Origin of the sequence: Pseudomonas sp. GOM7 (assembly GCF_026723825.1) — a bacterium.
In the GTDB taxonomy this organism is placed as follows: domain Bacteria; phylum Pseudomonadota; class Gammaproteobacteria; order Pseudomonadales; family Pseudomonadaceae; genus Aquipseudomonas.
Window position 1 is genome coordinate 3,641,593 of the sequence record NZ_CP113519.1, and the last position, 115,343, is coordinate 3,756,935.

Genomic DNA, 115,343 nt, shown 5'->3' on the forward strand with positions numbered 1-115,343 from the left:
AGCGCCAGGTATTGCTCGAGCATGGCCTGGGCGGTCTGCTCGCGGAACAGCTCGCTGCTGTACTGCAGGCTAAGGGCGATGCCATGTTCGCTGTCGCGTACGTCCAGATGCAGGTCACACAGGGCGCTGTCCGGGCGATTGTCGAGGGGCTCGGCGATCAGCTCGGTCAGCTCGAAACGCTCCAGGGCATGCCCCGGGAAGTAGTTGAACATGGCCTGGAACAGCGGGTTGTAGCTGACCTGGCGGGCCACGCCGAGCTGTTCGATCAGGTAGTCGAAGGGCAGATCCTGGTGCGACTGCACTGCCACGGACAGCGCCTGCAAGGCGTTCATGTGCTGCAACAGGCTGGCCGTGCCGGAAAGCTTCTGGCGATACACCAGGGTGTTGACGAAGCAGCCCACCAGCGGCTGCAAGGCCGCGTGATGGCGGTTGGCGGCCGGCACCCCGACGAGGATGTCGTGCTCGCCGCTGCGGCTGCGCAGCAGCAACTGGAAGGCGCAGAGCATGGGGATGAAGTTGCTCCAGCCGTGGCTCGCGCTGAATGCCCGCAGGCGCGCCACCAGGGCATCCGGCAGGCGCTGCTCGACGCGCCCGCCAGCCTGGCGGGCATGGGCCGGACGGGGGAAGTCCGCCGCCAGTTCGAGCACCGGCAGTTCGCCGGACAACTGCTCGCGCCAGTAGGCCAGCTCGCTCTGGCAGGCGGCGCTGTCCATCCACTGGCGTTGCCACAGGGCATAGTCGGCGTACTGCATCGGCGTCTCGGCCAATGCCAGCTGACGCCCCTGACGCAGCGCGCGGTAATGGGCGCAGAGGCCGTCGATGATCAGTTGCAGCGACCAGCCGTCGGCGACGATATGGTGGCAATTGAGCGCCAGCACGTGGGCCTGCGGCCCCAGGCGATACAGGCAGGCACGCAGTAGCGGCGCGCTGTCCAGGGCGAACGGGGTCATCGCGTCCTGGCGCAGCAGCTCGTGCAACTGCGCCTCGCTGGCCACCTCGATCAACGGCAAGGCCAGCTCGGCCTTGGCGAGGATGACCTGCGTCGGCTCGCCGCCGTCGCTGACGAAACGAGTACGCAAAACTTCGTGTTGATCGACCAGGGCCTGTAGCGCTGCCTGCAGGTCAGCCACATGCAGGTCGCCGCTCAGGCGCACCGCGCCGGCCAGGTTGTAGGCCGGGCTTTCAGGCTGCAGTTGCTGCAAGAACCACAGGCGCTGCTGAGCGAACGACAGCGGCAAGCTCTGCGGACGCGGCAGGCGCTTCGGCGTATTGCTCTCGCCAGCTTCCTGCTGCTCCAGCCACTCGGCCATGGCGGCGATGGTCGGGCGCTCGAAGACCACCCGCAGGGGCAGTTCCTTGCCGCTGAGCTTGCCGATCTGGCCGATCAGTTGCGTGGCCAGCAGCGAATGCCCGCCCAGCTCGAAGAAGTGATCCTGGATGCCGACCCGCGCCAGCCCCAGCACGCCCTGCCAGGCTTCGGCCAATTGCACTTCCAGCTCGCTGCGTGGCGCCACATAGCGCGCCTCGCTCTGCGCTGCGAAATCGGGCGCCGGCAGCGCCTTGCGGTCGATCTTGCCGTTGGCGTTGAGCGGCATGCGTTCGAGCAGCATGAAAGCGCTGGGCAGCATGTAGGGTGGCAGGTTGGCGGCGACGAACTCGCGCAGCGCCTCGATGGAGGGCTGCGGCTCGGCCACCACGTAGGCCACCAGCACCTTGGCGCGCTGCTGGTCGTCACGGGCCAGCAGCACCGCCTCACGCACACCGGGGTAACGGGTCAGACAGGCTTCGATCTCGTCCAGCTCGATACGGTGGCCGCGAATCTTCACCTGGTGGTCGGTACGCCCGACGTACTCCAGTTCGCCATTGGCCAGGAAGCGCGCCAGGTCGCCGGTGCGATACAGGCGGCTGCCGTCGTTGGCGATGGGGTCAGGCAGGAACACCGCCGCCGTGCGCGCCGGGTCGGCCATATAGCCACGGCCAACGCCGACACCAGCGACGAAGATTTCCCCCACCGCACCGCGTGGCACCGGCTGCAGTTCGGCATCCAGCAGGTACAGGCGGTTGTTCAGGGTGGCGCGGCCAATCGGCACGCTGCTGCGTGATTCCGGCAGGCACTCGATGAGCGGATGGAAGGCCACGTCATCGGAGCATTCGGCCGGGCCGTAGGCGTTCATCAGCGGGATACCCGGGTAGCGCTCGAACCAGCGCCGCGCCAGCGCCGGTGGCAGCGCCTCGCCAGTGGCCAGTACCCAGCGCAGCGCGGTGCGCTCCAGACCGGCGTCGAGCAGGCTCTGCATCAGCGATGGCACCGCTTCGAGAATGCTCACGCCATGGCGCGCGATGGCCTCGGCCAGGGCCTCGGGGTTCTGCATCACGCAGTCGCCGAGAATCACCGTGCGTGCCCCCAGCACCAGGCCGGCGAGGGTCTGCCAGACGGAGATGTCGAAGCACTGCGGCGCGCTCTGGGCGATCACGTCATCTTCATTCAGGCCCAGGCCCGGCAACTTGCCGAGAATGTTGTTGAGCATGCCGGCGTGGGCCACCATGGCGCCCTTGGGCGTGCCAGTGGAGCCCGAGGTGAAGATGCAGTAGGCCAGCGACAGATCGTGCACGGGAATGTCCAGGTCGGCATCGCTGTAGCCGCTCAGATCCGCCGGCTCGTAGCGGATCGCCGCCGGCGGCTGGGCCATCTGCTGCAGCGCCTGCTGGGCCAGCTCGCTCTGCTCCGCGCTATGCAGCAGCAGCGGCGAACGGCTCTGGGTAAGCACCTGAGCCAGGCGCTGCGGCGGGTTGCGTGGGTCCAGCGGCAGCCAGCCGGCACCCGCCTTGAGCACGGCGAGGATCATCACCACCAGGTCGAGGCCACGCTCATCGAGCAACGCCAGCAGGTCGCCGTCCTGCACGCCGTTGGCGCGCAGATGACGGGCCAGGCGGTTGGCCGCCCGGTTTAGCTGATCGAAGCTCAGGCTGCGCTCGCCATGCACCACGGCAATGCGCTCGGGGGTGCGGCGCACCTGCTGTTGCACACGCTCGACGTAGAGCGGCTGCAACTGCGCTTGATCCGCCGCCAGGTCGCCAGCGGCCCAGGCATGCTGTTGGGCGATCTCCGCCGCATCGAGCATGGCCAGGCGTTGCAGCGGCATGTCCGTATCGCGCGCCAGGGCCTCGCCCATGTTCAGCAGCAACGTGCGGAAGTGGCGCAGCATCTGCTCGACTTCCTCACGCAGGAACCAGTCGGTCTGGTAGGTCAACTGCAGGTGCAGGCGCTCGCCGGGCACGATCACCACGGTGATCGGGTAGTTGGTGTGGGTGCGGTTGGCCATGTCGCTGATCAGGTAGTCCAACTGGCCCTGACGCAGGCTGGCGGAGATCGGCGCGTTCTCGAAGACGAACAGGCTCTGGAACAGATCCTGGCGCTGCACTTCGCTCCAGCCCTGGATCTGCGCCAGCGACACGCTTTCATGCTCGCGCAGGCTGAGGTTCTCCGCCTGCAGCGCCTTGAGCCAGGCACCGAGGGACTGCTGAGGCTGCCAGCTCCAGCGCAGCGGCAGGCTGTTGATGAACAGCCCGACGATGCTCTCCATGCCCTGCATGTGCACCGGGCGCCCGGCCACGGTGACGCCGAACAGCAGGTCGCGATTGCCGCTGTAGCGCCCCAGCAGCAAGGCCCAGGCACCCTGCACCAGGGTGTTGAGGGTGATACCCAGGCGGCTGGCAGCCTGCTGCAGGCCCTGGGTCTGCTCCAGGCTCAGGTGTTCGACGCAATCCTCCACCGGCTCCGGCGCATCGAGCACGCGGCCAGCATGGCCGAAACCAAAAGTGGTGGGCGTGTCGAAACCGGCCAGGCGTTGCTGCCAGAAGGCCTGATGATCCTCGGGCTTCTGCTGTTCCAGCCAGCGGATGAAATCGCGGTACGGGCGTGGCTTGGGCAGTTCCAGGCGCCGACCCTCACGCGCGGCGCGGTAGCCGTCGAGGAAGTCCATCATGATGATGGAGAAGCACCAGGCATCCATGAGGATGTGGTGATAGCTGCGCACGAACTGGTAGGTGTCCGGCGCCAGCTTGAACAGACGCACGCGCATCAGCGGCGCCTGGGTGAAATCCAGTCCCTCGCGACGCTCCTCGGCCAGCAGATGCTCCAGGCGCGCCTGCTGCTCGGCCTCGTCGATAGCCGACCAGTCCTCGTAGGTGATCGGCAATTCGACCTGCTTGTGCACCACCTGCATCGGCCGCTTCTGCTGCTTCCAGACGAAGGAGGTGCGCAGCAGCTCGTGGCGCTCCACCACCTGTGCCCAGGCCTGGCGGAAGGCGTCCAGGTCGAGCTGCGGCAGCACCATCACATGGCGGTACTGCAGCAGGTACATGCCCTTACCCGGGTGCATCAGGCTGTGGAACAGCAGTCCTTGCTGCATGGGCGCCAGTGGGTAGATGGCCTCGATATTGCGGGAAAGTGCCTTGACCTTGTCGTTCATGCCGAGGGTCTCCTTGCCGTGGGCTGGGGATGTGGGGGCGCCAGGTGTGGTCATTGCAGTTGCTCGAGCAGGCCGAGGAATTCGTCGTCGGAAAGCCCCGAGTCGGCGAAGTCGGCAGCGGTGGCGCGACCGGCCTCGGGATCCAGGCAGTGTTCGAGCAGGGCTTCGATACGCTGCTGGAACTGCTGCGCCAGTGCGCCGATCAGGGTCTGCTCATGCACCTGCGGGGCGTAGCGCCATTCGATGTGCAACTGACCCTGGTCGACCAGGGCGGTGACGTCGAGCAGATGGGTGCGGCGGGTGTCGGGGGCACGCATGGCCGGGCACAGCGTCTGCGCCAGGCGCCACAGGCGCGAGCCACCCAGCCACTGGTCGACCCGCCCCAGATAGTTGAAGGTGAGCAGCGAAGCGGCGCCGAGCCCGTGCTGGGGATCGAGGCGCAGCAGGCCGTAGCCGATGCCCTGTTCCGGTACGCGGCGCAGTGCTTCCTTGGCGGCGATGATCGCCTCCTCCGGCTGTTCGGCGGCCCGCACGGCCAAGGGGTAGCGGCTGGTGTGCCAACCCACCGAGCGCGACAGATCCGGGCCCTGCTCCCAGCCACTGCGACCGTGGCTTTCCATCTCCAGGGTGACCTGCTCGCGCCCCAGCCATTGGCCGATCACGCCGGCCAGTACCGCAACCAGCAGATCCTGCACCTGGGTGCCGTAGGCCCCATGGCAGTCGCCCAGCAACAGTTCGGTTTTCTCGACGGACAGCTTGGTTTCCAGCGTGCGGCTTTCGCCGTACAGACTGACGTCACGGGCGACCTCGCCCTCCTCGGCCAACTGCGCTTGCCAGTAGTCACGCTGGGCCAGCACCTCTGCGCTCTGGCGATGTCGCTGCAAGGCCTCGCTCCAGCCATGGAAACTGGTGGAAACCGCCGGCAGCGAAGCCTGCGGGTCGAGGTAGAGGCTTTCCAGTTCTTCCAGCAGCACCTGCCAGGACACGGCGTCGACCAGCAGATGATGCGCCGTGCACAGCAGATGCCCACTGCCGGTGAAGTACACCCAGCGGATCAAGGGCGCGCGATCCAGTTGCCAGCCTTGTTGCCACTGCTCCAGCAGCGCGTCGTCCAGCGGTTGTTCGACCACCTGCAGCAGCTTGCCGGCCATGTCCGCCGACAGCGGCTGATAGCGTTGCTGCCAGCCCTGCGCGCTCTGCTCGAAGATCAGCCGCAGGCTGCTGTGACGCTGCAGCAAGGTGGCCAGTGCCTGGGCCAGGCGCGCCGGCTCCAGCGGTTGCTGAACGGCCAGCAGCAGGGACTGGTTCCAGTACTGCGGGGTGTTCTGCTGCTGATCGAAGAACCAGGCCTGGATCGGCGTCAGGGCGAAAGCGGCGCTTGGCTCGGCGTTATCGACCTTGGCCGGCTCGGCCACACTGGCGAGCTCCACGGCCTGCTCGGCCCAGCCGCTGACCGATGGGAACTCGAAGATCTGCTTGGGCTTGAGCTGCAGGCCCTGCTGCTTGGCGCGAGCGATGATCTGCAGGCTGAGAATGGAGTCGCCACCGACCGCGAAGAAGTTGTCGTCGGCTTGCAGGTCGGGCTTTTCCAGAATCTCCCGGGCAATCGCCAGCAGGCGTTCGACCCTGGCCCGCTGCGGCGTCTGCGCCACCCGCGCCAGCGCCCGCACGCTGGGCTCGGCGAACAGTTGCTTGGGCGTGAGGGTGATCTGCTGCTGGCGCGCACGGGCGATGATCTGCAGGCCGAGAATCGAGTCGCCGCCCTGAGCGAAGAAGTTGTCGTCCGGGCCGATGTCCGGGTTGCCCAGCAGTTCGCGCCAGATGGCCAGCAGGGTGCTTTCCACGGCATTCAGCGGCTGCTCGGCACGTGCCTCGACGCTGCGTGGCGCTTGCTCGGCCAGGTTCAACAACGCCTGACGGTCGACCTTGCCGTTGGCCAGCAGCGGCATGGCCTCCAGGCAATGCCACTGCGCCGGTTGCATATAGTCCGGCAGGCGTGCCTGCAACGCGGCCTGGATACCCGCCAGGTCGCCATTGGCAGCGACCAGGAAGGCTACCAGGCGGTTACCAGTCAGCGGCGTCGGCGCGTTGAGCACGCACACGTCCGCCACCTGGGGCAGCGCACGCAATTGCGCTGCCACTTCCGAAGGCTCGACGCGGTAGCCGCGAATCTTCACCTGCTCGTCCAGGCGCCCGAGGAACAGCACCCGCCCCAGATGATCGAGGCGAACGCGGTCGCCCGTGCGGTAACCCTGCTTACCGAAACGCGCCTGATCGACCTCGCTGGCACTCAGGTAACCACGCGCCACGGTGGCGCCCTCGATATACAGCTCGCCGCTGACGCCAGCCGGCAATACGGCGCCATCCGGCCCACGCACGCTGATGCGCACGTTGCCCAGGGGCCGGCCGAGCGGTGCGTCACCCTCGCCTTCGACTTCGTGGGTCAGCACGCCCACCGTGGTTTCGCTGGGCCCGTAGTGGTTGACGATACGCAGGTGCGGGCTCAGGGCACGCACCCGCGCCAGCAGGTCGGCGCCCAGGGCTTCGCCACCGAGCACCAGGCACTGGCGCGGCAACAGGCGCTGCGGCTCGCTGGCCACCAGCAGGGCGTTGAGGTGCGAAGGCACGATCTTCAGCATGTCCACGGGTTGCTGGCCGAGCAACGCCGCCAGTTCCTCGGCATCGAAGGCCAGCGCCTCGTCCAGCAGGCGCAAGCGTCGGCCGCTGAGCAGCGCGCCGAACAAGGCAGTGTGGCCCAGATCCGTGGCACAACTGGCCAGGCTCGTCAGGCTGGCATCGCTGCTCAGGTGCAGTCGCGCCAGGCAGGCGCTGACGTAGTGGATGAGGTTGCCCTGGGTCACCTCCACGCCCTTGGGTCGCCCACTGGAACCGGAGGTGTAGACCACGTAGGCCGGCAAGTCCGCCGGCACGCTGGTGCGCAGCGGTGCATCGCTAAATGCCGCCTCGCCCGGCACGGCCAGCCACTGCACCTGCTCTGGCAACCAGTCTGGCCGCTCGCCCTCACCCACGCAGACCCTGGGTGTGGCATCCAGGCAGATGTCCTGCAGACGCGACTCGGGCCACTGCGGGTCGAGGGCCAGATAGGTGGCGCCGCACTGCCAGGCGGCGAGCATATGCATCACCAGTTCACGGCTGCGCGGCAGGCACAGGGCAACCCGATCGCCCAGGGCGCTCAGCGAGCCTTGCAGGCGCTCGCCACGGGCGACCACGGCTCCGACCAGCTCGGCATAGGTCAGTTGACCCTGCCGATCCTCCAGGGCGATGGCCTGGGGTTTTTCCAAACAGTGCTTGGTGAAGGCCTGCCAGGCGCCCTCCTCCGACACCGACAAGGTTTCGCCAGACAACTGCGAACGTTGTTCTGGAGCCAGCCAGTCCAGTTCAGCGAAAGGCACGTCCGGCTGCTCCATGGCCGCCATGACCAGGGCCAGGAACTGCGCCTGGAAGCGCTCGACGCTCTCGCGGCGATACAACGCCTTGCTGTAGCGCCAGCGCCCGATGAACTCGGGCAGGTCATCGATGATCACCAGGTTCAGCTCGTGGGCCGCGCCACGCTGCTCGCCGATCATGCGCTCGATATAGCGCTCGAAGGGTACGTCACGCTCCTTGTTCAGGGTGAACATATGCTGGAACACCGGCGCCCGACCCATCTGCCGCGGCAGATCCAGGTGCTTGGCCAGGCGCGCGAAGGGATAGTGACGGTGGCGCAGCGCCTGTTTGACATTGGCCGCCACCTGCCTTGCCCACTCAGCACTGGACAGGTCGCGACGCACCCGGCAGCGCACCGGCAAGGGGTTGACCAGGTAGCCCGGCAATTCGGCCTGCTCGCGCTTCAGACGCCAGCCACTGGGGGTACCGAGGACGAAATCATCCTGCCCGGAGAGCATGCCGAGAAACTGCTGGAACAGTGAGAACCAGTAAACGTAGGGCGTAACGCCCAGGCTTTTGGCCACCGTGCGCAGCCGCTCGCTGTTGTCCGCGCCAAAATGGAACGACAGCTCGCCGCCCTCGAAGCCCTGGGTGCTGCCATGGGCGAAGTCGGTGGGCAGTTCCAGCGTTGGTGCATCGGCCAGTTGCGCCTGCCACCAGGTCAGCTCCTCGGCCTCGATCGCCTCGCTGCGGATATGCAGGGCGCTGCACCAGTTGCGATAGGCCTGGGGGTCGACATCGGCAAGCACTTCGCCATCGACCAGGGCGAACAGTTCGCTGAACAGCACATCGAAGGTGGTCAGGTCGGAGACGATATGGTGAATGCCCAGCAGCACCGTGTGCTCGACGCGGTCATCCAACTGGTTGCTCAACAGCACCAGCCGGCTGACTTCACCGGCAGCCAGATCGAAGGGCTTGTCGGCCAGTTCGATCACGCGTTGCTGCACGCTGGCTGCATCCGCGCCCTGCCAGGTCTCGCATTGCAGCGAGTTGGGCTGTGGGCGGCTGTCCCACTGCAGCAACTGGCCGTCACGCTCGACATAGGCACTGCACAGGTGCGGATAACGCCGCTGTACGACCTGCCAGGCCCGCTCCAGACGCTGTGGCAGATCCGCCCAGAGGTATTGCGGCCTGACTCGCCCAGCCAGGGCGATGTTGTAGGCGCAACTGTTCGGTTCCATGCGCTGCAGGAACCACAGGGCTTGCTCGTTATCGCTGAGCGGACGCGCCTCGAAGTAATCCGGATGACGCTGCAGCCACGGCAGAATCTCGCCTGCGCGTGCCTGCAGCTCCTGCTCCAAGGGCGAATTCAACGCCTCTGGCAAGCCAGCGGAAATCATCAGGCGGCCTTCACTGGCGGACAGGCGAATACCGCGCAGCCAGCAATCACGCATCAGGCGATCGAGCATATGTCGTCCTTCATCTTGCAGAGTCGAGTTCTGCCGCCTTCGCGGCGGCATCGAGAGTGAGGGGCGTCAGCCCAATGGCGCAGGCTCGGCCATGGCCACCACCACCTTGCGCGCCCCCTGGAAGGTGGAGCGGCCATGGGCAACCAACATGTTGTCGAGCATCAGCGCATCGCCCGCCTGCCAGGGGAAAATGACCTGGGTGCGCTGCAGTACATCGCGTACATGCTCCAGCGCCTCCAGTTCAATGGCCGAGCCATCGCCGTAGAAGACGTTACGCGGCACGCCCTCCTCGCCAACGATGGACACCAGCGTCTCGCGTAGTGCCGCCGGCAGGTTGGAGATGTGGAACAGGTGCGCCTGGTTGAACCAGACCCACTCGCCGGTGACCGGGTGCTGCGCCACGGCCTGGCAGACCTGGCGCGTGCGCAGCTCGCCGTCGTCCTTCCACTCGAAGTCGATATGACTGAGCCGGCAGAAACGCTCGACCTCATTGCGATCCTCGGTACTGAACGCCTGCTGCCAGGTGAGATCCAGACCGTTGCCGTAATTGCGCACGTACATCAGGCGCTTGTCGGCAAAACGCTGGCGGATGACGGGATTGATGCGCTGGTAGACCAGGCGGCTGTCGGCGATGGGTGTTTCGCCGCCGACCGGCGCGGCCTGGATGCAGTGAAACCAGATCTTCATCGGCCAGTTCAGCGAGTAGGACTGCTCGTTGTGCAGCGGAATGACCTGGTGAGCGGGGTACTCGGTGGAGGTGTAGACGCGGCTGTTGAGCTTGGTGCGCGGCGTGGAGGCGTAGTCGTAGGTCAGCAGCTCGTGACCGAAGCTGCGAGCGAAATCCTCGAAATCGCTGGCATCACGGAAGGCGAAATCGCGAAAGAGGATACCGCCGGTGGTGTGCAACTCTCGGTCGACGGTTCCCTTGATCAGCTCCGCATGATCGCGCCAGGAGTCACCTGACACAGGGGCGCGCAACACGAAGGGCAGCGATCCCTCGATACCCACCTGAACCGGTGACTGGTCTGCACGACTGAGCAAATCGGTAAGCATCTGGATTCCTTGGCGCTACTGATGAGGCCCACCAAGTTATCGCAAAACACACTCACTATCAAACAGGAATTAATATTATTTGATAATAAACCATGAATCACTCACACCTTTGCGAAAAGCCCGAGATAGAAGGCTCCATGGCCATTATTTGGCCACCCCACAAGCTGCTATCTACGGCCAGCCCCTTACTTGTCCTGCAGGTTGTAGGCACGCTCACCGATATGCGACAGCAGCAGGTAGGCCGAGCCGATCATGCCCTGCATGGTGTCGGCGAAGCGGCTGCGGTTGAAGTAGAGGAACTGATGGTTCTTCACCGCGAACAGGTTCTGCCACTGCGGCGAACGGCGGAAAGCCTCGGTGTCAGCTTCCGATCCGAGCATTTCCTCATAGGTGTCGATGATGAAATCACTGTCGAAGTCGCCGATACGCTCCAGGCTGTACGGCACGTTCTGCCGCGCCTCCTTGTAGGCCGCCACACGCCCGAGGCCGAAGTCGGCGATCACGTCATCCATGCCGGACCGGCCGATTAGCTGGAAACCATCCGGGTAGACCTCCAAAGTAGTCACGGTAATGCGCCCTGGATCCTTCACCCGCTTGGCGAACTCGCCGACGATCCACTGGTACTCCTTGAGCATCTCCTCATAGCGCTGCTGCTTGCCCACCAGGTCGGCCAGCTCCCTGGCATAGGTCTTGATATCGGCCTCGCGCGCTGGCAACAACACGACCGGAGCGATCTTGCTGAGCCGCTCCTTCAGTTCCTCGTGATAGGAGAGCCCGACGATCAGATCAGGCTTGAGCGCGGCGATGGCCTCGAGATCGGGCGACTGGTGCGAACCGACATAACTGATGCCGGAGACATCGAAGCGTTGCTGCGCACCGCGAAACAAGGCATCGGAAAACAGCTTCTTGCGCCCGGTGGAGCCGCAAGGCTTCACGCCCAGTTCGAGCAGTTGCGTGGTCAGGCTGAGGTCATGCAGAGACACAACGCAGCGTGGCGCCACCGGTACCTCGACACGGCCGAAGCGGTTCTCGAACACACGGGTATCAGCGGCGACAGCCTGCATCGAGGCCAGGCCGAGCAGCACGCAGGCCATTGGCAAAAGGGCTTTGAGCTTCAGCATCATTTTCCTCATGAGCTTGTATGGGGGCGCGTCAGCGGTTGCGTTGTCGCGCCAGCAAAACCAACAGATAAGGCGCACCGATGAGCGCCACCACCAGGCCGGCCGGCAGTTGCAGCGGCGGCAGCAAGGCACGGCCCAGGGTGTCACCGAGCAGCACCAGCACGGCCCCGAACAGCGCCGACAGCGGCAACAGCGCGCCGTGTCGTTCACCACAAAGTTGCCGCGCCAGATGCGGCGCGACCAGGCCAACGAAGGTCATCACGCCGATATTGGCCACCGTCGCCGCGGTCAGCATCACGCTGCACAGCAACAGCAAAAGCATCAGCCAGGTCAGGTTCAGGCCTCGGCTGAGCGCCACGCCCTCGCCCAGTTGCATGAGATTGAGCTGGCGATGGCAGAACAACAGCGGCAGACCAGCGATCAGCAACCACAGCGCCAGACTCTGCACCTGCGGCCAATCACCACGATGCAGGCTGCCGCCGAGCCACATCAGCGCCGACTCGACGCGATCGATATTGCCGTAGGTGATCAACAGATCGGCGACGGCACCAAGCATGGCCGTCAGGCCCACGCCCACCAGAATCAGACGCAGCGGTGCAATGGCACCACGCCAGGAAAGGCCGACGATTAACAGCGCCACCGCCAGACCACCGAGCAACGCTGCCAGGGGATAGAGCGGCAGCGGCAAGGCCTGCGGCCAGAGCACCAGGATCAGCAACATGGTGACGCTGGCGCCCGCCTCCACCCCGACCAATCCCGGCGCAGCCAGTGGGTTGCGCGTCAGCGACTGCATCAGCACGCCAGCCAGGGCCATCGCCGCCCCGCCGAGAATTGCCAGCAGGATGCGCGGCAGGCGTAGCTCCCACAGCACATTGGCCTGCGCTGCGCTGGCGTCACCGGAGAACAGGCTCCGCCAGAGCTGCGCCATGTCCATCGAATAGCTGCCCACGCTGGCGGCATACAGTGCCAGCCCCAGCAGCAGCGCAATCAGCAGCAAAGCCGATAACAGGTCGATCGGCCGCCCGATCCAGGGCAGCCCGGCCAAACGCCTCGGGGTCGTCAGCCAACGGCTCATTTCATCTTCCTCAATACCAGCACGACGAACACCGGACCGCCGATCAGGGCAGTGACGATGCCGGTGTTGAGCTCGTAGGGGCTGACCAGGGTGCGTGCGACCACATCGGCCAGGATCAGCAGCAAGCCACCGAGCAGCGGCGCCGCCAGCAGCAGACGGCGCAGATCGTGCCCGAGCAGCAGCCGCGCCGCATGCGGCACCACCAGCCCGACGAAACCGATGGGCCCGGCCAGCGCCACCGCGCAACCGGACAGCAGCACCACGGCGGCCAGGCTGAGCAAGCGCATGCGCAGCAGATTGACCCCCATGCTGGAGGCCACCTGCGCACCGAGGCGATAGGCATTCAATGCCCGCACATTCACCAGACACAGCAGCAGGCCGGCAGCGACATAGGGCCAGAGCCAGGTCGGCAGGTTCGCACCGGTGATGCCGAGCGAGCCGGTCAGCCAACGGCGCAGGCTGTCGAGCCCCTGCTGATCGAGCAGCAGCAGGATCGCGGTGATGGCGCCGAACAACGCGGCCATCATCGCCCCGGACAGCGTCAAGCGCACCGGATTGGGCGTGCGCCCGGCCAGCAGCATAACGCCGACGGCGGCCACCAGGGCGCCGCTGAAGGCGAACAGAGGAATCATGCTCATATCGTTGCCAGGCAATACCAACAGCCCGACCACCACGAACAAGGCCGCACCGCTGTTGATGCCGAGAATGCCCGGGTCGGCCAAGGGGTTGTCACCCACCGCCTGCATCACGGTGCCCGCCAGGCCCAGGCAGGCTCCCACCACCATCGCAATCCACAGGCGTGGCAGGCGCGAGCCGCGGATGACACTGTGATCGGCATTGCTCGGGTCGTAGGCCACCAGTGCCTGCCAGACATCCGCCCAGGGAATCGACTTGGCCCCCACCGCCAGGTGCAGCATCGACGCCAGACCGATCGCCAGCAGGATCGACAGCCACAGTGGCCAGCTCCACGCCCGGCTCATGAACAGACCTTGGCTTCGACTGCTCGTAATCGAGCGGGCGCCACCGGCACGCACAAGAGATCGCCCGAATGCGGGTCGCTGATGATGTGCGCATCCAGGTCGAACACGGCCTTGAGATTGCTCGCCGTGAACACCTCGGCAGGCGCGCCCTGCGCATGCACCTTGCCCTGGCACAACATCACCAGGTTATCGGCGTAACGTGCCGCCTGGTTCAGGTCGTGCAGCACCGCGACTATGGTGCGGCCCTGGTCACGCAGCACAGCCAGCAACTCGAGCAGGGCGATCTGATGGGCGATATCGAGAAAGGTGGTGGGCTCGTCGAGCAGGATAATGGGCGTGTCCTGCGCCAGGGTCATGGCGATCCAGCAACGCTGGAGCTGCCCGCCGGAAAGGGTGGACAGGGTGCGATCCAGCAGCATGGCGATATCGGCCAGCTCCACCGCTCGATCCACCGCCTGCTGATCCTGCTCGCTCCACTGCTGCCACCAGTTCTGCCAGGGGTAGCGCCCCTGCATGACCAGCTCGCGCACGGTGAGGCCTGCCGGCGAGGCGGTGCGCTGCGGCAGCAGGGCAACGCGCCTGGCCAACTCACGTCGTGAGAACTGCGCATGGGGCTTACCCTCGAGCAACACCTCACCACTGGCCGGGCGCTGCATGCGTGCCAGCACGTTGAGCAAGGTGGTCTTGCCGCAGCCATTGGCGCCAATCAGCGCGGTAAAGCAGCCCTCGGGAATCGTCAGGCTGATGTCATCCAGCACCTTCAGCTCGTCGAACTGCAGCCGAAGTCGCGTCGCTTTCAACATGCACACACACTCAATTCGGATCGCATCGCCACCTGCCCAACGCGCATGGCGTGCAGGCTCGGAGGCATACGGGATTCACCAGGAAAAATCTTGCTCGGCTCCCTCGCGAACGTCGCGTTCTTCGAGCCAGCGTCCGAGCCATGAACATCCGCGCGTAGCTTGCAGCAATAGCTGGGTGATGACAATAAATTGTGAGCTAGTACAAATCTTTCTCATTTAGATGTACAGTCCACACCGCCAGAGCAATCTGCCACCTGCGCGACGGCATGCAGGATCACCAGAAAATCCTCAGCCTTGCACCGACACCTAACCAGACGACAACAGGACTCGTTCGCCATGCGCCATTTCATGCAGAACCGCCCGAAACAGGATGCTCGCCGTCCCGCCTTCAGTCTCTCCGCTCTGGCTCTGGCCATGGCCAGCCTGAGCTCAGGCAACCTGGCCGCCGCAGAAGCTACTCTGGCAAACCCAGCAGATCCCGTGGAAATCGGCAGCATCAATGTCACCGGCCAAGTCGTGGAGCAACCCACCGAGCATGTGACGGGCTATGTTGCCAAGCGCAACATGAGTGCCACCAAGACCAACACGCCGATCACCGAAACGCCGCAGTCGCTGTCGGTGGTGACCAGCGACGAGATTCGCGACCGCCAGTCGGAAACGTTGGCCCAGGCACTGAGCTACACGCCAGGGTTCACCGCCAGTTCGACCGCTTTCAACCGCACTGCGGACCGCTTCCGCCTCCGCGGTTTCTCGGTCGAATCCGCCACCGGCGGCTCGCTGCGCGACGGCCTGCGCCTGCAGAACAACTCCTACGACGGCATTCAGGAACCTTATGGCCTGGAGCGCGTCGAGGTCATTCGCGGCGCTGCCTCGGTGCTCTATGGCCAGCTCTCGCCCGGCGGCATGATCAATGGCGTCAGCAAGCGCCCGACCGAAACGCCCTTCCATGAGCTGAACCTGCAAGTAGGCTCCCACGACCGCAAGCAACTCTCTGCGGACTTCAGCGGCCCGCTGGCTGGCAGCGACACCCTGAGCTATCGCCTGACCCTGCTCGGCCGCAACAGCGACACCCAGCAGGATCATATCAACGACGACAAGTTCTACATCGCCCCGGCACTGACCTGGCGCCCCAACGAAGATACCTCGCTGACCCTGCTGTCCTTCTATCAGAAGACCGATACGCGTTTCCTCGCGCCCCTGCCCTATCAGATGGTGAAAGGCGTGGGCGATGGTGCTTTCAAGATTGGTCGCCATGATTTCGTCGGCGAGCCGGACTATGACGACATGAACGGCGAGATGTCGGCGCTCGGCTACGAGTTCACGCACAGCTTCAACGAAAACATCACGCTCAATCACAAGCTGCGCTATTCCGAGTCCGACGTGAAGTGGAATTACCTGCAGATTCAACCCTCGACCGCCGCCATCAACTTCTCCGCACGTACCGGCACCCTGCTGCGTCGCTACAGTGATCGCCACGAACGTGCTCGAACCTGGGCCAGCGATACCAATATCGAGTCGAAGTGGCAGCTTGGCAGCGTCGAGCACACCGTACTGGTCGGTTTCGACGGCTACGACAGCTCTTATGACTCGCATAACTTCCGTGGTAACGCCCCCAGCCTGGATCTGAGAACTTACAACTATGGCCAGCCGGTGGTGGTCAACAAGAACCCCGCAGCGGATCGCGGCTCGCAGCTCGACACCCTGCAAAAAGGTATCTATCTGCAGGATCAGATCAAATTCGACGACAAGTGGATTCTGCTTCTGGGTGGTCGCCATGACTGGGCCGATCAACAGCAAACAGCGCATCGCAATGGCGACAAGGCCAGCCAAAGCGATGAAGCCACCACCTACCGTGCTGGCCTGGTCTACCTCGCAGATAACGGCCTGGCGCCCTATATCAGCTACAGCGAGTCGTTCTTCCCGGTTTCGGTTGCGTCAGTCACCGGCCAGACTTTCGACCCCACCGAAGGCAAGCAGTATGAAGTCGGGGTGCGCTATCAGCCCAAGGACAGCAACATGCTGCTCAGCGCAGCAGTCTACGAGCTGACCCAGACCAACGTGCTCAAGCAGGATCCAATTACCGACCAATACCGCCAAACCGGCGAGGTACGCTCCCGCGGTCTGGAGTTGGAAGCCAAGGCGGATGTCACCCAAGCACTCAGCGTGATCGCCACCTACGCCTATACCGATTCGCGCACCACCAAGAGCAGCATTGCCTCCGAAGTGGATCAACGCACCGACGAAACGCCCTACCACCAGGCCGCCCTGTGGGCCAGCTACGACTTCGTCAACTGGGGCATGCCGCAACTGACCGTAGGCGCCGGCGCTCGCTACATGGGTACCACGCAGGCCTCGGAAATGGACTCGCCCATGCCAGCCTATACCCTGTTCGACGCCATGGCGCGCTACCAGATCGACGACAACTGGGCCGTGACCCTGAACGCCAGCAACCTGACCAACAAGCACTACACGCAGTGCAGCTTCTCCACCTGTGCCTACGGTGACGAGCGCACCCTGCTGACCTCGGTGAACTTCAACTGGTAAGTGAGTGAGAGGGGCACTTCGATCGAGGTGGCCCTCGACCTGCTCCACACCCAAAACGAAAAAGCCGGCTGCGATAGCCGGCTTTTTCGTTGCTGAATCGATGGCGTCCCCTGCTGGAATCGAACCAGCATCTAGCCCTTAGGAGGGGCTTATTCTATCCGTTGAACTAAGGGGACAGGGCCGTATTTGCAACGGCCGGGCGGCATCTTAGCGGCGTTGATGCGGTTTGTCATGCCGCCTACCCCTCCTCTTGTTCAGGCTGCCGGCTCGAACAGGCTCACGGCGTGGATCTCGCTGACCAGCATGCGCGCCTTGAGCTGCTCGGCCTGTTCGCGAGCCTGGCGCGCCGCCGCTTCGCGTACATGGCCGTAGCCACGGACATGCTCGGGCAGCTCGGCCAGCGCCAGCGCCGTGCGGTAGTTGTCGGGCTTGAGTTCAGCCAACAGGTAGGCCACGTTGGCCTCGTACTCTTCGATCAGCTCGCGATCCTGGCGTCGCTCGGCACTGTAGCCGAACAGGTCAAACGGCGTACCGCGCAGGAAGCGCAGGCTCGCCAGCAGGCCGAAAGCCTTGAGCATCCAGGGCCCGAAGCTGCGTTTGATGGGTTCGCCGGTGACCGCATCGGGCTTGCTCAGCCAGCTAGGTGCCAGGTGGAACTGCAGGCGGTAATCCCCCTCGAACTGCGCTTCGAGCTGCTGGCGGAAGCTGCCATCGCTGTACAGGCGCGCCACTTCGTACTCGTCCTTGTAGGCCAGCAACTTGTAGTAGTAGCGCGCCACGGCCTTGCTCAGGCGCTGCTCGGCATCGCTGTCGGCCTGGCGCACGCGCGCGACCAGTTCGCGGTAGCGTTCGGCATAGGCGGCGTTCTGGTAGGCGGCCAGACGCTGAGCACGATCCTCGACGATCTCGTCGAGCGTGCTGCAATGCGGCGCCTCGACCACCTGGGGGGCGACGAGTTTTTCCACCGCTGCCCGGTCGTGGGCGGTGCGCCGCCCCCAGAGGAAGGCCTGCTGGTTGAAGGCCACGGCCACGCCATTGAGTTCGATGGCCTTGTCGATGGCCTCGGCCGATACGGGCACCAATCCTTTCTGGTACGCGAAACCGAGCATAAACAGGTTGCTGGCGATGCTGTCGCCAAGCAGCCGGGTGGCCAGGCGGGTGGCGTCGACGAAGTGGGTCTTGCCTTCGCCCACCGCCTCGCTGATCGCCTCGCGCATGGCGGCGCCGGGCACCTGGGCATCGGGGTTACGGGTGAATTCGGCGGTCGGGGTTTCATGGCTGTTGATCACCGCATGGGCGATCTTGTCGTTGAGCTTGGCCAGGGCATCTTCGCTGGCGGCCACCACCAGGTCGCAGCCCAGCAGCAGGTCGGCTTCGCCGGCGGCGATGCGCACGGCGTAGATGTCCTGCTGCCGCTCGGCGATGCGGATATGGCTGATCACCGGGCCGAATTTCTGCGCCAGGCCGGCCTGGTCGAGCACGGTGCAGCCCTTGCCTTCGATATGCGCGGCCATGCCCAGCAGCGCGCCGACCGTAGTCACGCCGCTGCCACCGACACCGGGCAGGAGGATGTTCCATGGCCGAGCCAGAGCTGGGCGACGAGGCTCGGGCAGCGTCACGAAGAGTGCCTTGGCGCCCACCGCCTCAGGCTTGCGCAGGCTGCCGCCATGCACGGTGACGAAGCTCGGGCAGAAGCCTTCCAGGCAACTGAAGTCCTTGTTGCAGGCGCTCTGGTCGATCTCGCGTTTGCGCCCCAGCTCGGTTTCCAGCGGCAGCACCGAGAGGCAGTTGGATTTCACGCTGCAATCGCCACAGCCTTCGCACACCGCCGGGTTGATGAACACCCGCTTGGCCGGGTCGACCAACTTGCCGCGCTTGCGTCGGCGGCGCTTCTCGGTGGCGCAGGTCTGGTCGTAGAGGATCACCGACACGCCCTTGAACTCGCGCAACTCGCGTTGCACGGCATCCAGTTCACGGCGGTGATGGAAGGTCACGCCTGGGGCAAAGGTGGCGCGACTCGGGTATTTGTCCGGCTCGTCACTGACCAGGGCGATGCGTTTCACCCCCTCGGCATGCACCTGCTGACTGAGCTGATCGATGCGCAGCTCGCCGTCGATGGGCTGGCCGCCGGTCATGGCCACGGCGTCGTTGTAGAGGATCTTGTAGGTGATGTTGACCCCGGCGGCCACGGCCGCACGCAGCGCCAGATGACCGGAGTGGAAGTAGGTGCCGTCACCCAGGTTCTGGAACACGTGCGGGGTGTCGGTGAACGGCGCCTGGCCGATCCAGGTGGCGCCCTCGCCGCCCATCTGGGTGAAGGTGTCGGTGCTGCGATCCATCCACTGGGTCATGTAGTGGCAACCGATGCCGCCGAGAGCGCGGCTGCCTTCCGGCACCTTGGTCGAGCTGTTGTGCGGGCAGCCGGAGCAGAAATGCGGGGTGCGCAGGGTCTTGTGCTTGGGCGCGGCCAGGGCCTGCTCCTTGGCATCGAGGAAGGCCAGGCGCTCTTCGATGGTGGCGCTGCTGTAGATCGGCGCCAGGCGCTTGGCGATCACCCGGGCGATCATCGCCGGGGTCAGCTCGCCCAGGTTGGGCAACAGCGAATTGCCCTGCTCGTCGAATTCGCCGACCACGCGCGGACGCTTGCCTACCGGCCAGTTGTAGAGCTGGCCGGTGAGCTGGTCTTCGATGATGCTGCGCTTTTCTTCCACCACCAGGATTTCATCCAGACCTTCGGCGAACTGGTGCACCGACACTGGTTCCAGCGGCCAGCTCATGCCGACCTTGAGCACGCGCAAGCCGACCTTGGCGCACAGTGCCTCGTCCAGGCCGAGGTCATCCAAAGCCTGGCGCACGTCGAGGTAGGACTTGCCGGTGGTGATGATGCCCAGACGCGGGTTGGGCGAATCGAGCTTGACCTGGTTGAGGTTGTTGGCCAGGGCAAAGGCGCGGGCGGCGTAGATCTTGTAGACGTTGAGGCGCTTTTCCTGGGCCAGGGGCGGATCGGGCCAGCGGATATGCACGCCGTCTTCCGGTAGCTGGAAGTCCTCGGGAATCTTCACCTGGATACGCAGCGGGTCGACATCCACCACGGCCGAGGAGTCGACGTTCTCGGCGATGGTCTTCAGCGCCACCCAGCAGCCGCTGTAGCGCGACAGCTCCCAGCCGATGATGCCATAGTCCAGCACCTCTTGGACGTTGGCCGGATTGAGCACCGGGATCGACGCGGCGATGAACGCATGCTCGCTCTGGTGGGCGATGGTCGAGGACTTGCAGCCGTGGTCGTCACCCGCCAGCAGCAGCACGCCACCGTGCTTGGAAACACCAGCCGAGTTGCCGTGCTTGAACACATCACCACTGCGGTCGACGCCCGGCCCCTTGCCATACCACATGGCGAACACGCCGTCGTAGCGCGCCCCAGGAAACAGGTTGGCCTGCTGGCTGCCCCACACGGCGGTAGCCCCCAGCTCTTCGTTGACGCCGGGCTGGAAGTGGATGTGGTTTTCCTTGAGATACTCGCGCGCGTCCCACAGGCTTTTGTCCAGGCCGCCCAGGGGCGAGCCGCGATAGCCGGAGATGAAGCAGGCGGTATTGAGTCCGAAGGCGGCGTCACGCTGTTTCTGCAGCATGGGCAGGCGGGTCAGCGCCTGGGTGCCGGTCAGATAGAGGTGACCTGTGGCGAGGCGGTATTTGTCATCCAGGCGGATTTCGGCCAGTGACATGGAGCGCTCCTTTTATTCTTATGCGAGCACAAGGAGCGCGACGGTAGACACGCTCCGCTGGAAGCCGTCACAGGATCACTGCGACAGATTTTGTCTAAATCATGACCGCGAGGTTCGGCTTTTTTCTTTCTATTTTCGGGCTTACGCGACGATACTGCGCATGAACCTTCCAACAATCACAAGAAAATGGAAACAATCATGCAGGACAAGCTCAGCCCCATCGACCGCCGCATTCTCCGCCTGCTGCAGCACAATGCGGATCTTTCCGCCGCCGAGGTGGCGGAAAAGGTCGAGCTGTCGCAGTCGCCCTGCTGGCGGCGCATCCATCGCATGCAGGAAGAGGGGTTGATCGAGCGCAAGGTCGCCCTGCTCAATCCCAAGCGCCTGGGCTTCGGCATCACGGTGTTCGTCGACATCAAGCTGTCGGCCCACGGGCGCGGCAATCTGGAGGAGTTCGAGCAGGCGGTGGTGGGTTATCCGCAGGTGCTGGAGTGCTACAGCATGGCCGGCGGCTCGGATTACCTGCTCAAGGTGGTGGCCAAGGACATCGGCGACTACGAGCGCTTCCTGCGTGACCACCTGCTGCAGCGCCCGCACGTGCAGGAGGCGCACTCGCACATCGCCATGAGCGAGGTCAAACGCACCACCGAGCTACCGCTGGATTGAAGCAGCCTGCGCCCTGGCCAGGCGCCGCGCCTGGCGCGCCCGCACACTGGCCAGCAACGAGGGGCCGAGTGCCGTCAGAGAGGAGCCCAGCACGACGATCACCGCGCCGGCATACGCCAGCCCGTTGGCCTGCTCGGGCTGCACGTGCGTAGGCCACCAGCTCGCCGCCAGCGCCACCGAGACGAAGGTCACCAACGGCGTCAGCGCCAGGGTCGCGCTGACCCGCGAAGCCTCCCAGTGCGCCAGCGCCTCGGCGAAGGCACCGTAGGCCACCAGGGTGTTCAGGCAACAGGCCAGCAACAGCCACCCCTGCAAAGGGCTCAACTGCAGCACCTGCAACGGCTGCGCCCAGGGCGTGAGCAACAGGGCGCAGGCCAGGTAGATCACCATCATCACCTGCACCGAATTCCACAGGCTCAGCAACTGCTTCTGCGCCAGGCCGTAGAAGGTCCAGACGAAGGCTGCAGCCAGTACGATCAACACGCCGGTGGTGTAGGTGGTCAGCGAGCCGAGCAGTTCATCCAGGCGCTGGTTGAAGAACAGGCCGAAGCCCAGCAGCATCACCAGCAGGCCGATGTCCTGGCCCAGACTGAAGGACTCGCGAAAGACGAATACGCTGCTGATCAGCAGCAGGATAGGCGCCACCTGGATCACCAACTGTGTGGTGCCAGGGCTGAGCAGGTTCAGGCCCATCAGGTACAGCACGTAGTTGGCGGTGAGCCCGCCGACTGCCAACAGCAGCAGCCAGGCGCCCTTGCGCCCCAACGGACGAAAGCGTGGCAAGCGTCGGGCAGCGGCGAGATAAGCGAGCAGCAGGGAACCGGCCACCGCCAGGCGATACCAGGTGACCGTGATCGGATCCATTACCTGCAGCACTTCCTTGAGCTTGATCGGCAGGATGCCCCAGAGCAGCGATGTGCTCAGGGCGAGCGCCAGGCCGTAAAGCCAACGGCCGGAGGAGATATGCATGACGACCTCGAACAGGCAGCCAGGCCTGATGCCAGGGCTGCGGGCACCATTGTAGTGCAGTGCCCGGGACCACCACAGTAACAGTTCGTCGAGGCCTGCTGCCGCAACTGTACCGATCGACGCGCCAGCAGTGTCATCTTTCAGGCGCCAAAATTCATTAAAAACCCTGAAAAAGTAGGTAAAAAGCAGAAAACGGCAACCATCTATCGCTTCGCTTGATGCTGTGAACTGACGCACATTAGACTCATCGCTCAGACCTTCCCTTTCTCGGGAGTCCACCATGCATATCCAGCGCAGTGTCGATCAGCAGCCTGGCACCTACTTCCGTAGCGCCCGCGTCAGCTCGGTCAATGGTCGGTATTTCTTCTCAACCCGGGAAGGCACTCTGGAAGGCCCCTTTCGCTCGCTACAGGACGCCGAGCGCGGCATCGCCGATTACATCGAGCGGGTATTGCTCGCCGAGAAGCTGTTCAAGCACTGCAGCGAGCATATCGACAGTCTCTATCGCAAGGCGCCGCGCAAGCCCGAGTGAACGCCCGTCACAGGTGCGCCAACTGCGCCCCGTCGCCACGATGCCCGGCCAGATAGGGCAACACCGCCGCCAGCAACGGCTCCTTGAAAGCATCCTGGAAGCGATGCGCCAAACCGGGAATCAGCTTCAGTTCCGAACCCTTGATATGCGCCGCCACGTGCACGCCATGCATCACTGGCAGCAGGGGGTCGGCCGTACCATGCACCACCAGGGTCGGTACACGCAGACGGTTGAGCAGTTCCACACGGCTGGGCTCGGCGAGAATGGCCAGCAGTTGGCGCTGCACCCCCTCCGGGTTGAAGGCGCGGTCATAAGCCACCTGCGCCTGCTTGAGCAGCGCCTGGCGATCATCCCTGACTTCCGGGCTACCCAGCGCGGCCAGGAGATCGGCCTGCTGCTGCAGGGCCTGCTCTCGGGTGCTGGCCTCGCGGCGGGCCAGCAACTTGAGCAGCGAGTCACTGGGCGCTGGCAGGCCCTCGGCACCGGAGCTGGTCATCACCAGGGTCAGGCTGAGCACACGCTGCGGCGCCATGTCTGCCAGGTGCTGGGCGATCATGCCACCCATGCTCGCACCCAGCACGTGGAAATCGGCGATACCCAGGTCGTCCATCAGGCCCAGGGCGTCGCCGGCCATGTCCCGCAGGTGATAAGGCGCACCCAGCGACAGGCCCAGGCGATAGCGCACCACCTCGTAGCCCAGGTTGATGCTCGGCACCGGGCGCAACCAACTGCTCAGGCCGACATCGCGATTGTCGAAACGGATGACCCGGAACCCCTGCTGGCACAGACGCGCCACGACTTCGTTCGGCCAGTGGATCAGTTGCCCGCCCAGGCCCATGATCAGCAGCAACGTCGGATCGCGTTCGCTCCCGACGCTCTGATAGGCCAGGCGCACGTCGCCGACATCGGCATACCGGGTTGGCTCACTCAGGTCACAACGATTGGCCGCAAAGGACGGCAGGCCGCACAGTAGCGCGGCGAGAAAGATCAATGCACGCATGGAAAACACCAGAAACGCAGAACCCCACTGAAATGCGAGTCTGATGAAAGTCATTCGACGGCGCTGCCACATAAGCATGACAATTTGATGAAGCAGGACGAACGGTTGCTCAGATGGTGACCAAAGGCGCCATCCAGAGCGTCGCGCCAGAGTCTCGCCCCCCACGGAGGGATGCAGCTTCCGGGGACGCTCGAAACCCCGCCGAAAAATTCAGGTTGAACCACCCGCCCTGGCCACTGCCGGATTCTTTAAAGCAGTCAGCGGATGGTGCTCCCCATGTACACGAATCTCTATACCCTGCTCACCCGTCCCGATCAGGCCTGGACGCGCATTCGCCAGGACGAGGAACGCAACAGCGCGAACTACCTGCCGTACCTGCTGCTGATCAGCCTGCTGCCGGCGCTCTGCCTGTTCATCGGCACCCATTGGGTCGGCTGGAGCCTGGTCGAACGCGAACGCATTCGCCTCGACGCCTCTAGCGCCTTGCAACTGAGCGTGCTGCTGTATCTGTCGATCCTGCTGGGCGTGGCCATCATGGGTTACTTCATGCGCTACATGTCACGCACGTTCGAGGCCAGGCCGACCTTCAACCAATGCGTCGGTTTCATCGCCTACACCTGCACGCCCTTGTTCCTCGCCGGTATCGCCGCGCTGTATCCAACACGCTGGCTGGCGCTCACCGTGCTGCTGATCGCCGGTGCCCATGCCAGCTACCTGCTGTATGTCGGCCTGCCGCGCTTCATGCGCATCGACGAGCAGCAGAGCATGCTCTATGCCGCCTCGGCCTGGGGCGTGGCGCTGCTGGTGCTGGTCACCATCCTGGTCAGCATGATCCTGTTCTGGAGCTACAGCCTGGAGCCGGCCTACCAGCGCAGCGTGCAGCAGGATCAGAGCTACGGCACCCAGGAGGAACGCGCGCAGCCCCCCGGCGACGAATGAGGCCTGCGCCAGGCCGCAGCTTGCGGCATAATCGGCCGACCGCAATACCTCGGCAGCGATCATGCCCGAACAGCTCCACGCCCGCGTCGAAGCCTGCTACCAACTGGCCGAGGCCTTCTTCAAGCAACGCTTCGCCCGCCCCGAGATCAGCTTCAAGCTGCGTGGGCAGAAGGCCGGCGTCGCTCACCTGACGGAAAACAAGCTGCGCTTCAACCTGCAGCTCTATCGTGACAACCGCGAGGATTTCCTGCGCCAGACCGTGGCCCACGAAGTGGCCCACCTGGTCGCTCATCAGTTGTTCGGCCCGCGCATCCAGCCCCATGGCGAAGAGTGGCAACTGATCATGCGTGGCGTCTACGAATTGCCAGCGCACCGCTGCCACAACTATGAGGTGGAGCGGCGCAAGGTCAGCCGCTTCATCTATCGCTGCAGTTGCGCCGATGGCGAATTTCCCTTCTCCGCCCAGCGCCATGCGCTGGTGGCCAAGGGCCGACGCTACTACTGCCGGCGCTGCAAGGCGACGCTGCAGTTCACCGGCCAGCAGCGCCGGGAGTAGCTGTCAGCCGGCGCGCAGGCTCAAACGCGCCACCACAAGGTTGTCTTCGGCGCGATCGAAACCGGCTTCCTCAACGCTCACGCCCTGGGCCTCCAGCGTCTCGACCCAGCGCAGCAGTTGCTCGAAGGGCACCGGCTGCAGACCGACCTGCACGGCACCCTGGCTTTCGGCATCCAGGCGCTCGATGACCAGCCCCTGCTCCGCCGCCGAGGCGGTCACCAGACCTTGCAGGCGGGCCGGGTCAAGGCTGGCGCGGGCCTGCAGGTCACGGCCGCGCAGCTCGGGAGCGCGGCTCTGCAAGTAGCCATACAGCGCCAGTTGCTCCTCGAAGGCGGCACGCGCTTCGCGCGCCTGGCGCTGCGCCGGCTGCCACAGCAGCAGGTAAAGCAGCACCAGCAGCAGGAAGGCGCCGAGCAGCAACAGCGCCAGACGATCACGCGGCGGCAGGGTCTGCAGGCGTTGCGCCAAGGTCGAGCGCTGCCACTGCTGGTGCAGCGTCTGATTGAGGTCACGCCAGGTCGCCATGCTCATCCTCCTATCACCATGCGCGCGCTGACGCCGTCGTCCTCGCGGCTGGCCGAGCCCATCTGCACCGCGCGGCCAGTCTGTTCCAGGCGCTCACGCAGGCCCTCCAGTTCGGCGAACCCCGGCGCCTGCAGTTGCAACGCCAGGTCGCCGCGGGTGGCGCTGTAGTCCACCTGCCTGACCTGTACCTGAGCCGCCCCACCCGCCTGCAAGGCGCTGGCGACGTCGCCGAGCACGCCGAGCAGCGGGCTGTCACGCCCCTGCGCTTCGGCCAGGTGCTGATCGAACTGCGCACGCAGGTTGATCAGCTTGCTGTCCTGCGGGAACAGCTCGCGGTACAACGCTTCGCTGGCCTCGGCATAGGCACCGGCCTCACGCTGCAGATACCAACCCTGGGCCAGGTTGAAGCCCCACTGCAATAGCAGACACAAGGCCACCACGCTGCCCAGCGACTGCCAACGGCGCCAGCCGCTACCGGCCTCGCGCACGGTGAACTCACCCTGGGCCAGATCGACGCCCTGCCCCACCTGAGCCAGCCATTGAAAGGGATGCGCCAGGCGCCGCAGTTCGTCCACCGGGCCCGGAGCGCTCATGCCCTCGGGCAAATGCGCCACCTGGGGCGTCGGGCAGCGTGCGGCCAGCAGCGGCCAGTCCTCGGCCTGCAACGCCAAGCGTACCGCCGATTCGCCGCCGAGCAGCCAGCGTTCGTGCAACCAGAGCAACTGGCTGCCCTCATGCGGCAGCATATCGGCATCCATGCGAATCGCTTCGGGCGGCCGTGCGGCGCAGAGCGCCAGGCATTCGCGCAGCCAGGCGGCACGCAGGGCATAGACCCGATAACGACCATCGGCCAGGGCCTCGCCCAGCGCCAGGTGCATCGCCTCCACCTCCTCGGCCAGCAGTTCCTCCACGGCGAACGGCAGGGCCTGGCGCAACCAGCGCGCCTTCTGCGTCGGCAACTGCACCGCGCAGCAGGTCACGGCCTCCACCGGCAGCACCAGTTGCCACGGCCCGTCCAATGCCTGCAACGCGGCCTGCAGGCTCAACGCCCGGCTGCTGTCGGCGGTCACCAGTTGCACCGGCAACTCGAGGTCGAGCCCCTGACAGGCCTGGGGCGGCAGAAAGATCCATCGTTGATTCATGGTTGCGGTTCCTCGACGGGCGGCGGCGCGGCGCCGCCCTGCCCCAGATCACGGGCCAGTACGCTGACCTGGCCATCATTGCTGCGCTGCAGCAGGCTGCGCAATACCACGCGACGCTCACCGAGGCTGACCTCGCTGATCACCTCGAAATGATTGCTGCCCACCGCCACACCCTGGCCGATGCCCGTGCCCAGACCAGCCAGCATGGGCTGCGCGGTGAACGCCGCCAGGCTGGCAAAGCCCTCGCGGCCACGCGCCGCGACCAAGGCCGTCGCTGCGTTGCCATCGAGGCCATCGGCCAGGCTGGAAAGCACCAGCGCGCTGGCGGTGTTGACGTTGAGGGCCACCTCGCTCGGCAGGGCCGTGACGAAGGGCAGCAGGCGGCGATAGTCAGCCTCGTCCATCTCCAGCAGCAGTCGCAGTTCGGAGGCGTCGGTCAGGGAGCGGTTGGCGGCCCGATAAGGCGGCGTGGCCAGCAGGTATTGGTTGTCTTCGGCGCCCTGGCTGCCGAGCGGTTCGCTGTCGGCATCGAGCCAGTCGGCCAGGCGCTCGGCATAGGGTTTGTCGATCTGCAGGCGCAGCAGCAGGCGACGAAAGCGTTGCAGCGCCAGTTGATTGACCTGGCCTCGGCGCACCAGGCCATTGAGGTTGAAACGGCCACTGGGGTCGAGGATGCGCACGCGCAGTTCGCCGCCTTCGTCCAGCGGGAAGCTCATGGGCTGTGCCCAGGGCTCGCCGAGGTGATCCACCGGCAGGCGCGGATCGCCCCGGCGCAGGTCGCGTTGCAGAATCGCCTTGGCCAGGGTCTCGCCGCCCAGGGCGTACTGCCAGGCCTGGTTGACGTGCAACTGGTTGGCGCTGCTGCGGATCGATAGCTGCTGACGGGCGATCAGGCCGGCGCACACCACCGTGACCACGGCCACCACCAGCAGCACGGTGATCAGGGCCACGCCGCGCTGAAGCCTCATGGCTGCACCTGCGTGCCGGCGGGCGCCGTTTCCGGGGGCAGATCCGGCAGGCGTATCAGCCGGCGCAGCTCACCGTAGCGACGATGCTCCAGGCGCAGCTCCAGCGCGCGCGGCAGCTCGACGAGCCGCGCCTCTCCGCTGCGCTCGGGCAGCGGCCAGTCGCTCTGCCACTGCCCGTCCTTGTCGAGGTAGCGCAGGCTCAGGCTGGTCACGCCATCGAGTGCACGCTGCACCTGCGGCAGGCTGTCCTGGGCGCGGTCGAGCACGCGCCAGTAACGCCGCTGCCATTGCTCGCCGCTCAGTTGCCAGCGCACCCGCTGCAGCTCGGCGCGTGGCTGGCCGAGCGGGTTGCGCCAGCCGGCGCGGGTCAGCTCCAGCGCCGAGGCATCGTTCAGATCACTGTGCAGGGCCGGTTGTGCATCGCCGAAGCCGTCGCGAACGGGGCGCACCGCCACTTGCCGCACATCGCGCTCGAAAGCGGAGATGGCGCGGGTCAGTTCGCGCAACTGGCGTTCGTGCTCACGGGTGACGGCATCGGCGCTGAGCACGCTGTCGAGCATGCGGTAAGTGGCCAGCCCCAGCAGGGCGAAGATGGCAATGGCGATCAGCAACTCCAGCAGGGTGAAGCCTCGTTGCAGTGAAACCGTAGGGAGACGGATCACTGCGGCGTCTCCAGGAAGCCGCTAAGGCTGACCACCGCGCGCTCGCGCAGGTCGCCGCTGGCGCTGCGCTGCTCGGGCGCCACCCACAGGGTCACGCGGCGCATGGCCGGCTCGCTGGTGGCCTCGATCTCGCTCTGCCACACCCAACGGCGCCCGGCGAACTCCACCTGGCCCTGATCACGACCATCGGCGGGCGGTGTGTCGGCCAGTTGCAGCTCGGTCAAGCGGTTGTCGGCCACCCACATGGCCAGGGTCTTGTCCTCCAGTTGGCCAGCGGTGCGCACGCTGCGGGCGCTGGCCGTCAGCACGCTGGCGGCGACCAGGGCGAAGATGGCCAGGGCCACCAGCACTTCGAGCAGGGTAAAGCCGCGTGCTGATTTCATCCGCTGCGCCCCGTGCCCAGCTCCTCGACACGCGGCAGGCCGAAGCCATCGCTGGACAGTTGCAGGCGCAGGCCATCACGCCGGCGTTCGCCCAGGCGCAGCCGGAAAGGGGTCAGCTCGCCGCTGGAGAGAATCAGCAGTTGCGGGTTATCGGCGCTGGCCTTGGCCGGCAGGCTCGCGGCCTGGTCGGCATCTTCGCCCTCCACCTCGAGCGTCAGCTCGGCCCAGCCAGGCAGACGATGGGCCTGCTCATCCAACGCCTGCCACTCGGCACGTTGCGGGTCGTAGCGCAGCACCCGGTAGCTTTCGCGGGTGAAACTCAGCCCGTACTCACGGTTGTCCAGCACCGCTTCGTCGGTCAGTACGCCGATCAGCCCGCTGAGGCGCTCGGCCTCGCTACGCAGCTCGCGTGCCGGGCCGGCAATGCCGGTACTGAGCACCGCCAGGCCGATCAAGCAACCGAGGATGACCAGCACCACCAGCAGCTCGATCAGGGTGAAGCCGCGCTGGCCAAAATGTGTAGGGGCGAGCGACGGCATGATCGGGTCAGAGATCCCAGTTGCCGATGTCGGCGTTCAGGTCGCTACCGCCCTGCTTGCCGTCGGCGCCGAGGGAATAGAGGTCGAAGGCGCCGCCCTTGGTACCGGGTGCCAGGTACTGGTAGGGGTTGCCCCAGGGGTCGATGGGCAGGCGCTTGAGGTAGCCGTCCTTGTTCCAGTTCTTCGCCAGCGGGTTGCCACCCGGCTTGCTTACCAGCGCCTCCAGGCCCTGCTGGGTACTGGGGTAGTTGTGGTTGTCGAGCTTGTACATGTCCAGCGCCGCGCCGATGGCGCGGATATCGTTCTGCGCGGCGGTGACCTTGGCCTGATCCGGCCGGCTCATCACCTGCGGCACCACCAGGGCAGCGAGGATCCCGAGGATCACCACCACCACCATGATTTCGATAAGCGTGAAACCTGCTTGTCTGCTTTTCACCTAGTTACCCCACCATTTGGTTCAAGGAAAGAATCGGCAGCAGGATGGCCAGTACGATCACCAGCACCACTGCGCCCATGAAGACCAGCATGAACGGCTCGAACAATCCGACCAGCAAGGCGATCTGTGCGCTCAGGTCGTTTTCCTGGTTCTTCGCCGTGCGCGCCAGCATCTGATCCAGCTCGCCGGAGCGCTCGCCGCTGGCGATCATATGCAGCATCATCGGCGGAAACTGCCCGGTGGCCTCCAGCGAACGGGTCAGGCTGCCGCCCTCGCGCACCTTCTGCGCCGCTACCTGCACCTCGCCACGGATCACTCGGTTGGCGATCACCTCGCCGGCAATTGCCAAAGCTTCCACCAATGGCACGCCACTGCGGGTGAGGATGGCCAATGTCGAGGCGAAGCGCGCGCAATCGGTGGCGCGCCCCAGCCGCCCGATCAGCGGCAGACGCAGCAAAAAACCATGCCAGCGCAGGCGCAGCGCTTCGTCGCGCAAGGCCATGCGCAAGGCCACCACGCCGAGGCCCAGCACCAGTACCGCAAGCAGGCCCCAGGCCTTGACCCAGTCGCTCAGGGCGATCAGCCCACGGGTCAGCAGCGGCAGGGTTTGCCCGGAATCGACGAACACCTTAACCACGTCCGGCACCACGTAGCCAAGCAGAAAACCCACGATCAGCAGGGAGGCACACATCAGGATCACCGGATAGAGCAGCGCCAGTTGCACCTTCTGCCGCGACTGCTGGCGCTGTTCGGTGTAGTCGGCCAGTTGCTCCAGCACCGGGCCGAGGTGCCCGGCATGCTCGCCCGCGGCCACCGTGGCGCGGTACAGCTCGGGGAAGGCGGCGGGAAACTCCTTGAGGCTGGCGGCCAGGCTGTGGCCCTCCAGCACACGGGCGCGCACCGCCAGCAACATGCCCTGGATACGTGCATGGGTGGCTTGCGCCGCCGCGGCGCGCAGGGCTTCTTCGATGGGCAGCGCCGCCTGGATCAGGGTCGCCAGTTGCCGCGTGACCAGAGCCAGGTCGCGTGCCGACAGGCCACGGGCAAAGCCCAGGCGCGTGCCGCCACTGCTCTGCTCGCGGCTGCGCGTGGCCTTGACCTCCAGCGGTGCCAACTGCCGCTCACGCAAAAGCTGACGCACCTGGCGCGCACTGTCGGCCTCCAGCACGCCCTTCTGCTGGCGACCACGACCGTCGAGGGCGATGTACTCGAAGGCGGCCATTTATTCTTCTCGCGTCACGCGCAACACTTCCTCCACCGTGGTCACCCCTTCCAGCACCTTGCGCCGACCATCGTCGCGGATGCTCGGGCCCAGGGTGCGGGCGTGGCGGGTCATGTCCTGCTCGGAGGCCCGGCTGTGCACCAGGGTGCGCATGGTTTCGTCGAACACCACCAGTTCGTAGATGCCGGTACGCCCGCGATAGCCCTGCTGATGGCACTGGGCGCAACCGCGCGCATGGTACAGGGTCGGCGGCGAGTTGGCCGGCACGCCGAGCAGCACGCATTCGGTGGCATCGGCGGTATAGGCCTCCTTGCACGCCGGGCACAGCACCCGCACCAGGCGCTGGGCCAACACGCCGAGCAGGGATGACGACAGCAAAAAGGGCTCCACGCCCATGTCCACCAGGCGGGTGATGGCACCGATGGCGCTGTTGGTGTGCAGGGTCGAGAGCACCAGGTGACCAGTGAGCGAGGCCTGCACGGCGATTTCGGCGGTTTCCTTGTCGCGGATCTCGCCGACCATCACCACGTCCGGATCCTGGCGCAGGATGGCGCGCAGGCCACGGGCAAAGGTCATGTCCACCTTGGCGTTGACCTGGGTCTGGCCGATGCCTTCGAGGTGGTACTCGATGGGGTCTTCGACGGTGAGGATGTTGCGCGTATGGTCATTAAGGCTGACCAGGCTGGCGTAGAGGGTGGTGGTCTTGCCCGAGCCGGTGGGGCCGGTGACCAGCAGGATGCCGTGCGGCTTGCGCACGGTTTCTTCCATCAGCGCGCGGTCTTCACTGCGCATGCCCAGGTGTTGCAGCGACAGGCGCCCGGCCTGCTTGTCGAGCAGACGCAGCACCACCCGCTCGCCATTGGCCGAAGGCAGCGTGGACACACGGATGTCCACCTCGCGCCCGCCCACCTTGAGAGAAATGCGCCCGTCTTGCGGCACGCGCTTCTCAGCGATGTCCAGGCGCGCCATCACCTTCACCCGCGACACCAGCAAGGCGGCCAGCTCACGCTTGGGTTCGAGCACTTCACGCAGGATGCCGTCGACGCGAAAGCGCACCACCAGGCGTTTCTCGAAGGTTTCCAGGTGGATGTCGGAAGCGTTTTCCTTGATCGCCTCGCCGAGGATGGCGTTGATCAGGCGGATGATCGGCGCGTCGTCTTCCTGCTCCAGCAGGTCTTCGGTTTCCGGCACCTGCTCGGCCAGCGAGGCCAGGTCGAAACTGCCGCCGATGTCCTCGGCCAGTTGCATGGAGGCCGAGTCATGCTGGTAGGCAGCGCCCAGTGCCTGGGCGAACTCGCTGGCCCCGAGCGCCTGCAAAGGCAGGCTACGCCCGGCGAAGCGCTGCGCCTCGGCCAGGGCTGCCAGCTCGCAGTCGGCGCGGTGGATCAGGCAGACGCGCCCCTCGTGCAGGCCGAATACCACGCCATGGCGTTTGGCAAAACTGAAGGGCAAGCGGCGCAATGGCGTTTCCGGCAGCGAAGCATTCATGCAGCGAACCTTGAATCTGAACCTGATGCCTGGAGTCTCGCAGCCTAATGCGACAACTGATACACAGAGTTGTCACCCAAGTCCGGCAGCATCGAAGGGTTCAACGCGCCGCACATGTGCTGGCCAGGGTTTCTTGTGGTAATGATGCAGCCATCTTTAACACATTGCCGAGAGCCATTCACCCATCTAATTCAGGGGATACCAAGCGGGTTCAGGCTGCTATGATCGGCCCGCGCCGTCTCCAAGAAGAACTAGAACGCCGTTTCCGGAGTGATGCATTTGCCCGTTCACCTGCGCTTGAAGGACAGAGCCCCAACCCTGATTGGCGCCTCGCTGCTGATCATCATGAGTCTCGCCCTCGCCTGGCAGAGCGCCGACCTGCTGCGCCTGGTGCGTGGCCCGTTGCCCACTGCCAGCAGCGCCAGCAACAGCGCCCCGACACCGACCACCAGCGCCCCCATCGCCCAGCTCTTCGGCACGGCGCAACGGCCCGAGAGTGGCCCGCCGCCAGCCACCAACCTGCAACTGACCCTGCTCGGCAGCTTCGTGCACAGCGACCCGCAACGCTCCAGCGCGCTGATCCAGCGCCAGGGCCAGCCGGCGCAGCTTTATCGCCTGGGCAGCGAAGTGGACAACGGCGTACGCCTCGACGCGGTCTACGCCGACCATGTTGAGCTGCTGCGCAACGGCCGCCGCGAAAGCCTAGGTTTCCCTCGTCCCAGCAGCAGCTCGTACAGTGTTCCGGCCATGCCCGACGCGACCACCGACAGCACCCTCGACCAGCTCGAGCAACTGCAGCAGGACAACAGCGAAGAACTGCGCCAGCGCATGCAGGCGTTGCGTGAACAAATGGAAGCCGGTGCCGTCGAGCCGGAAAACCCCACCGATCAGCCCCAGGAAAGCGACTGAACCGATGCATGCCCTCCGTAGCCGATTGACCTTCGCCCTGCTCCTGGCCAGTCTCGCCAGCGCCCCTCTGCCGCTGTACGCCGAAATAACCCCGGCCGCCGGTGGCAACCAGCAGCAAGAAAGCTGGACCATCAACCTCAAGGGCGCGGACATCCGCGAGTTCATCGACCAGATCGCCGCCATCACCGGGCAGACCTTCGTCGTCGACCCCCGGGTCAAGGGCCAGGTCACCGTGGTATCCAGCACGCCGCTGGGGCTGTCCGAGGTCTACCAGCTCTTCCTCTCGGTGATGGCCACCCATGGCTTCAGCGTGATGACCCAGGGCGACCAGGCGCGCATCGTGCCCAATGCCGAGGCCAAGGCCGAAGCCGACAGCAGCCGCCCCGCCCCGGATCGCCTGGAGACCCGCCTGATCCAGGCGCAGCAGACGCCGGTGGCCGAACTCATACCGCTGATTCGCCCGCTGGTGCCGCAGTACGGCCACCTGGCCGCCGTCACCTCGGCCAACGCCCTGATCATCAGCGACCGCAGCGCCAACATTGCGCGCATCGAAGAGCTGGTGCGCCAGCTCGACCACAGCGGCGCCCAGGACTTCACCGTGGTCACCCTGCAGAACGCCTGGGTGATGGACGCCGCCGAGGTGCTCAACAACAGCATCGCCCGCGGTCAGGCCAAGGGCACCAGCGCCACCCAGGTGGTGGCCGACGCCCGCACCAATCGCCTGATCCTGCTCGGCCCACCGGAAGCCCGCGCCAAGCTGGCCGACCTGGCCCGCTCGCTGGACGGCCCCAGCAGCCGCTCGGCCAATACCCGAGTCATCCGCCTGCGCCACAACGACGCCAAATCCCTGGCCGAAACCCTCGGGGAAATCTCCGAAGGCCTGAAGAACCAACAAGGCAGCGATGCCACCAGCAAACCGGCGAATATCCTCATCCGCGCCGACGAGAGCCTCAACGCCCTGGTGCTGCTGGCCGAACCGGACATGGTGGCCACCCTCGAAGACATCGTGCGCCAGCTCGACGTACCCCGCGCCCAGGTGATGGTCGAGGCGGCCATCGTCGAGATTTCCGGCGACATCACCGACGCCCTCGGCGTGCAGTGGGCGGTGGATGGTCGCAGCGGCAGCGGCGGCCGTGGCAGCCTCGGCGGCGTCAACTTCGGCGGCACCGGGCTGTCGGTCGGCACCGTGCTGCAAATCCTGCAGAGCGGCGAAATCCCCGACAACACCAGCCTGCCCGATGGCGCCATCATCGGCGTCGGCAGCGACCGCTTCGGCGCGCTGATCACCGCGCTGTCGGCCAACAGCAAGAGCAACCTGCTGTCCACGCCGAGCCTGCTGACCCTGGACAACCAGAAGGCGGAAATCCTCGTGGGGCAGAACGTGCCCTTCCAGACCGGCTCCTACACCACCGATGCCGCCGGCTCCAGCAACCCCTTCACCACCATCGAGCGCAAGGATATCGGCGTCACCCTCAAGGTCACCCCGCACATCAACGAAGGCGCCACCCTGCGCCTGGAAATCGAGCAGGAAATCTCCTCCATCGCCCCCAGCACCGGGCTCAACGCCCAGGCGGTGGATCTGGTGACCAACAAGCGCTCGATCAAGAGCACCATCCTCGCCGACGATGGCCAGGTGATCGTGCTCGGCGGGCTGATCCAGGACGACGTCACCCAGGCTGTGTCCAAGGTGCCTCTGCTGGGTGACATTCCCCTGATCGGTGGGCTGTTCCGCTCTACCCGCGACTCGCACATCAAACGCAACCTGATGGTCTTCCTGCGGCCCACCGTGGTGCGCGACGGCGCCGGCCTGGCGGCGCTTTCCGGCAAGAAATACGGCGACATCCGCATTCTCGGCAATGGCGGCGGGCAAGGCAGCCCGAGCATCCTGCCGAGCACCCCGACGCAACTCTTCGACGGCCAGGGCACACCGGCGGTGGATTTGCGCCAGTGAGGGCAAACGGCTTGCGAGTGCGCCAGCACGACCTGCAAAGCGTGTTTGCGTGAGCCGGCGCAGCAACGCCAGTGACTGGGTGCGGCACAGCAACCTGCCAGGCAGGATAGAGCGTATCGAGGCCTACTTCAGCGGCCACGGCTACGATCCGCACCGACATGACACCTACGCCATAGGCCGCACCCTCTCCGGCGTGCAGAGCTTTCGCTACTGCCGCTCGATGCGCCACAGCCTGCCCGGCAGCACACTGGTGCTGCACCCCGATGAATTGCATGACGGCATGGCCGGCACCGACGCAGGCTTTCGCTATCGCATGCTGTACATCGATCCGGCATTGATTCAGCAGGTGCTCGGCGGCAAACCATTGCCTTTCGTCGAGGGCGGCATCAGCGATGACATACGCCTGCGCCAGGCCACGGAAGCCTTCATGCAAGCGATGGAGCACAGGCTCGACCCACTGGAAGAAGACGACGCCATCTACGACCTGGCCCAGGCGCTGCAGGCCGTGGCCAACTGGCGGCGTGGACGCCGGACGCCGGACTACCACGCCGCCAGCCGTGCTCGCGACTACATCCACGCGCACCTCGACAGCACCATTTCGCTGGATGATCTGGAGCATGCCTGTGGCCAGGAGCGCTGGAGCCTGTCGCGAGACTTTCGTGCGCTGTTCGGGACCAGTCCCTATCGCTATGTGACCCTGCGTCGCCTCGACCACTGCCGAACGCTCATGCGCTCTGGAGTGAGCCTGGCCGATGCCGCCCTGATTGCCGGCTTCTTCGACCAGAGCCATATGACGCGCCACTTCATGCGCAGCTTCGGCCTACCTCCGGCACGCTGGCTAGCCATGCTGAAGCGGTAGGATCGTACAAGACGCCGCCATCGCACCTCGTTAGTCTGAAGAAAACCACAACGAGGATCCCCCGATGTCTCACCCCGTCGATAACCGTGCTACTGGCGCGATCAACCTTCAGCAGAAGCTCTCACTCATCCGCGAACACTGGTCGCCTCGGGTGGTAGCGGAAATGAACGACTACCAGTTCAAGGTGGTGCGCGTCGAAGGCGACTTCGTCTGGCATTCCCATGCCGACACCGACGAAGCCTTTCTGGTGCTCGAAGGACAACTACGTATCGATTTTCGCGACGGCCATGTCGTTCTGCAGGCTGGCGAACTCTACGTGGTGCCCAAGGGAGTCGAGCACAAACCTTATGCGGCCGAGGAAGTGAAGATGATGCTCATCGAACCCCGTGGGGTTCTGAATACGGGCAACGAAGGCGGCGAACTTACGGCGGAAAATGACCGTTGGATCTGAACGAGCCGCCCTGGGCCATCCCTGCTGCATTCCGCACTGTGCCCAAACGGCCAGATAGCCACTCCATTCCGGGCGCCTTACGGCGCCCTGCTCTCATCCGGCCCGACGCTCAGGGCCGCACTGCGTAGCGATTCTCCTGAGCGACTTGCGCCAGCCCCCGCTCGACCCTTTCCAAGCCTTCGCTGGCCTGGCTGGCGCCGAGTGCCTGAGCGTGCAGAAACCAGCTATGGGCATACTCCAGGGCCACGATGCGCTGCGTATTGTCACTGGCCTGGGCCAGGTAGCAGTTGCCTGCAGCGAGCGCAATCTGTGCCGTGATCGAGCCGGGCTCCAGCTCATTGGTGAGGCAGGTTTGCAAAGGGGCGGCATGGGCCGTCGTTACAACGATGAAGGCCGTTACGGCCAGAAAATGCTTGATCATGAGCGGAACCTCGGTCGGACTGGATTTAAAGGTTCTATAAAAGAACCATGCAAGCCAGACATTAGGTGCTATCATGGAACCTGTCAACCGCTTTCTCGCCAGGCACTGAAAAGGCCTGCATACCCGGAGACCTTCACAGTGGAACGAGTCACCTTCGAGGATCGCAATTGCTCTATCGCCCGCTCGGTGGACGTGCTGGGCGACTGGTGGAATCTGATGATCGTGCGCGAGCTGTTCTGGGGGACGAACAAGTTCGATGACTTCCAGCGCAACCTGGATATCTCCAAAGGCATCCTGTCCAAGCGCCTCAAGTCGCTGCAGGAGTACGGCATCGTCGTGAAGAACGCCGTCGGTGCCGGCACCGAATACGCCTTGACCGACAAGGGCCGGGCCCTGCACGTCATCATCATTGCCATGCTGCAGTGGGGCGATGAGTGGAACCCGCTGCCCGAAGGATCGCCGGTGCTTCTCGTCAATCGCCGCACGGGGGCACCACTCGCTCCCGTGCAACTGCGTGATGTCGACGACCGGCCGGTCGGCCTGAAGGATCTCGGGCTGCTGCCCGGGCCAGGTGCGGACGCGACGACCCGCGCGCGCCTGGATCAGCTACGCCAAGCTTCGCCAGCCAAGGCAGACACTTGAAACACTAGGGCGCTGCATGATCGCTACCCTGCGCCGGCAGATAGCGCTGCACGATGCGCTCCAGCTCGCCCGAGCGGCGCAGTTGGTTCAGCGCGTCGGCCCAGGCAGCGACCAGGGCGTCGTCGCTGTCGTGGCTGAAGGCGATGTACAGGGGGGCGCGAAACAGTTCGAGGGGGATGCGCCGCAGCGTACCGGGCGCGATGCCCAGCTCTCGGCTGTAGTAAGCCACCCCGGCAGGGGTGTCGCCGATGATGATATCGGTGCGTCCGGCCAGCAACATGAGATAGAGCTGCATGCTGCTCGTGGCGCTCTTGTCCAGATTGCGAAACCCCAGCTCCTGCAGCAGTGCAGGCACCAAGCCGGCGTGCCGGGTGCTGATTCGCGGGGCATGCATCAATTGCTCCAGGGAGTTGATCGGCTGCGCGGTAGCGGCCAGTTGGTAAGGGTAGATGGACTCCTCCACGATGGGGCCCACCCATTTGTAGAGTTCCTCGCGCTCGGGCGTGCGGAACAGGGAATACATAATGGTGCGTGGCCGGTTACGCAGGGTGAGCGTGGCACGCATGGAGGGCATTAGCTGAATCTCGAAATCATCCCCGGTCAGCGCCATGATGGCACGCACGATATCCGTGGAAATACCGGTGAGCCGGCCGTTCTCCTGATAGTTGTAGGGTGCCCACTCATCCATGACGACCCGATAGGGCTCGGCAGCGAAAGCGGAGCCGAGAGCTAGGTAGAGCAACGCTGTGGTGATGATCCTGTGCTTCACATGGTCAGCCTGGAGCCTTGAGGAGGGCGAAGAGCTCGACTAAGCATAGCCGTTGCTTGGCCACCAGCCTGACCCAATGCAGCGAATCTGCCAAGGGATCAAGGCTCTGGCCTGGGTTTCGTGCGCGCTGCCGCAAAAGACAGTAGCCTGGCGCGCTCGCCCGCATCGTCATAGAGGCCAACCTTGGACACTCCGGTATTTCTCGCCGTCATCGCCGCAGCCGCCCTGCATGCCGGCTGGAACGCCCTGCTCAAGATCGGCCTGGATCGTTTCCTCACGGCTACCCTGATCCAGATCGGTGCCGGCCTGGTGGCACTCTGCGCCCTGCCATGGGTAGCAGTGCCACAGGGCTCGGCCTGGTTCTGGATCGGGCTTTCGGCGCTGCTGCACATCGGCTACAACGTCTTTCTTGCCCGCGCCTACCAGTATGGCGACCTCGGCCAGGTCTACCCTATCGCACGCGGCAGCTCGCCCTTGATGGTCGCCCTGCTCTCGCTGCTGTTGCTGCATGACGACCTCAGCCCCTGGCAACTGTGCGGTTTGCTGATACTGGTGATGGGCATCTGGCTGATGGCGTTGCGCGGCGGGCAACACAAGGCGCCACAAGCGGCGATGCTGTTCTGCACCCTGATGACGGCACTGTTCATCGCCGGTTACACCCTGAGCGACGCCATGGGCGCCCGCGCCAATGGCGATGCGCTGAGCTATTCGCTGTGGCTGTTCGCCGTCAACGGCGTGGTAATGGCGCTGGTGTTGGCCATCAGCCGCGGGCCGCGTGCCTTTCTGCAACTGGGACCACACTGGCGCGGCGGGTTGGCCGGTGGGGCGATGTCGATGACGGCCTACAGCATCGTCATCTGGGCCATGACCCAGGCGCCGGTGGCACTGGTCTCCGCCTTGCGCGAAACCAGCGTACTGTTCGCCGTGCTGCTGGGGGTGGTGCTGCTCAAGGAAACCCTACGCCCCATTCGCCTGCTGGCCTGCGCGGTGATCATCGTTGGGGTGGTGGTGATGAAACTGGCGTAAGGCCGCCGCCTTCCCCGGATTACATCCAGGCTACGGACAGGCAGGGGCAATCACCCGGTCAGGCGGCGATTCGTTGCATCGGGTCGGCCTGATTCGGCATTCGGTTCGGGAACCCAACACCTAGTTTGCCGTTCTGTTGATCAATGGGTGCTGAGCCATCGCGCGTTTTTCCGTCATCTGTCTTGTGTATGCTGGCCAGGCTGAACGCACGGACGCGAGCATTTTTGGTGACTTGCCAAAATCGTTCCCGACGATTTTTTGCCCGTCTGCCGTGGCTTGCGGCACACTAGCGCCCTTCCCGAGCATGCGCTCGTTTAATCGTTCAAGAGCCCGTATGACCCGTTCCCCCTTCCGCCGCATGGCCTTCAGCGCGTTGCGCCGCCTGCTGTACCTCTGGGTACGCTCGGAAACCATCAACCAGTCCGCCTTCACCCTCAAGCTCGACCGCAGCAAGCCGGTGTTCTACGTGCTGCAGCAGCCCTCGGTGAGCGACCTGGCGGTGCTCGATCGCGAATGCACCAAGGCTGGCCTGCCACGCCCGGTGCTGCCGCTGGCGGTGGGGGAACACATCGAGCCGGCGGCCTTCTTCTACCTGACCCCGGAGCCGGACTGGTTCGGCCGCCAGGACAAGCGCGGCATCTCGCCGACCCTGGCACGGGTGGTCGCCGCCCTCGCCCGACATGACGTGGATGACGCGCAGATCGTGCCGGTCAGTGTGTTCTGGGGGCAGTCGCCGGATCGCGAAACCAGCGCCTGGAAGCTGCTGTTCGCCGATAGCTGGGCCGTCACCGGGCGCCTGCGCCGCCTGGTGAGCATTCTGATTCTCGGGCGCAAGACCCGCGTGCAGTTCTCCAGCCCCATCCACCTGCGTGAACTGGTCGAGCAGGACAAGGGCCACGAGCGCACCCTGCGCATGGTGCACCGCATCCTGCGCGTGCACTTTCGCAACCAGAAGGCCGCGGTAATCGGCCCGGACGTGTCGCACCGGCGCAACCTAGTCAAAGGCCTGGTGCACGACCCGATGGTGCGCCAGGCGATTGCCGAGGAAGCCGAACGCGAGAAGATCAGCCTGGAGAAGGCCGAAGCCCAGGCACTGCGCTATGGCAACGAGATCGCCTCGGACTACACCTACACGGTAATCCGCTTCCTTGAACTGGTGCTTTCCTGGTTCTGGAACAAGATCTACGACGGCATCAAGGTGCACAACGTCGAAGGCGTGCGTGACATCGCCCAGGGCCACGAAGTGATCTACGTGCCCTGCCATCGCAGCCACATCGACTACCTGCTGCTGTCCTACCTGCTGTTCCGCAACGGCCTGACGCCACCGCACATCGCCGCCGGCATCAACCTCAACATGCCGGTGATCGGTGGCCTGCTGCGCCGTGGCGGTGCCTTCTTCATGCGCCGCACCTTCAAGGGCAACCCGCTGTATACGGCGGTGTTCAACGAATACCTGCACACCCTGTTCAGCAAGGGCTTCCCGGTGGAGTACTTCGTCGAGGGTGGCCGCTCGCGCACCGGGCGCATGCTGCAGCCGAAGACCGGCATGCTGGCCATCACCCTGCGCAGCTTCCTGCGCAGCCACCGCCTGCCCATCGTCTTCGTGCCGGTGTACATCGGCTACGAGCGCGTGCTGGAAGGCCGTACCTACCTGGGCGAGCTGCGCGGCGCGAGCAAGAAGAAGGAGTCGATCTTCGACCTGTTCAAGGTGCTCGGCGCGCTCAAGCAGCGCTTCGGCCAGGTCTCGGTGAACTTCGGCGAGCCGATCAAGCTGGCCGAGTTCCTCGACCAGCAGCAGCCCGGTTGGCGCCAGCAGGAGCTGGGCCCGCAGTATCGCCCAGCCTGGCTCAACGACACCACCAACCGTCTGGGTGAGCGCGTGGCGCGTCACCTCAACGAAGCGGCGTCGATCAACCCGGTCAACCTGGTGGCCTTGGCCCTGCTGTCCACCAGCAAGCTGGCCCTGGACGACCGCGCCCTGGCCCGTGTGCTCGACCTGTACCTGGCGCTGCTGCGTGCCGTGCCCTACTCGCCGCACACCACCCTGCCTGAGGATGACGGCGCGGCGCTGATCGAGCACGTCAAGGACATGGACCTGCTGGCCGAGCAGAAGGACGCGCTGGGCAAGATTCTCTATCTGGACGAGCAGAATGCCGTCCTGATGACCTACTACCGCAACAACGTGCTGCATATCTTCGCCCTGCCGGCGCTGCTGGCCAGTTTCTTCCAGAGCAGCGCACGGATCAGCCGCGAACAGATCCTGCGCTACGCCGGCGCGTTGTACCCCTATCTGCAGTCCGAGTTGTTCATCCGTTGGGAGCAGAGCGAGCTGGAAGGCGTGATCGACCAGTGGCTGGCGGCCTTCGTCGAACAGGGTCTGCTCAAGGTCGAGGGCGACGTGTACGTGCGCCCGGCGCCCAGCTCGCGCCAGTTCGTGCTGCTGACCCTGCTGTCGCGTTCGGTGGCGCAGACCCTGCAGCGCTTCTACATGGCCATCGCCCTGCTGCTCAACGCCGGGCAGAACGCGATCAGCGCCGAAGAGCTGGAAGACCTGTGTACGGTCATGGCTCAGCGCCTGTCCATTCTGCATGGCCTGAACGCGCCGGAGTTCTTCGACAAGAGCCTGTTCCGCCACTTCATCCAGAGCCTGCTGGATCAGGGCGTGCTGCGTCAGGACGAAGCCGGCAAGCTCAGCCATCATCCGCTGCTCAGCGAACTGGCCGAAGGCGCCGCCAAACGCGTGTTGCCGGCGGAGATTCGCCTGTCGATCCGCCAGGTGGCGCTGGATCGCAACGAGGACGAGCCGACACCACCGTAATGTGTGTAGGGTGTGCTGTGCGCACCTTCAAATCACCGTAGCCCCGGTGCGCACGGCGCACCTTACCGAACTACTGGCCAAGGTGCGCGCAGCGCACCCTACGGAACGAACCCCTGCCATGTTTGGCGGTCAGCCATTAAGCCACTCCCGGCAGGAGGCCATTGCCCATGATCGACTCACTGATGCTCAGCGCGGCGCGTATCACCACCCTGGCGGGTGGGCAGGTCCTGACCAACGCCAGTGGCTTCTTCTTCCAGCGCGATGGCCGCCTGTACCTGGTGACCAGTCGCCATGTCGTGCTCGATGAGCCTAGCGGCCACCACCCGGACAGCCTGTGCATCGAGTTGCATACCGATGCCGACAACCTGGCCAGCACCGCCGATTTCGGCATCCCCCTGTACAACGGCGATCAGCGCCAATGGCGCCAGGCCATCGATAGCGCCGGGGAGATCGATGTGGCGGTGATTGAGCTGCAGCAACCCGCCCTGCCGCCGGGCAGCCTGTACCAGGCCTTCACCCCGCAGCATCTGTTGCAGGCCGATGAGTCCGTGGAGATTGGCTCGACGCTGCTGGTGGTGGGCTTCCCCCTGGGTTTCCAGGACACTCTGCACCGCATGCCGGTGGCGCGCCACGCCGGGTTGGCCTCATCGTTCGGCCTGCGCTTTCATGGCCTTGGCTACTTCCTCACCGATGGCCGCACCCATCGTGGCCTCAGCGGCGCCCCGGTGGTCAAGCGCGCCAGCGTCGATGGCGAACTGCCCTGGCATCTGCTGGGTATCCACTCCACCCGCCTGCTGGGCAATCGTGACGAGGAACAAGACGAAGCCCTGGGCCTGAACTGCACCTGGTACGCCGATATTCTGATGACCCTGACCGAGTGAATGCCTGGGGCGATCCCCCGTCCTGGCCCGGATGCGGCGCCCAAAAAACCCGCCATGCGCATAACGCAGGGCGGGTTCTTGCAAAGCACTTTATGCCTTACAGGGTCACGGGCGTCGGCTCAGGCTCGATGGCCATGTCCTTGTCCGGGGCCACTTCGACATGCAGCAGGCCAAGACGCTCGCTGCTCCACTGGCGGATGCGGTTGGTCAGTTCCAGGTCATCGTTGAGCTTCTGCCCATAGGACGGAATGATCTCCTTCAAGCGCGCCTGCCACTCGGGGGTGGCGACCTTGTCGGCGAAGGCCTTCTCGATCAGGTGCAGCATGATCGGTGCGGCGGTGGAGGCACCCGGCGAAGCGCCCAGCAGCGCGCTGATGCTGCCGTCGGCGGAGGTCACCACCTCGGTGCCGAACTGCAGCACGCCACCCTTCTCGGCGTCTTTCTTGATGATCTGCACGCGCTGGCCGGCATTGATCAGTTCCCAATCCTCGTCACGCGCCTGCGGGAAGTATTCGCGCAGGGAGGCCATGCGCTCTTCCTGGCTCAGCATCAACTGGCCCATCAGGTAGGTGCTCAGCGACCAGTTGTCCATGCCGGCGTTGACCATCGGCAGGAAGTTGTCGGTGGTCATGGCGCTGAACATGTCCAGCAGCGAGCCGTTCTTGAGGAACTTGGTGGAGAAGGTGGCGAAGGGGCCGAACAGCAGCACGGTCTCGCCATCGATCACACGGGTGTCCAGGTGCGGCACGGACATGGGCGGCGAGCCCACCGAGGCCTTGCCGTAGACCTTGGCCAGGTGCTGGGCGACCACGTCCTGGTTGCGGGTCATGAGGAACTGGCCACCCACCGGGAAGCCGGCGTAGCCCTCGGCTTCTTCGATGCCGGACTTCTGCAGCAGCTTGAGTGCGCCACCACCGGCGCCAATGAAGACGAAGCGCGCATTGACGCTCTGCTCGACGCCACCCTTGGCCAGGTCGGCCACGGTCACGCGCCAGGTGCCATCGGCGTTGCGCTGCAGGTCACGCACCTCGTGCTCCAGGTGCAGGCTGGCCTTGTCCTTGCCGATCAGCGAGTCGATCAACTGGCGAGTGATCTCGCCGAAGTTGACGTCGGTGCCGATGGCCATGCGCGTTGCCGCGACCTTCTGCTGCGGATCACGACCTTGCATGATCAGCGGCACCCATTGGGCGATCTGCGCGTGATCCTCGCTGAACTCCATGCCACGGAACAGGTTGCTGTGCTGCAGGGCGGCGTGGCGCTTGCGCAGGTATTCGACGTTCTCGTCGCCCCAGACGAAGCTCATGTGCGGGGCGTTGTTGATGAAGGTCTTGGGCTTGCTCAGCACGTCGCGCTCGACCTGGGTGGCCCAGAACTGCTTGGAGATCTCGAACGACTCGTTGATGGCGATGGCCTTGCTGATGTCGATACCGCCGTCGGCGGTTTCCGGCGTGTAGTTCAGCTCGCAGAACGCCGAGTGGCCGGTGCCGGCGTTGTTCCAGGCATTGGAGCTCTCACCGGCGACGCGGTCGAGACGCTCATAGATGTCGATGCTCCAGTCGGGCTGCAGCTCGTTGAGGTAAGTGCCGAGGGTGGCGCTCATGACGCCAGCACCAATCAGTACGACGTCGACGGTTTTCTCGGGCTCCTGGGTTTTGGAGCAACCGATCACGCTGAGGCAGAGTAGCGCCAGCAGAGTTCTTTTCATGAGACAGTCCAGTGTTGACGCACGACAGTTAGCCGTGCGCGCAAGGTTTCAGGTTGTGGCGGGTAAGCCGAACAGGGCGATAGCCGTATCGCTACGGCGCGGCGGAATGTTTCCGGACCTCTTGGCGGGCCTGTTCCGATCGCGTCGCCGACTAGAGCAAATTGCGTGCCGCTGAAAGGATTTAGCTGTAACTGCGCGGCTTTCTGTCGCATACCAGGCTCAAGATCTGGCGAGAACTCGCCAGATGCCTGAGCGGCAGCCGTGACAGATGGCGGGATTCCGCCCGCTCAAGCCAGCAGTAACGGCAGGAGCAACGCCGTGGCGATGCCCAGCAGGCTCATGCCCAATGCGGCGAAGGCGCCGCACTCTTCGCCTTCCTGCAGGGCGTGGGCGGTGCCGATGGCATGAGCGTTGATGCCGTAGCTCAGGCCACGCGCCGCCGGATGCTCGACCCCAGCCCAGCGCAACAACAGCGGCCCCATGGCCGTGCCAATCACCCCGGTGAGCATCACCATCACCGCCGCCAGCGAGGCCACACCGCCGATCTGCTCGGCCACCGGCATGGCAATCGGCATGGTCACGAACTTGGGCGCCAGGCTCATCACCACGCTCCAGTCGGCGCCCAGTGCCCAGCCAATGGCCAGGGTCAGCACCACCGACAGCACGCCACCGGCACAGAGGGTGATCAGCACCGGCCAGAACAACTGGCGAATGCGCGCGATATTGTGCTGCAGCGGCACGGCCAGGACGATGGTGGCCGGCCCCAGCAGCCAGGCGATGGGCTCGGCGCCGGCGCGGTAGGTGGCGTAGTCGACGCCGCAAGCCAACAAGGTGCTGACGATCAGCACCACGGACACCAGCACCGGCTGCAACAGCAGCCAACCGCTGCGCCGATAGAGCCAGGCAGCGATCAAAAAGGCCGCCAGGGTCAGGGCGACGGCGAACAGCGGATGCTGAGTCAGCACGCTCATCGCTTGCGCTCCTGGCGGCGGATCAGGGTTTGCAGCAACCAGCCGCAGAACGGCACGGTGATCAGCAGCGACAGCACCAGCGCCGTGGCGATCACCGGCAGTTCGGCGAGCAGCAGATCACCGCTGGTCATGATCCCCGAGGCCGGCACGGCCAGCAGCAGCGGCAGAAATGGCAGCAAGCCCCCTGCGGCCTGCTGCAGCGGCTCGGGCACGCTGCCGCGCCACATCAGCCACACCGACAGCAGCAACAGACCAATGATCGCCGCTGGCAGCATGGGCAACAGCCAGTGATTGAGCACGACACCGGCGAGCTGCAGCAGCACCAGCCAGAACAGGCCGCGCAGCAGCGTCATAACGACTCCTCCTTGAGCCGTCCGCGCCGGAACAAGGGGCGCGGTTCGATTGCCGAGCGACCGTAGAGCACGCTCAGGCCTGCCAACCCCTTGAGTGCATCCTCCACCGATTTGTCGGCGCGCACGGCAAAGGCATCGAAGCCGCACTGGCGCATGTGCGCCAACTGGTCACGCAGCACGTCACCCACCGCGCGCAACTCGCCGCGCCAGCCCAGGCGGGTGCGCAGCAGGTAAGCCTGGCTGTAGCCACGGCCGTCGCGGAAGCTGGGAAAGTCGATGGCGATCAGCGGCAGGCTGGCGAGAAACGGCTGCAGCGCTTCCGGCTCGTCATCCACCTGCAGCAGCAGGCCGTCGGAGCTCATCGCCCTGCCCTCCAGCACCTCGGCCGATTGCCGTTCGCGCCAGGCGGCCAGCGGCAGGATCAGCGACGCGCCGCTCTCTTCGCCCAGCAGTTTCCAGGGGTCGTCGCTGACGATGCAGGCCTGGCCGTCGATCAGGCGTATCAGGTTGTTCATGCCACCTCCTCGCGGCTGTACACGCGCTCCTTGAACGGCTCCAGGCCGATGCGCTGGAAGGTGTCGAGAAAGCCCTCGCCCACCTCGCGATAGTCCACGTACGTACCCACGATGCGCTCGATCACCTCGGGCACCTGCTCGGCGGCGAACGACGGGCCGATTACCTTGCCCAGCGCCGCCTGCTGGCCCTGGCTGCCGCCGAGGGTGAGTTGGTACCACTCGCTGCCGTTCTTGTCGACGCCGAGGATGCCGATGTTGCCGATATGGTGATGGCCGCAGGCATTCATGCAGCCGGAGATGTTCAGGCTCAGCTCGCCCAGATCATGCAGGTAGTCGAGGTCGTCGAAACGCTGCTGAATGGCCTGGGCAATGGGGATCGACTTGGCATTGGCCAACGAGCAGAAATCACCACCGGGGCAGGCGATGATATCGGTCAACAGGCCAGCGTTGGCCGCGCCCAGCCCGGCCGCCTGGGCCTCCAGCCACAGCGCATGCAGATCGGCCTTGCGTACGTCGGGCAGCACCAGGTTCTGCTCGTGGGCGATGCGAATCTCGCCGAAACCGTAGCGCTCGCTCCACTCGGCCACGGCCTGCATCTGCTCGGCGGTGACGTCACCGGGCGGCGCGCTGATACCGGGCTTGGTCGACAGCACCACGCTGACGTAACCCGGTACCTGATGCGCCATGACATTGCGCGCGACCCAACGGGCAAAGCCGGCGTCGCGCGCCAGATGGGTGCCGAAGTCCAGATCGGTCTGCGCCAGCGATGCGTAGGCAGGACGACGGAAGGACGCGGCGACACGCTGATACTCGTCCTCGGTCAACTGCGCCGGGCCGTCCTTGATCATCTGCCACTCACGCTCCACTTCGGCGGCGAAGGCCTCGATGCCCAGGGCCTTGACCAGGATCTTGATCCGCGCCTTGTACTTGTTGTCGCGCCGGCCGTGGCGGTTGTACACGCGCAGGATGGCCTCGACGTACGACAGCAGGTCGCGCCAGGACAGGCCCTCACGCAGTTGCTGAGCGATGATCGGCGTACGTCCCAGACCGCCGCCGACCAAGACGCGCAGCAGCAGCTCGCCGGCAGCGTCGCGATAGACCTGCAAGCCGATATCGTGCACCTGCACCGCTGCGCGATCCTGCTCGGCGGCGCACAAGGCGATCTTGAACTTGCGTGGCAGGAAGAGGAATTCCGGGTTGACCGTCGACCACTGGCGCAGAATCTCGGCCAGCGGGCGCGGGTCGAGGTACTCGTCTGCGGCGACGCCGGCGAAGGCCTCGGTGGTGATGTTGCGCACGCAGTTGCCAGAAGTCTGAATGGCGTGCATGTCGTGGTCGGCCAGCCAGTCGAGGATGTCCGGCACGCGCTCCAGCTCAATCCAGTTGAACTGGATGTTCTGCCGCGTGGTGAAGTGGCCGTAACCGCGGTCGTATTCACGGGCGATATGCGCCAGCGCACGCATCTGCTTGGCCGACAGGGTGCCGTAGGGGATGGCCACGCGCAGCATGTAGGCATGCTTTTGCAGGTACAGGCCGTTCTGCAGGCGCAGCGGCAGGAACTCCTCCTCGCTCAGCTCGTCAGCCAGGCGCCGCTGTACCTGGTCGCGGAACTGGGCCACGCGCTCGCGCACCAGCGCGCGGTCATAATCGTCGTATTGGTACATGCAGGCATGCCTCCTGATCACGGGGCGTCGACTATGCCTGCCAGGCGTGCACTGAAAACAGCGCCAGAAAAGCCTTAAAAAAGCGGATCAGATGGGTGCGGTAGTGACCAGCACAGGTCACTGATTGGCGTGGCGCGATGTCGCAGGGCGACCTCTGTATTGTCAGCCAGCAAAGCTGCAGACGCCAGAAATGGCGCGGGCTGGTGACCTGCCAGGCACTTTTCCCTGCTTTCGACGCCAGCATCTGATCCGCTTTTTTATCGAAAACCTGAGTCTGTTTTGCGAACAGCCCCACTCGGATCATGCTGCCAGCCTGAATAAACGCCTGATGAGGGCAACGACATGACCGATCTGATCCCCGTGCGCAGCGTCGAGACCATCGACCCGAACAAACCCATCCGCCTGACACCAGCCCAGGCCGGCGGCCCGATCCACACCCGCAGCTTCACCGGGCGCTTTCGCAACCTGCGCCTGCTCGGCGCCGGCCTGCTGTTCCTGCTGTTCTTCGGCACCGCCTGGATCGACTGGAACGGTCGCCAGGCGGTGCTCTGGGATCTGCAGAACCGTCAGTTCCATATCTTCGGCGCCACCTTCTGGCCGCAGGATTTCATCCTGCTGTCGGCCATTCTGATCATCGCCGCCTTCGGCCTGTTCTTCATCACCGTGCTGGCCGGCCGCGTCTGGTGCGGCTACGCCTGCCCACAGAGCGTATGGACCTGGATCTTCATGCGCGTGGAGCAGATCACCGAAGGCGACCGCGGCCAGCGCATCAAGCTCGATGCCGCGCCCTGGTCAGTGCACAAGCTGGCCCGGCGCTGTGCCAAGCACGGCCTGTGGTTGGCGGTGAGCCTGGTTACCGCGCTGGGCTTCATCGGCTACTTCACCCCGGTGCGCCAATTGACCCTGGACCTGGCGACCTTCGAGGTCGGCGCCACCACGGCCTTCTGGGTGCTGTTCTTCACCGCCGCCACCTATATAAACGCCGGCTGGCTGCGTGAGAAGGTGTGCCGCGACATGTGCCCCTACTCGCGCTTTCAGAGCGTGATGTTCGACAGCGATACGCTGGTAATCTCCTACGACGCCGCCCGTGGCGAGAACCGTGGCCCACGGCGCAAGGACGCCGACTACAAGGCCGAAGGCCTGGGCGATTGCATTGACTGCACGATGTGCGTACAGGTCTGCCCCACCGGCATCGACATTCGTGACGGCCTGCAACTGGAGTGCATCGGCTGCGGCGCCTGCATCGACGCCTGTGACAGCATCATGGACAAGCTCGGCTATGCCCGTGGTCTGGTGCGCTACAGCTCGGAGAACGAGCTGGCCGGCGGCAAGACCCACTGGTTGCGCCCACGCCTGGTCGGCTACGCGGCGATGCTGGCGGTGATGATTGGCGCCTTCGTCTGGGCACTGGCCGAACGCCCGCTGATTTCCCTGGACGTGACCCGCGACCGTGGCCTGTTCCGCGAGAACGCCCAGGGTCAGATCGAGAACATCTACAGCCTGAAGATCATCAACAAGACCCAGCAGCCACGCAGCTATGCCATCGCACTGGTCGAGCCCGGTGACTTCGAGCTGCACGGCCCGCGCACGTTGAACCTGGCGCCGGGGGAGATTCGCGATTTGCCGGTAAGCGTCGCGCTGACGGCCACGAGCAATGGCGCTGGGCCACAAACCGTCCGCTTCGAGGTGCGTGACCAGGCCGACTCGCAAAGCCATGTGAGCACCAAGAGCACCTTCTTGGCGCCGCTGCGTTGAATCTGTAGCCCGGATGCAATCCGGGGTGGCTCGATATCCGCTCCCCGGATTGCATCCGGGCTACATCCGCCATAACCCTCCTGAACGATTCACGAGGCACTGCCATGTCTGCCGCTCACCCCGTAAAGTGTCCGCCCATACCCTTTGCGGCGGTGAACCAGGACAGGATGAAACGCTACGAAAAATTCGCCGACGAGATCGCCGAGCTGATCCGCACCGGCGTACTCGGCCCCGGCGAGAAAGTGCCCTCGGTGCGCCACGCCAGCCGCACCTATGGCGTCAGCCCGTCCACCGTGTTCCAGGCTTACTACCTGCTGGAAGATCGCGGGCTGATCCAGGCGCGGGCACGCTCCGGCTACTTCGTCCGTGAGCACGCAAAGCGCCCACTGCACGAACCCGAGCTGACCGCCCATGCCGCGCAGACCACCGATGTCGGCGTCAGCGAGCTGGTGTTCTCCGTGCTCGCCTCGCTCAAGGATCCGCACACCGTGCCCTTCGGCTCGGCCTTCCCCAGCCCCGACCTGTTCCCCCTGCCGCGCCTGGCCAAGAGCATGGCGCACGCCCTGCGCAGGCTCTCGCCGCACGAGATCATCGCCGACATGACCGCCGGCAACGCCGACCTGCGTCGGCAGATCGCCCTGCGCTACATGGTCAGCGGCGTGATGCTGCCGATGGAAGAGCTGGTGATCAGCAACGGCGCCATGGAGGCGCTCAACCTCTGCCTGCAGTGCGTGACCCAGCCGGGCGATCTGGTGGCCATCGAGTCGCCCACCTTCTACGCCTGCCTGCAGGTGCTGGAACGCCTGCAGCTCAAGGCGGTGGAAATCCCCGTGCACCCGCGCGAGGGCATCGACCTGAACGCCCTGTCCCAGAGCCTGGAGCAATTGCCGATCAAGGCCTGCTGGTTCATGAGCAGCCTGCAGAACCCGCTCGGCGCGAGCATGAGCGAAGCGAAGAAGCAGGCGCTATACGAGCTGCTGGTGGAGCATCAGGTGCCGTTGATCGAGGACGACGTGTACGCTGAGCTGTACTTCGGCAGCCACCCGCCCAAGCCGGTGAAGAGCTTCGACCGTGACGGCCTGGTGATGCATTGCAGCTCCTTCTCCAAGAGCCTGGCGCCGGGTTATCGCATCGGCTGGGTGGCCGGCGGGCGCTATGCCGAACAGATCGCCCGGCTCAAGCTGATGACCACCATCTCCCCTTCGGTGCCGGCCCAGGCGGCGCTGGCCGATTACCTGCAGCACGGCGGCTACGACCGCCACCTGCGCAAGCTGCGTCATGCGCTGGAAATGCAGCAGAGCGCCATGCTCGCCTCGGCCGCCCGGCACTTTCCGGCCAGCACGCGGGTGACAAGGCCAGCGGGCGGCTACTTCCTCTGGTTCGAGTTCCCCGAGCGCCTGGACTCGCTGCAACTGCTGCGCCTGGCACTGGCCCAGGGCATCAGCCTGGCGCCGGGGCCGATCTTCTCCGCCAGTCAGGGCTTTCGCCACTGCGCGCGGCTGAACTACGGCCACCCCTGGAACCCCCGCAGCGAACAGGCCATGGAAGTGCTCGGGCGCCTGCTGGCGGGGTTGCTGTAGCCCGGATGAAATCCGGGGGCCGCTGGAGGGATTCCCCGGATTGCATCCGGGCTACAGCGCTGGTGCGCACGGCGCACCCTACACTCGTCCACGGCCATGCCCAACCCGTAGGGTGCGCCGTGCGCACCGGAAACAACGCCCATGATCCCGAACCATATCCCCCGTACCTCTCCAGCCTAGTTGTAGCCCGGATGCAATCCGGGGCCGGAGGGTGGATTTTCCCGGATGGCATCCGGGCCAAACCGCAGGTGCGCACAGCGCACCCTACAATCGTCCGCGGCCATGCCTAACCCGTAGGGTGCGCCGTGCGCACCGAAAACAACGCCCGCACTGCCGACATGATCCCGGACAATATCCGCGCCTCTTCTGCAGCCTAGACTCGGCTCTTTCCGAGTTCGCAAGGAGAGCAGCATGTCACCCGATATCGTCATCGTCGGTGCCGGCCCCGCCGGTCTGTGTCTGGCGCGCGCCCTGTCCGGGCACGGACTGTCCATCCTCGTGCTGGAGCGCCAGGCCGAACAGGCACTGGCGGAACCTGCCTTCGATGGCCGCGAGATCGCCCTCACCCATGGTTCGCAGGCCCTGCTCGAACGCCTCGGCCTGTGGGCGCGCCTGCCCGCTGAAGAGATCGCCGTGCTGCGCGATGCCCAGGTATTCAACGGCCCTTCGCTGTTCGCCCTGAAGATTCGCGCCGAGCAAGCCGGCGCCGAACGCCTTGGCCATCTGGTAGCCAACCAGGCCATTCGCCGCGCCGCCTACCAGGCCGTGAGCGAATGTGCCGATGTGCAATTACTGTGTGAAAGCAGCCTGCGCGCCATTGAGCAAGGTCAGGACGAGGTAAAGCTGGTACTCAACGACGGCCAGGTGTTGCAACCACGCCTGCTGGTGGCCGCCGACAGCCGCTTCTCGGAAACCCGTCGTCAGCTCGGCATCGGTGCGCAGCTCAAGGACTTCGGCAAGACCATGCTGGTGTGCCGCATGCAGCATGAAAAGGATCACCAGCAGGTGGCCTGGGAGTGGTTCGGCTACGGCCAGACCCTCGCTCTGCTGCCGCTCAATGGCCGCCAGTCGTCCACCGTGCTGACCCTGCCACCGCGCGAGATCGAGCGCTTGCAGAAGCTGGACGAATCCGCCTTCGCCCGCGAGATGGAACAACGCTTCGACCGCCGCCTGGGCGCCATGCAACTGGTCAGCAGTCGCCATGCCTACCCGCTGGTGGGGGCCTATGCGCGGCACATGGTCGGCAACCGCTGCGCCCTGCTCGGCGATGCCGCCGTGGGCATGCACCCGGTCACCGCGCACGGTTTCAACTTCGGCCTGATCGGCGTGCAACTGCTCAGTGACGCACTGCTGGCCGCCCATGCCAAGCGTCAGGACATCGGCGCAGTCGCCCCCCTGGCGCGCTACGAGCGTCAGCTACGCCTGGCCACCTGGCCGCTGTACCAGGCCACCAATTTGCTGGTGGAGCTGTACACCAACGACCATCTGCCTGCGCGCCTGCTGCGCGGTGCCAGCCTGCGCCTGGCCCAGGGTCTGCTGCCATTGAAAAAGGGCATCGCCCGTCATCTGACCGCCCAGGCCTGAGTCTTGAAAGCGCGCGCCGAGCTCGGCGCGTGCCATCTGATATGCATCAGACAGAAGTTTCTGAGTCTGTTTTGTTTTACTCAGCCTCCCTACAGTTTCGCCACTCGTGCGGCTACGCCCGCAATCACTGTATGGAAGGTAACCGCGATGCAACCTGCTGCTTCCCATCCGGCCTACAACTACAAGGTCGTCCGCCAGTTCACCCTGATGACCATTTTCTGGGGCGTGGTGGGCATGTGCACCGGCGTGCTCATCGCCGCCCAACTGGTCTGGCCGGAACTCAACTTCGACACCCCCTGGCTCAGTTTCGGCCGCCTGCGCCCGTTGCACACCAGCCTGGTGATCTTCGGCTTCGCCGGCAGCGCACAGTTCGCGGCCAGCTACTATGCGGTACAGCGCACCTGCCAGACGCGGCTGTTCTCCGACACCTTGGCCGCCTTCACCTTCTGGGGCTGGCAGGCGACCATCCTGATCATGTTCGTGACCCTGCCCATGGGCCTGACCACCACCAAGGAATACGCCGAGATCGAATTCACCGGCGCGCTCTGGATGGCCATCGTCTGGGTCGCCTATGGCATCGTCTTCTTCACCACGCTGACCCAGCGCAAGACGCGCCATATCTACGTCGGTAACTGGTTCTTCGGCGCCTTCATCCTGGTCATCGCCATCCTCCACGTGGTCAACCACCTGTCGATCCCGGTGAGCTGGTTCAAGTCCTATTCGGTTTATTCCGGCGCCACCGATGCCATGGTGCAGTGGTGGTACGGGCACAATGCCGTGGGCTTCTTCCTCACCACCGGCTTCCTCGGGATGATGTATTACTTCGTGCCCAAGCAGGTGAATCGCCCGGTCTATTCCTATCGCCTGTCCATCGTCCACTTCTGGGCGCTGATCACCCTGTACATCTGGGCCGGCCCACACCACCTGCACTACACCGCCCTGCCCGACTGGGCGCAGAGTCTGGGCATGGTGATGTCGATCATCCTCCTGGCGCCAAGTTGGGGCGGCATGGTCAACGGCATGATGACGCTGTCCGGTGCCTGGCACCAGCTACGCACCGACCCGATTCTGCGCTTTCTGGTGGTGTCCCTGGCCTTCTACGGCATGAGCACCTTCGAGGGCCCGATGATGGCGATCAAGACGGTCAACGCCCTATCCCACTACACCGACTGGACCATCGGCCACGTGCACGCTGGTGCCCTCGGCTGGGTGGCGATGATCACCTTCGGCTCGCTCTACCACCTGATCCCGAAAGTCTTCGACCGCGACGGTATGTACAGCAGCGGGATGATCAACGCGCACTTCTGGCTGGCCACCATCGGTACCGTGCTGTACATCGCCTCAATGTGGGTCAACGGCATCACCCAGGGCCTGATGTGGCGCGCGGTGAACGAGGACGGCACCCTCACCTACTCCTTCGTCGAGGCGCTGGAAGCCAGCCATCCGGGCTTCGTGGTGCGCATGATCGGTGGCCTGTGCTTCCTCAGCGGTATGCTACTGATGGCGCTCAATACCTGGCTGACCCTGCGCAGCAAGGCCAGAGTGACACAGCACAGCGGGGAAGTCGCTCATGCCGGCTGAAGCCTGGTGGATGATGGCCCTGGCCGTGTTCTTCGTCGGCGTACAGCTAAGTCTGGGCCGCAGCAGCCAGCGTGACCTCGACGAGGCGACCATGCTGCCGTTTGCCGACGACCCAGCCGTGGCACGTCGTGTCGAACGCGACACCGGGCGCAGCACCAGCGGCTGCGCCTGCCCCGGCACCTGCGACGGGCGCTGCGAACATCAGGGGCAGCAGACGTTCTGAGGGCTCACACCCACTGATCATTACGCTTGCGCCGCACCCGCAGCATGGTCGGCAGGATCAGACCAAGCAGCAGGCCGGCGCCGGCGATGCTGCCGCCATAGACCATGTAACGCATCAGCACCTGCTGCTGTTCGTTGCCCAACTGCGCCTGGGCATCGCGCAGTTGCGAACGGGTGCTGGTCAGCTCGGCATCCAGGGCACTGCGTGCGGCCTGCAACTCTTCGATCAGTTGCTTGCGCGAATCCAGGGTTTCCTGCATGCCTTGTACCCGTGCCTTCCAGGCATCGTCGATACCCTTGAGCTCGGCGGTCAGGTCGGTGACCTTCTGTTCCAGTTGTGGCAGGCGCTCGGCCTGCCCCGGCACCGACTGCAGATCGCGGCTGGGAATCCACACCGTATTGCCACTCTCGCTGCGCACCTGGCTGTAATCGCCCTGGGTACGCAGCAGTTCCACCTTCTCACCGGAGGTCAGGGTACCGACGATACGGTAGCCGTCGGTGGGCCCACTGCGCACGTAGGTATTGAGGCTGTCGCTGACCCAACGCTGATTGCTGGCGGCTTCTTCGGCCTGAGCCGGGCTGACTGTGCCGAGCAGACCGCCGAGCAGGCAGGCCGCCAATGCGCGGGAGGGAAGCGGAGAGAATCGAACGGGAAAAGGGCGGGATGGGAACATGAGCAATCTTCGACTGAGTGGTACGAAGCCCGGCTGACGGGCATGGCAATGGTCGACATGCGCCCGGCAACCGGAAGTTGCATACAGGATCACCGCTGAAAGCCACGCGATGGCGGCCAATAGCCATCAAATCCTGCCCAGACAAGTCGACAGCAGACAGACATTGCTGACGCCCCCGGAGTTCATTCGAGCAGCGAATGCGGGATGGGCGGTTCAGGTGTCGAGGCGACGGACGAAAGGGACGAAATCCGCCAGCGGCATCGGTCGGCCGAACAGATAGCCCTGGAACTGGCTGCAACCATTGTCGACCAGGAAAGCGTGCTGGGCCTCGGTTTCCACCCCCTCGGCGATCACCATCATGCCCATGCTCTGCCCCAGCGCGATGACGCTGCGCACTATGGTTGCGCTGCTGGCATCGCTGAGCACATCGCAGATGAACGAGCGGTCGATCTTCAGCTTGCCCAATGGCAGACGCTTGAGGTGGCTGAGGGAAGAGAAGCCAGTGCCGAAGTCGTCCAGGGAAAAGCGCACGCCATGCTCGACCAATAGCGCCATCTTGCGACCGAGGTCTTCCATGTCCTGCACGATCAGGGTTTCGGTCAGCTCCAGCTCCAGACGCTGCGCGTCGATACCTTGACGTTCGATCAGCGCCAGTATCTCGCTATCGAAACCTGACCGGTGAAACTGCTTCTGGCTGATATTCACCGCCAGACTGACCTCGCGCAGTGCAGGGTCGCCTGACCATTGGCGCAGGCAGGCACAGGCCTGCTCCAGCACCCACTGGCCAATGGGGATGATCAGCCCGGTCTTCTCGGCGTGATCGATGAACTCGCCCGGGCCAAGCAGCCCCCGCTGCGGGTGTTGCCAACGGATCAGTGCCTCGGCGCCGATCACTCGGCCGGCGTGATTCACTTGCGGCTGGTAGTGCAGCACGAACTGCTCCTCACGCAGCGCCACCTGCAGGTCACGCTCCAGCCCGGAACGCTCGGCAGCATCGCTCTGCAGGATGTGCAACAGCAAAAAGAGCAGCAGCGTAGCCGTCCCCGCCTGCACCCAGGAGCCGACCATGCGCAGATCGTCAGGCAAGACGTAGAGATCGCTGGGGCGCCAGGTGGATGCCGCCAGGCCGACGAACAGCAGCAGGCCTGTCAGACACACGCCGTAGCGCAGCCAGAGCGGCTCGTCACGAAATGCCATCAGTGCGCCCACCGCCACCGGCAGCAGGTACAGGTGAGTGGCGCGGGGTGCCGCCAGGGTCTGCGGGTCGAGCAGCAGGGTCGAACCGACGATGAGCAGCAGCAAGGCGCCGAACAGCACCAGGTTGGCGCTACGCGGCCGGTGGTTCAGGGTGAGGATGAACACGACGATGCCGCAGAGGATGATCGCCAGATCCATCAGCACGATGGGCCAGTAACCGCGAATGGCGAAGAACAGCCCCCAGCCCAGCCCCACCAGCGGCATCATCAGACTGGCCAGCAGGCGCATGCGCCGCTCACGGCGCTGGCCGATCAGGGCGAGATCGGACGCCTCCCAGAGCAGAGCCACACGCTTGAAGAATGTCTGGAGCATGCAGGTGATATCCAAGGTGCCATCACTTCATTCTCGAAGGTCGCTGGCCGAATGCAAGTCGCTGACGGTGACTTCTCCTGCTGCCAATGCGCGGTGCTCGACAAGCAAACCGGCAGCAGGTATCCGGCGCCGTTTCGGGCAGGCAAAAAGCTGAACCACCTGGAGAAGAATCAGACTGACTCATCGGTCATCATCGATACCCAAGCAAAAGAGCTTGCAATACGCCCCAAATAACTCTACAAAAACTGTACACACGAATAAATTGTACAACTTAGGGTAAAACACCATGCCGTCTTACCACGCTCCGCTCCGTGATATGCGTTTCGTCTTCGAGGAACTGCTCGAAGCCTACGAGGTGCTGCAAGCGCTGCCCGAGCAGCGTGAGTTCAGCGCTGATCTGGGCGGCGCGATTCTCGAAGAGGCAGCCAGGCTGGCCGAGAACGTGCTGGCACCGCTCAATGGCCCTGGTGACAAGCAGGGTTGCCAGTACGACCCGGAAACCCACTCCGTGCGCACGCCGGAGGGCTTCAAGGCGGCCTACAGGCAATTCGCCGAAGGTGGCTGGACGGCACTGGCCTGCCCGCCCCGGTTCGGTGGCCAGGGGCTGCCCCATGTGCTGAACATGCTGGTGGAGGAAATGACCTGCTCGGCCAACCTGGCGCTGGGCATGTACCCCGGCCTGACCCACGGCGCCATCAACGCCCTGACCAGCCATGGCACCCCCGAGCTGCAGGAGAAGTACCTACCGCGCCTGATCAGCGGCGAGTGGACCGGCACCATGTGCCTCACCGAACCGCAGTGCGGCACCGACCTCAGCCTGATCCGCACCCGCGCCGTGCCGCAAGCCGACGGCAGCTACGCCCTGAGCGGCACCAAGATCTGGATCACCAACGGCGAACATGATCTGGTGGACAACATCGTCCACCTGGTACTGGCCAAGTTGCCGGATGCGCCGGACAGCGTGAAGGGTATCTCGCTGTTCCTGGTGCCCAAGTTCCTCGACGACGGCAGCCGCAACAAAGCCTTCTGTGGCGGACTGGAGCACAAGATGGGCATCAAGGGCTCGGCCACTTGCGTGATGAACTTCGAGGGCGCCCGGGGCTGGCTGATCGGCGAGCCGAACAAGGGCCTGAGTTGCATGTTCACCATGATGAACTCGGCGCGCCTGATGGTTGGCATGCAGGGCCTCGGCGTGGCCGAGAGTGCCTACCAGATCGCCCTGGGCTTCGCCCGCGAGCGCCTGCAGAGCCGATCCATCGCCGGGCCGAAAGCGCCCGACAAACCCGCCGACCCGATTCTGGTGCACCCGGACGTAAGGCGCATGCTGCTGCGCCAGAAGGTGATGATCGAAGGGTGCCGCGCCCTGGCCTATTTCGCTGGCCTGCAACAGGACATCGCCCACGGCGCCGAGGATGCCGAAGCGCGCAGCCGTGCCGATGACCTGGTGCAACTGCTCACCCCGGTGGTCAAGGCCTTCCTCACCGACGAGGGCTTCGCCTGTGCCAACGAGGGCCTGCAGGTGCTTGGCGGCTCCGGCTTCACCGAAGACTGGGGCATCGAGCAACTGGTGCGTGACTGCCGCATCACACGCATCTACGAGGGCACCAACGGCATCCAGGCGCTCGACCTGGTGGGCCGCAAGCTTGCCCTGGGTGGCGGCCGCGCGGTGCGCGCCTTCTTCGCCCTGGTCGACGACTGGCTCAAGCGCAACGCCGAGGCGCCGCATGCTGCTGAGGTGACCCAGGCGGTCAAGCAACTCCAGCAAGCCACCCTGTGGCTGGCCAGCGAAGGCAGCAAGGATCCCGAGCAGGCCGCTGCGGCCGCCACGCCCTACCTGCGCCTGTTCGGCCTCACCAGCCTGGCCTGGCTGTGGGCGCGGATGGCCCAGGTGGCACGCCGGCAACTCGATGGCGGCAGCTCCGAGACCCACTTCTACAACGCCAAGATCAAGTCAGCCGACTTCTTCATGGCCCGCATCCTGCCGGAGGCCGGCACCCTGCTGGCTGAGATCAAGGCCGGCAAGGAGACCCTGATGGCCTTCTCCGACGAGGAGTTCGCCGCCTGACGACAAGCTGCGCAATCCGGCAACCCACCACTCCCCTTTTGGTTGTCGGATTTTTTTATTCCAGGGTCGTGACCATGACGGGTCGCGGCCACCACCCGCGGAGGGATGGCTCATGAAGACGCTGCTAGCGCGTCTGTGTTCGGCCTCGTTGCTCGTTCTGGCACTCAGCGTTGTGGCGCAGGCCAATACCCAGAACGGCTGGCGCGAACAACTGCCACGGGCCGAGTTGATCGGCAGCGGTGATTTCACCTGGTTCGGCTTCTCGGTCTACAACGCCAAGCTTTGGAGCCCGGCGCAGCCAGTGAATTTCGACCAGCCCTTCGCGCTGGAGCTCACCTACCGCCGCAACATCAGCCGCGAAACCCTGGTGGAAACCAGCCTCGACGAAATTCGTCGCATCGATGCCAAGGCCCTGCAGGGCGGGCGCGAAGCCCAGTGGGCAGAAGAGATGCGTCAGGCCTTCGTCGATGTTCGCGATGGCACGCACATCACCGGCGTCTATCTGCCCGGCCAAGGCTGCCGCTTCTATGTCGACGGCAAGCTGCAACACGTCATCGAAGATCCGGCTTTCGCCCGTGCCTTCTTTTCCATCTGGCTCGATCCGCAGACCCGCAGTCCGAAACTGCGTGCGGCGCTGCTCGGCCGCAACCCTTGAGGTAGCCCATGAAAGCCCTTGTGATTGTGCTGACCAGCCTGTTGCTGATCAGTTGTGGCCAGGTTCCGGTGGAACGCTATGCCCACGAGAAACCCGTGCTGGATCTACCCAGCTTCTTCTCCGGCCCGGTACAGGCCTGGGGCATGTTCCAGGATCGCTCCGGAGAGGTGATCAAACGCTTCCATGTCGATATCCAGAGCCGCCGCGATGGCGACAAGCTGATCCTCGACGAGCGCTTCCTGTATAGCGACGGCACCCGCCAGCGCCGCGTCTGGACGCTCACCCCGGATGAAAGCGGGCGCTGGATCGGTACCGCCAGCGATGTGGTCGGCGAGGCCATCGGCGAAGTGGCCGGCAATGCCCTGCACTGGCGCTACCACCTCAACCTGCCAGTGGATGACAGCACCTACGTCGTCCATTTCGATGACTGGATGTACCTGATGGACGACGACACCATGATCAACCGTTCGGTGATGAGCAAGTTCGGCGTCGAGCTTGGCCAGGTCACCCTGTTCTTCCGCCGTGGCGCCGCCCAGCCGTGAGTCTCAATAGCCTGGGCAGCGGCTACAAGGCGCTGGTGATCGGCGCCAGTGGCACCCTTGGCCAGGCCTTCTGCCAACTGCTGCGTGGCGATGGTAACTGCACCAGCGTGCGTGAGCTGAGCCGCGGCAGCACGCCGGCAATCGATATGGAAGACCCGAGCAGTATCGCCGTCGCCGCTGAGGCCCTGGTCGAGGAAGGCCCTTTTCAACTGATCCTGCATACAGCCGGGCTGTTGCATCGCCCTGGCATCGCCCCGGAGAAGAGCCTCAACGCCATCGAGGCCGATGCCTTGCAGGCGGTGTTTCAGGTCAATGCCCTGGGCCCGGCACTGGTGCTGCGTCACTTCCTGCCGCTGCTCGACAAGCAAGGCGCCATGGCCATGCTCTCGGCCAAGGTCGGCAGCATTGGCGACAACCGCCTGGGCGGCTGGTACGCCTACCGCGCCTCCAAGGCTGCGCTGAACATGCTGATCAAGACCGCCGCCATCGAACTTGCACGCAGCAAGCCCAAGGCGCGCCTGCTCAGCCTGCATCCCGGCACGGTGATCTCACCGCTGTCGCAACCCTTTCGCGGCGCCACAGCCGCGCGCCCCGCCGAACTGGCCGCCGCGCAAATGCTGCAGGTGATCGACAGCCTGGGGCCCGAGCACAGCGGTAGCTTCCACGCCTACGATGGGCAGCCCCTGCCCTGGTGAGAGCCGCTACAGGCCACCAAACAGATCGAAGGAATCCAGCAGGCGCCAGGCGATTTCCGGGTTCTTTTCCATGGCCCGGCGGATCGCCGCCGGAATGCTCTGCCGCGTCTTGCGGCACAACCCTGGGTGCGCGTCGAAGCGCATGTGAATGCCGCGCATGCTGCGCACCTCGCCATGGCTCGGCTCGATATGCAGACGAATGCCCAATTGCTCGAACATACGCTGCTGCATGCGTTCGAGGTCTTCCAAGCTTTTCAGGTTTTCCAGGCGCTCGAGCAGGCGCTGCTCCTCATTGCGGGTCAGCAGCAGCACGCGCGTGTCGGCGCCCGGCACATCCAGCAGCTCATCGCGCTGGCAGTCACAGGCGCCCGGTGGGCAGGGATTACGCAGGGGTAATGGGGAATTCATGGTTCTGATCATAGCCATCGCCGCGCGCGCTGCCCATCCACGGCTATCGGCTGGCTGAGGGCATGAGGTGAGAATGAGTATTTTTGGGGGAGCGCTTGTTTGATACCGGACTGGCAAGTTTGTGTGAGTGCTTGTTGCTTGTTGCTTGTTCGGGTTCTTGTTCCGGATTGCCGCGTTTTTGTTGATGTCTCTGGTTTCGTCCTCCCGGGCGAGTCACTTTTGTAGGGCAAAAGTAACCAAAACCCTCCGCCCGGTCATCCGAGCTAGGCGCCCCCGCCCTGCTGCGCGAGGGTTCGCTCACTCCATCACCGCTCCAGAGGCCCGCCGCGGTGGGCCATCCATGGCCCATCGCGGCTCTCGCGGCATCCATGCCGCTCAACCTCTTCCACGACGACTCCGTTCGCCCTTCTGGGCGGGCTCTGCACGCGCCTGAACGCGAGGTAACCCAGAAGGAGTGCGGAGTGCTTGTACATCTGTTAGCCCCAGGGCTGACCGGGATGCCGGCTGGAAGCCGGCAAACTATCCAGGCGAATGAAACTGCGCGAATGAAAGTTTTGGTTTAACTCGACAGCCACATCGCGCCTTCACAGCTACCAGAACACGCCGGGCGTACCTTGGAATGCCGGTTCGTTCAGGCGCGCAAATGCCCCCTTCAGGAGGCCGAACGTAGGCATTGCGCAGGGGGCGAGCGGCATGGATGCCGCGAGATACCGATGGCGGCCCCGCGTAATGGGCCAGGGATGGTCCATGTACGCCGACCCCGGAGCGATGCCGGAGTGAGGGAAGTCGAGCGCAGCGAGACCCGGATGGCGGGGGTGCGTTTCTTTTGCTTACTTTTCTTTGCGCTGGGCGGCAATCCGAGTTCAAAGAAAAGTCAGTCGCCCGAGGGGGCGAAACAAGGAGTTTACGAACACACCGTAGCGGCGTCCAGAACACCAAAAAAACACAAATTTGCCAGTCCAGTATCAACCCCAACTTCCCCGCCATCTCACAAAGAACCTCCCAAGTCTGCTGTGGCAACGCAGCCAGTTTCCCAACAGCCTGTTAAGCTCGAAACATTCCCCCGACGCAAGGAACGACACCATGCTGCGCCTCACCACATTCGCCGCCGGCCTGCTGCTCTCGGCCAACGTCTTCGCCCTGTCCCTCTCCGACCTGAGCCAGCAGGACGCCAGTGGCGGCCTCAAGGATGCACTGATCCAGGGCGCCCAGGTGGCGGTCAAGCAACTGGGCACGCCTGGTGGCTTCAGCAACAACCCGGACGTGCGCATCGAGCTGCCGGGCAAGCTCGGCAAGGCCGCCAAGACCATGAAGATGATGGGCATGGGCGCCCAGGTGGAACAACTCGAAGAGAGCATGAACAAGGCCGCCGAAGCCGCCGTGCCACAGGCTCAGGCACTGCTGGTCGATGCAATTAAGAAGATGACCGTGGCTGACGCCAAAGCGATTCTCGCCGGCCCACAGGATTCCGCCACCCAGTACCTGAACAAGAGCAGCCGCGAGCAGATTCGCGCCAAGTTCCTGCCCATCGTCAAGCAGGCCACCGACAAGGTCGGCCTGGCCCAGCAGTACAACGCCTTCGCTGGCCAGGCGGCCAGCTTCGGCGTGGGCGATGCGAAGAACGCCACGGCCGAAGGCTACGTCACCGAGCAGGCGCTCAATGGCCTGTTCGAGATGATCGCCAAGCAGGAAGCCAGCATCCGCGAGAACCCGGCAGCAGCCGCTACCAGCCTGGCGAAGAAGGTGTTCGGCGTACTCTGAAACCTCGGCACGCACTAGCAGGCTGTTGAAAAACTACCTGCGTTGCCATTGCTGCGTTAAAAACAGGCTCAAAATGCTCATTTACAACTCGTAAACTCCGCTTTTTCGCCTGTTTTTGCCTTGCACTGGCTGCCTCGCCTACGTTTTTCAACGGCCTGCTAGGGTCTGTTGACGTTTCGGCGCGAACCGCGAGCGAAACGTCAACAGCCCCTAAAACGCCCTGATCATCAGGGCGTTTTCGTTGATGCCTCAGGGCAGGCAGAGCCTGTCGATCTGCGGCCTGGCGAAGAAGTACCCCTGCATGTAACGAACACCCAGGTCGAGCAGGGCATCGCGCTCACCGGCGGTTTCGATACCCTCGGCGACGATGCGAATACCCAGGCGCTGCGCCACCAGCACGATACCGGCGACAATGGCCTGGCGCACCGCATCACGGTCGATACCCCGAGTCAGGGCCATGTCCAGCTTGAGAATGTCGGGCTGGAATTCGGCCAGCAGGTTGAGCCCCGAATAGCCGGCGCCGAAATCGTCGATGGCCGTGGTGAAACCTTGCTTGTTGTACTCGGCGAAGATCCGCTTGAGATGATCGGCATCGTGTATCTGCTCACCCTCGGTCACCTCGAACATCACGCGCTCCTGCGGAAAACCGAAACGCGTGGCGGCTTCCAGGGTCGCGCGAATGCAGGTTTCGGCGCGATACACCGCATTGGGCAGAAAGTTGATGCTGAGCAGGCAATCGGGAATGTCGAGCAAACCGAGCTGGGTCGCCTGCTCTATGGCCTTGACCCGGCAGGCCTGGTCGAAGCGATAGCGATTGTTCTCGTTGACCCTTTCCAGTACCTCACGCGCGCCCTCACCCCGGGTGCCGCGCACCAGTGCCTCGTAGGCGAACGGACGTTGCTGCGGCACATCGAGTATGAGCTGGAAGGCCATGGTGAAGTCGAAGCCCAGCACCTTGGCGTTACGACATTCGGCACAGCCCAGGGCGCGAAAGGGTCGGGGGAAGGTGGTGCGGTTTTCTGTCTGGATCTGCATGCCCCACTCCTCGTGCAAACATGAACAACGCACCGCCATCAGACTAGTCAAAAGCGAAACAGCGCAACAGTTTTTTCCAGAGATACGGCCAACTGCTGCAGTTCATGCGCCGTGCGTGAGGTATCGCTGACCGCCTCGCTGTTCTGCACCGACATCTGCGCGATGCGCTCGACGTTGCGTGCCACGTCCTGGCTGGCGACGGTCTGTTCGCGCAAAGCCAGGGAAATCTGATCGACCACCACGACTACGCGAGCAGATGCCGAACGGATGCTGACAATGGCGTCGCCCGCCTGACCGGCCTGCTCCAGACCGCCGTTGACCTGCTCCACACCCACTTCCATGTTGCTCACGGCATTGCGCGTGCCGCTCTGAATCTTCTTGATCATCTCGGTGATCTCCTGGGTGGAGTTGGCCGTGCGCTGCGCCAGCAGACGCACCTCGTCGGCCACCACGGCGAACCCGCGCCCCTGCTCGCCGGCCCGCGCCGCTTCGATGGCTGCGTTGAGCGCCAGCAGGTTGGTCTGATCGGCGATATCCTTGATCACGTTGACGATGGAGGAAATCTGATCGGAATGCTGACCCAGCTCGGCAATCTGTGCCGCCGCACCCTGCACGGTATCGGCGATGCGCTGCATGCTGCCCAGCGTCTCCTGGATCACCGCCCCGCCTTCGGCCGATTGCCGCCCCGACTCGCTGGACAGCTCGTGAGCCTCGTTGGCGTTGTCCGCCACATGGTTGATGCTGACGGTCAGTTCTTCCACCGTGGCCGCCATGCTCGATGCGGCATGCGACTGCTCCTGCACGGCCACCGTTAGCTGGCTCGACGCCGTGGAGATGCTCTGCGCCGAGGTCACCAACTGGCCGGCGCCACTACGAATCTGTCCGATCATCTCGCGCAGACGCTCCTGCATGGTGACGAAGGCATCGAGCAGAACGCCGATCTCATCGCCCCCTGCCCGTTCGATCTTCGAGTCCAGGCGACCCTGTGCGATATTGCGCGCCACCTCCACCACCTGTTGCAGACGCCCGGCAATACTGCGCGACAGGGTAAAGGCCACGCTCATGGCGAGCACCGTGGTAATCGCGCCCCCCACCAGCAGGATGATCAGCGACAGCGACTTGGCGGCGTTCATGGAGTCCGTGCGGCGCTCCAGCAAGGCGCTTTCTTCACCCTGAATCTCGTTGATCAGCCGGCGCATGGCATCCATCTTGACCTTGGCGCCGCCGGCCGCAACGTGCTCGACCAGCGTATCGAAAGTCTTCTGCCCAGCCGTCACCTGACGACGCAGTTCGAGATTGGCGTTGATCTCTTCGTGCAACCATTGCTCGTGCAACGCCTGCAATTCGTCGAAGCGGCGCTGCTGGGCCGGATTGTCGCGGGTCATCTGGCGCAGTTCGGCGATGTGCTCTTGAAAGTCTCTTTCACCAGCCTCCAGCGGGCCGAGGAACTGATCGCGCCCGGTAATGATGAAGCCACGGGCGCCAGTTTCGATATTGATCAAACTGGCCAGCAGATCGGCCGACTCGTTGATCACGGTATAGGTGTGAATGTTGCGCTTGACCGTGCTATCGACCTGATCGAAGCCACGCCAGGTAGACAGCACCAATACGAGAATCACCAACAGGACGACACCAAAACCCGCATACAGCTTTTGAGACATGCTGAGGTTGGCAAACATGAGAGCCTCTTTTTCTGGGCAATTGAAGGGCGCACGAAATCCTCGTGCCAACGCGCATGGGCGCGGCAACGCAAAGCACTGAAACGGGATGGAACGGCCACTGAAGATGGCACAGTGCGATTATGCACAAAGCAAAAAATTGTACAAACAAAATTATCCTGTACAACTTGCGCATAAGAAAGATAAAGAAAGAAAAGGTTCCCCGAGCTGTAGGGAGCCTCTAAAACCTAGGCGACGACTGCAGGGATGCAGGAGGCAGAGCGCCGCAGGAAGGCAAAGCCGAGGTAATTTTTAGAGGTGCCTGGGCATGCTCGATAGCCCTGCCCCACCTGCAATGCACAAAAGAAAACCCCGCCAGGCGTTAGCCGGGCGGGGTTTTCGCCGTGCCGTCAGCGATCAGGCGCAGGCGGCCTGCATCTGCTTGTGGGTGTCGATGAGGTGCTGCACCACGCCCGGGTCGGCCAGGGTGGAGATGTCGCCGAGCGCATCGTATTCGGCGGTGGCGATCTTGCGCAGGATACGGCGCATGATCTTGCCCGAGCGGGTCTTGGGCAGGCCAGGCGCCCACTGGATCACGTCCGGCGTGGCGATCGGGCCGATCTCCTTGCGTACCCAGTTCTTCAGTTCCTGACGCAGTTGCTCGGAAGCCTCCTCGCCGGCATTCAGGGTGACGTAGACGTAGATGCCCTGCCCCTTGATGTCGTGCGGCACACCGACCACTGCGGCCTCGGCCACTTTCGGGTGGGCGACCATGGCGCTCTCGATCTCGGCAGTGCCCATGCGGTGGCCGGAAACGTTGAGCACGTCGTCGACGCGACCGGTGATCCACCAGTAGCCGTCTTCGTCGCGGCGCGCGCCGTCACCGGTGAAGTACATGCCCTTGAAGGTCTTGAAGTAGGTATCGACGAAGCGGTCGTGGTCGCCGTACAGGGTACGCGCCTGACCCGGCCAGGAATCGATGATCACCAGGTTGCCTTCGGCCGGCCCCTCGATGATGTTGCCCAGATTGTCCACCAGCGCCGGTTGCACGCCGAAGAACGGCCGTGCAGCAGAGCCCGGCTTCATGGCATGAGCACCCGGCAGCGGGGTCATCAGGCAGGCACCGGTTTCGGTCTGCCACCAGGTATCGACGATCGGGCAACGGCTCTGGCCGACGTTCTCGTAGTACCACTGCCAGGCTTCCGGGTTGATCGGCTCGCCCACCGAGCCGAGCAGGCGCAGGCTGGAACCGTCGGCGCCAGCCACGGCGGCCTTGCCTTCGGCCATCATGGCGCGAATGGCGGTCGGGGCGGTGTAAAGGATGTTGACCTTGTGCTTGTCGACGATCTTGGCGACACGGGTCACGTCCGGGTAGTTCGGCACGCCCTCGAACATCAGGGTGGTGGCGCCGTTGGCCAGCGGCCCGTAGATCAGGTAGGTGTGGCCAGTGACCCAGCCGATGTCGGCGGTGCACCAGAAGACTTCGCCCGGGCGGTAGTCGAATACCCGCTCGTGGGTCAGCGAGGCATATACCAGGTAGCCGCCGGTGGTGTGCAACACACCCTTGGGCTTGCCGGTAGAACCGGAGGTGTAGAGGATGAACAGGGCTTCCTCGGCGCCCATTTCCTTGGGTGCGCAAACGCTGCCGGCCACCTTCATCAGGTCTTCGTACCAGATGTCACGGTGCTGGTTCCACTTGATCTCGGATCCGGTGCGCTGGACCACGATGACCTTCTGCACGCTATGGGTTTCCGGGTTGGTCAACGCGTCATCGACGTTGGCCTTCAGCGCCACCTTCTTGCCGCCACGCACGCCCTCGTCGGCGGTGATCACCACTTTCGACTGGCAATCGATGATACGACCGGCCAGCGCCTCCGGGGAGAAGCCGCCGAACACCACCGAGTGGATGGCGCCGATACGGGCGCAGGCCAGCATGGCCACCGCAGCTTCGGGAATCATCGGCATGTAGATGGTCACCACGTCGCCGCGGTGAATGTCCTGACCACGCAGGGCGTTGGCGAACTTGCACACCTGCTCGTGCAATTCACGGTAGGTGATTTCCCGGTGCTCGGACGGGTTGTCACCTTCCCAGATGATGGCGATCTGATCGCCGCGCTCTTCCAGATGGCGGTCGAGGCAGTTGTAGGAGACGTTCAGGGTGCCGTCGGCGTACCACTTGATGTCGACGTGGTGATCGTCGAAGGAGGTCTGCTTGACCTTGCTGTAGGGCTTGATCCAGTCGATGCGTTTGCCCTGCTCGCGCCAGAAGCCCTCGGGGTTGACCACCGACTGCTGATACATGGCCTTGTAGGTGGCCTCGTCGGTCAGGGTTCGCGCGGCCACCTCGGGGCGTACAGGGTAAAGGGACGCAGCACTCATGGAATCACCTCGGCGAGTTAGTTGTTTTTCTATGCTGCCTTTTGTATCCCCCGCCCCTTCGTGAGGCCATTCGACCATGGTCTTACCAGGATAAGACCATGGTCGTGCAGGCCTGCCCGGCGCATGCAAAGCCAATTCGGCAGCGCCAAGGATATGTCGTAAATACAGGGCACTCTCAGGCGCAGCAGCCTGTCACGGCCGCTCGGATCGTCGTCAAGCCAACGGGCAAAACGGCGCGATATGCGCCGTTTTGAGCCGATCGCCGCCCGAACCTGGGGTCAAGGCTGGTTGGCGGCCTGCGCAGCCTCGATCACGTCGGCACCGATCTCCACCTCGAACTTCTTCCACGCCGGACGCACGGCGTCACGCCACTTGCCACGCTGCTCGGGCGTGAGGGTGATGATCTCGCTCTTGCCGGTGTCGAGAATGGCCTGGCGCGCCTCGGCGTTCAGCGCCTCGGCCTGCTTGTTCACCTCGACGGTGACTTCGTCGACGATCTGCTCCAGCTCGCTGCGGATGTCCGCCGGCAGGCCGTTCCAGAACCGGGTGTTGGTGATCAGCAGGTAGTTGCCGATGGCATGGTTGGACTCGGTCATGTACTTCTGCACCTCGAAGTACTTCTGCGAGTAGATGTTCGACCAGGGGTTGTCCTGAGCATTGACCACACCGGTCTGCAGGCCCTGGTAGATCTCGGCGAAGGCCATCTTCCGTGGCACGGCACGCAGGGCGCTGTACTGCGCGGCCTGCAGGTCGGACGGCTGCACGCGGAACTTCAGGCCACGGGCGTCGGCGGGTTCGAGCAACGGCTTGTTGGCGGTGAGCTGGCGCATGCCGTTGAGCCAGTAGGCCAGGCCGGTGATGCCCTTGCTCTCCATCGACTTGAGCAGCGCCTTGCCCTTTTCCGAGGCCTGGAAGCGCTGTGCGGCGGCCACGTCGTCGAACAGGAACATCAGGTCGAACAACTGCAATTGCTTGGTGTACTGCTCCAACTTGGAAGGTGCCGGCGCCAGCATCTGCACCTCATTCAGCAACAGCGCCTCCATTTCCTTGCCATCGCCATACAGCGAAGAGTTGGCATAGACGTCGACCTTGACCTTGCCGGCCAGGCGCTCCTCAACCAGCTTCTTGAACAGCAGCGCGCCCTGGCCCTTGGGCGTGCTGTCAGCGGTGATATGGGAAAACTTGATCAAGATCGGATCGGCTGCGTGGGCCGTCAGCGCGCCAAGCAGTGCGCAACCGGCGAGCACGCCGGCCAGGCCACGGCGGACGAATGAGAACTTCATGGAGAGCTCCTGTTGTTTTTGTCTGAGCCTCGAGGGCGATCGCCGTCGATTGGGCGGAACTCTACTGCGCCCTTTCCCCGGGCTGAAATTCACATTTGGACAAGCGAGCCTTCGGCATTCACGAAGGCAGCGCCAAGTCCCCCTCTGTTGATGAGCTATGGCGCAGGTGATCGAGCATCTGCTTCGCGGTCAGCGAAAGGTTGTCCTGGTTGCGCACCGCCACCTTGAGTTCGCGCCGGGCCCAGGGGTCGTGCAGCGGGATCACCCGCACATCCAGCGCCGGCAGGTAGGTACGCACCGCCAGATCCGGCAACACGCCGACGCCCATGCCGGTGTGGATCATCCGGCAGATGGCCTCGAAGCTGCGCACCTGGATGCGCAGGCGCAAGTTCACGCCCTGGCTGTGCGCCGCCTGCTGCAGCAGGCCGTGCAAGGAGGCGTCCTGCTGCAGGCCGATGAAATCGAAGCCCACCGCCTCGCGCAGGAACAGGCCGTCGCGTTCGGCCAGCGGATGTTCGCGCGGAGTGACCAATACCAGTTGGTCATGGCGGTAGGTGAACACCTGCAGATCCTCGGCCGGCACGTGGCCGGCGAAGATGCCGATATCGGTCAGCCCCTCGCGCACGGCGCGGATGGTTTCGCTGCTGACCCGCTCCTCCAGATCGATCTTCACCTGTGGGTGCAGGCGGCTGAAGCTGGCCAGATCCTCGGGCAGGAATTCGATCACCGCCGAGGTGTTGGCGTGGATGCGCACATGGCCTTTCACCCCTTCGCTGAACTCGCTGAGGTCAGCGTTGAGCTGTTCGAGGTTGTCCATCATGTTGCGTGCATGGTGCAGCAGCGCGTGGCCGGCCGGGGTCAGCTCGACACCCTTGGACTGACGATAGAGCAGCGCGATGCCGAGCTGGCTTTCCAGATCGCTGACGCGTTTGCTGACCGCCGCCAAAGCCAGGTGCTCGCGCTCGGCGGCGCGGGTCAGGCTGCGCTCGTCGGCGATGGCCACGAACAGCTTGAGGGTGACGAAATCGATGCGGCGCATGAGGGTCTCCATTTCGTGCCTGGCGAAGCGAAGTTGCCAGAAAGCTGATTTACAGCATGCCACTTCGCGATACGCGAAGCCTAGCTTGGCCATTGGGCAATTGTCGCCACCGCGCCGCTGCGCCATCCTGCGCACCACGAGAAACGCACAGGCATATCAGGTGCAGCCATGACTCAGAGCAACACCAGCAACATGGCCCTGCAGGGGCTCAAGGTGATCGAGATGGGCCAGCTCATCGCCGGCCCCTTCGCCAGCAAGCTGCTCGGCGAATTCGGCGCCGATGTGATCAAGATCGAGCCGCCGGGCGTCGGCGACCCGCTGCGCAAATGGCGCAAGATCAAGGACGGCACCTCGCTCTGGTGGCATGTGCAGTCGCGCAACAAGCGCTCGCTGACCCTCGACCTGAAGCAGGCCGAAGCCCAGGACATCGTGCGCAAGCTGGTAGCCGAGGCCGACGTGCTGGTGGAGAACTTCCGCCCTGGCACACTGGAAGGCTGGGGCCTGGGCTACGAGGCGCTGAAGGCGATCAACCCGCGGCTGATCATGCTGCGCATCTCCGGTTACGGGCAGACCGGCCCCTACCGCGACCTGCCCGGTTTCGGCGTGATCGGCGAAGCCATGGGCGGCCTGCGCCACCTCTCCGGCTACCCCGGCCAGGCGCCGGTGCGTGTGGGCATCAGCATCGGCGACTCGCTGTCGTCGCTGTACGGGGTGATCGGTGTGCTGCTGGCCCTGCAGGAACGTGCACGTAGCGGCGAGGGCCAGGAAATCGACGTGGCGCTGTACGAATCGGTGTTCGCCATGATGGAAAGCCTGATCCCCGAATACGATGCCTTCGGCTACATCCGCGAGCCGGCCGGCAGCGCCCTGCCCGGCATCACCCCCTCCAACTCCTACCCCTGCAAGGACGGCAGCTACGTACTGATCGCCGGCAATGGCGACAGCATCTACAAGCGCCTGATGAGCCTGATCGGCCGCGACGACCTGGGCAACGACCCACGCCTGGCGCAGAACGACGGGCGCAGCCAGCACGCCGAGCTGATCGACGGCGCCATCGCCGAATGGACCGCCCAGCGCGGCCGCGACGAGGTGATCGAAGCGCTCAAGGGCGCCCGCGTGCCGGCCGGCTACCCCTATACCGCCGCCGATATCGTGCAGGACCCGCACTACCTGGCGCGGCAGATGATCGAGCAGGTACAGACCAGCGTCGGCCCGCTCAAGGTGCCGGGCGTGCTGCCCAAGCTCAGCCGCACGCCAGGCCGTATCGGCAGCGGCGGCCCGCAACTCGGTGAGCACAACGACGACATCCTCGCCGGCCTCGGCCTGAGCGATGAGCAGGTCGCGGGGCTGCGCGAGCGCGGGGTTATTTAACGGCAGCTACCGCGTAGGGTGCGCCGTGCGCACCGGAACAGCCGCACCAGAACAACCGCAGCCCAAGCCGGTGCGCACAGCGCACCCTACGCCGCTACAAGCTTTTACTTGCAGCTTGAAGCTTGCGGCTTGCAGCTCCTCTTGAGGATTACCCATGAACAAACGCCTCTATATCCAGGACGTCGCCACCCGTGACGGCTTCCAGATCGAAGCCGCCTTCGTGCCCACCGCAGACAAGATCGCCCTCATCGACCGCCTGTCCCACACCGGCTTGGCGAAGATCGAGGTCACCTCCTTCACCTCGCCCAAGGCGATTCCCAACCTGCGCGATGCCGAAGAGGTGATGCGCGGCATCCAGCGCGTGCCAGGCGTGGAGTACACCGTGCTGGTGCCCAACGTGAAGGGCTGCGAGCGGGCATTGTCCTGCGAGGTGGACGAGATCAATCTGGTGATGTCGGCCAGCGACACCCATGGCCTGGCCAACCTGCGCATGACGCCGGAGCAGTCGCTGGCGCAGTTCGCCGAGATCATCGAGGTCACTCGGGGCAGCGGCGTATTTATCAACGCCTCGCTGTCGACCACCTTCGGCTGCCCCTTCGAGGGTGAAGTGCCCGAGGCCCGCGTGCATGAGCTGACCGAGCGATTGCTGGCAATCGGTGTGCAAGGCGTGACCCTATGCGACACCACCGGCATGGCCGACCCGGCGCAGGTCGAGCGTATCTGCCGCGCGGCCCTGCAGCGTTGGCCCGAGGCGGTGTTCACCGCGCACTTTCACAACACCCGCGGCATGGGCCTGGCCAACGCCCTGGCGGCGCTGAATGCCGGCATCGACCGTTTCGATGCTTCGCTCGGCGGGCTCGGCGGCTGCCCTTATGCACCCGGCGCCAGCGGCAATATCTGCACCGAGGATCTGGTGCACATGTTCCAGCGCATGGGCCTGGATACCGGCGTGAATCTCGACGCCCTGCTCCAAGCCGCCGCCACCCTACCCGAGCTGATCGGCCACGACGTGCCCGGCGCGATTCTCAAGGCCGGCAAGGCGGATCGTCGCTATCCCAAGCCCAAGTGGATGAGCGAAGCGCAAGGCTGAGACGCGAACGCCGTGTTCAATGCCCGCCACTCGCCTCCGCGCCCTTGGCCGAGAATGGCGGCTTGGCCAGCCAGATGATCAGGATCAGGCCGAGGAACAACCAGCCCAGCAGGGTGAAGTAGTCCACGGTGGAGAGCATGTAGGCCTGGCTTTCCACCACCCGGTCGATCTGCGCATAAGCCGATTGCGAAGCGCCACCAAGTTGCTCGAGATAGTGCTGGGTGGTCGGGTCGTAGGCCGTGATGTGCTCGGTCAGTTGCGCGTGGTGGTAGATCTCCCGACGGTGCCAGATCCAGGTCGTCAGCGACGAGGCGAAGCTACCACCCAGCACGCGCAGGAAGGTGGCCAGGCCGGAACCGTCGGCGATGTCCCTCGGCGGCAGGCTGGAGAGTAGGATGCTGGTGGTGGGCATGAAGAACAGTGCGACGCCCAGCCCCATGAACACCTGCACCTCGGCGATATGCCGGTAATCCACCTCGGTATTGAACGAGGCGCGTATGAAGCACGAGACGCCCATCACCAGGAACGAGGCACCGGACAGCAGGCGCAGATCGACCTTGTGCGCGTACTTGCCCACCAGCGGCGACAGGAACAACGGCAGGATGCCGATGGGCGCCGCCGCCAGTCCGGCCCAGACCGGCGTGTAGCCGAGCTGGGTCTGCAACCACTGCGGTAGCAGCAGGTTGATGCCGAAGAAGCCGGAATAGCCGAGCACCAGCGCCAGGGTGCCGAAGGTGAAGTTGCGATACATGAACAGGCGCAGGTTGATGATCGGGTGCCTGTCGGTCAGCTCCCAGATCACCAGGGCCACCAGCGAGACCACCGAGATGGCGGTGCCGATCTGAATGAAGCCAGACTCGAACCAGTCCAGGTCGTTGCCCTTGTCCAGCACCACCTGCAGCACGCCGACGCCGAGCACCAGCAGCATCAGCCCTACGTAGTCGATGGGTTGATGCTCGGTGACTTCCGGGCGGTTGCGCATCTGCGCCCAGACCACCAGGGTGGCGAGAATGCCGATGGGTACGTTGATGAAGAAGATCCACGGCCAGCTATAGCTGTCGGTGATCCAGCCACCGGCAATCGGCCCGATGATCGGTGCCACCACCGTGACCATCGCCAACAAGGCCAGGGCCATGCCGCGCTTGGCACTGGGAAAGATCGCCAGCAGCAGCGTTTGCGCCATGGGGTAAAGCGGCCCGGCCACCAGCCCCTGCAGCGCACGGAACACCACCAGCTCGGGCATGGAGCGGGCGATGCCGCAGAGGAACGAGCTGATCACGAACAGCACCACCGCGGCGAGGAACAGCTTCACCTCGCCGAAGCGCCGCGCCAGCCAGCCGGTCAACGGCAAGGCAATGGCGTTGCACACGGCGAAGGAAGTGATCACCCAGGTGCCCTGCTCCGCACTGACCCCCAGGTTGCCGGAGATGGTCGGCAGGGCCACGTTGGCGATGGTGGTGTCGAGCACCTGCATGAAGGTCGCCAGGGAGATGCCGATGGTGGCCAGCAGCATGCTGGCCGGGCGGAAATTGGCGTCGCTCATCTCAGTTCTGCCGTGCCGGCTCGGCGCTCGAGGCCTGTGGCCCGTTGGCGTGGATGATGCGTTCGATCAGCGCATCGGCCTCGGCCAGCGGCTCGTCATAGACCGCCGTGCTGAAGCGCGCCTGCTTGGGCATCTGCGTCGATAGCTGAGGGCCGCTCTGGTCGTGCAGGTCGACGGTCACCGTGGTGGACAGGCCGATGCGTAGCGGATGCTTGTCCAGGGCCTCTTCGTCTAGCTGGATGCGCACCGGCAGACGTTGCACGATCTTGATCCAGTTGCCGCTGGCGTTCTGCGCCGGCAGCAAGGAGAAGGCACTACCGGTGCCCACGCCCAGGCTCTCGACATGGCCCTGGTAGACCACGTCGTCGCCGTACAGGTCAGCCTCGACGGTCACCGGCTGGCCGATGCGCATCTCGCGCAACTGGGTTTCCTTGAAGTTGGCATCGACCCAGATGTCATGCAGCGGCACCACGGCCATCAACGCCGCGCCCGGCTGAATGCGGCTGCCCACCTGTACCGAACGCTGTGCCACGTAACCGCTGACCGGCGCCAGCAGCGTGGTGCGGGCATTGTTGAGGAAGGCCTGGCGCAACTGCGCAGCGGCGCTCTTCACCTCCGGGTGGGAGGCGATCACTGTGTCGTCGACCAACGCCTGGTTGCTGTCCAGTTGCTGCTGGGCGGCGACCAGTGCGCTCTGGGCACTGTTCAGCGTATCGCGGGCGTGGGCCAGCTCCTCGCGGGAGATCGCCCCCTTGCTGGCCAGAGCCACCCGGCGTTGGTAATCGGCCTGGGCGCGTTGCACGTCGATCCTGCGCGAGGCCACCTGCGCCTTGTAGCTGTCGACGTTGCTGTACAGCCCGCGTACCTGGCGCACGGTGCGCGCCAGGTTGGCCTCGGCGCTCTGCAGCGCCACCTGGGTATCGGCCGGGTCCAGCCAGACCAGTGGCTGGCCGGCCTCGACGTAGTCGCCATCGTCCACGGCGATACGGGTGACGGTGCCGGTGATGCGTGGGGTGATCTGCACCAGGTTGCCGCCGACATAGGCGTCGTCGGTTTCCTCGTAGAAGCGGCCATAGAGCTCGTGGTAGGCGAAGACCGCCGCGCTGCATAGCACGACGATGGCACCGAGGCCCAGCAACAGGCGTTTGCGCTTGCCCGAGTTATCGGTGGCAGAAGTGGCTTGAGAGTCGGTCATGGCGAGTACTCAGCGTGCGGAAGTGGATGACACAGTGGCGCCCTCGAAGCCGCCACCGAGGGCCTGCATCAGCAGCACCGAAGCGTCGATGCGCTCGGCCTGCAGGCTGGCCAGTTGACGTTCGCTCTGCAGCAGTTGCTGCTCGACGCTCAGGGCATCGAGGTAGTTGCCGATGCCATCGGCATAACGCTGCATGGCGATGTCGTAGGAACTGCGGGCGATGTCGCGGGCCCGTTGTTGCTGCTCGATCTGCCGTTCCAGGGAATGGATGCGCTGGATAACGTCACCGATGTCCCCCAGCGCAGTGACCAGTGTCTGGTTGTACTGCGCCACAGCCAGGTCGTAGTCGGCATTGCGCCCGGCCAGCGCTGCGCGGCGCGCACCACCGTCGAAGATCGGCAGGCTCAGCGCTGGCGCGATACTGAAGAAGCGGCTGGCACCGCCGAACATGGCATCGCCGAGCAGCGATTTGCTGCCAGCGGCAACACTCAGGTTGAGATTGGGATAGAAGTCGGCCTTGCTGGCCTCGATGTCATGGCTGGCCGCCTCGACGCGCCAGCGTGCCGCCACCAGATCAGGGCGACGGCCGATCAGCTCCGCCGGCACGTTGGCCGGCAGGCTCACCGCGCTGGGTGCGATCAGTTGCGGGCGCGGCAGCGTGGCGCCGCGATCCGGGCCCTGGCCGAGCATCACCGCCAGGCGAATGCGCGCACTCTCGACCCGCTGGGAGGCAGCGGTCAGGTTGGCTTCGGCGGCGGCCTCCAGGCTCTGGGTCTGCTGCAACTGGTATTCGCTGTCGAGGCCAGCCTCGACACGGCTGCGGCCCAGTTCGAGCATGTCACGGCTGCGCTGGAGATCCTGCTCGGCCAGATCCTGAGTGGCATAAGCCAGGCCCAGATCGTTGTATGCGCGGGTCACCTCGGCAGCCAAGGTCAGGCGCGCGCCCTGGCGATCCACCTCGCCGGCATGGGCGCGGCCGAGGGCCGCTTCCCAGGCGGCGCGGTCGCCACCCCACAGATCGAAGTGGTAGCCACCCTCCAGCGACAGGCTGCGCAGGGTGCCATAGCGCCTGCCCTGCCCAGTGGGATCGTCGACCCGTGCCGAGCGAGAACGGGTCACACCCGCCTCGATGCCCAGGGTCGGTTGGCGCTGGGCATCGGCCGCCAGCACCGTGGCATTGGCCTGACGGGCGCGGGCGTCGACGACCTGCAGATCCGGATTGCTGCGCAGGGCCTCGTCGATCAGTGCGTTGAGCTGTGGATCGCCGAGGCGGTTCCACCAGTCACTGGCCGGCCATGCCGCCGGCGACAGCTCGCCGCTGAAGGTAGGCCCCTGCAGGCTTCCGGCATCCAGGGTCTGGCCTTGAGTAAGCAGTCCTTGCGGCGAAGCGCAGGCAGCCAGCAGCAGCGCGCTGAAAATCACGGATAAGGGAGTACGCAACGGCATGGTGTTCTTCATTCTCCTGGCAACTGCGGCAAGGCGTCGGCAGCCATCAGCATCTTCTTCATCAGGCGTTGGAATTCGTCGAGTTCGCTGCGCGTCAGGCAGCCGGTCAGCTCATTGATGGCGTCCGCCGCGATCTGCGGCCCCAGCACGCCCAGCGCCTCGCCGGCTTCGGTGAGGCGCAGGTGCACCTGGCGGCGGTCGGCCTGGCTGCGCTCACGGGTCAGCAGGCCCTTGTGCTCCAGGCGATCGAGCATGCGGGTCATGGCCCCGCTGTCGAGGTTGAGCAGGCGCACCAGATCGGCTGGTGAACTGGCGCGCTGCTGGCTGATCAGCAGCACCACCTTGAATTGCGCCGCGGTGATCTGATGATCCACCACGTGGCGCTCCAGAATCCGATCCTTGAGCTGGTTGATCAGGGCGATCAGGTGGCCGGGTGAATGCTGCAGCGAGAAACGTTCACGGTCGAAATGTGGCATCAGTGTTTACCTGCCCAGGCAGTTAGTGCCATGCACAATACTGCCTAGGCAGATATCTGCCCAATCACACTTGGTAATGTTCGACATCGATATCAGACATATTTGGAAATATTCAGGGACAGAAGACTGACCCTTGGGCGCCACACGAGTTCAGCGCATCTGCTGCGAGGCCAGGCGGACGCCTGGCTCGGATGATGAGAGGAGCCCTTCGCGTTCTCTATGGGCGTTTGCCAGAGGTGAAACGGGCACGATCAATGAAAGGCTCGAACCGTATTGCCAGACCGATGCCAGGACTGCCCCTGCGAACAGGCAAAAAAAGGGCGACCAATTCGGTCGCCCGCCCATTCAAGGCATTCCAGGGGAGGAATGCAGAAACGCTTGCACCCAGATCACGCAGGATGATCAGGACAACCTCAGTGTCGCCACCCGAGCACGCCCTGCCTATTGCACCAAGGTCGTAGAACGCCGGCCAAACGGCAGGCCATACTCCCGCGACACCCTGCCCCCAGGAGACGCGCATGAACCCCGAGCATCTCGCCCTGTTACAGCAGGCGCCCACCAGCACCCATGCCGATGACACCTGGGCCAGGCTGTGCTGCGAACAGGCCCTGCTGGCCATCGAAGAAGGCTGTTATGCGGTCGGCGCCCTGCTGGTGGATGAGGCAGGTGAGCTGCTGTGCAGCGCCCATAACCAGGTATTCGCCGCAACCTACGCCAGCGCCGCCCACGCCGAAATGCAGGTACTCGACCAGCTCGAAGCCGAGCATGCGCAGGTCGACCGCCGATGCCTGACCCTCTATGTCAGCCTCGAGCCCTGCCTGATGTGCTACGGCCGCATCCTGCTGGCCGGCATCACCCGTGTACGCTACCTGGCACGCGACCGCGACGGCGGCTTTGCCTTGCGTCACGGCCGCTTGCCGCCAGCCTGGGCCAATCTCGCCTCCGGCCTGTCGGTGGTGCAGGCCCAGGCCGATCCCTACTGGATCGACCTGGCCGGGCGGATGATCGACCGCCTGCAGGATCGCCGAGCCATGCGCGAGCGCGTGGTCGCGGCCTGGCACGGCGGTCGTTGAAGCGGATACCCCATGGGATGTAACCGCCCCTACTCCTTGCCCAGCCCGTGCTGACGCAGCTTGTTGGCGATGGTGGTATGTGAGACCCCGAGCCGCTTGCCCAGTTGCCGGCTGCTCGGGTGCTCCTGATACAGACGCTCCAGCACCGCCTTCTCGAAACGCCCGAGGATATCGTCCAGGCTCCCCTCCACTGAAAACTCGCCCAGGGGCTGTGGCGCGCCGTAGTCCGGCAGGCGGATATGCTCAGCCTTCACCGTACCGCCGTCGCACAGCGATACCGCCTGGAACAGCACGTTCTCCAGTTGCCGCACATTGCCCGGCCAGTGGTAATGAGCCATACGCTCCAAGGCCTGTGGCGCCAGCTTGGGCAGCGCGCAGCCGATCTGTCGGCTGGCCGAATCGAGAAAATGCGCCACCAGCGGTTCCAGGCCGTCCAGGCATTCGCGCAACGGCGGAATGTGCAAGCTGAGCACATTGAGGCGGTGGTACAGATCCTGGCGAAATTCGCCACGGGCACAGAGTTCGGACAGGTCGACCTGAGTGGCGCAGATTACCCGCACGTCCAGATACACTTCTTCGTCGCTGCCCACGCGACGGAAGCAGCCATCCTGCAGGAAGCGCAGCAGCTTGGCCTGCAGCCTGGGGCTCATCTCGCCGACACCGTCGAGGAACAGGGTGCCGCCGGCCGTCAGCTCCAGCAGGCCGAGCTTGCCTTCCGGGCGCGCGCCCTCGAAGGCGCCGGGGCCGTAGCCAAACAGCTCGGTTTCGGCCATGGACTCCGGCAGGCCGGCGCAGTTGAGCGCCATGAACGGCGACTGCCCACGTGGGCTGGCCAGGTGGCAGGCACGGGCCAGCAATTCCTTGCCGGTACCTGTCTCCCCTTCGATCAACAGCGGCGCATCCAGCGGTGCCATGCGCCGCGCTTCGCGCACCACTGCGGCCATCACCTTGGAGCTCTGGAAGATCGAGTCGAAGCCACGCAATTCCTGCTTGCGCACGTGGTAGATGCGCTCGCCGACACGATCGGCGCGGTGCAAGGTCAGCACTGCGCCCGCCAGCGCCTCGCTGTCATCGTGTTCGTTCTGCAGCGGGGCGATATCGGCCAGAAACACGTCGCCCTTGATCGTCACGCGCAAGCCATTGATCCGCGCCTTGTTCGCACGCACCAGTTCCGGCAGGTCGAAATCCTCGATGTAGCGCGACAGCGCCATGCCCGGCACCTCGTCCACGCGCACGCCCAGAAGCTGGGCGGCGCTACGGTTGGCAGCGACTATGGCACCGCCCATGTCGATGGACAGCACAGGGAAATCCAGGGCGCCGAGCAGTGCATTGAGCTCCAGATGGCGGCGCTCGCTGGGCATCAGCCCCACGCGCCTGACGCCGAACACGCCAGCGATGGCCTCTATCCTGGGCCGCAGCGACTGGAACTGCAGGTTGATCAGGTTCGGGCAATGCAGGTAGATGGCATTGCCCTGCTCGCCGCCCACTTCCCCACGGGCCACGTTGATGCCGTAATCGGCCAGCAGGTTGAGCATGTCGCGCAGGATGCCGACACGGTTTTGGCAATGCACCTTAATGCGCATGGCAGCCCTCCTGAGCAGCTCTAAAAACCACCTCGGCTTCCTGATCCCTGCAGTCGTCGCTTAGGTTTTTAGAGGCGCCCTCCTGTCGATATGCCGCTGGCAAGGCACGGCAAGTCACTCGCAAATCAACAACTCTCAATGGTCTTTTGTCCTTGTGTGAGAGAGTGCCACGCCCGCAGGCGCAAACCCATGACCATCATCGCGCGCTCATGCATCAGCGGGCACCTGATCGACCGCGCGGCTCTGCCCCTCGTCATGCGCATGGCAGACCAGATAAAGGGCAGGCAGGAAGATCAGGGTCAACACCGTGGCCACGGCGATGCCGCCGATCATGGCGTAGGCCATCGGCCCCCAGAACGCCTCGCGGGCAATGGGAATCATCGCCAGGCCGGACGCTGCCGCCGTCAACAGAATCGGCCGACAACGATGCTCGGTGGCACGCACCACGGCCGCCTGCAAGGCGAGCCCCTGCCGACGGAACAGCTCCACCTGGCTGACCAGGATCACCGAGTTGCGCACGATGATACCGATCAACGCCAGTACCCCGAGGATGGCCACGAAGCCCAGCGGCGAGCCGGTCATCAGCAAGGCGCCCACCACACCGATCAGCCCCAGGGGCGCCACGCTCAGCACCAGCAACACCTGTTTCACACTCTGCAATTGAATCATCAACAAGGTCACCATCAGAAACAGCATCCACGGCACCACCCGCAGGATAGGCTGTTGCGAACGCGCACTGGCCTCGACCGCGCCGCCCACCGCCACCCTGTAGCCTGCCGGCAACTGCGCGGCGAAGTCATCGACCGCCGAGCCCAGCCCTTCTACCAGCGCATCGGGCTGCAGGTCGCCGATGATGTTCGCTTTCAGGGTGATGGTCGGCAGGCGGTCGCGCCGCCATACCAGAGGCTGCTCCTGCGCGTAACCGATACTAGCGAATGCCAGCAGCGGAATCGATTCACCCGTACGAGCAGAGGGTATCTGCAAGCTACCGATCAGCTCCGGGGACTGCCGTTCATCGGCCTGCGCCCGCGCCACCACATCGACCAGATGAATGCCGTCGCGGATCTGCGTGATGCTCGTACCGGACACCACGCTGTGCAGGATTTGCGCGGTGTCCTGCGTGGACAGGCCGAACTGCCTGGCCTTGTCCTGCTCGATGTCGATGCGCAGCACCTTGGCTGGCTCATTCCAGTCGTACACCACCTGGCCGATGTGCGGATGGGCATCGATGATCGCCGCCAGCCTCATGGCCTGAGCCCGCACCTGCTGGATATCCGCGCCGCTGATGCGGTACTGGATCGGCCAGCCCACCGGCGGCCCCATGTTCAGCGGCTGCACGTTGAAGCCGATGCCGACGAAGTCCTGGCGCAGGCGCTGGCGCAACCGCGCGAGCAGGCGGTCACGTGCCGCGCCGCCCTGGCTGACGACCACCACCTGACCATAGAAGGGGTTGCTCAATTGCTGATCCAGCGGCAGGTAGAAACGCACCGCCCCCTTGCCGACATAGGAGCTCCAGCGCAGCACGTCCGGGTCATCGCGCAGGGTCTGCTCGAAGCGATCCATCAGCGCCTGTGTGGCCTCGAGCGAAGCCTGCTGCGGCAGGTGGAAGTCCACCAGGATCTCCGGGCGATCCGAGTCGGGAAAGAACTGTCGCTGCAACAACGGCGTCGCCGCCAGGGAGAGGGCGAAGGCCAGCAGGGTCAGCCCCACCGTCCAATTACGATGACGCAACGCCAATGCCAACCAGCCAGAGAACAGCCGCTCCCAGCCACGCTGGCCATGCACCTCGGCCTGTGCCGGCCGGCGCAACAGGTATACCCCCAGCAAGGGTGCGAAAACCACTGCCACCAGCCAGGACAGCAGCAGTGCCACGGCGATCACCGCGAACATGGTGAACACGTACTCCCCGGCCGAGCTGGAGTTGAGACCGATGGGCACGAAACCGGCGACCGTGACCAGGGTGCCGGTGAGCATGGGAAAGGCCGTCGAGGTGTAGGCATGGGTCGCTGCCTTGGGCAGGGAGTCGCCCAGCTCGATGCGCTTGATCATCATCTCCACGGTGATCATGGCATCGTCCACCAGCAGTCCCAGAGCGATGATCAAGGCCCCCAGGGAGATGCGCTGCAGGGTGATGCCACTGTAGGCCATGAACAGAAAGACCATCGCCAGCACCAGCGGAATGGAACAGGCCACTACCAGGCCGGCGCGCAGACCGAGGCTGATGAAGCTGACCAGCAGCACGATCAGCACCGCCTCGAACAGGGCCTTGGTGAAGGTGCCGATGGCCTTGTCCACCACCTGCGCCTGGCTGGAGACCTGATGCACATCCAGGCCCAGCGGCAGGTCGGCGGCGAGCTGGTCGATACGCTGCTGCAGGGCCGCGCCAAAATCCTGGATGTTGCCCCCGGCCTGCATGGCCACGGCCAGGCCGATGGCCGCCTCGCCGTTATAGCGAAACAGCGAAGTCGGTGGCTGCGCATAGCCGCGCTCGATGTGCGCCAGATCGCTCAGACGCAGCAGGCGATCACCGAAACGCAGGCTGACGGCCTCGAGATCCGCCTCGCTGGCGAAAGCGCCGCTGGCCTGCACGGCGATGCGCTCCTGCGCGCCGTCGATGAGGCCCGCCGGAGTGACCGCATTCTGCGCCTGCAGGCTCTGGATCACCTGACGCAGATCGATGCCCAGCGCCGCCAGGCGGCGAATGGAAAAGTCCAGATAGATGACCTCGGGCTGGCTGCCAAGCAGTTCCACCTTGCCCAATCCAGGCACCCCCTTGAGGCCCAGGCGCAGGCGCTCGGCGTAGTCGCGCAACTGGCGCGGGGAGAAGCCCTCGCCGGTCAAGGCATAGATGTTGCCGAAGACATCGCCGAACTCGTCGTTGAACGCTGGCCCCTGCACGCCGCCGGGCAATTCGCCACGAACGTCCTGCATCTTCTTGCGCACCGCGTACCAGGCATCGGGGATCGCCCGTGCCGGTGTCTCGCTCTTGAGAAAGACGAACAGCGTGGCCTCGCCGGCCAGGGTGTAGCTGCGCACGTAATCCAGCGCGTCGATCTCCTCGAGCTTCTTCTCCAGGCGATCGGTGACCTGCTGCAGGGTTTCATCCAGAGTCGCACCGGGCCAGCGCGCCTGGATCACCATGGTCTTGATGGCAAACGCAGGATCTTCCTCGCGGCCCAGTTGCAGATAGGCAAAGGTTCCCATCAGCAAGGTGACCAGCATGGCGTACCAGACCAGCGTCCGGTGGCGTAGCGCCCAACCGGACAGATTGAAGCTTTCCTTCATGAACCGCTGCGCTCCTCGAGCCTGACCTGCTGTCCTTCGCGAAGCCGCGTGACACCGGCCCTGACCACACGATCGCCCGGCTGCAGGGAGCCACGCACACGCACGTTCGTGCCGGTCTCACCCAGCACTTCCACCGCAACGGCATGCACCTGCGAACTCTGCCCCTCGATGCGCCAGACGAAGTGCTGCTCGGCCTCCATCCACAGCGCCGAAGCTGGCAGCTCCGGCGCAAGTGCGGTATGCGGCGCAACGAGCTGCACACTGACCAGCGACCCCAGGTGAACCTCAGCCGGCAGCCGCTCCAGCGCCAGCCGAACCCGTTGCACACGGGTGCCAGCATCCAGCACCGGATCGATCTGCCGCACCTGCGCCCAACTGCCCTCGTCCGCGCCGTTCAGCGAGGTCACACGAATACGCGGTGGTGTTGCCACGAGCGCGCTCAACCACTGCGCGGGCAAATCGACCCAGACCTCCAGGCTGTCCAGCCGCGCCAGGCCGAGCACCGGCGTACCACTGGCCAGTACCTGGCCAACCTCGGCATGCCAGGCCGTGACCACGCCATCGATATCCGCCAGTAGCTGCGTCTGCTGCACATGCTCTTCGGCACGACGCAAGGCGATGCGCGCCTGGCGCAAGGTCGCGGCGCGCACCTGCAGCTCACTGTGCAACTGTTCGAGGCGGGCCAGGCTGCCAACGCCCTGCCGATACAGGCCCTGGTAACGCGCCAGCTCGTCCCGGGCATTGCGCCACGCCACCTCGGCACGCTGGTGCTCGCCCTGGCGACTGCGCACCTCGCTGTGCTGATCGGTGTTTTCCAGGCTCGCCAGCAATTGCCCACGGCGCACTCGCTGGCCGACCTCCACCTGCCGGCTGAGCAGGCGACCGCTCTGGCGAAAGGCTGCTGCCAGTTGCTCACGCGGCTGCACGGTACCCGTGAAACGCGCCTCGGACTGGTGCTGCTGATCGGTGATTTCGGCGAACGCCACCGGGCGTTCAACCGACAGCGCCGCCGTCTGTTCGCGGCAGCCCAGCAGCAGCCCCAGCAACGTCAGCCAGCACGGCGCCCACCTCATGGCTGCACCTCGTCGGCGCTGGCTGCAAGCACGCCGGCCACCTCGACTCGCTGCCCCGGATAAAGCAACTGCCCGCCCTGGGCCACGACCAGATCGCCGTCCTGCACACCGGCGGCCACCAGCACCCGACCGCTTTCGTAACGGGCGACCTCGACCGGCGCCAGGCTGACACGCTGCTGCGCATCGATACGCCAGACCGCTGGCTGGCCCTGATCGCGACTCAGGGCCGCCCAGGGCAACACGGCCACCGGCCCCAAGGGTTCGTTCAGGCGCGCCACCACCACGGTTCCCAAGGGCCAGCGCGCGGCCTCGTCCGACAGACTGACACGGATGCGCAAGGTGCCCGAACGGGCGGAAACCCGTGGGGCGATTTCGCGCACCTGCCCGATGATTTCGCGTGCCGGTTCGTTCAAGCTGTACAGATGAATGGGAGCACCGACCTGCAGGCCTGCCGGCAGCTTCTCGTACCAGTCGAAAACCGCTTCGGGCGCCGCGTCATGGGCCAGTGACAGCACCACCTGCCCGGCCTGCACCACCTCGCCGGCAGCCACCGGACGCGCGACCACCACGCCATCGGCCAGCGCCAGCAGGTCAGCGTCGGCCAAGGCATCCCTGGCCACCTGGCGCCGCGCCGTGGCCGTCCGCAATTCGGCCTCGGCGCCTTGCAGGGCAGCCTGCGCACGCTCGTACTCGTTGCGATTGGTGTAGCCCTTGGGCAGCAGGCGTGCCTGGCGCGCATGATCGGCGCGGGCGAGCTCGACCCGTGCCTGCAAGGCCTGAACGTCGGCCTCGCTGAGTTCCAGGGTCGCACGCAACTCGACCGGATCGAGCCGCCCAAGCACCTGCCCGGCCACCACCCTGTCGCCGACATCGACCGCGAGCTGCACCACCTTCCCCGTGCTGGGAAACGCGAGATCGCTGACGAAGCGCGCCTGCACATCGCCGCTCATCAGACTGTGCGCCCGCCCCGGCACCTGCACGACCCGCTGCGCCAACACCCGCACGCTCGGCTTCTCGGGCACCGACTCGGCAGAACAACCCAGCGTCAGCGCTCCTATCAACCCCAGCACGACAAAGCGACGCCAATCCAAGCGCATTGCAGCTTCCAATCCCAGACCCATTGCCTGCCGATCCCTCCAGCGATCACACCAGCGAAGGTGACAGCTCCCTATGCACAGGCGCCCTGACTTCGGCCTCCAGGAAGGCCAGCACCGTCTTGCGAGACGTCAACCAGGCCGACTTGCTCTCCAGGTCGAGGAAATGCCCGGCCCCCGGCACCACCGCGAAATGACTGTTGGCCACGTACTGGGCGAACTGCCGTGCGTCCTCAGCGGTCGTGTACTCATCCCGCTCACCGTTGACGAACAATACCGGGATTTTTATCTGGGCAAAGCGCTCCACGTAATTCTTGGCACTCAGTTCACGAACCTGAGCGATATGGAATTCGATCTGCTGGTATTCGTGCTCGGCCAGACTGATCAGATGCTTGAAGTTATAAAGCTTGAACAGCCTGGGCAAATACTTGCCCACCGTGTCGTTGAGCAGACTGCCGATCTTGCGCTTGTCACGCGCAGCCAGATAAGCCTGGCCATTGTCGAGATAATCACGCATCGGCTCGTTGATCACCGGAGAAAAGGAACTGATGATCGCCCGCTCGACACTCGGTGGTGACTCAGCCAGCGCCAACATCGCCGACACTCCGCCCCAGGATACCGACAACAGATAATTGATCTGAAAGCGCTCGATCAGATCGAGAATGATCCGAACTTCGTCTTCCTTGCTCACCACACTGGCCAACTTGTTGTGCTCGCGCGACTTTCCAGCGAAAGGAAGATCGAACAGTACCAAGTTGAAGTGTGGTTGCAGGTATTTGACCGTTTGCCCGAATGACCCGGTGGTGGATAGCGCGCCATTGATCAGCAACAGGGTCTTGGCATGCTCACCACGCCAGTACACCTCCGTGTACACATTGAAACCTGCCGCAGTCAGTATCTTAGTTTCCATGCCCCAGCCTCCATAAATACGAAATTTAAAGACATTCATTCTCATCGATGAGCTCGAGCAAAACGTCAAGAAAACGTCATAAACAGGAATGAAAGCTTCGTGAAAGGTTTGGAATTCCGCTCCCCCCAGCAGAATTCCAAATTTTTATAGCGCAGCTAGATTGTGACCGACAAGTCAATGACGCCATTTTCAAGACGCTCGCCCAGAGCAGAAGCTGACCCTGGAGACAGCTTCATCACTCAGGCAAGGCAGACCAAAAGACGGCATCGTCAGCCATGATCGGATGCACGGAGGAGAAGGCGCCTTTTTTCCTCGGCAGACTTTCTCGCACCACTGAAATATTTTGTTACACAAACAAATAACAATAACAACGTGCCTTTTCGGCACTGTACAAGTTACTTTCCACCCAACGGAGCGCGTAAAGTTTTCATGACGTAAAAATAAACTTACAGAACACCTGAATTTGTTCATTAAATTGCCACGCGCATTGTCAGGATATCTGTACAGCCTGATCGCCTCCCCCAAGCCAGTGACCTCAGGACACTCTATTTACCACGCCTACGCAGCCTGACTGCTACTTGCTCAACAAGACGCAATAATGCAGACAGTAAAAGAGCAACAGTATTGGCTACGATTCTTTCACGAGTCGACGTAGCGAATAAGTCATCAACTTCCAATGAATATCTAGTCACTGCTCCCTCAACAAAACTTGAACTTAGTAAAAAGCCATTAGCCATGTCAGGAATGACGCACCCGTTTCTCCTTAATAACGCCGAACACCAATAACTATTGGCACAACAAGAACGAAGGAGACTGCACCTTGCCCTTGTCTCGCATGGGCAAAACGCCAGGGCGCAGAACCATGGGGCGAACGCCTCACCAACAGCCTTCATCAAAAAACATCGGCAACAAGCCGACGATAGAAAAGCCCCAGACGCGCAATCGGCAGTAAAGAAAACTGTACGAACCAAGGAGCTGGAACCGAGAAAAAGCAAGGAACCGGCCAGTACGTAAAGAAATTTTTACGGAAACCTGCTACCACTGTCCGCCGGCGCACCCTGCAGGCCCTGGCTGCAGCCGCCTGCCAGGGCCATGCTGCGAGCGAACAAGAACAACAGCGCCCCGCAGGAGGCAGCGATGAAGAGCACGCAATACCTGGCCCGAGAACCGGACGAGAGTGGCTTTATCCACTACCCCGAAAGCGAGCATCGGGTATGGAATACCCTGATCACCCGCCAGCTCGAGGTGATCAACAATCGTGCCTGCCAGGAATACCTGGATGGCATCGAGCAACTCGACCTGCCCTTGGAACGCATCCCCCAGCTCGGTGAAATCAATCGCGTGCTCGAAACCAGCACGGGCTGGCGCGTGGCGCGGGTACCAGCGCTGATCCCCTTTCAGACCTTCTTCGAGCTGCTGGCCAGCAAGCAGTTTCCGGTCGCCACCTTCATCCGCACGCCCGAGGAACTGGATTACCTGCAGGAGCCGGACATCTTCCATGAGATATTCGGTCACTGCCCTCTACTGACCAACCCCTGGTTCGCCGAATTCACCCACACCTACGGCAAGCTCGGCCTGCGGGCCACGAAAGAACAGCGTGTCTACCTGGCGCGCCTGTACTGGCTGACCATCGAGTTCGGCCTGCTCGACACGCCAGCCGGTCGGCGCATCTATGGCGGCGGCATCCTCTCCTCCCCACGGGAAACCCTCTACGCCCTGTCCGATGTACCCGAGCACCTGGCCTTCGACCCGCTGGAGGCGATGCGCACGCCCTATCGCATCGATATCCTGCAACCTGTGTATTTCGTCCTGCCACAACTCAAGCGCCTGTTCGAGCTGGCGCAACAGGACATCATGGCGCTGGTGCAGCAGGCCATGCAGCTCGGATTGCACGCGCCGAAATTTCCGCCGAAGGCCGCGTGAGCGTTTGACGCCCTCGCCTGTCCATGCAAGGGGGCGAACGCTTCACGCCATGCCCCCCAAAGGTCTCGCCGGTGACGACTGCCCAGTGGCCGTCACCAGGCGGCGATCCATACCACCCAGAACCCTACTCAGGAGTAGTGCCATGAGCCTTGCCCAAGCCCAATGCGAAGCCTGCCGAGCCGACGCGCCGAAAGTCACCGATGCCGAGCTGGCCGAGCTGATCCGCGAAATTCCCGACTGGAACGTCGAGGTACGCGGCGACCATATGGAGCTGGAGCGCGTCTACCTGTTCAAGAACTTCCGCCATGCCCTGGCCTTCACCAATGCCGTCGGTGCCATCGCCGAGGAAGTCGGCCACCACCCCGCCCTGCTCACCGAATGGGGCAAGGTCACTGTGACCTGGTGGAGCCACGAGATGCGCGGCCTGCACCGTAACGACTTCATCATGGCGGCGCGTACCGATCTGCTCGCCGCCAGCGCCGAGGGCCGCAAGTGAGCCATTTCGCCAGCGTCGCCCGCGTGCCAGGCGACCCCATCCTCAGCCTGATGCAGGCCTATCTCCTCGACACCCATCCAGCCCGGCTGGATCTCGGTGTCGGCGTCTACAAGGACGCCCAGGGCCTGACGCCAATCCCACGTGCGGTGAAGCTGGCCGAGCAGCGCCTGGTCGATAGCGAACTGAGCAAGACATACATCGGCGGCCATGGCGATGCGCTTTTCGCCGAGCGCCTTAGCCAGCTCGTACTGGGAGCCGACTCCCCACTACTGGCCGAGCGACGTGCCGGCGCCACGCAGACGCCGGGCGGCACTGGCGCCCTGCGCCTGGCCGCCGACTTCATCCGTCACTGCCTACCGGGGCGCGGTATCTGGCTCAGTGACCCGACCTGGCCGATTCATGAAACCCTGTTCGCCGAAGCCGGGCTGGTGGTCGGCCACTACCCCTATGTCGACTCGAACAATCGCCTCGATGTGGAGGCCATGATCGGCGCCTTCACCCACCTGCCCAAAGGCGACGTGGTGCTGCTGCATGCCTGCTGCCACAACCCCACCGGCTTCGATCTGACCCAGCAGGACTTCGAGCGCGTGCTGGAGGTGGTCAAGGCGCGTGAGCTGCTGCCCTTGATCGACTTCGCCTACCAGGGTTTCGGCGATGGCCTGGAGCAGGACGCCTGGGCCGTGCGCCTGTTCGCCGCCGAGCTGCCGGAACTGCTGATCACCAGCTCCTGCTCGAAGAACTTCGGCCTGTACCGCGAACGCACTGGCGCTCTGATCGTCTGCGCCGCCGATGCCGAGAAGCTTGTCGACATTCGCAGCCAGCTAGCCTTCATCGCCCGCAATCTGTGGTCGACGCCACCGGCCCATGGCGCCGCCGTGGTTGCCAGCATTCTCGGTGATGACGAACTCAAGTGCCTGTGGCAAGAAGAGCTCGAAGACATGCGCCTGCGCGTCGCCAGCCTGCGGCGCGGCCTGGTCGAAGCCCTGGCACCGCACGGTCTGAGCCAGCGTTTCGCGCATATCGCCGAACAGCGCGGCATGTTCTCCTACACCGGCCTCTCACCTCTGCAGGTGCTACGTCTGCGCGAAGCGTTCAGCATCTATTTGGTCGGCAGTGGCCGCGCCAACGTCGCCGGCCTAGATGCCAACCGCCTGGAGTATCTGGCGGCCGCCATCGCCCAGGTCTGCAACTGATCGATGCGCAGCAGGTTAAGCCCGTCCTCGCGACGGGTTTTTACTGCGCCAACGCAGTGGCTTGAGTGAGCCAGCCCCCCCTGCAGCAACCCACTTCAGATGCTCGCAGGCCGACCACGACAACGATAATGCCGTTTCGCTCGTTGCATGCACGCAACAGTTAGTTACAAGCACAACGACTTAATTAGCTTGCTAACGAGGCGTATAAAAGAACTGCGACATATCGCCGCATCCGCATTTCGAGGAGACAGGCATGAACGTGATCGTGCATGAGCGTGACAACGAACATATTTCCCACGAGGCCCGCGCCATGGGGATCGAGGTCTGGGATGTGCTTCAGAATGGTGAACTGGTCGGTATCTTCCGCTCTCAGGAAGAAGCCGATGCCTACCGCCAGGCGCTGGAAGAGGCGCAAGAACAAGGATGAACGGAAGCCGTTGCCGTTTCCCTCGAAACGGCAACGGCTTCGCCCAAGAGCACGATGCCGATGGACAGCATCGACATCGATACAGAGGCCTTGACAGGCCCAGCTAGATGGTCAGTCCCAACTGGATGACGGCTTAGCAACCAAACGCCCCGATTGATTCGGGGCGTTTGCATTGAACGCCAAGACCTGCAGGCTGCCTCAGAGCAGCAAACTGCCGATGAAAGCCAGCAGGAAGGCGATGCCACCCAGCAGCGTCTCCATCACCGTCCAGGTCTTCAGGGTGGTCTTCTCGTCCATCTGCAGGAAGCGGCTGACCAGCCAGAACCCCGAGTCGTTGACGTGCGAGAGCACCGTCGCCCCACCGGCAATAGCGACCACGATGAAACACAGGTCGAACTGGCTGAGCCCCGGCGTCACGGCCACGGTGGGCGCCATCAGCGCTGCTGCGGTGGTCAGCGCCACGGTCGCCGAGCCCTGCGCCACGCGCAGTGCGGCGGAGATGACGAATGCCGCGACTATCACCGGCAAGCCGGTATCGGCCAGCAGCGACGACAACGCATCACCAATGCCGCTGGTGCGCAGCACGTTGCCGAACATGCCGCCGGCGCCGGTCACCAGCACGATCGAACAGATCGGCCCGAGTGCCCCCTCGCAAGCTTTCTCCAGATGCCTGGCGCTGTAGCGACCGCTGAACATCGCCAGCGCCAGGAAAGTGGTGAGCAACAGCGCCACGGGGGTCTTGCCCAGCATGCGCAGCAACTGCACCCAGGCGTCGCCCGCCTGCACGTAGCCCATCACCGTCAGGGTATTGAGCCCGGTATCGAGGAAGATCAACAGCAACGGCAGCAAGAGGATCGCCAGCACCAGGGCGAAGCTCGGCGGCGTCACAGAGGCATCACGCTCGACGTCGGTGAGGAAGGTGCTCGGCAGCTTCACCTCGAAGCGCTTGCCGGCCCATTGCCCGAACAGGTAGGCGCCGACGTACCAGGTGGGCAAGGCGATAAGGCCACCGACCAGTACCAGCAAGCCGATGTTGGCACCGAGCAGATCAGCGGCGGCGACCGGCCCTGGATGCGGTGGCACCAGTGCATGCATGGCGGCGAAGGCGCCGGCCGCCGGCAAGGCATAGAGCAGGGTCGAGCCACCAAAGCGCTTGGCCACGCTGAAGATGATCGGCAGCATCACCACCAGCCCGGCATCGAAGAAGATGGGGAAGCCGAACAGCAGCGAGGCCACCCCCAGCGCCAGCGGCGCGCGCCGCTCACCGAAGGTACCGATCAGGGTATCGGCCAGCACCTGGGCACCGCCGGTCATTTCCAGCAGGCGCCCGATCATGGCGCCCAGGCCAACCAGCAAAGCGACCGAAGCCAGGGTATTGCCGAAGCCGGTCAACAGCGTCGGCACCACCTGATCGTAGGGTATGCGCGTGACCAGCGCCGTGACGACGCTGACCAGCACCAGGGCGAGAAAGGCATGCACCTTCAAGCGCATGATCAACAGCAGCAGCAAGGCAACGGCACCTGCAGCCGTGAGCAACAACAGCGTGGCGTCGGGCGTGGAAGCCAGTGAGTTCATGGTCTACCTCATTATTCTTGTCGTAGAGCAATGCAATGGAACGAGGCGTGGTCAGGCTGGCCTCGCGAGGGCGTCCGTCGACTTCCACCAGCGCTCGGCCTCGAGGCCGAGTTGGTCGACGGGCAAGGTGGCGTCGAGCACTAGAGTCAGTGGCTCGACGTGTGGGGGTTCGAGGGCGGCGAACTGACTGTCGATCAGACTGGCCGGCATGAAGTGGTCGGGGCGATTGGCGACCCGCTGCCCGGCCATTTCCCGGCTCAGCTCCAGATAGACGAAGCCCAGCCCGGGCACCGCCTGGCGCAACTGGCGGCGATAGCACTGACGTAGCGCCGAGCAGGTCAGCACGGCGCGCCGACCGCCACGGGTGGCGCTGCGCAGCTCCTCGCCGAGGCGCTGCAGCCAGCCCGCGCGGTCATGATCGTCAAGGGGAATGCCGGCACTCATCTTGGCGATGTTGGCGGCAGGGTGAAAGGCATCGCCTTCGATGAACAGGGCATCGCTGCGCTGGGCGATGGCCTGCCCGACACTGCTCTTGCCGCAGCCGGCAACACCCATGATCACCAGGGCCTGGATAGGTGGATGCATAAGCACCTCGTAGAAGTAGCGCTATCTCAGATAAAACAACGGAGAAAGCGCTCCATGAAATTGTATTTGTTCTCGCCACGGCAAAAAAATGCAGGATATCTCTGCTTTTTAGGCCTTCATGAGGTGTCAGAGCATTTGTAACACCCCAAAGACAGCGCTATCCTAGAACCGATATTTCACCTTGGCAAGCAGGCCCACCCCGGGCCGATGAACGCGCAGGGCTCGCGATACAGGGCTCGAGTGCCGCAAAATATAAAAAACACGACAGGCGATAAGCCCTGATGAGCACGTCCAAGACAGGTAGAAGCACCCGTACCACGGGGCGCCCGACCCTCAACGAGGTGGCCCGCCACGCCGGCGTCAGCCCGATCACCGCATCGCGCGCGCTACGCGGCATTCCCAGCGTCGCCGAAGAGCTGGTGCAGAAGGTACGCGAGGCCGCCAGCAAGCTGGGCTACGTGGCCAACCCGGCCGCCCGTGCCCTTGCCTCCTCGCACAGCCAGAGCATCGCGGTGATCGTGCCGTCGCTGACCAACCAGTTGTTCGTCGAGACCCTGGAGGCCATCCACGCCGTGATGCGCCCACGCGGCCTGGAAGTGCTGATCGGCAATTCGCACTACTCGCGTGACGAAGAAGAAGACCTGATCCGCAACTACCTGGCTCATCAGCCGCGCGGCATGCTGCTGACCGGCTTCGAGCGCACCGAGAGCGCGCGGCGCCTGCTCGAATCCAGTGGCATTCCCTGCGTCTACATGATGGACATCGACCCCGGCGCCGGCCTGCACTGCGTCGGTTTCTCCCAGGTGCAGGCCGGTGCCTGTGCCGCCGAGCACCTGATCGGCCGGGGCCGTCGCCGCCTGGCCTTCGTCGGCGCGCAATTGGATCAACGCACCCTGCTGCGTGGCGAAGGCTTCCGCCGCGTACTGCAACGCGCCGGCCTCTATGACCCAACCCTGGAGGTGCTGACGCCACGGCAATCCACCGTCGGCCTGGGCTGCGAGTTGTTCGCCCGCCTGCTGGCCGAGCACCCGGATCTGGACGCCATCTTCTTCGGCAACGACGACCTGGCCCAGGGTGCCCTGCTCGAAGCTCTGCGCCAGGGCATCCGCATCCCCGAACGCCTCTCGGTGCTGGGCTTCAACGACCTGCAGGCCTCAGCCTTCAGCGTGCCGCGCCTGAGCAGCATTCGCACCCCACGTGAAGCGATCGGCCGCCGCGCTGCCGAGATGCTGCTCGGCCTGATCGCTGGCGAAACACCGCCCGAGCAGGTGCACGACTTGGGCTTCGAGCTGATGCTGCGCGAAAGCACCTGAACCACAGGCCATGCCGCCACGCCCCGTTGCGTAGCGGCATGGCAATCAAAGATAGCGCTACCTCAACCTGACCGCTACGAGCGCGCCACAGCACAGGAGGCCTGGCCTCCGAGGATTGAAGATGAACCACCCGCAACGCCACCCGCTCCTCGACACCCCGGCAACGCAGATGACCCGCCAGATCGCCCGTATCGACCAGATATGCACGGCGGCGCGCATCCTCCCGGTGATCAGGATCGAGCGGGAAGCGGACATTCTGCCCTTGGCCGACGCCCTGGCTGCCGGCGGTCTGCACACCCTGGAGATCACCCTGCGCTCGGCGCTCGGCCTGAACGCCATCGCCCTGCTGCGCCAGCAGCGCCCACAGCTCTGCATCGGCGCTGGCACGGTGCTCGACGAACACATGCTGCAGCAGGCAGTGGCGGCAGGCGCCGAGTTCATCGTCACTCCCGGCTGCACTCAGGCATTGCTGGAAGCCGGTCTGCAGTCGCCTGCCCCCCTGTTGCCCGGCATCAGTAGTGCTTCGGAAATCATGCTCGGCTATAACCTGGGCTACCGCCGCTTCAAGCTGTTCCCCGCCGAACTGGCCGGCGGCGTCGCGGCCCTCAAGGCCTTCGCCGGCCCCTTCGGCAACGTGCGCTTCTGCCCCACCGGCGGGCTCAACCCGAGCAACCTGCAACACTACATGCAACAACCCAACGTGATGTGCGTCGGCGGCTCGTGGATGCTCGACGACACCTGGGTACGCGGCGGCGACTGGCAGCGCATCACCCAGGCCAGCGCCGAGGCCTTGCAATTGCTGGTCTGAACCAACGGCCTGCGGAGCATGCAGGCCTCTCTCTCGTAATGACTGAAAGGACTGGAAGCATGAACATAGAGAAGCGCTTGCACACCCTCTTTCCCAGCGCCGCCGAGATTCCCGAGGCCTACCGGCTGGACATGCCGATCGAGCAGCGCGACTACCTACTCGATGGCCAGTTGCACACCTGGCAAGGCCCCCTGGCCAGCGTGCGTAGCCCGGTGTGCCTGACCCGTGAGGACGGCCAGACCGAACAAGTGGTGCTCGGCAGCGCCCCACTGATGGACGCCGATGCCGCCCTGGCCGCGCTGGATGCCGCCGTGCGCGCCTACGACAACGGCCAGGGCCTGTGGCCGAACCTGCGAGTGGCCGAGCGTATTCGCCACGTAGAGGACTTCCTCGCGCGCATGCGCCAGCAGCGCGAAGCCGTGGTGCGCCTGCTGATGTGGGAAATCGGCAAGAGCCTGAAAGATGCCGAGAAGGAATTCGACCGTACCTGCGACTACATCGTCGACACCATCGACGAGCTGAAGAAGCTCGACCGCCGCTCCAGCCGCTTCGAGCTGGAACAGGGCACCCTCGGCCAGATCCGCCGCGCACCGCTGGGCGTGGCGCTGTGCATGGGCCCCTACAACTACCCGCTGAACGAGACCTTCACCACCCTGATCCCGGCGCTGATCATGGGTAACACCGTGGTGTTCAAACCGGCCAAGTTCGGCGTGCTGCTGATCCGCCCGTTGCTCGAGGCCTTCCGCGACAGCTTCCCGCCCGGCGTGATCAACGTCATCTACGGCAAGGGCCGCGACACCGTCAGCGCCCTGATGGCCAGCGGCAAGGTGGACGTGTTCGCCTTTATCGGCACCAACAAGGGCGCCAGCGACCTGAAGAAACTGCACCCGCGCCCGCACCGCCTGCGCGCCGTGCTCGGCCTGGATGCGAAGAACCCCGGTATCGTCCTGCCGCAGGTGGATCTGGACAACGCCGTGGAAGAAGCCGTGACCGGCGCCCTGTCGTTCAACGGCCAGCGCTGCACCGCGCTGAAGATCCTCTTCGTCCACCACGCCGTGCTGCAGCCCTTCCTCGAACGCTTCAGCGCCAAGCTCGCTGCGCTCAAGCCGGGCATGCCCTGGGAGCCGGGCGTGGCCCTGACGCCGCTGCCCGAACCGGGCAAGGTCGACTACCTTAACGGCCTGCTGCAGGACGCCCTGAGCAAGGGCGCCAAGGTGATCAACGAAGGCGGCGGCAGCCAGCGCGAAACCTTCTTCTACCCGGCACTGCTAAGCCCGGTCAGCGCGGACATGCGTCTGTATCACGAAGAGCAGTTCGGCCCGCTGATTCCGGTGGTGCCCTATGACAAGATCGACGAAGTGATCGACTACGTGCTGCAATCCGACTACGGCCAGCAACTCAGCCTGTTCGGCAACGACCCGGCGCAGGTTGGCCAGTTGATCGACGCCTTCGCCAACCAGGTCGGCCGCATCAACGTCAACGCCCAGTGTCAGCGTGGCCCGGACAGCTACCCGTTCAACGGGCGCAAGAACTCGGCCGAGGGCACCCTGTCGGTGTATGACGCGCTGCGCGTGTTCTCCATCCGCACCCTGGTGGCCACCCGTGACCAGGAGGCCAACAAGGCGCTATTCAGCGCCATCATCCAGGGCCGCCACTCGAGCTTCCTGACCACCGACTACATCTTCTGATACCCCTGCCCCGCGCGCCAAGTTGGTGCGCGGGGCCAGGACTACCCCCCTGCCACAACGTCGCAGCCGAAGGCCGCGCATGCCCATCAAGACTGAACTATCCTCCTTTCAATTGAAGCTTTCGGCCCTTTCGAGATGCCTGAAAACAGATTCGATCCCACCCCGGTCATACTGATCGTCGACGATCAGCCCAGTGACGCCAGAATCCTGCAAGAAGCGGTTGGCGAACTGGCTCAGGTGCATATCGTGCATGACGGCTACCAGGCGCTGGAGGCGGCCCGCTTTTACCGCCCGGATGTGGTGCTGCTGGATATCGAAATGCCCGGCATGGGCGGCTTCGAGCTGTGCAGCCTGATCAAGGCCGACCCCAAGCTCTGCGATGCGGCGATCATGTTCGTGACAGCACATACGCAGACGGATAATGAAATTCGGGCGCTGGATTTCGGCGGTATCGACTTCATCCAGAAGCCCCTGAGCATCCCGGTGGCACGCGCCCATATCCGCGCTCACCTCAACCTGCGCGCCGAGGCCAAGCGCCTGGCCTATGTCGATGCCCTGACCGGCTTGCCCAACCGCATGCTGCTGCGTGATCGCGCCGGACAGATGCTGCAGAAGGCGCGACGTAATGGCAGCCAACTCGCCGTGCTGCTGCTGGATCTGGACAACTTCAAGGGCATCAACGACTCCCAGGGGCATTCCACCGGCGACCTGATTCTTCGCGAAGTCGGCCAACGCCTGAATCAGGCAGCTCGTGACCTGGATACCGTCAGCCGCCAGGGCGGCGATGAGTTCGTGATCCTGGTGACCGATATCCAGCGCTCCGAAACCATCAGTGACCATGTGGAACGCCTGCTGGAGATCATCACCAGGCCGATGGAGGTGGCCGGCAATCGCTATGACCTCTCCGCCTGCATCGGCATCAGCGTCTTTCCCGATGACGGTACGGATATCGAAACCCTCTATCGCCAGGCGGACTCGGCGATGTACCAGGCCAAGCAGGAAGGCCGTAATCGCTACCGTTTCTTCTCCAACAGCATCGAAAGCACGGCCCGTGCTCGCCACCTGCTCGAACGCCACATGCGCAATGCGCTGGAATCGGGCGTGTTCGAGGTGTACTACCAACTGCGCGTCGACGTGAGCGACGGGCAAAGCTGCGGAATGGAAGCACTGATCCGTTGGCGACACGAAGAAAACGGCATGATCTCCCCGGCCGAGTTCATTCCCCTGGCCGAAGAAACCGGCCTGATCGTACCGATAGGCAAACTGGTACTGCGCAAGGCCTGCCGCGACGCCAAACGCCTGCTCGACCTCGGCAAGCGCCTGTGCGTGAGCGTCAATATCTCGGTGGTACAGTTCCGCGAAGCCTCCTTCATCGGCATGATCACCGAGGCGCTCAAGGAATCAGGGTTGCCCCCGCAACTGCTCGAACTGGAAATCACCGAAGGCGTGCTGGCCCGCGACGTGGATCAGGCACGCAGCCTGCTGGAGACACTCAAGCAGATGGGCGTACGCATCGCCATCGACGATTTCGGCACCGGCTACTCCAGCCTCTCCTACCTCAAGAAACTACCGATCGATGTGCTCAAGATCGATCAGAGCTTCGTCCGCGACATGCTCACCGACCCAAGCGATGCCGCGATCATCGAAGCCATCGTGCGCATGGGCCAGGCGCTGGGCATGCAACTGGTGGCAGAAGGCGTGGAGCAACACGAGCAATCGCAGAAACTGCTGGCCCTGGGTTGTGAGCTGATGCAGGGTTTCCATTACTGTCGGCCCATGCCCTTCGCGCAGCTATGCGACACCCTGGGTCTGCAAACCGACTTGGACAAGCGATGAAGACAGGGACACTCTCCGTGCGGCGTGCCGTCCTGTTCAGCTTCGCTGCGGGCATGGCACTGACCGCACTGGTGACCGGCCTGCTGCAACAAAGCAACCAACAACGTCTGCAAGACGCCTTGAGCACTGCCACCGAGCGTGCGGCGGACGTGGTCACCAAGCGTATCGAGCTCTACCAGTATGGTTTGCGCGGCGCGCGGGGGGCGGTGCTGGCCAGCGGCGAAAATGGCATCAGCCGCCAGGGCTTCATCAACTACAGCAAGACCCGCGATGTCGCTCGGGAATTTCCCGGAGCACGGGGTTTCGGCTTCATTCGTCGGGTGCCGGTGCAACAGCAGGAGCGCTTTCTCGCACAGGCCCGGGCCGACGATATGCCCGACTTCCAGATCCGCCAGCTAGCCGTGCATGACGGTGAACGCTTCATCATCCAGTACATCGAACCCATAGAGGGCAATCGTCAGGCGGTGGGGCTCGATATCGCTTCCGAGTACAACCGCCGCAGCGCCGCCATGGCCGCCATGGCCAGCGGCGAAGTGCGCATTACCGGCCCCATCACCCTGGTGCAGGCCACTGGCAATCCCTTGCAGTCCTTTCTGATCCTGCTGCCGATCTACCGTGGCGCGGTCACCCCCGATACCGTCGCGGCACGCATGAGCAAAGGTATTGGCTGGAGCTACGCGCCCCTGCTCTCGGAGGAAGTGCTCCAGGGTCTGAAACTCGATCGCGAAGGCCTGCACCTGCAATTGAGCGACATCACCGACGCCGATCAGCCGGTGAGTTTCTTCGATCAGCACCCTGCTGCACAGCCTGAGGAAGACGTTGCCAGGCATGCAGTATCGCGGCAGGTCTATGGTCGGCAGTGGCAGATCGAACTGCACGCCACCAGCGCCTTCGTCAAACAACTGAATCTGCTCCCCACGCCCCTGGCGGCATTGATCGGCACCCTGCTCAGCCTGCTGCTGGCGGCGTTGACCGGGGTGATCCTGGTCAACCGCCAGCGCCATCGGCAGATCCTCGTCGAGCAGGCCCGCTCGGCAGCCATCGTGGACAACTCCAGCGACGGCATCATCGGCCAGAATCTCGATGGCACGGTGGTGAGCTGGAACCATGGCGCCGAGCGCATCTTCGGTTACAGCGCCGCACAAGCCATCGGCAGGCCACTGCTGGGCCTGACCATTCCCGAGCACCTCGCCGATGAAGAACGCAGCGCCTTGCAACGTATCGCTGCGCGCCAGCCGGTGGACAATTTCGACACCCAGCGTCGGCACAAGGACGGCCACCTGCTGGACGTTTCCGTCTCGGTGTCACCGCTGGTCGATCACACCGGCGCTCTGATCGGCCTGTCCAAGACCGTGCGTGACATCTCGGCACAGAAAGCGGCACAGGCGCGCATCCTCGAACTCAACGCCAGCCTCGAGGAGCAAGTAGGCGAACGTACCCAGGAGCTGCGCGAGCTCAACGTGCTGCTCAACACCGTACTGCAGTCGGCATCGGAAATATCGATCATCGCCACGGACCTGGATGGCGTGATCAGCGTCTTCAACCGCGGTGCCGAGCGCCTGCTGGGCTATGCCGCCGAGGACGTGATCGGGCTGCAGACTCCGGCGATCTTCCACCTCGCCGAAGAGCTCGAGGCCCGTGGCGAAGAACTCAGTGCGGAATATGGCCAACCCATCAGCGGCTTTCGCGTGTTCGTGCACAAGCCCGAGCGCGGAGAAGTCGAAAACCGCGAATGGACCTATGTGCGCAAGGATGGCTCGCGCATCACCGTGAAGCTGCTGGTCACCACCATGCGCGATACCAATGGCGGCCTGATGGGCTACCTGGGCATCGCCCTGGATCTGTCCCAGGAGATCAGGCTGCGCCGCGATGCGCTCGCGGCACATGATCAGATGGCACTGGCAGCCAAGGTCGCGGAGCTCGGCATCTGGTCCTGGACACCGGCCGACGGCCATCTGCAGTGGAACGACCGCATGTTCGAGCTGTACGGCTACCCGCTGCAATTGCGCGAACAAGGTCTCGACTACCAGCATTGGCGCAACCGTGTTCACCCCGAGGATCTGGCAGCCACCGAGACCAACCTGCAGGACGGGCTGGCTGGCCGGGCGCCCTTCGACCAGGTGTTCCGTGCCATCAGGCCCGACGGCCAGATTCTGTATATCCAACCTGGCGCCCATGTCGAGCGTGACGACCAGGGCAACCCCGTCCTGATCACCGGAATCAACCGCGATATCACCGCTCAACTGCATCTGGAAGCGGGTCTGCGCCATGCCAAGGAACAGGCCGACGCGGCCAGCGCGGCCAAGAGCGCCTTCCTGGCCAACATGAGCCACGAGATTCGTACACCGATGAATGCGGTGCTGGGCATGCTGCAACTGGTTCAGGCCACCGAACTCAATCCACGCCAGCTCGACTATGTGCTCAAGGCACAGGGGGCAGCGCATTCCCTGCTCGGCCTGCTCAACGACATTCTCGACTACTCGAAGATCGAGGCCGGCAAGTTGCAACTGGACCTGCACGACTTCGAGCTGGAACCCATGCTGCGTGACCTGGCGGTAGTACTGGCCGGCAATCAGGGCGGCAAGGACATCGAGGTGATGTTCGACATCGACACCGCACTGCCCGAGGTGCTGCGAGGCGACAGCCTGCGCCTGCAGCAGGTGCTGATCAACCTGGCCGGCAATGCCCTCAAGTTCACCGAACATGGTCAGGTGGTGGTCAGCCTGCAGCAACTGCAGCGCAGCGCCGAGCAGGTCAGAGTGCGCGTGGCCGTCAGCGATACCGGCATCGGCATCAGCGAGCACCAGTTGCAACGCATCTTCGACGGTTTCACCCAGGCCGAAGCCTCCACCACCCGCCGCTATGGTGGCACCGGGCTGGGGCTGGTGATCTGCAAGCGTCTGGTGGAATTGATGGGTGGCACGCTGCAGGTGGAGAGCCGACTCGGCGCGGGCAGCCGCTTCTGGTTCGACATCGACCTGGGCACCAGCAACGGCAGTGACCTGCTGGTACAAACCCGCAGCGATTCGGAGCACCTGCGCGTGCTCATCGTCGACGACAACCCGATGGCGCTGCAGCTACTGCAACAGACCATCCTCGACCTGGGCTGGCATGCCGATATCACCACCAGTGGCGATGAAGCCCTGCGCTGCGTGCAACAGGCGCAGCCTCCCTACGACATCGTCCTGCTGGACTGGCGCATGCCCGAGATGGATGGGCTGGAAGTGGCGCAGCGCATGCACGCCAGCAGCGTGGAGCATCGCCCGCCGCCCACCGTCATCATGATCACCGCCCATGGCCGTGAGGTACTGGCCGACCGCCATGGCGAGGCCGATGCGCCCTTCGCCGGTTTTCTCACCAAGCCAGTCACACCGCGCCAACTGGTTGCCGGTATCCTCCAGGCGCGCCATGGTAGCAACGGTGAGACGCCGACCCCTGGATACAAGCTGGGCCAGCGCCTGCAGGGGTTACGCCTGCTGGTAGTGGAAGACAACGCGCTGAACCGCCAGGTCGCCCGCGAATTGCTGGCCGGTGAAGGTGCCGAAGTCAGCCTTGCCGAGGGCGGGCTGGAAGGCGTGCAACTGACCCTGAACGGCCACCCCGCCTTTGATGCCATCCTCATGGACATTCAGATGCCGGACATCGATGGCCTGGAGGCCACGCGGCGCATCCGCCAACATGCGGCGCACCAGGCTCGGCCGATCATCGCCATGACCGCCAACGCCTCCAATGCCGATCGCGAACAATGCCTGATGGCCGGCATGAACGATCATGTCGGCAAGCCGATCGACATCGACAAGCTGGTCGCGGTGATCCGCCAGTGGTGCGGTCTGCAGGCCACGCAGACGACACCGCCCACGGAGCAGAATGCTCCTCTGGAAGACCAGGCCGCCATCCTCAAGCGCTTCGGCGGTAACCTGCCACTGCTGCGCTCGATGCTGGAGGTGCTACCCACCGACCTGCAGCAGCAAGTCGACCAGTTGCAGACACACCTGCAGCAACGCGACCTGCGCTCCGTGCTCAGAAGCCTGCATACCCTCAAGGGCAGCTCCGGCACCATGGGCGCACAACGCCTCTCGGCCCACTTCGCCGAACTGGAACGCCAGGTCGCGCAGGACGCCGCCCCCTTCTTCGAGGACAGCACCTGGCTCGATAGCCTGCGCCAACAACTGGCCGAGAGCTGTGAACGCCTGCGGGCGATGTTCGCCTGCGCCCCTGCGACAGAGGAGCCAGCGGACACGCCAGTAGCAACCGACGGCGAATGGGAACAGGCACTGCAAGCCCTTGACTTGCAATTGCAACAGGGCAACCTGAACGCCCTCGAGTCGGTACAGGCCCTGACCGCGCAGATACCACGAGAATGGCGCGGCAGCGTCGAAGCCATACGTCAGGCCGTGGACGCGCTGGACTTCGCACAGGCGCGGCAACTGCTTCATGCATTACACCACTCGATACAAGGGGATTGATTTGGAGCGTCTCAAACCCTATCTCCACGAGCGTCCGAAACTACTGGTCGTCGACGACCAGACGCTGAACATCCGTCTACTGCATGAGCTATTTCGCGCCGACTGCGAGGTCTACATGACCACCAGCGGCGAACAGGCGCTGCAGATGAGCCGTGACCTGGCCCCGGACCTGATCCTGCTCGATGTGATGATGGCGGACATTGACGGCCATGAAGTGTGCAGGCGCCTCAAGGTGACGCCCGAAACCCGCGATATTCCGGTGATCTTCGTCACCGGCAAGGATCACGAGGACGACGAAGCCATCGGCTTCGAGCTGGGCGCGGTGGATTACATCCGCAAGCCCTTTCACTCGCTGGTGGTACGCGCCCGCGTGATGAACCACCTGAAGCTGAAACTGCAGAGCGACGTACTGCGCAAGATGGCGGTGCTCGACGGGCTGACCGGCATCACCAATCGCCGCGGTTTCGACGAACGCTTCGCCGCAGCCCGGGCCCATGCCCTGCGCGAGCAGCAGCCGCTGTCGCTGCTGATGATCGATGTCGACTACTTCAAGAAATACAACGACCTCTACGGCCACCTGCAGGGCGACCAGTGCCTGCGCGAGGTCGCCCAGGCGCTCAACACCACGGTGCGCCGCCCTCACGACCTGGTGGGCCGCTTGGGCGGCGAGGAATTCGCCGCTCTGCTGCCGGACACCGACGAAGCCGGTGCTCTGACAGTGGCGGAGCAGTTGCAGGCGGCGATCCAGCAGCTCGGCATCGAGCACCGCGCCTCCGAAGTGGCCGACAAGCTGACCCTCTCCATCGGCGTAGCGACCCGCTTGCCGAGTTCGACGGCCAGCCTCGAACAACACCTGAAATGGGCCGATGAGCAACTCTACCGGGCCAAGAGCGCAGGGCGTAATCGCATCAGCATCCAGGCCTACGGCACCTGAAGCCCATCAGAGTTCTAGCTGCAGCGGCTCGCCTGCAGCCGGCACTGCACAGCAGATCAGCACGCAGCCATCATCCTGAGGTAACTCGGCCGGCGGATTGGGGTAATGCACCTGACCGCTGACCAGGCGCGTCCTGCAGGTGCCACAGGAACCACTCCGGCAACTGAACTCGGGGCTCAGGCCACGGCCTTCCGCCAGCTCCAGCAGGCTGCCACTGCCTGGCGTCCATCGCGCCTCCTTGCTCGAAGCCGTGAAGTACACCGGCACCGCCTTGATCGCTGCAGGCGGCTGCATGACGCTCTGACCATCCGTACGGCGTTTGAGCGTCGAAGGGCCGAAGGCCTCGGCATGGATGCGCTCGTCAGCAACATCGAGATCACGCAAGCCATCATAGATCGCCTGAGTAAAGGCTGTCGGACCGCACAGGTAGAAGTCCTGCCCCTCGAGTGACAGGGCCGCCTTGATCTGCTGCATATCGAGGCGCCCCGGCTGCTCGTAGTCACGCCCGAGCACCGCGTACGCCTCCGCGGCACTGAGCGCCCGATGAACATGCAGCAGGCCGGCGGCGCGCTGCACCAGCTCAGCCAGTTCAGCCTGGAACGGCAAGTCAGCCAGCGTGCGCGCACCCTGGAAGAAATGAATGGGCCTGCCCTGCCCCAGCGCCACCTGCTCGCGCAGCATCGACAACAGCGGCGTGATGCCGACACCCGCGCCGATCAGCACCAGCGGCCGGCGGCTTGCGCTGTTCAGGGTGAAGCTACCCTGCGGCGCACGCACCTCCAGCACATCCCCCACCTGGACCTGCTCGTGCAGATGCCGCGAGACCAGGCCCTGTGCCTTGACGCTGATGCGCAGGAAACCATCGGACGGCGCGCTGGACAAGCTGTAGGTACGCTGCAGGGTTTCGCCCGTGGCGCTGACGATGCGGATGGGCAGATGCTGGCCGGCGACGATGCTCGGGGCAGGGCCCTGTTCCGGCGCCAGCACGAAGGAGCGGATATCGGCACTCTCCTGCTGCTGGCTCTGTACGCGCCAGCGCTGCCACTGAGTACGCCGCTCACGCAGACGCGCCTCGGTCTGCTCCCAGGTGCCAGTCATCAGGCTGGTGGGCGCGTATTCGTGGAATTCCCAGCGCAGCGAAGTCGCCGCCGGGCGCAACACCACCTGCTCGATATCGAAGGTCCATAGCCGTTCGGCACCCTCGAAGGCCTGGATCAGCGGGCTGTCGAGGATGATCTCGGCGCGGCCGGCCAGTTGCAGCACGTCACCTGTGGCGAAGTCGACGAACAGCAGGCCAGCGCGCGGATTGACGCTGAGGTTGCCCAGGGTATTGAAGTGCAGGTTGCCGGCGTAGTCGGGAATGGTCAGGCGCTTGCCCTGCACCCGCACGAAGCCGGCACGCCCGCCCCGGTGGGAGACGTCCACCGCACGGCAGCCATCGTCGTACTCGACGTAACTGGCGACGAAGAAGGTGTCGGCGCCCTGGATCATCGCGCGGGTACGTGCATCCAGTTCGGTGGCATCCAGGCGCTCGTCGCCGCGCTCGTTCCCATGGCGGTATTGGCGCAACTGGATGTACTGCGGGCAGTTGCCGAAGGCCTGCTCCACGGCGATGTCCAGGCGTTTTGCCGAGGCCTGGCTGACATGCCCGTTGAGGCGATTGCGCCGCCGGCTGTGCAGCTCGATACCCAGCAGGCCGATGGCCTCGCCAGCACCCAGGCCGAGCGTGGCCGGGTCGCGCGGGTCGAGTGCCATGCGGGAAAGATCGAAGGACAGCAAGCGCGGGTCGGGCGAGCTGACGAAGCCCTCCTCGCCCTCGATCAGGGTGGCCCAGGGCTGGCCGGCAGCATCCACGGTGCCGGCGATGATGAACGGCAGTTGCTGATAGAACTCGCGATGCTGATCCGGCATGTAGTCGCGAATCACCTTCTGCCCGAACACTTCCATGCGTTCGGCGACGCCGACCTGTTCCTGCAGTCGTCTTTCACCGGCGTGCCAGGGTGACTGTCGATGGCTGGGGAGCCGTTGCATGCTGCGCCCTCCTTAACAAGGTGCTGCCGGTATGCCCGGCAGCGGTTGTGATCAGGCTTGCAGACCAGCGGCCGTACGCGGCATGGGCACGAACCCCGGTAGCGCCTCGATGCGTGCCAGCCAGGCGCGGATGTTCGGATAGGGTTCGAGCGAGACGTTGCCCTCCGGCGCGTGGGCGATGTACGAGTAGTTGGCGACATCGGCGATGCTCGGCTTGTCGCCGACAAGGAAGGGGCTGGCGCTCAGCTCGCCCTCCATCACGGCGAACAGCACATGGGCGCGGCCGATCACTTCCTCGGTGTTGAACGAGTAGCCGAACACGGTGACAAGCCGCGCCGCAGCCGGGCCGAAGGCCACAGGCCCGGCGGCAACCGACAACCAGCGCTGCACACGGGCGGCGGCGGCCGGCTCCTGCGGTAGCCAGTCGTCGTTGCCGTAGCGCTTGGCCAGGTAGACCAGGATGGCGTTGGAATCGCTGACGATGGTGCCGCCATCGTCGATCACCGGCACCTGACCGAAGGAGTTGAGGGCGAGGAACTGCGGTGTCTTCTGCTCACCCTTGGCCAGGTCGACGAAGATCAGCTCGGTGGGCAGTTGCAACAGTGACAGCATCAGCTCGGCGCGGTGAGCGTGGCCGGAGCGAGGAAAGTTGTACAGCTTGATGGCGGGACGGGACATGGGATGGCTCCTTGGCAAAGTTCGGATGAACGCATCGCGAGATAACGCCAGGCATTCGCGACGATGGAGCCATGTTCACCTCATCCATCCCCGATAAGAATCACCATATCGGGCAATCCACCATTTCATTTTCTGCAATCGACTCAGACCTGAAAGGCCGGGTGAGCGCGCAGGCGCGGCACGGCGAAATCGAGGAAACTGCGTACCCGCGCCGCCGCCCGGCGCCCCTCGCGGTAATGGAGCTGCACCGGCACGGGCGCATCGGCGAAGGCTTCCAGCACTCTCAGCAATTGCCCGCTGTGCAACTCCTGATGGGCCTCGTAGCTCAGGCAGCGGGTCAGGCCGAAGCCGGCCAGCGCCGCACGGATGGCCGCCTGCGGCGTGTTGCAGATCAGCCGCGGCGCGAGCTTTACCACCGAGCCCGCGAAACGCCACTCGCCGCCATGGCCGGTCGATGATGTGGCAATGGTACGGTGGGCCGACAACTCATCCGGGCTGGCGGGCCGGCCGCAGCGTTCCAGGTAGGCTGGCGCCGCGCAGACCAGCGGCCGTACCTGCCCCAGCGGTATGGCGAAACCGGACGAACTGGGCAGATGACCGACCACCACCGCCAGGTCGATGCCCTCCTCCAGCAACCTGGGCAGTTCTTCGCGCGCCAAGGTGGCCAGGCTCACCTCGGGGAAAGCCGCCAGGTAGTCGACGGCGATAGGCATGAGCACCTGGTGCGTCATCAGCAGCGGCAAGGCCAGGGTCAGTTGTCCGGCGGGCCTGGCGTGCAGCCCGGTCACCGAGCGCTCGGCCTCCTCCAGGCGCTGCAGGATGCGCTGGCAATGGCTGGCGAAGCGCGCGCCCAGCGGGCTTAGCTGGACGCCCCGTGGCCCGCGCCGCAACAGCCTGCTGCCCAGGCGCTGCTCCAGGGCATTCAGGGTGCGCATCACCGTGGCCTGCGACAGTTGCAGTGCCCTGGCCGCAGCGGCCAGGCTACCTGCCTCGGCCACGGCGAGAAACACCTGCATCTCCCGGTGCTGGCTCATGCGGCAGGCGCTGCCCCGGCTGCGCGCAGGGCCGGGTCGGCACGAAAGCTCGCCGCGCAGAGGTCGACGAAGGTGCGCACCTTGGCCGCTACCTGGCGCCCGCCCTGATGAATGATGTGCACCGGCAAGGCTGGAGGCTCGAAGGCTTCGAGCACCAGCTCGATCTCACCACGGGCCACCGCGGCAGCCACCTGGTAGGACAGCACGCGGGTATAGCCCCAACCCAGGCGCGCGGCACTGATCGCCGCCTGGTTAGAGCTGACGGTGAAGCGCGGTGCGGGGGTGAAGCCGAACGCACCATCGGCGCCGACGAACTGCCAGTGGCTGAGCAGACCACTGGCAGTGGACATGACGATGGGCGCAGCGCGCAGCTCATGTGGATGGCACGGGCGCCCTACGCGGTCGAGAAAGGCTGGCGAAGCACAGACCACCGGGCGAATCTGCCCAACCTGCTGTGCCGTATGATCGCCCTCGGGCAATGAACCGATGCGCACGGCGACATCGATGCCCTCCTCCAGCATGTTCACCACACGATCGACCAGCAACGCATTGACCTCCACCTCCGGGTACCTGTCGAGGTATTGGGCAATACGCGGAATCAGGAACAGCTCGCCGAACATCAGCGGTGCGGTCACGCTCAGCCGGCCGCGCGGCCGCACGTTGCCACCCGCGACCAGTTCCTCGGCCTCCTCCAGCTCCAGCAGGATACGTCGGCAGTCCTCGACATAGAGCTGGCCGGCTTCGGTCAGACGCAGGCTGCGCGTGCTACGGGCCAGCAACAGGGTGCCGAGGCGCGCCTCCAGCGCCGCCACAGCGCGGGTCACACTGGGCGGCGAGATCCCCAGCCGCTTGGCGCCCCCTGCGAAGCTCTCGGCTTCGGTCACCGCCAGCAGCACCCTCATTTCCTGAAACCTGTCCATCTTCACCGCCTGGTTCGTCGTTGCGCCGCACAGAATAAGGATCTTCGCGGAATCTCGAGAAAGTCAGTTTTGACACCGGACTGGCAAGTTTGTGTGTTTTTTGTGTTTTGGACGCCGCTGCGGTGTTTTCAGGTATTCCGGGTTTCGCCCCCTCGGGCGACTCACTTTTCTTTGAAATGCGCAAAGAAAAGTAAGCAAAAGAAACGCACCCCCGCCATCCGGGTCTCGCTGCGCTCGACTCCCCTCACTCCAGCACCGCTCCGGGGTCGGCGTACATGGGCCATCCCTGGCCCATTACGCCTCTCGTGGCATCCATGCCACTCGCCCCCTGCGCAGCGCCTACGTTCGGCCTCCTGAAGGGGGCTTCCGCGCGCCTGAACGAACAGGCACGCCATGGGATGGCCGGCGTGTTCTAGCGGCTGTGAAGTCACGACGTGGCCATAGAATTAAACCGATAGTTTCATTCGAGTAGTTTCATACGCATGGATCTCGCCACCTGCAGCCGACATTGCGGTCAGCCCTTAGGCTGACCCAATATCCAAGCGCGTAGAGTCCCATGGAGTAACCGCAGGTTCAGGCGCGTGCAGAGCCCGCCCAGGAGGGCGAGCGGAATCGTCGTGGAAGAGGTCGAGCGACATGGATGTCGCGACGACTGCATGGATGCAGGAGGTAGAGCGACGCAGGATGCCAAAGCCGAGAGCCGCGATGGCCGGGGCCGCCTAGGTAGGGATGGTCCACCGCGGCGGGCCTCTGGAACGGCGATGGAGTGAAACGTAGCGAAGCGGAGTAACAGCCGAAGGCTGGCCCGAAGGGCGAGCGAAGCGAGTAACGAACCCTCGCGTAGCAGGGCGGGGGCGCCTAGCTCGGATGACCGGGCGGAGGTTTTGGTTACTTTTGCCCGTCAAAAGTGACTCGCCCGGGAGGGCGAAACCAAAAATATCAGCAGAACGCGATAAACAGCCTGAACACCGAAAATAACGGCACATTCACACAAACTTGCCAGTCCGGTGTCAACCAAGCATTCCCCCCCTAAAATGCGAAGAACCCAGGATAAAGCATGCCGGTGGCAGCACTCAGCGCCTGCTGCCGCCCCTCGATGGCAGCGGTGCGCAATACCAGCGCGGTGTCGATACCTGGCGTTAAGGTCAGCAGGATGGCCGCCAGGGTGAAGGCGATGAGGGGTTCAGCAAAGGGCATGAGGCGCCTCGAAGACGATGCAAACGGACGGCAACCCTGCTGCTCAGAAGCCATCCTCTTCCAGGTGGTCGAAATTCACCGACTCTCCAGGCTTGGCGTGCAGCTTGGCGCGAATGTCCTCGAAGATCGCGTCATACTCCTTGTGCTCGCGCATGATCGGGCTGTGGTTGGGAGGCAGGCCGTGCTTGGCGACCAAGCGCGAGATCACGCTGGCGAAATTGAAGGCGGTGTCGCGATGCATCTCGAAGGTCTCCTCGAACGGCTTGCCCTCGATCTCACCGACGAGCCGCCCATGCAGCATGGGGCCCTCCTTGGCGTCCTGGCGCACCTCGTAATAGAAGTCGATGCTGTACTCGGGCTGCCCCGGGAGGCCTGGCAGGTTGTCACGATGCAAATGACCGGGCTCGTACATGTCGCCACTCCTTCACCTGTTCACGATTGCATGAGGCAAGCAGTCTAGACCGGGCATACGCTTCGTGCCCGCACCTTGTCAGTGCAACGAAACGCTCGATGCTCTTTCCTGAACCAGCACCCAGGGCGCCACCACCACGGCCCAGAGCTGCGGGTCACGCGACAACAGATCCTCAGCCTGGCCATCTTCGAGCTTGCCCAGCACGCCCTGCGCCATCCACTGCGCGACCCTGACCTGGTCATTACTGGCCACGGCCTCGGCCACTGCCACCAGATCCTGCCCGCCTTCGACCCAGAGCAATGCGCCACGGGCGAAGAAGGGTTGCAGCTCCTGCCAGGTGATGGCGGCGGTTTCGCCAAGCAGCTTGGCATAGAGGGTGCTAGTGTGTTCCGTCATGGCATGCCCTTTGTCGGTCGGCGTATGGAAGCGCGCAATGATAGCGCCGACCTACCCGCTGGCAAGCCGCGAGGCGCTCGGCGCCTGCAGCAGGACACGCCGTGTTTCTATACGTTCCTTGCAATTTAGCGACACCCCTCCTGCCGCCTCCAACTGCTGGCTTTTCAAGGCGTAAATTGGCGCTCTACACTGTTCCGGTACAGTTGCCGGTGGCCTGGACGGGTTTTCCAACCCGGTTCTGCTGCCAAGGCTGCAAGAACTAAAACAACGAAGATATAAAGAGTGGAGCACTATGAAAAAGGCTACTAAGCAGATTTCCAAGCTGTTCGCCGCAATGGCACTGGCTGGGGCGGCCAGCTATTCGATGGCAGCCGACACCATCAAGATCGCCCTGGCCGGCCCGGTCACCGGCGCCGTCGCCCAGTACGGCGAAATGCAGTTCATCGGCGCCAAGATGGCCATCGAGCAGATCAACAAGGCCGGCGGCGTCGACGGTGCCCAGCTCGAAGGCGTGGTCTACGACGATGCCTGCGATCCCAAGCAGGCCGTGGCCGTAGCCAACAAGATCGTCAACGACGGCGTCAAGTTCGTGGTCGGTCACCTGTGCTCCAGCTCCACTCAGCCGGCGTCCGACATCTACGAAGACGAAGGCATCCTGATGATCACTGCGGCTTCCACCAGCCCGGAAATCACTGCCCGTGGCTACAACCTGGTGTTCCGCACCATCGGTCTGGACAGCCTGCAAGGCCCGACCGCCGGTAACTTCATCGCCGACCACGTCAAGCCGAAGACTGTTGCCGTGATCCACGACAAGCAGCAGTACGGCGAAGGCATCGCCACTGCGGTCAAGCAGACCCTGGAAAGCAAAGGCGTGAAGGTCGCCATGTTCGAGGGCATCAACGCTGGCGACAAGGACTTCTCCGCGCTGATCGCCAAGCTCAACCAGGCCGGTGTCGACTTCGTCTACTACGGCGGCTACCACCCGGAACTGGGCCTGCTGCTGCGCCAGACCAAGGAACGCGGCCTGAACATCAAGTTCATGGGCCCGGAAGGCGTGGGTAACAAGGAAATCTCCGCCATCGCCGGCCCGGCCTCCGAAGGCCTGCTGGTGACCCTGCCGAAGTCCTTCGACCAGGATCCGAAGAACCAGGCACTGGTCGAGGCCTTCAAGGCCAAGAACGAAGACCCGAGCGGCCCGTTCGTGTTCCCGGCCTACGCTGCTGTGCAGGTCATCGCCGAAGGCATCGAGAAAGCCGGCAGCACCGACACCGACAAAGTGGCCGCAGCCCTGCGCGCCAACAGCTTCGACACCCCCACCGGCACCCTGGCCTTCGACGAGAAGGGCGATCTGAAGAACTTCAGCTTCGTGGTGTACGAGTGGCACCAGGACGGCACCAAGTCCGAAGCCAAGTAAGCTACCCGTCTGAGCTCAAAGCCCACTGCATGTCGCAGTGGGCTTTTGTCTATTGGAAGAATTCCGGCCTCGCGTTGCGCCACAAGCGCCGCTTTACGCGCTGCCCAGGAGTTAGGCTATGCCTGATCTTTATCACTACCTACAACAACTGCTCAATGGCCTGACCATTGGCAGCACCTATGCCCTGATCGCCATTGGCTACACCATGGTCTACGGCATCATCGGCATGATCAACTTCGCCCATGGCGAGGTGTACATGATCGGCGCGTACGTCGCCTTCATCGTCATCACCGGCCTGGCCATGTTCGGCATCGACGCCGTCTCGGTGATCATGATCGCCGCCTTCGTGGTCACCATGATCGTCACCAGTGCCTACGGTTACAGCATCGAACGGGTGGCCTACCGTCCGCTGCGCGGTGGTAACCGGCTGATCCCGCTGATCTCCGCGATCGGCATGTCGATCTTCCTGCAGAACGCCGTGCTGCTTTCCCAGGACTCCAAGGACAAGGCCATCCCCAGCCTGCTGCCGGGCAACTTCGTGCTCGGTGAAAGCGCGGCCAATGGCGTGGTGATTTCCTACATGCAGGTGCTGATCTTCATCGTCACCTTCATCGCCATGGTCGGCCTGACCCTGTTCATCTCCCGCTCGCGCCTGGGGCGTGCCTGCCGCGCCTGCGCCGAAGACCTGAAGATGGCCAACCTGCTGGGCATCAACACCAACAACATCATCGCCCTGACCTTCGTCATCGGTGCGGCCCTGGCGGCCATCGCCTCGGTGTTGCTGAGCATGCAATACGGCGTTATTAACCCGCACCTGGGCTTTCTCGCCGGCATCAAGGCCTTCACCGCTGCCGTGCTCGGTGGCATCGGCAGCATCCCCGGCGCCGTGCTCGGCGGCCTGGTACTGGGCGTGGCCGAAGCCTTCGGTGCCGACATCTTCGGCGATCAGTACAAGGACGTGGTGGCGTTCAGCCTGCTGGTGCTGGTGCTGCTGTTCCGCCCCACCGGCATCCTCGGCCGTCCGGAGGTTGAAAAGGTATGACGCGCAATCTCAAACCCGCCATTTTCGGGGCCCTGCTGGTACTGTTGATGGCGTACCCGATCGTGGGCCTGAAACTGACCACCGTCGGCATCAACCTGGAAGTCCATGGCGCCACACCGTTCGAGCTGTGGTGCATCATCGGTGCGGCCGTGCTGGTGTTCGTCTGGCAACTGCTGCGTGATCACCTCACCCCGGCCTGGGCCACGCTGCCCAAGCTGCCGAGTGGTTCCGGCCAGGTTGGCAACTTCCTCACCCTGCCCTCCACCCAGCGCTGGATCATCCTGGCCATGGTCATGGTGGCGCTGGTCTGGCCGTTCTTCGCCAGCCGCGGCGCGGTGGACATCGCCACGCTGATCCTGATCTACGTGATGCTCGGCCTCGGCCTGAACATCGTGGTCGGCCTGGCCGGCCTGCTCGACCTGGGTTATGTCGGCTTCTACGCGGTCGGCGCCTACAGCTATGCGATCCTCTCGCACTACTTCGGCCTGGGTTTCTGGATCTGCCTGCCGATCGCCGGGATGATGGCCGCGCTATTCGGCTTCCTGCTCGGTTTCCCGGTGCTGCGCCTGCGTGGCGACTACCTGGCCATCGTCACCCTCGGTTTCGGCGAGATCATCCGCATCCTGCTGCGCAACCTCACCGATCTGACCGGCGGCCCCAACGGCCTGAGCATCGCCAACGAATACAAGCCGACCCTGTTCGGCCTGTCCTTCGAGCGCCGCGTGCCAGCGGACATGCCCACCTTCCATGGCTTCTTCGAGATGGCCTACAACTCGCAGTACAAGGTGATCTTCCTCTACCTGATCGCCCTGCTGCTGGTGCTATTGACCCTGTTCCTGGTCAACCGCCTGCTGCGCATGCCCATCGGCCGTGCCTGGGAAGCGTTGCGTGAGGACGAGATCGCCTGCCGCGCGCTGGGACTGAACCCCACGGTGATCAAGCTCTCGGCCTTCACCATCGGTGCCAGCCTGGCCGGTTTCGCTGGCAGCTTCTTCGCAGCGCGCCAGGGCCTGGTGACACCGGAGTCGTTCACTTTCATCGAGTCGGCGATGATCCTCGCCATCGTGGTGCTCGGCGGCATGGGCTCGCAGCTCGGCGTGATACTCGCCGCCATCGTCATGGTGATGCTGCAGGAGATGCGTGAGCTGAGCGAGTACCGCATGCTGATCTTCGGCCTGGTCATGATCTTCATGATGGTCTGGCGCCCGCAAGGTCTGCTGCCGATGCAACGTCCCCACCTGGAGCTGAAGCGATGAGCCGCACGATTCTCGAAGTAAGCGGCCTGACCATGCGTTTCGGCGGCCTGCTGGCCGTCAACGGGGTGGGCCTGAACGTCAAGGAAAAGCAGGTGGTGTCGATGATCGGCCCGAACGGCGCCGGCAAGACCACCGTGTTCAACTGCCTGACCGGCTTCTACCAGCCAAGCTCAGGCAGCATCCGCTTGAACGGCGAAGCCATCGAAGGCCTGCCGGGGCACAAGATCGCCCGCAAGGGCGTGGTGCGTACCTTCCAGAACGTGCGTCTGTTCAAGGACATGACCGCGGTGGAAAACCTGCTGATCGCCCAGCACCGCCACCTCAACACCAGCTACCTGGCCGGCCTGTTCAAGACCCCCGCGTTCCGCCGCAGCGAGCGCGAGGCCATGGAGTACGCCGCGCACTGGCTGGAGCAGGTCGACCTGCTGGAGTTCGCCAACCGCAGCGCCGGCACCCTGGCCTACGGCCAGCAACGCCGCCTGGAAATCGCCCGCTGCATGATGACCC

At 64.3% G+C, this 115,343-nt stretch carries 93 protein-coding genes, 1 tRNA gene and 2 pseudogenes (2 of these 96 only partly in view); 41 read left to right on the forward strand and 55 right to left on the reverse strand.

What is annotated here, in order from left to right; genetic code table 11:
* The 7 genes from OU800_RS15995 to OU800_RS16025 all read right to left on the reverse strand — a co-directional run.
* Positions 1-4,472, reverse strand: partial view of a non-ribosomal peptide synthetase gene (locus OU800_RS15995; RefSeq protein WP_268178309.1) — the beginning only. It extends 5,008 nt beyond the left edge of the window; the window shows 4,472 of its 9,480 coding nt (coding positions 1-4,472); the start codon lies at positions 4,470-4,472; its stop codon lies beyond the left edge, outside the window.
* A 50-nt stretch (positions 4,473-4,522) separates the two neighbouring features.
* Positions 4,523-9,328: a non-ribosomal peptide synthetase gene (locus OU800_RS16000; RefSeq protein ID WP_268178310.1), complete on the reverse strand. Its 4,806-nt coding sequence runs from the start codon at positions 9,326-9,328 to the stop codon at positions 4,523-4,525.
* A gap of 66 nt (positions 9,329-9,394) precedes the next feature.
* On the reverse strand, positions 9,395-10,381 hold the full coding sequence (locus OU800_RS16005) for a TauD/TfdA family dioxygenase (protein ID WP_268178311.1): 987 nt from the start codon (positions 10,379-10,381) through the stop codon (positions 9,395-9,397).
* 185 nt (positions 10,382-10,566) lie between these two features.
* Positions 10,567-11,502 carry an ABC transporter substrate-binding protein gene (locus OU800_RS16010; RefSeq protein WP_268178312.1) on the reverse strand — a complete coding sequence of 312 codons (936 nt, stop codon included), beginning with the start codon at positions 11,500-11,502 and terminating at the stop codon, positions 10,567-10,569.
* Between the two features lie 31 nt (positions 11,503-11,533).
* On the reverse strand, positions 11,534-12,577 hold the full coding sequence (locus OU800_RS16015; RefSeq protein ID WP_268178313.1) for a FecCD family ABC transporter permease: 1,044 nt from the start codon (positions 12,575-12,577) through the stop codon (positions 11,534-11,536).
* Positions 12,574-13,557, reverse strand: coding sequence for a FecCD family ABC transporter permease (locus OU800_RS16020; RefSeq protein WP_268178314.1), 984 nt, complete (start codon positions 13,555-13,557; stop codon positions 12,574-12,576). Before OU800_RS16020 ends, OU800_RS16015 begins: the two co-directional genes overlap by 4 nt.
* Positions 13,554-14,360, reverse strand: coding sequence for an ABC transporter ATP-binding protein (locus OU800_RS16025; RefSeq protein WP_268178315.1), 807 nt, complete (start codon positions 14,358-14,360; stop codon positions 13,554-13,556). The genes OU800_RS16020 and OU800_RS16025 overlap by 4 nt, the downstream gene beginning before the upstream one ends.
* A 414-nt stretch (positions 14,361-14,774) precedes the next feature.
* Between OU800_RS16025 and OU800_RS16030 the strand changes: the two genes are divergently transcribed.
* Positions 14,775-16,904 (forward strand): TonB-dependent siderophore receptor, encoded by a 2,130-nt coding sequence (locus OU800_RS16030; RefSeq protein ID WP_442964784.1) that lies wholly within the window; start codon positions 14,775-14,777, stop codon positions 16,902-16,904.
* A gap of 101 nt (positions 16,905-17,005) precedes the next feature.
* On the opposite strand, the gene OU800_RS16035 is transcribed toward OU800_RS16030, so the two are convergent.
* Together OU800_RS16035 and OU800_RS16040 are read right to left on the reverse strand one after the other, a co-directional pair.
* A tRNA-Arg gene (locus OU800_RS16035) sits at positions 17,006-17,080 on the reverse strand.
* A gap of 78 nt (positions 17,081-17,158) precedes the next feature.
* Positions 17,159-20,626, reverse strand: a complete 3,468-nt coding sequence (locus tag OU800_RS16040) for an indolepyruvate ferredoxin oxidoreductase family protein (RefSeq protein ID WP_268178317.1) — start codon at positions 20,624-20,626, stop codon at positions 17,159-17,161.
* 198 nt (positions 20,627-20,824) lie between these two features.
* Here OU800_RS16040 and OU800_RS16045 point away from each other — a divergent pair, with 198 nt between their 5' ends.
* Complete coding sequence (locus OU800_RS16045) at positions 20,825-21,292, forward strand: Lrp/AsnC family transcriptional regulator (RefSeq protein ID WP_268178318.1); 468 nt, start codon at positions 20,825-20,827, stop codon at positions 21,290-21,292.
* Here OU800_RS16045 and OU800_RS16050 read toward each other — a convergent pair.
* A complete protein-coding gene (locus OU800_RS16050; RefSeq protein WP_268178319.1) occupies positions 21,278-22,261 on the reverse strand; it encodes a DMT family transporter in 984 nt (327 codons plus the stop codon). The genes OU800_RS16045 and OU800_RS16050 overlap by 15 nt on opposite strands.
* Positions 22,262-22,541: 280 nt before the next feature.
* Between OU800_RS16050 and OU800_RS16055 the strand changes: the two genes are divergently transcribed.
* Positions 22,542-22,793, forward strand: coding sequence for a DUF6316 family protein (locus tag OU800_RS16055; RefSeq protein ID WP_268178320.1), 252 nt, complete (start codon positions 22,542-22,544; stop codon positions 22,791-22,793).
* A 7-nt stretch (positions 22,794-22,800) separates the two neighbouring features.
* Here OU800_RS16055 and OU800_RS16060 read toward each other — a convergent pair whose 3' ends face one another.
* Positions 22,801-23,793, reverse strand: coding sequence for an alpha/beta fold hydrolase (locus OU800_RS16060; protein WP_268178321.1), 993 nt, complete (start codon positions 23,791-23,793; stop codon positions 22,801-22,803).
* A gap of 276 nt (positions 23,794-24,069) precedes the next feature.
* Between OU800_RS16060 and OU800_RS16065 the strand changes: the two genes are divergently transcribed.
* The gene (locus OU800_RS16065) at positions 24,070-24,732 is read left to right on the forward strand and encodes a Yip1 family protein (protein WP_268178322.1); all 663 of its coding nucleotides are present in this window, start codon (positions 24,070-24,072) and stop codon (positions 24,730-24,732) included.
* Positions 24,733-24,793: 61 nt separating this feature from the next.
* Positions 24,794-25,288, forward strand: a complete 495-nt coding sequence (locus OU800_RS16070; protein ID WP_268178323.1) for a SprT family zinc-dependent metalloprotease — start codon at positions 24,794-24,796, stop codon at positions 25,286-25,288.
* 3 nt (positions 25,289-25,291) lie between these two features.
* On the opposite strand, the gene OU800_RS16075 is transcribed toward OU800_RS16070, so the two are convergent.
* The 9 genes from OU800_RS16075 to gspE are packed head-to-tail and all read right to left on the reverse strand — an operon-like array spanning position 25,292 to position 32,653.
* Positions 25,292-25,813 (reverse strand): type II secretion system protein M, encoded by a 522-nt coding sequence (locus OU800_RS16075; protein ID WP_268178324.1) that lies wholly within the window; start codon positions 25,811-25,813, stop codon positions 25,292-25,294.
* 2 nt (positions 25,814-25,815) lie between these two features.
* A complete protein-coding gene (gene gspL / locus OU800_RS16080) occupies positions 25,816-26,955 on the reverse strand; it encodes a type II secretion system protein GspL (protein WP_268178325.1) in 1,140 nt (379 codons plus the stop codon).
* Positions 26,952-27,923 carry a type II secretion system minor pseudopilin GspK gene (gene gspK, locus OU800_RS16085; protein ID WP_268178326.1) on the reverse strand — a complete coding sequence of 324 codons (972 nt, stop codon included), beginning with the start codon at positions 27,921-27,923 and terminating at the stop codon, positions 26,952-26,954. The genes gspL and gspK overlap by 4 nt, the downstream gene beginning before the upstream one ends.
* Complete coding sequence (gspJ, locus tag OU800_RS16090; RefSeq protein ID WP_330221391.1) at positions 27,920-28,585, reverse strand: type II secretion system minor pseudopilin GspJ; 666 nt, start codon at positions 28,583-28,585, stop codon at positions 27,920-27,922. Before gspJ ends, gspK begins: the two co-directional genes overlap by 4 nt.
* Positions 28,582-28,968 (reverse strand): type II secretion system minor pseudopilin GspI, encoded by a 387-nt coding sequence (gene gspI, locus OU800_RS16095; protein ID WP_268178327.1) that lies wholly within the window; start codon positions 28,966-28,968, stop codon positions 28,582-28,584. Before gspI ends, gspJ begins: the two co-directional genes overlap by 4 nt.
* Positions 28,965-29,507: a type II secretion system minor pseudopilin GspH gene (gene gspH / locus OU800_RS16100; protein ID WP_268178328.1), complete on the reverse strand. Its 543-nt coding sequence runs from the start codon at positions 29,505-29,507 to the stop codon at positions 28,965-28,967. Before gspH ends, gspI begins: the two co-directional genes overlap by 4 nt.
* Positions 29,508-29,514: 7 nt before the next feature.
* Positions 29,515-29,904: a type II secretion system major pseudopilin GspG gene (gene gspG / locus OU800_RS16105; RefSeq protein ID WP_268184351.1), complete on the reverse strand. Its 390-nt coding sequence runs from the start codon at positions 29,902-29,904 to the stop codon at positions 29,515-29,517.
* 43 nt (positions 29,905-29,947) lie between these two features.
* Positions 29,948-31,165 (reverse strand): GspF family T2SS innner membrane protein variant XcpS, encoded by a 1,218-nt coding sequence (gene xcpS / locus OU800_RS16110; protein WP_268178329.1) that lies wholly within the window; start codon positions 31,163-31,165, stop codon positions 29,948-29,950.
* Positions 31,166-32,653 carry a type II secretion system ATPase GspE gene (gene gspE / locus OU800_RS16115; RefSeq protein WP_268178330.1) on the reverse strand — a complete coding sequence of 496 codons (1,488 nt, stop codon included), beginning with the start codon at positions 32,651-32,653 and terminating at the stop codon, positions 31,166-31,168.
* Between the two features lie 279 nt (positions 32,654-32,932).
* Between gspE and OU800_RS16120 the strand changes: the two genes are divergently transcribed.
* The 4 genes from OU800_RS16120 (at position 32,933) to OU800_RS16135 (ending at position 36,823) form a co-directional block, all read left to right on the forward strand.
* Positions 32,933-33,562, forward strand: a complete 630-nt coding sequence (locus OU800_RS16120) for a type II secretion system protein N (RefSeq protein WP_442964708.1) — start codon at positions 32,933-32,935, stop codon at positions 33,560-33,562.
* Positions 33,563-33,566: 4 nt separating this feature from the next.
* The gene (gspD, locus tag OU800_RS16125; protein ID WP_268178332.1) at positions 33,567-35,513 is read left to right on the forward strand and encodes a type II secretion system secretin GspD; all 1,947 of its coding nucleotides are present in this window, start codon (positions 33,567-33,569) and stop codon (positions 35,511-35,513) included.
* Positions 35,514-35,562: 49 nt separating this feature from the next.
* Positions 35,563-36,372, forward strand: coding sequence for an AraC family transcriptional regulator (locus OU800_RS16130; RefSeq protein WP_268178333.1), 810 nt, complete (start codon positions 35,563-35,565; stop codon positions 36,370-36,372).
* A 64-nt stretch (positions 36,373-36,436) separates the two neighbouring features.
* Positions 36,437-36,823, forward strand: coding sequence for a cupin domain-containing protein (locus tag OU800_RS16135; protein ID WP_268178334.1), 387 nt, complete (start codon positions 36,437-36,439; stop codon positions 36,821-36,823).
* A 109-nt stretch (positions 36,824-36,932) separates the two neighbouring features.
* Here the strand turns inward: OU800_RS16135 and OU800_RS16140 are convergent, their stop codons facing one another.
* Positions 36,933-37,244, reverse strand: a complete 312-nt coding sequence (locus OU800_RS16140; protein ID WP_268178335.1) for a hypothetical protein — start codon at positions 37,242-37,244, stop codon at positions 36,933-36,935.
* Between the two features lie 138 nt (positions 37,245-37,382).
* Here OU800_RS16140 and OU800_RS16145 point away from each other — a divergent pair, with 138 nt between their 5' ends.
* Positions 37,383-37,886: a winged helix-turn-helix transcriptional regulator gene (locus tag OU800_RS16145; RefSeq protein WP_268178336.1), complete on the forward strand. Its 504-nt coding sequence runs from the start codon at positions 37,383-37,385 to the stop codon at positions 37,884-37,886.
* Positions 37,887-37,890: 4 nt separating this feature from the next.
* On the opposite strand, the gene OU800_RS16150 is transcribed toward OU800_RS16145, so the two are convergent.
* Entirely contained in the window at positions 37,891-38,574 is a 684-nt protein-coding gene (locus tag OU800_RS16150) for a substrate-binding periplasmic protein (protein WP_442964785.1), read from the reverse strand.
* Positions 38,575-38,838: 264 nt separating this feature from the next.
* Here OU800_RS16150 and OU800_RS16155 point away from each other — a divergent pair, with 264 nt between their 5' ends.
* The 3 genes from OU800_RS16155 to OU800_RS16165 all read left to right on the forward strand — a co-directional run bounded on the left by OU800_RS16155 (position 38,839) and on the right by OU800_RS16165 (position 43,380).
* The gene (locus tag OU800_RS16155; RefSeq protein ID WP_268178338.1) at positions 38,839-39,681 is read left to right on the forward strand and encodes an EamA family transporter; all 843 of its coding nucleotides are present in this window, start codon (positions 38,839-38,841) and stop codon (positions 39,679-39,681) included.
* A gap of 334 nt (positions 39,682-40,015) precedes the next feature.
* Positions 40,016-42,499, forward strand: coding sequence for a glycerol-3-phosphate 1-O-acyltransferase PlsB (plsB, locus tag OU800_RS16160; protein WP_268178339.1), 2,484 nt, complete (start codon positions 40,016-40,018; stop codon positions 42,497-42,499).
* A gap of 167 nt (positions 42,500-42,666) precedes the next feature.
* Entirely contained in the window at positions 42,667-43,380 is a 714-nt protein-coding gene (locus OU800_RS16165; RefSeq protein ID WP_268178340.1) for a S1 family peptidase, read from the forward strand.
* 97 nt (positions 43,381-43,477) lie between these two features.
* Here OU800_RS16165 and OU800_RS16170 read toward each other — a convergent pair whose 3' ends face one another.
* The 6 genes from OU800_RS16170 to OU800_RS16195 all read right to left on the reverse strand — a co-directional run bounded on the left by OU800_RS16170 (position 43,478) and on the right by OU800_RS16195 (position 48,892).
* Positions 43,478-45,085: a malate:quinone oxidoreductase gene (locus OU800_RS16170; RefSeq protein WP_268178341.1), complete on the reverse strand. Its 1,608-nt coding sequence runs from the start codon at positions 45,083-45,085 to the stop codon at positions 43,478-43,480.
* 287 nt (positions 45,086-45,372) lie between these two features.
* Positions 45,373-46,056: an LrgB family protein gene (locus OU800_RS16175; protein ID WP_268178342.1), complete on the reverse strand. Its 684-nt coding sequence runs from the start codon at positions 46,054-46,056 to the stop codon at positions 45,373-45,375.
* Positions 46,053-46,409: a CidA/LrgA family protein gene (locus OU800_RS16180; RefSeq protein ID WP_268178343.1), complete on the reverse strand. Its 357-nt coding sequence runs from the start codon at positions 46,407-46,409 to the stop codon at positions 46,053-46,055. Before OU800_RS16180 ends, OU800_RS16175 begins: the two co-directional genes overlap by 4 nt.
* Positions 46,406-46,924 (reverse strand): DUF934 domain-containing protein, encoded by a 519-nt coding sequence (locus OU800_RS16185; protein WP_268178344.1) that lies wholly within the window; start codon positions 46,922-46,924, stop codon positions 46,406-46,408. The genes OU800_RS16180 and OU800_RS16185 overlap by 4 nt, the downstream gene beginning before the upstream one ends.
* Complete coding sequence (locus OU800_RS16190) at positions 46,921-48,588, reverse strand: nitrite/sulfite reductase (protein ID WP_268178345.1); 1,668 nt, start codon at positions 48,586-48,588, stop codon at positions 46,921-46,923. The genes OU800_RS16185 and OU800_RS16190 overlap by 4 nt, the downstream gene beginning before the upstream one ends.
* Positions 48,589-48,619: 31 nt before the next feature.
* Positions 48,620-48,892, reverse strand: coding sequence for a hypothetical protein (locus OU800_RS16195; protein WP_268178346.1), 273 nt, complete (start codon positions 48,890-48,892; stop codon positions 48,620-48,622).
* 38 nt (positions 48,893-48,930) lie between these two features.
* On the opposite strand from OU800_RS16195, the gene ccoG reads away from it, so the two are divergent.
* From ccoG to OU800_RS16220, 5 genes are all read left to right on the forward strand, one after another.
* A complete protein-coding gene (gene ccoG / locus OU800_RS16200) occupies positions 48,931-50,343 on the forward strand; it encodes a cytochrome c oxidase accessory protein CcoG (RefSeq protein WP_268178347.1) in 1,413 nt (470 codons plus the stop codon).
* Between the two features lie 167 nt (positions 50,344-50,510).
* Positions 50,511-51,923 (forward strand): GntR family transcriptional regulator MpaR, encoded by a 1,413-nt coding sequence (gene mapR, locus OU800_RS16205; protein WP_268178348.1) that lies wholly within the window; start codon positions 50,511-50,513, stop codon positions 51,921-51,923.
* Between the two features lie 411 nt (positions 51,924-52,334).
* On the forward strand, positions 52,335-53,507 hold the full coding sequence (ubiM, locus tag OU800_RS16210) for a 5-demethoxyubiquinol-8 5-hydroxylase UbiM (protein ID WP_268178349.1): 1,173 nt from the start codon (positions 52,335-52,337) through the stop codon (positions 53,505-53,507).
* A gap of 147 nt (positions 53,508-53,654) precedes the next feature.
* Positions 53,655-55,088, forward strand: a complete 1,434-nt coding sequence (gene ccoN / locus OU800_RS16215; protein WP_268178350.1) for a cytochrome-c oxidase, cbb3-type subunit I — start codon at positions 53,655-53,657, stop codon at positions 55,086-55,088.
* Entirely contained in the window at positions 55,078-55,311 is a 234-nt protein-coding gene (locus OU800_RS16220; RefSeq protein WP_268178351.1) for a cbb3-type cytochrome oxidase subunit 3, read from the forward strand. The genes ccoN and OU800_RS16220 overlap by 11 nt, the downstream gene beginning before the upstream one ends.
* 4 nt (positions 55,312-55,315) lie before the next feature.
* Here the strand turns inward: OU800_RS16220 and OU800_RS16225 are convergent, their stop codons facing one another.
* Both OU800_RS16225 and OU800_RS16230 read right to left on the reverse strand, forming a co-directional pair.
* Positions 55,316-55,984 (reverse strand): TIGR04211 family SH3 domain-containing protein, encoded by a 669-nt coding sequence (locus tag OU800_RS16225; protein WP_268178352.1) that lies wholly within the window; start codon positions 55,982-55,984, stop codon positions 55,316-55,318.
* A 213-nt stretch (positions 55,985-56,197) separates the two neighbouring features.
* On the reverse strand, positions 56,198-57,553 hold the full coding sequence (locus tag OU800_RS16230; protein ID WP_268178353.1) for a putative bifunctional diguanylate cyclase/phosphodiesterase: 1,356 nt from the start codon (positions 57,551-57,553) through the stop codon (positions 56,198-56,200).
* 51 nt (positions 57,554-57,604) lie between these two features.
* Between OU800_RS16230 and OU800_RS16235 the strand changes: the two genes are divergently transcribed.
* The 5 genes from OU800_RS16235 to OU800_RS16255 all read left to right on the forward strand — a co-directional run bounded on the left by OU800_RS16235 (position 57,605) and on the right by OU800_RS16255 (position 61,510).
* On the forward strand, positions 57,605-57,787 hold the full coding sequence (locus tag OU800_RS16235; protein ID WP_268178354.1) for a hypothetical protein: 183 nt from the start codon (positions 57,605-57,607) through the stop codon (positions 57,785-57,787).
* Positions 57,788-57,839: 52 nt separating this feature from the next.
* Positions 57,840-59,618, forward strand: a complete 1,779-nt coding sequence (locus tag OU800_RS16240) for an acyl-CoA dehydrogenase C-terminal domain-containing protein (protein WP_268178355.1) — start codon at positions 57,840-57,842, stop codon at positions 59,616-59,618.
* Positions 59,619-59,730: 112 nt separating this feature from the next.
* The gene (locus OU800_RS16245) at positions 59,731-60,273 is read left to right on the forward strand and encodes a chalcone isomerase family protein (RefSeq protein WP_268178356.1); all 543 of its coding nucleotides are present in this window, start codon (positions 59,731-59,733) and stop codon (positions 60,271-60,273) included.
* Positions 60,274-60,281: 8 nt separating this feature from the next.
* Complete coding sequence (locus OU800_RS16250; protein ID WP_268178357.1) at positions 60,282-60,815, forward strand: DUF3833 domain-containing protein; 534 nt, start codon at positions 60,282-60,284, stop codon at positions 60,813-60,815.
* Complete coding sequence (locus OU800_RS16255; protein ID WP_268178358.1) at positions 60,812-61,510, forward strand: SDR family NAD(P)-dependent oxidoreductase; 699 nt, start codon at positions 60,812-60,814, stop codon at positions 61,508-61,510. Before OU800_RS16250 ends, OU800_RS16255 begins: the two co-directional genes overlap by 4 nt.
* Positions 61,511-61,516: 6 nt before the next feature.
* Here OU800_RS16255 and OU800_RS16260 read toward each other — a convergent pair whose 3' ends face one another.
* The gene (locus tag OU800_RS16260) at positions 61,517-61,918 is read right to left on the reverse strand and encodes a hypothetical protein (RefSeq protein WP_268178359.1); all 402 of its coding nucleotides are present in this window, start codon (positions 61,916-61,918) and stop codon (positions 61,517-61,519) included.
* Between the two features lie 1,083 nt (positions 61,919-63,001).
* Here OU800_RS16260 and OU800_RS16265 point away from each other — a divergent pair.
* Positions 63,002-63,679, forward strand: coding sequence for a DUF4197 domain-containing protein (locus tag OU800_RS16265; protein WP_268178360.1), 678 nt, complete (start codon positions 63,002-63,004; stop codon positions 63,677-63,679).
* A 249-nt stretch (positions 63,680-63,928) separates the two neighbouring features.
* On the opposite strand, the gene OU800_RS16270 is transcribed toward OU800_RS16265, so the two are convergent.
* From OU800_RS16270 to OU800_RS16290, 6 genes and pseudogenes are all read right to left on the reverse strand, one after another.
* Complete coding sequence (locus OU800_RS16270) at positions 63,929-64,714, reverse strand: EAL domain-containing protein (RefSeq protein ID WP_268178361.1); 786 nt, start codon at positions 64,712-64,714, stop codon at positions 63,929-63,931.
* Positions 64,715-64,761: 47 nt separating this feature from the next.
* Complete coding sequence (locus OU800_RS24400) at positions 64,762-65,625, reverse strand: methyl-accepting chemotaxis protein (protein ID WP_442964786.1); 864 nt, start codon at positions 65,623-65,625, stop codon at positions 64,762-64,764.
* Positions 65,626-65,664: 39 nt separating this feature from the next.
* Positions 65,665-66,393: pseudogene (locus OU800_RS24405) on the reverse strand (CHASE3 domain-containing protein); the annotation flags it as partial.
* A 396-nt stretch (positions 66,394-66,789) separates the two neighbouring features.
* Positions 66,790-68,751 (reverse strand): acetate--CoA ligase, encoded by a 1,962-nt coding sequence (gene acs, locus OU800_RS16280; RefSeq protein WP_268178364.1) that lies wholly within the window; start codon positions 68,749-68,751, stop codon positions 66,790-66,792.
* Positions 68,752-69,029: 278 nt separating this feature from the next.
* Entirely contained in the window at positions 69,030-70,034 is a 1,005-nt protein-coding gene (locus tag OU800_RS16285) for a TRAP transporter substrate-binding protein (RefSeq protein ID WP_268178365.1), read from the reverse strand.
* 118 nt (positions 70,035-70,152) lie between these two features.
* A complete protein-coding gene (locus tag OU800_RS16290; protein ID WP_268178366.1) occupies positions 70,153-71,073 on the reverse strand; it encodes a LysR substrate-binding domain-containing protein in 921 nt (306 codons plus the stop codon).
* A gap of 168 nt (positions 71,074-71,241) precedes the next feature.
* Here OU800_RS16290 and OU800_RS16295 point away from each other — a divergent pair, with 168 nt between their 5' ends.
* Together OU800_RS16295 and OU800_RS16300 are read left to right on the forward strand one after the other, a co-directional pair.
* Complete coding sequence (locus OU800_RS16295) at positions 71,242-72,444, forward strand: CaiB/BaiF CoA transferase family protein (RefSeq protein WP_268178367.1); 1,203 nt, start codon at positions 71,242-71,244, stop codon at positions 72,442-72,444.
* A 154-nt stretch (positions 72,445-72,598) separates the two neighbouring features.
* Positions 72,599-73,534, forward strand: a complete 936-nt coding sequence (locus OU800_RS16300) for a hydroxymethylglutaryl-CoA lyase (RefSeq protein ID WP_268178368.1) — start codon at positions 72,599-72,601, stop codon at positions 73,532-73,534.
* A gap of 16 nt (positions 73,535-73,550) precedes the next feature.
* On the opposite strand, the gene OU800_RS16305 is transcribed toward OU800_RS16300, so the two are convergent.
* From OU800_RS16305 to OU800_RS16320, 4 genes are read right to left on the reverse strand one after another with little or no spacing between them, the layout of a single operon-like run.
* Positions 73,551-75,077, reverse strand: a complete 1,527-nt coding sequence (locus tag OU800_RS16305; protein WP_268178369.1) for a DHA2 family efflux MFS transporter permease subunit — start codon at positions 75,075-75,077, stop codon at positions 73,551-73,553.
* A 1-nt stretch (position 75,078) separates the two neighbouring features.
* Complete coding sequence (locus OU800_RS16310) at positions 75,079-76,272, reverse strand: efflux RND transporter periplasmic adaptor subunit (protein ID WP_268178370.1); 1,194 nt, start codon at positions 76,270-76,272, stop codon at positions 75,079-75,081.
* A gap of 9 nt (positions 76,273-76,281) precedes the next feature.
* Positions 76,282-77,718 (reverse strand): efflux transporter outer membrane subunit, encoded by a 1,437-nt coding sequence (locus OU800_RS16315; RefSeq protein WP_268178371.1) that lies wholly within the window; start codon positions 77,716-77,718, stop codon positions 76,282-76,284.
* Positions 77,719-77,726: 8 nt separating this feature from the next.
* Positions 77,727-78,194: a MarR family winged helix-turn-helix transcriptional regulator gene (locus OU800_RS16320; protein ID WP_268178372.1), complete on the reverse strand. Its 468-nt coding sequence runs from the start codon at positions 78,192-78,194 to the stop codon at positions 77,727-77,729.
* A gap of 518 nt (positions 78,195-78,712) precedes the next feature.
* On the opposite strand from OU800_RS16320, the gene OU800_RS16325 reads away from it, so the two are divergent.
* On the forward strand, positions 78,713-79,267 hold the full coding sequence (locus tag OU800_RS16325) for a nucleoside deaminase (RefSeq protein ID WP_268178373.1): 555 nt from the start codon (positions 78,713-78,715) through the stop codon (positions 79,265-79,267).
* A 29-nt stretch (positions 79,268-79,296) separates the two neighbouring features.
* Here OU800_RS16325 and OU800_RS16330 read toward each other — a convergent pair whose 3' ends face one another.
* From OU800_RS16330 to OU800_RS16350, 5 genes are all read right to left on the reverse strand, one after another.
* Positions 79,297-80,850 (reverse strand): sigma-54-dependent transcriptional regulator, encoded by a 1,554-nt coding sequence (locus tag OU800_RS16330; protein WP_268178374.1) that lies wholly within the window; start codon positions 80,848-80,850, stop codon positions 79,297-79,299.
* Positions 80,851-81,057: 207 nt separating this feature from the next.
* A complete protein-coding gene (locus OU800_RS16335; RefSeq protein WP_268178375.1) occupies positions 81,058-84,135 on the reverse strand; it encodes an efflux RND transporter permease subunit in 3,078 nt (1,025 codons plus the stop codon).
* A complete protein-coding gene (locus OU800_RS16340; protein ID WP_268178376.1) occupies positions 84,132-85,208 on the reverse strand; it encodes an efflux RND transporter periplasmic adaptor subunit in 1,077 nt (358 codons plus the stop codon). Before OU800_RS16340 ends, OU800_RS16335 begins: the two co-directional genes overlap by 4 nt.
* Positions 85,205-86,305 (reverse strand): efflux RND transporter periplasmic adaptor subunit, encoded by a 1,101-nt coding sequence (locus tag OU800_RS16345; protein ID WP_268178377.1) that lies wholly within the window; start codon positions 86,303-86,305, stop codon positions 85,205-85,207. Before OU800_RS16345 ends, OU800_RS16340 begins: the two co-directional genes overlap by 4 nt.
* Before the next feature lie 46 nt (positions 86,306-86,351).
* On the reverse strand, positions 86,352-87,257 hold the full coding sequence (locus OU800_RS16350) for an alpha/beta fold hydrolase (protein ID WP_330221392.1): 906 nt from the start codon (positions 87,255-87,257) through the stop codon (positions 86,352-86,354).
* 1,092 nt (positions 87,258-88,349) lie between these two features.
* On the opposite strand from OU800_RS16350, the gene phhA reads away from it, so the two are divergent.
* From phhA to OU800_RS16370, 4 genes are all read left to right on the forward strand, one after another.
* Complete coding sequence (phhA, locus tag OU800_RS16355; RefSeq protein ID WP_268178379.1) at positions 88,350-89,135, forward strand: phenylalanine 4-monooxygenase; 786 nt, start codon at positions 88,350-88,352, stop codon at positions 89,133-89,135.
* Positions 89,136-89,277: 142 nt separating this feature from the next.
* Positions 89,278-89,631 (forward strand): 4a-hydroxytetrahydrobiopterin dehydratase, encoded by a 354-nt coding sequence (locus OU800_RS16360; protein ID WP_268178380.1) that lies wholly within the window; start codon positions 89,278-89,280, stop codon positions 89,629-89,631.
* Positions 89,628-90,824, forward strand: a complete 1,197-nt coding sequence (locus tag OU800_RS16365; protein ID WP_268178381.1) for an amino acid aminotransferase — start codon at positions 89,628-89,630, stop codon at positions 90,822-90,824. Before OU800_RS16360 ends, OU800_RS16365 begins: the two co-directional genes overlap by 4 nt.
* A gap of 253 nt (positions 90,825-91,077) precedes the next feature.
* Positions 91,078-91,251 carry a hypothetical protein gene (locus OU800_RS16370; RefSeq protein ID WP_268178382.1) on the forward strand — a complete coding sequence of 58 codons (174 nt, stop codon included), beginning with the start codon at positions 91,078-91,080 and terminating at the stop codon, positions 91,249-91,251.
* Positions 91,252-91,449: 198 nt separating this feature from the next.
* On the opposite strand, the gene OU800_RS16375 is transcribed toward OU800_RS16370, so the two are convergent.
* Positions 91,450-92,826 (reverse strand): GntP family permease, encoded by a 1,377-nt coding sequence (locus tag OU800_RS16375; protein ID WP_268178383.1) that lies wholly within the window; start codon positions 92,824-92,826, stop codon positions 91,450-91,452.
* Positions 92,827-92,877: 51 nt separating this feature from the next.
* Positions 92,878-93,411 (reverse strand): gluconokinase, encoded by a 534-nt coding sequence (locus OU800_RS16380; RefSeq protein ID WP_268178384.1) that lies wholly within the window; start codon positions 93,409-93,411, stop codon positions 92,878-92,880.
* 281 nt (positions 93,412-93,692) lie between these two features.
* Here OU800_RS16380 and OU800_RS16385 point away from each other — a divergent pair, with 281 nt between their 5' ends.
* The 6 genes from OU800_RS16385 (at position 93,693) to OU800_RS16410 (ending at position 104,456) form a co-directional block, all read left to right on the forward strand.
* Positions 93,693-94,724 carry a LacI family DNA-binding transcriptional regulator gene (locus tag OU800_RS16385; RefSeq protein ID WP_268178385.1) on the forward strand — a complete coding sequence of 344 codons (1,032 nt, stop codon included), beginning with the start codon at positions 93,693-93,695 and terminating at the stop codon, positions 94,722-94,724.
* A gap of 169 nt (positions 94,725-94,893) precedes the next feature.
* Positions 94,894-95,532, forward strand: a complete 639-nt coding sequence (locus OU800_RS16390) for a bifunctional 4-hydroxy-2-oxoglutarate aldolase/2-dehydro-3-deoxy-phosphogluconate aldolase (RefSeq protein WP_268184353.1) — start codon at positions 94,894-94,896, stop codon at positions 95,530-95,532.
* A gap of 59 nt (positions 95,533-95,591) precedes the next feature.
* The gene (locus OU800_RS16395) at positions 95,592-97,220 is read left to right on the forward strand and encodes an NADP-dependent glyceraldehyde-3-phosphate dehydrogenase (protein WP_268178386.1); all 1,629 of its coding nucleotides are present in this window, start codon (positions 95,592-95,594) and stop codon (positions 97,218-97,220) included.
* 135 nt (positions 97,221-97,355) lie between these two features.
* A complete protein-coding gene (locus OU800_RS16400; protein WP_268178387.1) occupies positions 97,356-99,056 on the forward strand; it encodes a two-component system response regulator in 1,701 nt (566 codons plus the stop codon).
* On the forward strand, positions 99,053-103,522 hold the full coding sequence (locus tag OU800_RS16405; protein ID WP_442964709.1) for a CHASE domain-containing protein: 4,470 nt from the start codon (positions 99,053-99,055) through the stop codon (positions 103,520-103,522). Before OU800_RS16400 ends, OU800_RS16405 begins: the two co-directional genes overlap by 4 nt.
* A 1-nt stretch (position 103,523) precedes the next feature.
* A complete protein-coding gene (locus OU800_RS16410) occupies positions 103,524-104,456 on the forward strand; it encodes a diguanylate cyclase (protein ID WP_268178389.1) in 933 nt (310 codons plus the stop codon).
* A 6-nt stretch (positions 104,457-104,462) separates the two neighbouring features.
* Here the strand turns inward: OU800_RS16410 and OU800_RS16415 are convergent, their stop codons facing one another.
* The 7 genes and pseudogenes from OU800_RS16415 to OU800_RS16445 form a co-directional block, all read right to left on the reverse strand.
* Positions 104,463-106,487, reverse strand: coding sequence for a pyridoxamine 5'-phosphate oxidase family protein (locus OU800_RS16415; protein ID WP_268178390.1), 2,025 nt, complete (start codon positions 106,485-106,487; stop codon positions 104,463-104,465).
* Between the two features lie 51 nt (positions 106,488-106,538).
* Positions 106,539-107,165: a glutathione S-transferase family protein gene (locus OU800_RS16420; protein ID WP_268178391.1), complete on the reverse strand. Its 627-nt coding sequence runs from the start codon at positions 107,163-107,165 to the stop codon at positions 106,539-106,541.
* Positions 107,166-107,308: 143 nt separating this feature from the next.
* Positions 107,309-108,199: a LysR substrate-binding domain-containing protein gene (locus tag OU800_RS16425; protein ID WP_268178392.1), complete on the reverse strand. Its 891-nt coding sequence runs from the start codon at positions 108,197-108,199 to the stop codon at positions 107,309-107,311.
* Complete coding sequence (locus OU800_RS16430) at positions 108,196-109,119, reverse strand: LysR family transcriptional regulator (RefSeq protein WP_268178393.1); 924 nt, start codon at positions 109,117-109,119, stop codon at positions 108,196-108,198. The genes OU800_RS16425 and OU800_RS16430 overlap by 4 nt, the downstream gene beginning before the upstream one ends.
* A 1,056-nt stretch (positions 109,120-110,175) precedes the next feature.
* Positions 110,176-110,316, reverse strand: a pseudogene (locus tag OU800_RS16435) (LysE family translocator); the annotation flags it as partial.
* 43 nt (positions 110,317-110,359) lie between these two features.
* Positions 110,360-110,728, reverse strand: a complete 369-nt coding sequence (locus OU800_RS16440; protein ID WP_268178394.1) for a DUF5064 family protein — start codon at positions 110,726-110,728, stop codon at positions 110,360-110,362.
* A 78-nt stretch (positions 110,729-110,806) separates the two neighbouring features.
* A complete protein-coding gene (locus tag OU800_RS16445; RefSeq protein ID WP_268178395.1) occupies positions 110,807-111,124 on the reverse strand; it encodes a DUF2288 domain-containing protein in 318 nt (105 codons plus the stop codon).
* A 292-nt stretch (positions 111,125-111,416) separates the two neighbouring features.
* Here OU800_RS16445 and OU800_RS16450 point away from each other — a divergent pair, with 292 nt between their 5' ends.
* The 4 genes from OU800_RS16450 to livG form a co-directional block, all read left to right on the forward strand.
* The gene (locus tag OU800_RS16450) at positions 111,417-112,538 is read left to right on the forward strand and encodes a branched-chain amino acid ABC transporter substrate-binding protein (RefSeq protein ID WP_268178396.1); all 1,122 of its coding nucleotides are present in this window, start codon (positions 111,417-111,419) and stop codon (positions 112,536-112,538) included.
* A gap of 118 nt (positions 112,539-112,656) precedes the next feature.
* Complete coding sequence (gene livH / locus OU800_RS16455) at positions 112,657-113,580, forward strand: high-affinity branched-chain amino acid ABC transporter permease LivH (RefSeq protein ID WP_268178397.1); 924 nt, start codon at positions 112,657-112,659, stop codon at positions 113,578-113,580.
* Positions 113,577-114,836 (forward strand): high-affinity branched-chain amino acid ABC transporter permease LivM, encoded by a 1,260-nt coding sequence (locus OU800_RS16460; protein WP_268178398.1) that lies wholly within the window; start codon positions 113,577-113,579, stop codon positions 114,834-114,836. Before livH ends, OU800_RS16460 begins: the two co-directional genes overlap by 4 nt.
* Positions 114,833-115,343 carry the 5' portion of a high-affinity branched-chain amino acid ABC transporter ATP-binding protein LivG gene (gene livG, locus OU800_RS16465; RefSeq protein ID WP_268178399.1) on the forward strand. The gene runs 257 nt beyond the window's last position, so the window shows 511 of its 768 coding nt (coding positions 1-511); it begins with the start codon at positions 114,833-114,835; its stop codon lies beyond the right edge, outside the window. The genes OU800_RS16460 and livG overlap by 4 nt, the downstream gene beginning before the upstream one ends.

Excerpts from the sequence above, each read along its gene's own strand:
- OU800_RS16310 (WP_268178370.1), bottom strand. The coding sequence starts at position 76,272 with ATGACCGACTCTCAAGCCACTTCTGCCACCGATAACTCGGGCAAGCGC.
- ccoN (WP_268178350.1), top strand. The coding sequence starts at position 53,655 with ATGCAACCTGCTGCTTCCCATCCGGCCTACAACTACAAGGTCGTCCGC.
- OU800_RS16415 (WP_268178390.1), bottom strand. The coding sequence starts at position 106,487 with ATGCAACGGCTCCCCAGCCATCGACAGTCACCCTGGCACGCCGGTGAA.
- plsB (WP_268178339.1), top strand. The coding sequence starts at position 40,016 with ATGACCCGTTCCCCCTTCCGCCGCATGGCCTTCAGCGCGTTGCGCCGC.
- OU800_RS16380 (WP_268178384.1), bottom strand. The coding sequence starts at position 93,411 with ATGCATCCACCTATCCAGGCCCTGGTGATCATGGGTGTTGCCGGCTGC.
- ubiM (WP_268178349.1), top strand. The coding sequence starts at position 52,335 with ATGTCACCCGATATCGTCATCGTCGGTGCCGGCCCCGCCGGTCTGTGT.
- OU800_RS16330 (WP_268178374.1), bottom strand. The coding sequence starts at position 80,850 with ATGCGCATTAAGGTGCATTGCCAAAACCGTGTCGGCATCCTGCGCGAC.
- OU800_RS16440 (WP_268178394.1), bottom strand. The coding sequence starts at position 110,728 with ATGTACGAGCCCGGTCATTTGCATCGTGACAACCTGCCAGGCCTCCCG.
- OU800_RS16050 (WP_268178319.1), bottom strand. The coding sequence starts at position 22,261 with ATGCATATCTCCTCCGGCCGTTGGCTTTACGGCCTGGCGCTCGCCCTG.
- OU800_RS16040 (WP_268178317.1), bottom strand. The coding sequence starts at position 20,626 with ATGTCACTGGCCGAAATCCGCCTGGATGACAAATACCGCCTCGCCACA.
- OU800_RS16265 (WP_268178360.1), top strand. The coding sequence starts at position 63,002 with ATGCTGCGCCTCACCACATTCGCCGCCGGCCTGCTGCTCTCGGCCAAC.
- OU800_RS16235 (WP_268178354.1), top strand. The coding sequence starts at position 57,605 with ATGCAAGTCGCTGACGGTGACTTCTCCTGCTGCCAATGCGCGGTGCTC.
- gspK (WP_268178326.1), bottom strand. The coding sequence starts at position 27,923 with ATGAGGCTTCAGCGCGGCGTGGCCCTGATCACCGTGCTGCTGGTGGTG.
- OU800_RS16175 (WP_268178342.1), bottom strand. The coding sequence starts at position 46,056 with ATGAGCGTGCTGACTCAGCATCCGCTGTTCGCCGTCGCCCTGACCCTG.
- OU800_RS16350 (WP_330221392.1), bottom strand. The coding sequence starts at position 87,257 with ATGAGAATGAATGTCTTTAAATTTCGTATTTATGGAGGCTGGGGCATG.
- OU800_RS16185 (WP_268178344.1), bottom strand. The coding sequence starts at position 46,924 with ATGAACAACCTGATACGCCTGATCGACGGCCAGGCCTGCATCGTCAGC.
- OU800_RS16290 (WP_268178366.1), bottom strand. The coding sequence starts at position 71,073 with ATGCGCCGCATCGATTTCGTCACCCTCAAGCTGTTCGTGGCCATCGCC.
- OU800_RS16300 (WP_268178368.1), top strand. The coding sequence starts at position 72,599 with ATGAACAAACGCCTCTATATCCAGGACGTCGCCACCCGTGACGGCTTC.
- OU800_RS16390 (WP_268184353.1), top strand. The coding sequence starts at position 94,894 with ATGACCCGCCAGATCGCCCGTATCGACCAGATATGCACGGCGGCGCGC.
- OU800_RS16150 (WP_442964785.1), bottom strand. The coding sequence starts at position 38,574 with ATGGATGAGTGGGCACCCTACAACTATCAGGAGAACGGCCGGCTCACC.
- OU800_RS16190 (WP_268178345.1), bottom strand. The coding sequence starts at position 48,588 with ATGTACCAATACGACGATTATGACCGCGCGCTGGTGCGCGAGCGCGTG.
- OU800_RS16005 (WP_268178311.1), bottom strand. The coding sequence starts at position 10,381 with ATGCTTACCGATTTGCTCAGTCGTGCAGACCAGTCACCGGTTCAGGTG.
- OU800_RS16180 (WP_268178343.1), bottom strand. The coding sequence starts at position 46,409 with ATGACGCTGCTGCGCGGCCTGTTCTGGCTGGTGCTGCTGCAGCTCGCC.
- OU800_RS16165 (WP_268178340.1), top strand. The coding sequence starts at position 42,667 with ATGATCGACTCACTGATGCTCAGCGCGGCGCGTATCACCACCCTGGCG.
- OU800_RS16270 (WP_268178361.1), bottom strand. The coding sequence starts at position 64,714 with ATGCAGATCCAGACAGAAAACCGCACCACCTTCCCCCGACCCTTTCGC.
- gspI (WP_268178327.1), bottom strand. The coding sequence starts at position 28,968 with ATGAAATCAGCACGCGGCTTTACCCTGCTCGAAGTGCTGGTGGCCCTG.
- OU800_RS16070 (WP_268178323.1), top strand. The coding sequence starts at position 24,794 with ATGCCCGAACAGCTCCACGCCCGCGTCGAAGCCTGCTACCAACTGGCC.
- OU800_RS16325 (WP_268178373.1), top strand. The coding sequence starts at position 78,713 with ATGAACCCCGAGCATCTCGCCCTGTTACAGCAGGCGCCCACCAGCACC.
- OU800_RS16285 (WP_268178365.1), bottom strand. The coding sequence starts at position 70,034 with ATGAAGTTCTCATTCGTCCGCCGTGGCCTGGCCGGCGTGCTCGCCGGT.
- OU800_RS16335 (WP_268178375.1), bottom strand. The coding sequence starts at position 84,135 with ATGAAGGAAAGCTTCAATCTGTCCGGTTGGGCGCTACGCCACCGGACG.
- gspL (WP_268178325.1), bottom strand. The coding sequence starts at position 26,955 with ATGAATCAACGATGGATCTTTCTGCCGCCCCAGGCCTGTCAGGGGCTC.
- OU800_RS16395 (WP_268178386.1), top strand. The coding sequence starts at position 95,592 with ATGAACATAGAGAAGCGCTTGCACACCCTCTTTCCCAGCGCCGCCGAG.
- OU800_RS16260 (WP_268178359.1), bottom strand. The coding sequence starts at position 61,918 with ATGAATTCCCCATTACCCCTGCGTAATCCCTGCCCACCGGGCGCCTGT.
- OU800_RS16240 (WP_268178355.1), top strand. The coding sequence starts at position 57,840 with ATGCCGTCTTACCACGCTCCGCTCCGTGATATGCGTTTCGTCTTCGAG.
- OU800_RS16460 (WP_268178398.1), top strand. The coding sequence starts at position 113,577 with ATGACGCGCAATCTCAAACCCGCCATTTTCGGGGCCCTGCTGGTACTG.
- gspG (WP_268184351.1), bottom strand. The coding sequence starts at position 29,904 with ATGGTGGTGGTGGTGATCCTCGGGATCCTCGCTGCCCTGGTGGTGCCG.
- OU800_RS16450 (WP_268178396.1), top strand. The coding sequence starts at position 111,417 with ATGAAAAAGGCTACTAAGCAGATTTCCAAGCTGTTCGCCGCAATGGCA.
- OU800_RS16025 (WP_268178315.1), bottom strand. The coding sequence starts at position 14,360 with ATGTTGAAAGCGACGCGACTTCGGCTGCAGTTCGACGAGCTGAAGGTG.
- OU800_RS16375 (WP_268178383.1), bottom strand. The coding sequence starts at position 92,826 with ATGAACTCACTGGCTTCCACGCCCGACGCCACGCTGTTGTTGCTCACG.
- OU800_RS16315 (WP_268178371.1), bottom strand. The coding sequence starts at position 77,718 with ATGCCGTTGCGTACTCCCTTATCCGTGATTTTCAGCGCGCTGCTGCTG.
- OU800_RS16400 (WP_268178387.1), top strand. The coding sequence starts at position 97,356 with ATGCCTGAAAACAGATTCGATCCCACCCCGGTCATACTGATCGTCGAC.
- OU800_RS16225 (WP_268178352.1), bottom strand. The coding sequence starts at position 55,984 with ATGTTCCCATCCCGCCCTTTTCCCGTTCGATTCTCTCCGCTTCCCTCC.
- mapR (WP_268178348.1), top strand. The coding sequence starts at position 50,511 with ATGAAACGCTACGAAAAATTCGCCGACGAGATCGCCGAGCTGATCCGC.
- phhA (WP_268178379.1), top strand. The coding sequence starts at position 88,350 with ATGAAGAGCACGCAATACCTGGCCCGAGAACCGGACGAGAGTGGCTTT.
- OU800_RS16295 (WP_268178367.1), top strand. The coding sequence starts at position 71,242 with ATGACTCAGAGCAACACCAGCAACATGGCCCTGCAGGGGCTCAAGGTG.
- OU800_RS16030 (WP_442964784.1), top strand. The coding sequence starts at position 14,775 with ATGGCCAGCCTGAGCTCAGGCAACCTGGCCGCCGCAGAAGCTACTCTG.
- OU800_RS24400 (WP_442964786.1), bottom strand. The coding sequence starts at position 65,625 with ATGCAGGAGCGTCTGCGCGAGATGATCGGACAGATTCGTAGTGGCGCC.
- OU800_RS16045 (WP_268178318.1), top strand. The coding sequence starts at position 20,825 with ATGCAGGACAAGCTCAGCCCCATCGACCGCCGCATTCTCCGCCTGCTG.
- OU800_RS16230 (WP_268178353.1), bottom strand. The coding sequence starts at position 57,553 with ATGCTCCAGACATTCTTCAAGCGTGTGGCTCTGCTCTGGGAGGCGTCC.
- OU800_RS16340 (WP_268178376.1), bottom strand. The coding sequence starts at position 85,208 with ATGAGGTGGGCGCCGTGCTGGCTGACGTTGCTGGGGCTGCTGCTGGGC.
- OU800_RS16065 (WP_268178322.1), top strand. The coding sequence starts at position 24,070 with ATGTACACGAATCTCTATACCCTGCTCACCCGTCCCGATCAGGCCTGG.
- OU800_RS16140 (WP_268178335.1), bottom strand. The coding sequence starts at position 37,244 with ATGATCAAGCATTTTCTGGCCGTAACGGCCTTCATCGTTGTAACGACG.
- OU800_RS16020 (WP_268178314.1), bottom strand. The coding sequence starts at position 13,557 with ATGAGCCGGGCGTGGAGCTGGCCACTGTGGCTGTCGATCCTGCTGGCG.
- xcpS (WP_268178329.1), bottom strand. The coding sequence starts at position 31,165 with ATGGCCGCCTTCGAGTACATCGCCCTCGACGGTCGTGGTCGCCAGCAG.
- OU800_RS16360 (WP_268178380.1), top strand. The coding sequence starts at position 89,278 with ATGAGCCTTGCCCAAGCCCAATGCGAAGCCTGCCGAGCCGACGCGCCG.
- OU800_RS16305 (WP_268178369.1), bottom strand. The coding sequence starts at position 75,077 with ATGAGCGACGCCAATTTCCGCCCGGCCAGCATGCTGCTGGCCACCATC.
- OU800_RS16425 (WP_268178392.1), bottom strand. The coding sequence starts at position 108,199 with ATGAGCCAGCACCGGGAGATGCAGGTGTTTCTCGCCGTGGCCGAGGCA.
- OU800_RS16250 (WP_268178357.1), top strand. The coding sequence starts at position 60,282 with ATGAAAGCCCTTGTGATTGTGCTGACCAGCCTGTTGCTGATCAGTTGT.
- OU800_RS16245 (WP_268178356.1), top strand. The coding sequence starts at position 59,731 with ATGAAGACGCTGCTAGCGCGTCTGTGTTCGGCCTCGTTGCTCGTTCTG.
- ccoG (WP_268178347.1), top strand. The coding sequence starts at position 48,931 with ATGACCGATCTGATCCCCGTGCGCAGCGTCGAGACCATCGACCCGAAC.
- OU800_RS16060 (WP_268178321.1), bottom strand. The coding sequence starts at position 23,793 with ATGCGTGCATTGATCTTTCTCGCCGCGCTACTGTGCGGCCTGCCGTCC.
- OU800_RS16135 (WP_268178334.1), top strand. The coding sequence starts at position 36,437 with ATGTCTCACCCCGTCGATAACCGTGCTACTGGCGCGATCAACCTTCAG.
- gspD (WP_268178332.1), top strand. The coding sequence starts at position 33,567 with ATGCATGCCCTCCGTAGCCGATTGACCTTCGCCCTGCTCCTGGCCAGT.
- OU800_RS16320 (WP_268178372.1), bottom strand. The coding sequence starts at position 78,194 with ATGCCACATTTCGACCGTGAACGTTTCTCGCTGCAGCATTCACCCGGC.
- gspH (WP_268178328.1), bottom strand. The coding sequence starts at position 29,507 with ATGCCGTCGCTCGCCCCTACACATTTTGGCCAGCGCGGCTTCACCCTG.
- OU800_RS16075 (WP_268178324.1), bottom strand. The coding sequence starts at position 25,813 with ATGGCGACCTGGCGTGACCTCAATCAGACGCTGCACCAGCAGTGGCAG.
- OU800_RS16195 (WP_268178346.1), bottom strand. The coding sequence starts at position 48,892 with ATGATCCGAGTGGGGCTGTTCGCAAAACAGACTCAGGTTTTCGATAAA.
- gspE (WP_268178330.1), bottom strand. The coding sequence starts at position 32,653 with ATGAATGCTTCGCTGCCGGAAACGCCATTGCGCCGCTTGCCCTTCAGT.
- OU800_RS16385 (WP_268178385.1), top strand. The coding sequence starts at position 93,693 with ATGAGCACGTCCAAGACAGGTAGAAGCACCCGTACCACGGGGCGCCCG.
- OU800_RS16000 (WP_268178310.1), bottom strand. The coding sequence starts at position 9,328 with ATGCTCGATCGCCTGATGCGTGATTGCTGGCTGCGCGGTATTCGCCTG.
- OU800_RS16405 (WP_442964709.1), top strand. The coding sequence starts at position 99,053 with ATGAAGACAGGGACACTCTCCGTGCGGCGTGCCGTCCTGTTCAGCTTC.
- OU800_RS16015 (WP_268178313.1), bottom strand. The coding sequence starts at position 12,577 with ATGAGCCGTTGGCTGACGACCCCGAGGCGTTTGGCCGGGCTGCCCTGG.
- OU800_RS16430 (WP_268178393.1), bottom strand. The coding sequence starts at position 109,119 with ATGGACAGGTTTCAGGAAATGAGGGTGCTGCTGGCGGTGACCGAAGCC.
- OU800_RS16445 (WP_268178395.1), bottom strand. The coding sequence starts at position 111,124 with ATGACGGAACACACTAGCACCCTCTATGCCAAGCTGCTTGGCGAAACC.
- OU800_RS16010 (WP_268178312.1), bottom strand. The coding sequence starts at position 11,502 with ATGCTGAAGCTCAAAGCCCTTTTGCCAATGGCCTGCGTGCTGCTCGGC.
- livH (WP_268178397.1), top strand. The coding sequence starts at position 112,657 with ATGCCTGATCTTTATCACTACCTACAACAACTGCTCAATGGCCTGACC.
- OU800_RS16170 (WP_268178341.1), bottom strand. The coding sequence starts at position 45,085 with ATGAAAAGAACTCTGCTGGCGCTACTCTGCCTCAGCGTGATCGGTTGC.
- OU800_RS16370 (WP_268178382.1), top strand. The coding sequence starts at position 91,078 with ATGAACGTGATCGTGCATGAGCGTGACAACGAACATATTTCCCACGAG.
- OU800_RS16345 (WP_268178377.1), bottom strand. The coding sequence starts at position 86,305 with ATGCGCTTGGATTGGCGTCGCTTTGTCGTGCTGGGGTTGATAGGAGCG.
- acs (WP_268178364.1), bottom strand. The coding sequence starts at position 68,751 with ATGAGTGCTGCGTCCCTTTACCCTGTACGCCCCGAGGTGGCCGCGCGA.
- OU800_RS16420 (WP_268178391.1), bottom strand. The coding sequence starts at position 107,165 with ATGTCCCGTCCCGCCATCAAGCTGTACAACTTTCCTCGCTCCGGCCAC.
- OU800_RS16055 (WP_268178320.1), top strand. The coding sequence starts at position 22,542 with ATGCATATCCAGCGCAGTGTCGATCAGCAGCCTGGCACCTACTTCCGT.
- OU800_RS16220 (WP_268178351.1), top strand. The coding sequence starts at position 55,078 with ATGCCGGCTGAAGCCTGGTGGATGATGGCCCTGGCCGTGTTCTTCGTC.